105 protein-coding genes, 4 tRNA genes and 4 rRNA genes (2 of these 113 running past the window's edge) are annotated in these 111,497 nt (G+C 62.6%); 60 read left to right on the plus strand and 53 right to left on the minus strand.

Annotation, left to right across the window (positions count from 1 at the left end):
* Both CLU90_RS21545 and CLU90_RS21550 read right to left on the minus strand, forming a co-directional pair.
* Positions 1-300, minus strand: partial view of an enoyl-CoA hydratase gene (locus tag CLU90_RS21545; protein ID WP_100428892.1) — the 5' portion only. The gene continues 510 nt to the left of window position 1, outside the view; only the first 300 of its 810 coding nucleotides appear in the window; the start codon lies at positions 298-300; the stop codon falls past the left edge of the window.
* A gap of 41 nt (positions 301-341) precedes the next feature.
* A complete protein-coding gene (locus CLU90_RS21550) occupies positions 342-971 on the minus strand; it encodes a head GIN domain-containing protein (RefSeq protein WP_092718952.1) in 630 nt (209 codons plus the stop codon).
* 175 nt (positions 972-1,146) lie between these two features.
* On the opposite strand from CLU90_RS21550, the gene CLU90_RS21555 reads away from it, so the two are divergent.
* Entirely contained in the window at positions 1,147-1,704 is a 558-nt protein-coding gene (locus CLU90_RS21555) for a flavin reductase family protein (protein WP_100428893.1), read from the plus strand.
* Positions 1,705-1,827: 123 nt separating this feature from the next.
* Here the strand turns inward: CLU90_RS21555 and gdhA are convergent, their stop codons facing one another.
* The 3 genes from gdhA to trhP form a co-directional block, all read right to left on the minus strand.
* Positions 1,828-3,171, minus strand: coding sequence for an NADP-specific glutamate dehydrogenase (gdhA, locus tag CLU90_RS21560; protein WP_058048901.1), 1,344 nt, complete (start codon positions 3,169-3,171; stop codon positions 1,828-1,830).
* A gap of 213 nt (positions 3,172-3,384) precedes the next feature.
* Positions 3,385-4,632, minus strand: coding sequence for a DUF819 family protein (locus CLU90_RS21565; RefSeq protein WP_100428894.1), 1,248 nt, complete (start codon positions 4,630-4,632; stop codon positions 3,385-3,387).
* 183 nt (positions 4,633-4,815) lie between these two features.
* Positions 4,816-6,177, minus strand: coding sequence for a prephenate-dependent tRNA uridine(34) hydroxylase TrhP (gene trhP / locus CLU90_RS21570; RefSeq protein ID WP_100428895.1), 1,362 nt, complete (start codon positions 6,175-6,177; stop codon positions 4,816-4,818).
* 50 nt (positions 6,178-6,227) lie between these two features.
* Between trhP and CLU90_RS30150 the strand changes: the two genes are divergently transcribed.
* Complete coding sequence (locus tag CLU90_RS30150; protein WP_269800036.1) at positions 6,228-6,353, plus strand: hypothetical protein; 126 nt, start codon at positions 6,228-6,230, stop codon at positions 6,351-6,353.
* Here CLU90_RS30150 and CLU90_RS21575 read toward each other — a convergent pair.
* The 5 genes from CLU90_RS21575 to CLU90_RS21595 all read right to left on the minus strand — a co-directional run bounded on the left by CLU90_RS21575 (position 6,350) and on the right by CLU90_RS21595 (position 11,147).
* A complete protein-coding gene (locus CLU90_RS21575; protein ID WP_092718961.1) occupies positions 6,350-6,595 on the minus strand; it encodes a DUF1059 domain-containing protein in 246 nt (81 codons plus the stop codon). The genes CLU90_RS30150 and CLU90_RS21575 overlap by 4 nt on opposite strands.
* A 66-nt stretch (positions 6,596-6,661) precedes the next feature.
* Positions 6,662-9,016 (minus strand): acyl-CoA dehydrogenase, encoded by a 2,355-nt coding sequence (locus CLU90_RS21580; protein ID WP_100428896.1) that lies wholly within the window; start codon positions 9,014-9,016, stop codon positions 6,662-6,664.
* 279 nt (positions 9,017-9,295) lie between these two features.
* Positions 9,296-9,706 carry a hypothetical protein gene (locus CLU90_RS21585; RefSeq protein ID WP_100428897.1) on the minus strand — a complete coding sequence of 137 codons (411 nt, stop codon included), beginning with the start codon at positions 9,704-9,706 and terminating at the stop codon, positions 9,296-9,298.
* Positions 9,706-10,644, minus strand: coding sequence for a PEP-CTERM sorting domain-containing protein (locus CLU90_RS21590; protein ID WP_092718967.1), 939 nt, complete (start codon positions 10,642-10,644; stop codon positions 9,706-9,708). The genes CLU90_RS21585 and CLU90_RS21590 overlap by 1 nt, the downstream gene beginning before the upstream one ends.
* Before the next feature lie 427 nt (positions 10,645-11,071).
* Positions 11,072-11,147 (minus strand) — tRNA-Phe (locus CLU90_RS21595).
* A gap of 118 nt (positions 11,148-11,265) precedes the next feature.
* Here CLU90_RS21595 and CLU90_RS21600 point away from each other — a divergent pair.
* Positions 11,266-12,036: a hypothetical protein gene (locus CLU90_RS21600; protein ID WP_232731290.1), complete on the plus strand. Its 771-nt coding sequence runs from the start codon at positions 11,266-11,268 to the stop codon at positions 12,034-12,036.
* Between the two features lie 20 nt (positions 12,037-12,056).
* Here the strand turns inward: CLU90_RS21600 and CLU90_RS21605 are convergent, their stop codons facing one another.
* The 4 genes from CLU90_RS21605 to CLU90_RS21620 all read right to left on the minus strand — a co-directional run bounded on the left by CLU90_RS21605 (position 12,057) and on the right by CLU90_RS21620 (position 18,304).
* On the minus strand, positions 12,057-12,497 hold the full coding sequence (locus CLU90_RS21605; RefSeq protein WP_100428898.1) for a hypothetical protein: 441 nt from the start codon (positions 12,495-12,497) through the stop codon (positions 12,057-12,059).
* Between the two features lie 146 nt (positions 12,498-12,643).
* Entirely contained in the window at positions 12,644-15,037 is a 2,394-nt protein-coding gene (locus tag CLU90_RS21610; RefSeq protein WP_100428899.1) for a S9 family peptidase, read from the minus strand.
* Between the two features lie 92 nt (positions 15,038-15,129).
* On the minus strand, positions 15,130-17,388 hold the full coding sequence (locus CLU90_RS30155) for a putative bifunctional diguanylate cyclase/phosphodiesterase (RefSeq protein WP_100428900.1): 2,259 nt from the start codon (positions 17,386-17,388) through the stop codon (positions 15,130-15,132).
* Positions 17,389-17,476: 88 nt separating this feature from the next.
* Positions 17,477-18,304 carry a YggS family pyridoxal phosphate-dependent enzyme gene (locus CLU90_RS21620; protein ID WP_100428901.1) on the minus strand — a complete coding sequence of 276 codons (828 nt, stop codon included), beginning with the start codon at positions 18,302-18,304 and terminating at the stop codon, positions 17,477-17,479.
* A gap of 89 nt (positions 18,305-18,393) precedes the next feature.
* Between CLU90_RS21620 and ptsJ the strand changes: the two genes are divergently transcribed.
* The gene (gene ptsJ, locus CLU90_RS21625) at positions 18,394-19,695 is read left to right on the plus strand and encodes a MocR-like B6 salvage transcription factor PtsJ (protein WP_092719041.1); all 1,302 of its coding nucleotides are present in this window, start codon (positions 18,394-18,396) and stop codon (positions 19,693-19,695) included.
* A 34-nt stretch (positions 19,696-19,729) separates the two neighbouring features.
* Positions 19,730-20,449 (plus strand): glutamine amidotransferase-related protein, encoded by a 720-nt coding sequence (locus tag CLU90_RS21630; protein ID WP_092718978.1) that lies wholly within the window; start codon positions 19,730-19,732, stop codon positions 20,447-20,449.
* A gap of 46 nt (positions 20,450-20,495) precedes the next feature.
* Here CLU90_RS21630 and CLU90_RS21635 read toward each other — a convergent pair whose 3' ends face one another.
* On the minus strand, positions 20,496-20,801 hold the full coding sequence (locus tag CLU90_RS21635) for a PsiF family protein (RefSeq protein WP_092718980.1): 306 nt from the start codon (positions 20,799-20,801) through the stop codon (positions 20,496-20,498).
* A gap of 264 nt (positions 20,802-21,065) precedes the next feature.
* Between CLU90_RS21635 and CLU90_RS21640 the strand changes: the two genes are divergently transcribed.
* Positions 21,066-21,605, plus strand: coding sequence for a DUF2058 domain-containing protein (locus CLU90_RS21640; protein ID WP_092718983.1), 540 nt, complete (start codon positions 21,066-21,068; stop codon positions 21,603-21,605).
* Between the two features lie 41 nt (positions 21,606-21,646).
* Here the strand turns inward: CLU90_RS21640 and CLU90_RS21645 are convergent, their stop codons facing one another.
* The 4 genes from CLU90_RS21645 to CLU90_RS21660 form a co-directional block, all read right to left on the minus strand.
* Positions 21,647-21,886 carry a hypothetical protein gene (locus CLU90_RS21645; RefSeq protein ID WP_092718984.1) on the minus strand — a complete coding sequence of 80 codons (240 nt, stop codon included), beginning with the start codon at positions 21,884-21,886 and terminating at the stop codon, positions 21,647-21,649.
* Entirely contained in the window at positions 21,883-22,314 is a 432-nt protein-coding gene (locus tag CLU90_RS21650; protein WP_092718987.1) for a VOC family protein, read from the minus strand. Before CLU90_RS21650 ends, CLU90_RS21645 begins: the two co-directional genes overlap by 4 nt.
* Before the next feature lie 20 nt (positions 22,315-22,334).
* Positions 22,335-22,787 carry a helix-turn-helix transcriptional regulator gene (locus tag CLU90_RS21655; RefSeq protein ID WP_092718989.1) on the minus strand — a complete coding sequence of 151 codons (453 nt, stop codon included), beginning with the start codon at positions 22,785-22,787 and terminating at the stop codon, positions 22,335-22,337.
* 127 nt (positions 22,788-22,914) lie between these two features.
* Positions 22,915-22,990: transfer RNA gene (locus CLU90_RS21660), tRNA-Phe, on the minus strand.
* A gap of 186 nt (positions 22,991-23,176) precedes the next feature.
* Between CLU90_RS21660 and dkgB the strand changes: the two genes are divergently transcribed.
* The 9 genes from dkgB to CLU90_RS21705 all read left to right on the plus strand — a co-directional run bounded on the left by dkgB (position 23,177) and on the right by CLU90_RS21705 (position 33,916).
* Positions 23,177-24,001, plus strand: a complete 825-nt coding sequence (gene dkgB, locus CLU90_RS21665) for a 2,5-didehydrogluconate reductase DkgB (protein WP_092718992.1) — start codon at positions 23,177-23,179, stop codon at positions 23,999-24,001.
* 1 nt (position 24,002) lies between these two features.
* Entirely contained in the window at positions 24,003-24,932 is a 930-nt protein-coding gene (locus CLU90_RS21670; RefSeq protein WP_092718994.1) for a TIGR03571 family LLM class oxidoreductase, read from the plus strand.
* Positions 24,933-24,998: 66 nt separating this feature from the next.
* Entirely contained in the window at positions 24,999-26,243 is a 1,245-nt protein-coding gene (locus tag CLU90_RS21675; protein WP_175539426.1) for an FAD-dependent monooxygenase, read from the plus strand.
* 171 nt (positions 26,244-26,414) lie between these two features.
* Positions 26,415-27,131 (plus strand): DsbC family protein, encoded by a 717-nt coding sequence (locus tag CLU90_RS21680; RefSeq protein WP_230492381.1) that lies wholly within the window; start codon positions 26,415-26,417, stop codon positions 27,129-27,131.
* A gap of 132 nt (positions 27,132-27,263) precedes the next feature.
* On the plus strand, positions 27,264-27,722 hold the full coding sequence (locus tag CLU90_RS21685; RefSeq protein ID WP_070292451.1) for a (2Fe-2S)-binding protein: 459 nt from the start codon (positions 27,264-27,266) through the stop codon (positions 27,720-27,722).
* A gap of 10 nt (positions 27,723-27,732) precedes the next feature.
* Positions 27,733-30,006 (plus strand): xanthine dehydrogenase family protein molybdopterin-binding subunit, encoded by a 2,274-nt coding sequence (locus CLU90_RS21690; protein ID WP_092719002.1) that lies wholly within the window; start codon positions 27,733-27,735, stop codon positions 30,004-30,006.
* 13 nt (positions 30,007-30,019) lie between these two features.
* Complete coding sequence (locus CLU90_RS21695) at positions 30,020-30,628, plus strand: nucleotidyltransferase family protein (protein ID WP_092719005.1); 609 nt, start codon at positions 30,020-30,022, stop codon at positions 30,626-30,628.
* A 27-nt stretch (positions 30,629-30,655) separates the two neighbouring features.
* Positions 30,656-32,536 (plus strand): M61 family metallopeptidase, encoded by a 1,881-nt coding sequence (locus CLU90_RS21700; RefSeq protein ID WP_269800037.1) that lies wholly within the window; start codon positions 30,656-30,658, stop codon positions 32,534-32,536.
* A gap of 216 nt (positions 32,537-32,752) precedes the next feature.
* Positions 32,753-33,916, plus strand: coding sequence for a GGDEF domain-containing protein (locus CLU90_RS21705; protein ID WP_232731291.1), 1,164 nt, complete (start codon positions 32,753-32,755; stop codon positions 33,914-33,916).
* Here CLU90_RS21705 and CLU90_RS21710 read toward each other — a convergent pair.
* The 7 genes from CLU90_RS21710 to rpe all read right to left on the minus strand — a co-directional run bounded on the left by CLU90_RS21710 (position 33,867) and on the right by rpe (position 39,994).
* Positions 33,867-34,331 (minus strand): hypothetical protein, encoded by a 465-nt coding sequence (locus CLU90_RS21710; protein WP_100428902.1) that lies wholly within the window; start codon positions 34,329-34,331, stop codon positions 33,867-33,869. The two genes, CLU90_RS21705 and CLU90_RS21710, sit on opposite strands and share 50 nt — an antisense overlap.
* A 20-nt stretch (positions 34,332-34,351) precedes the next feature.
* On the minus strand, positions 34,352-35,152 hold the full coding sequence (trpC, locus tag CLU90_RS21715; RefSeq protein WP_100428903.1) for an indole-3-glycerol phosphate synthase TrpC: 801 nt from the start codon (positions 35,150-35,152) through the stop codon (positions 34,352-34,354).
* A gap of 34 nt (positions 35,153-35,186) precedes the next feature.
* Positions 35,187-36,230: an anthranilate phosphoribosyltransferase gene (gene trpD, locus CLU90_RS21720; RefSeq protein WP_100428904.1), complete on the minus strand. Its 1,044-nt coding sequence runs from the start codon at positions 36,228-36,230 to the stop codon at positions 35,187-35,189.
* A gap of 65 nt (positions 36,231-36,295) precedes the next feature.
* Entirely contained in the window at positions 36,296-36,859 is a 564-nt protein-coding gene (locus tag CLU90_RS21725; protein ID WP_092719017.1) for an aminodeoxychorismate/anthranilate synthase component II, read from the minus strand.
* Between the two features lies 1 nt (position 36,860).
* Entirely contained in the window at positions 36,861-38,357 is a 1,497-nt protein-coding gene (gene trpE / locus CLU90_RS21730) for an anthranilate synthase component I (protein WP_092719020.1), read from the minus strand.
* Between the two features lie 246 nt (positions 38,358-38,603).
* Positions 38,604-39,320 (minus strand): phosphoglycolate phosphatase, encoded by a 717-nt coding sequence (locus CLU90_RS21735; protein WP_092719023.1) that lies wholly within the window; start codon positions 39,318-39,320, stop codon positions 38,604-38,606.
* Entirely contained in the window at positions 39,320-39,994 is a 675-nt protein-coding gene (rpe, locus tag CLU90_RS21740) for a ribulose-phosphate 3-epimerase (protein ID WP_034753544.1), read from the minus strand. Before rpe ends, CLU90_RS21735 begins: the two co-directional genes overlap by 1 nt.
* 166 nt (positions 39,995-40,160) lie before the next feature.
* Between rpe and apaG the strand changes: the two genes are divergently transcribed.
* Positions 40,161-40,535: a Co2+/Mg2+ efflux protein ApaG gene (gene apaG / locus CLU90_RS21745; RefSeq protein WP_092719047.1), complete on the plus strand. Its 375-nt coding sequence runs from the start codon at positions 40,161-40,163 to the stop codon at positions 40,533-40,535.
* A 24-nt stretch (positions 40,536-40,559) separates the two neighbouring features.
* On the opposite strand, the gene CLU90_RS29750 is transcribed toward apaG, so the two are convergent.
* Positions 40,560-40,706, minus strand: coding sequence for a hypothetical protein (locus CLU90_RS29750; protein WP_165829277.1), 147 nt, complete (start codon positions 40,704-40,706; stop codon positions 40,560-40,562).
* 97 nt (positions 40,707-40,803) lie between these two features.
* Here CLU90_RS29750 and mltA point away from each other — a divergent pair, with 97 nt between their 5' ends.
* Positions 40,804-41,985, plus strand: coding sequence for a murein transglycosylase A (gene mltA / locus CLU90_RS21750; protein ID WP_302848404.1), 1,182 nt, complete (start codon positions 40,804-40,806; stop codon positions 41,983-41,985).
* A gap of 32 nt (positions 41,986-42,017) precedes the next feature.
* On the opposite strand, the gene CLU90_RS21755 is transcribed toward mltA, so the two are convergent.
* Together CLU90_RS21755 and CLU90_RS21760 are read right to left on the minus strand one after the other, a co-directional pair.
* Positions 42,018-42,455, minus strand: coding sequence for a universal stress protein (locus CLU90_RS21755; RefSeq protein ID WP_070312619.1), 438 nt, complete (start codon positions 42,453-42,455; stop codon positions 42,018-42,020).
* A 137-nt stretch (positions 42,456-42,592) separates the two neighbouring features.
* Complete coding sequence (locus tag CLU90_RS21760) at positions 42,593-43,894, minus strand: MFS transporter (RefSeq protein WP_232731292.1); 1,302 nt, start codon at positions 43,892-43,894, stop codon at positions 42,593-42,595.
* Positions 43,895-43,970: 76 nt separating this feature from the next.
* On the opposite strand from CLU90_RS21760, the gene CLU90_RS21765 reads away from it, so the two are divergent.
* The 7 genes from CLU90_RS21765 to rrf (CLU90_RS21795) all read left to right on the plus strand — a co-directional run bounded on the left by CLU90_RS21765 (position 43,971) and on the right by rrf (CLU90_RS21795) (position 50,716).
* A complete protein-coding gene (locus CLU90_RS21765; protein WP_092719025.1) occupies positions 43,971-44,747 on the plus strand; it encodes an enoyl-CoA hydratase in 777 nt (258 codons plus the stop codon).
* 370 nt (positions 44,748-45,117) lie between these two features.
* A 16S ribosomal RNA gene (locus CLU90_RS21770) occupies positions 45,118-46,648 on the plus strand.
* A 98-nt stretch (positions 46,649-46,746) separates the two neighbouring features.
* Positions 46,747-46,823 (plus strand) — tRNA-Ile (locus tag CLU90_RS21775).
* Positions 46,824-46,842: 19 nt separating this feature from the next.
* Positions 46,843-46,918: transfer RNA gene (locus tag CLU90_RS21780), tRNA-Ala, on the plus strand.
* 252 nt (positions 46,919-47,170) lie between these two features.
* Positions 47,171-50,060, plus strand: a 23S ribosomal RNA gene (locus tag CLU90_RS21785).
* A 138-nt stretch (positions 50,061-50,198) separates the two neighbouring features.
* Positions 50,199-50,311, plus strand: a 5S ribosomal RNA gene (rrf, locus tag CLU90_RS21790).
* Between the two features lie 292 nt (positions 50,312-50,603).
* A 5S ribosomal RNA gene (rrf, locus tag CLU90_RS21795) occupies positions 50,604-50,716 on the plus strand.
* The 16S, 23S and 5S rRNA genes sit together here with 2 tRNA genes alongside, the layout of an rRNA operon.
* Before the next feature lie 61 nt (positions 50,717-50,777).
* Here rrf (CLU90_RS21795) and CLU90_RS21800 read toward each other — a convergent pair.
* From CLU90_RS21800 to CLU90_RS21815, 4 genes are all read right to left on the minus strand, one after another.
* The gene (locus CLU90_RS21800; protein WP_092716690.1) at positions 50,778-51,122 is read right to left on the minus strand and encodes a DUF1840 domain-containing protein; all 345 of its coding nucleotides are present in this window, start codon (positions 51,120-51,122) and stop codon (positions 50,778-50,780) included.
* A gap of 181 nt (positions 51,123-51,303) precedes the next feature.
* Positions 51,304-51,849, minus strand: a complete 546-nt coding sequence (locus CLU90_RS21805) for a hypothetical protein (protein ID WP_092717184.1) — start codon at positions 51,847-51,849, stop codon at positions 51,304-51,306.
* Positions 51,850-51,913: 64 nt separating this feature from the next.
* Positions 51,914-53,434, minus strand: a complete 1,521-nt coding sequence (locus CLU90_RS21810) for a YifB family Mg chelatase-like AAA ATPase (RefSeq protein WP_092716692.1) — start codon at positions 53,432-53,434, stop codon at positions 51,914-51,916.
* A gap of 110 nt (positions 53,435-53,544) precedes the next feature.
* A complete protein-coding gene (locus tag CLU90_RS21815) occupies positions 53,545-53,793 on the minus strand; it encodes an accessory factor UbiK family protein (RefSeq protein ID WP_100428905.1) in 249 nt (82 codons plus the stop codon).
* A gap of 270 nt (positions 53,794-54,063) precedes the next feature.
* On the opposite strand from CLU90_RS21815, the gene CLU90_RS21820 reads away from it, so the two are divergent.
* From CLU90_RS21820 to CLU90_RS21880, 13 genes are all read left to right on the plus strand, one after another.
* On the plus strand, positions 54,064-54,831 hold the full coding sequence (locus CLU90_RS21820) for a TorF family putative porin (protein WP_092716697.1): 768 nt from the start codon (positions 54,064-54,066) through the stop codon (positions 54,829-54,831).
* 11 nt (positions 54,832-54,842) lie between these two features.
* Positions 54,843-55,181, plus strand: coding sequence for a P-II family nitrogen regulator (locus tag CLU90_RS21825; RefSeq protein ID WP_010393464.1), 339 nt, complete (start codon positions 54,843-54,845; stop codon positions 55,179-55,181).
* A gap of 11 nt (positions 55,182-55,192) precedes the next feature.
* Entirely contained in the window at positions 55,193-56,731 is a 1,539-nt protein-coding gene (locus CLU90_RS21830; RefSeq protein WP_092716699.1) for an ammonium transporter, read from the plus strand.
* A gap of 204 nt (positions 56,732-56,935) precedes the next feature.
* Entirely contained in the window at positions 56,936-58,234 is a 1,299-nt protein-coding gene (gene gshA, locus CLU90_RS21835; RefSeq protein ID WP_034749425.1) for a glutamate--cysteine ligase, read from the plus strand.
* A 97-nt stretch (positions 58,235-58,331) separates the two neighbouring features.
* Positions 58,332-59,288 (plus strand): glutathione synthase, encoded by a 957-nt coding sequence (gshB, locus tag CLU90_RS21840; RefSeq protein ID WP_092716701.1) that lies wholly within the window; start codon positions 58,332-58,334, stop codon positions 59,286-59,288.
* A gap of 14 nt (positions 59,289-59,302) precedes the next feature.
* Positions 59,303-59,707 (plus strand): PTS sugar transporter subunit IIA, encoded by a 405-nt coding sequence (locus tag CLU90_RS21845; protein ID WP_035824452.1) that lies wholly within the window; start codon positions 59,303-59,305, stop codon positions 59,705-59,707.
* Positions 59,708-59,797: 90 nt separating this feature from the next.
* The gene (locus CLU90_RS21850) at positions 59,798-60,067 is read left to right on the plus strand and encodes an HPr family phosphocarrier protein (protein WP_010393142.1); all 270 of its coding nucleotides are present in this window, start codon (positions 59,798-59,800) and stop codon (positions 60,065-60,067) included.
* A 44-nt stretch (positions 60,068-60,111) separates the two neighbouring features.
* Positions 60,112-61,854 (plus strand): phosphoenolpyruvate--protein phosphotransferase, encoded by a 1,743-nt coding sequence (ptsP, locus tag CLU90_RS21855; RefSeq protein WP_092717187.1) that lies wholly within the window; start codon positions 60,112-60,114, stop codon positions 61,852-61,854.
* A gap of 135 nt (positions 61,855-61,989) precedes the next feature.
* Entirely contained in the window at positions 61,990-63,189 is a 1,200-nt protein-coding gene (gene metX / locus CLU90_RS21860) for a homoserine O-succinyltransferase MetX (protein WP_092716703.1), read from the plus strand.
* Positions 63,186-63,797 carry a methionine biosynthesis protein MetW gene (metW, locus tag CLU90_RS21865; protein ID WP_034749410.1) on the plus strand — a complete coding sequence of 204 codons (612 nt, stop codon included), beginning with the start codon at positions 63,186-63,188 and terminating at the stop codon, positions 63,795-63,797. Before metX ends, metW begins: the two co-directional genes overlap by 4 nt.
* A complete protein-coding gene (locus CLU90_RS21870; RefSeq protein ID WP_092716705.1) occupies positions 63,797-65,056 on the plus strand; it encodes an AmpG family muropeptide MFS transporter in 1,260 nt (419 codons plus the stop codon). Before metW ends, CLU90_RS21870 begins: the two co-directional genes overlap by 1 nt.
* Positions 65,037-65,939: a M48 family metallopeptidase gene (locus tag CLU90_RS21875; protein WP_092716708.1), complete on the plus strand. Its 903-nt coding sequence runs from the start codon at positions 65,037-65,039 to the stop codon at positions 65,937-65,939. The genes CLU90_RS21870 and CLU90_RS21875 overlap by 20 nt, the downstream gene beginning before the upstream one ends.
* A gap of 1 nt (position 65,940) precedes the next feature.
* Positions 65,941-66,843, plus strand: coding sequence for an RluA family pseudouridine synthase (locus tag CLU90_RS21880; RefSeq protein WP_092716710.1), 903 nt, complete (start codon positions 65,941-65,943; stop codon positions 66,841-66,843).
* Positions 66,844-66,941: 98 nt separating this feature from the next.
* On the opposite strand, the gene CLU90_RS21885 is transcribed toward CLU90_RS21880, so the two are convergent.
* Positions 66,942-67,718: an exodeoxyribonuclease III gene (locus CLU90_RS21885; RefSeq protein ID WP_092716712.1), complete on the minus strand. Its 777-nt coding sequence runs from the start codon at positions 67,716-67,718 to the stop codon at positions 66,942-66,944.
* Between the two features lie 109 nt (positions 67,719-67,827).
* Between CLU90_RS21885 and pyrE the strand changes: the two genes are divergently transcribed.
* A complete protein-coding gene (gene pyrE / locus CLU90_RS21890; RefSeq protein ID WP_010393161.1) occupies positions 67,828-68,490 on the plus strand; it encodes an orotate phosphoribosyltransferase in 663 nt (220 codons plus the stop codon).
* Here pyrE and CLU90_RS21895 read toward each other — a convergent pair.
* Positions 68,487-68,729, minus strand: coding sequence for a GNAT family N-acetyltransferase (locus tag CLU90_RS21895; RefSeq protein WP_157808878.1), 243 nt, complete (start codon positions 68,727-68,729; stop codon positions 68,487-68,489). The two genes, pyrE and CLU90_RS21895, sit on opposite strands and share 4 nt — an antisense overlap.
* Positions 68,729-69,472: a sulfite exporter TauE/SafE family protein gene (locus tag CLU90_RS21900; protein ID WP_092716717.1), complete on the minus strand. Its 744-nt coding sequence runs from the start codon at positions 69,470-69,472 to the stop codon at positions 68,729-68,731. The genes CLU90_RS21895 and CLU90_RS21900 overlap by 1 nt, the downstream gene beginning before the upstream one ends.
* Positions 69,473-69,597: 125 nt before the next feature.
* Between CLU90_RS21900 and CLU90_RS21905 the strand changes: the two genes are divergently transcribed.
* The 5 genes from CLU90_RS21905 (at position 69,598) to CLU90_RS21925 (ending at position 72,523) form a co-directional block, all read left to right on the plus strand.
* Positions 69,598-70,491, plus strand: coding sequence for a LysR substrate-binding domain-containing protein (locus CLU90_RS21905; protein WP_034749390.1), 894 nt, complete (start codon positions 69,598-69,600; stop codon positions 70,489-70,491).
* 21 nt (positions 70,492-70,512) lie between these two features.
* Positions 70,513-71,379 (plus strand): alpha/beta fold hydrolase, encoded by an 867-nt coding sequence (locus tag CLU90_RS21910; protein ID WP_092716719.1) that lies wholly within the window; start codon positions 70,513-70,515, stop codon positions 71,377-71,379.
* A 93-nt stretch (positions 71,380-71,472) separates the two neighbouring features.
* Positions 71,473-71,664, plus strand: coding sequence for a YqaE/Pmp3 family membrane protein (locus CLU90_RS21915; protein WP_092716721.1), 192 nt, complete (start codon positions 71,473-71,475; stop codon positions 71,662-71,664).
* A gap of 65 nt (positions 71,665-71,729) precedes the next feature.
* Complete coding sequence (locus CLU90_RS21920; protein ID WP_198511250.1) at positions 71,730-72,194, plus strand: carboxypeptidase-like regulatory domain-containing protein; 465 nt, start codon at positions 71,730-71,732, stop codon at positions 72,192-72,194.
* Positions 72,195-72,241: 47 nt separating this feature from the next.
* Entirely contained in the window at positions 72,242-72,523 is a 282-nt protein-coding gene (locus tag CLU90_RS21925; protein ID WP_232731293.1) for a hypothetical protein, read from the plus strand.
* Positions 72,524-72,529: 6 nt separating this feature from the next.
* Here the strand turns inward: CLU90_RS21925 and CLU90_RS21930 are convergent, their stop codons facing one another.
* The 3 genes from CLU90_RS21930 to CLU90_RS21940 all read right to left on the minus strand — a co-directional run bounded on the left by CLU90_RS21930 (position 72,530) and on the right by CLU90_RS21940 (position 75,292).
* A complete protein-coding gene (locus CLU90_RS21930; protein ID WP_092716724.1) occupies positions 72,530-73,567 on the minus strand; it encodes an oxidoreductase in 1,038 nt (345 codons plus the stop codon).
* 97 nt (positions 73,568-73,664) lie between these two features.
* Positions 73,665-74,912: a M56 family metallopeptidase gene (locus CLU90_RS21935; protein WP_092716726.1), complete on the minus strand. Its 1,248-nt coding sequence runs from the start codon at positions 74,910-74,912 to the stop codon at positions 73,665-73,667.
* Entirely contained in the window at positions 74,909-75,292 is a 384-nt protein-coding gene (locus CLU90_RS21940) for a BlaI/MecI/CopY family transcriptional regulator (RefSeq protein ID WP_092716728.1), read from the minus strand. The genes CLU90_RS21935 and CLU90_RS21940 overlap by 4 nt, the downstream gene beginning before the upstream one ends.
* 311 nt (positions 75,293-75,603) lie before the next feature.
* On the opposite strand from CLU90_RS21940, the gene CLU90_RS21945 reads away from it, so the two are divergent.
* Positions 75,604-76,158: a hypothetical protein gene (locus tag CLU90_RS21945; RefSeq protein ID WP_139178432.1), complete on the plus strand. Its 555-nt coding sequence runs from the start codon at positions 75,604-75,606 to the stop codon at positions 76,156-76,158.
* A 69-nt stretch (positions 76,159-76,227) separates the two neighbouring features.
* Here CLU90_RS21945 and gatB read toward each other — a convergent pair whose 3' ends face one another.
* Genes gatB through gatC form a run of 3 tightly spaced genes read right to left on the minus strand, consistent with a single transcriptional unit; the run spans position 76,228 to position 79,577 of the window.
* Positions 76,228-77,763, minus strand: coding sequence for an Asp-tRNA(Asn)/Glu-tRNA(Gln) amidotransferase subunit GatB (gene gatB / locus CLU90_RS21950; RefSeq protein ID WP_269800063.1), 1,536 nt, complete (start codon positions 77,761-77,763; stop codon positions 76,228-76,230).
* On the minus strand, positions 77,738-79,222 hold the full coding sequence (gene gatA, locus CLU90_RS21955) for an Asp-tRNA(Asn)/Glu-tRNA(Gln) amidotransferase subunit GatA (protein ID WP_092716735.1): 1,485 nt from the start codon (positions 79,220-79,222) through the stop codon (positions 77,738-77,740). The genes gatB and gatA overlap by 26 nt, the downstream gene beginning before the upstream one ends.
* 52 nt (positions 79,223-79,274) lie before the next feature.
* Positions 79,275-79,577 (minus strand): Asp-tRNA(Asn)/Glu-tRNA(Gln) amidotransferase subunit GatC, encoded by a 303-nt coding sequence (gatC, locus tag CLU90_RS21960; protein WP_092716737.1) that lies wholly within the window; start codon positions 79,575-79,577, stop codon positions 79,275-79,277.
* Positions 79,578-79,928: 351 nt separating this feature from the next.
* Here gatC and CLU90_RS21965 point away from each other — a divergent pair, with 351 nt between their 5' ends.
* The 6 genes from CLU90_RS21965 to CLU90_RS21990 all read left to right on the plus strand — a co-directional run bounded on the left by CLU90_RS21965 (position 79,929) and on the right by CLU90_RS21990 (position 86,813).
* The gene (locus CLU90_RS21965) at positions 79,929-80,972 is read left to right on the plus strand and encodes a rod shape-determining protein (RefSeq protein ID WP_010393186.1); all 1,044 of its coding nucleotides are present in this window, start codon (positions 79,929-79,931) and stop codon (positions 80,970-80,972) included.
* 108 nt (positions 80,973-81,080) lie between these two features.
* The gene (gene mreC, locus CLU90_RS21970) at positions 81,081-82,145 is read left to right on the plus strand and encodes a rod shape-determining protein MreC (RefSeq protein ID WP_100428906.1); all 1,065 of its coding nucleotides are present in this window, start codon (positions 81,081-81,083) and stop codon (positions 82,143-82,145) included.
* Complete coding sequence (gene mreD / locus CLU90_RS21975; protein ID WP_092716741.1) at positions 82,142-82,654, plus strand: rod shape-determining protein MreD; 513 nt, start codon at positions 82,142-82,144, stop codon at positions 82,652-82,654. Before mreC ends, mreD begins: the two co-directional genes overlap by 4 nt.
* 12 nt (positions 82,655-82,666) lie before the next feature.
* Positions 82,667-84,637: a penicillin-binding protein 2 gene (mrdA, locus tag CLU90_RS21980; RefSeq protein ID WP_092716743.1), complete on the plus strand. Its 1,971-nt coding sequence runs from the start codon at positions 82,667-82,669 to the stop codon at positions 84,635-84,637.
* A gap of 8 nt (positions 84,638-84,645) precedes the next feature.
* On the plus strand, positions 84,646-85,761 hold the full coding sequence (gene rodA, locus CLU90_RS21985) for a rod shape-determining protein RodA (protein ID WP_046683484.1): 1,116 nt from the start codon (positions 84,646-84,648) through the stop codon (positions 85,759-85,761).
* A complete protein-coding gene (locus CLU90_RS21990; protein ID WP_092716745.1) occupies positions 85,761-86,813 on the plus strand; it encodes a septal ring lytic transglycosylase RlpA family protein in 1,053 nt (350 codons plus the stop codon). The genes rodA and CLU90_RS21990 overlap by 1 nt, the downstream gene beginning before the upstream one ends.
* A gap of 45 nt (positions 86,814-86,858) precedes the next feature.
* Here CLU90_RS21990 and CLU90_RS21995 read toward each other — a convergent pair whose 3' ends face one another.
* Genes CLU90_RS21995 through argS form a run of 7 tightly spaced genes read right to left on the minus strand, consistent with a single transcriptional unit; the run spans position 86,859 to position 93,060 of the window.
* Positions 86,859-87,557 (minus strand): SPOR domain-containing protein, encoded by a 699-nt coding sequence (locus CLU90_RS21995; RefSeq protein ID WP_092716747.1) that lies wholly within the window; start codon positions 87,555-87,557, stop codon positions 86,859-86,861.
* A complete protein-coding gene (locus CLU90_RS22000; RefSeq protein WP_092716749.1) occupies positions 87,551-88,309 on the minus strand; it encodes a type III pantothenate kinase in 759 nt (252 codons plus the stop codon). The genes CLU90_RS21995 and CLU90_RS22000 overlap by 7 nt, the downstream gene beginning before the upstream one ends.
* A 4-nt stretch (positions 88,310-88,313) precedes the next feature.
* Entirely contained in the window at positions 88,314-89,108 is a 795-nt protein-coding gene (locus CLU90_RS22005; protein WP_092716751.1) for a biotin--[acetyl-CoA-carboxylase] ligase, read from the minus strand.
* 10 nt (positions 89,109-89,118) lie between these two features.
* Entirely contained in the window at positions 89,119-89,892 is a 774-nt protein-coding gene (locus CLU90_RS22010) for an SDR family oxidoreductase (RefSeq protein WP_092716753.1), read from the minus strand.
* 37 nt (positions 89,893-89,929) lie between these two features.
* Positions 89,930-90,601 carry a thiol:disulfide interchange protein DsbA/DsbL gene (locus CLU90_RS22015; RefSeq protein ID WP_034749335.1) on the minus strand — a complete coding sequence of 224 codons (672 nt, stop codon included), beginning with the start codon at positions 90,599-90,601 and terminating at the stop codon, positions 89,930-89,932.
* A gap of 9 nt (positions 90,602-90,610) precedes the next feature.
* Positions 90,611-91,330 carry an SPOR domain-containing protein gene (locus CLU90_RS22020; protein ID WP_092716755.1) on the minus strand — a complete coding sequence of 240 codons (720 nt, stop codon included), beginning with the start codon at positions 91,328-91,330 and terminating at the stop codon, positions 90,611-90,613.
* 20 nt (positions 91,331-91,350) lie between these two features.
* On the minus strand, positions 91,351-93,060 hold the full coding sequence (argS, locus tag CLU90_RS22025) for an arginine--tRNA ligase (RefSeq protein WP_092716757.1): 1,710 nt from the start codon (positions 93,058-93,060) through the stop codon (positions 91,351-91,353).
* A gap of 375 nt (positions 93,061-93,435) precedes the next feature.
* On the opposite strand from argS, the gene rsmB reads away from it, so the two are divergent.
* The 8 genes from rsmB to CLU90_RS22065 all read left to right on the plus strand — a co-directional run bounded on the left by rsmB (position 93,436) and on the right by CLU90_RS22065 (position 101,663).
* The gene (gene rsmB, locus CLU90_RS22030; protein WP_092716760.1) at positions 93,436-94,857 is read left to right on the plus strand and encodes a 16S rRNA (cytosine(967)-C(5))-methyltransferase RsmB; all 1,422 of its coding nucleotides are present in this window, start codon (positions 93,436-93,438) and stop codon (positions 94,855-94,857) included.
* 43 nt (positions 94,858-94,900) lie between these two features.
* Positions 94,901-95,461 (plus strand): DUF4390 domain-containing protein, encoded by a 561-nt coding sequence (locus CLU90_RS22035; protein ID WP_232731294.1) that lies wholly within the window; start codon positions 94,901-94,903, stop codon positions 95,459-95,461.
* On the plus strand, positions 95,461-97,758 hold the full coding sequence (locus CLU90_RS22040) for a sensor histidine kinase (RefSeq protein WP_092716764.1): 2,298 nt from the start codon (positions 95,461-95,463) through the stop codon (positions 97,756-97,758). Before CLU90_RS22035 ends, CLU90_RS22040 begins: the two co-directional genes overlap by 1 nt.
* Before the next feature lie 98 nt (positions 97,759-97,856).
* Positions 97,857-98,576, plus strand: coding sequence for a response regulator (locus tag CLU90_RS22045; protein ID WP_092716767.1), 720 nt, complete (start codon positions 97,857-97,859; stop codon positions 98,574-98,576).
* Positions 98,573-98,980, plus strand: coding sequence for a GTPase (locus CLU90_RS22050; protein ID WP_092716769.1), 408 nt, complete (start codon positions 98,573-98,575; stop codon positions 98,978-98,980). Before CLU90_RS22045 ends, CLU90_RS22050 begins: the two co-directional genes overlap by 4 nt.
* Before the next feature lie 150 nt (positions 98,981-99,130).
* A complete protein-coding gene (locus CLU90_RS22055) occupies positions 99,131-99,388 on the plus strand; it encodes a BTH_I0359 family protein (protein WP_077399469.1) in 258 nt (85 codons plus the stop codon).
* Between the two features lie 77 nt (positions 99,389-99,465).
* Entirely contained in the window at positions 99,466-100,245 is a 780-nt protein-coding gene (locus tag CLU90_RS22060; RefSeq protein ID WP_092717196.1) for a class II glutamine amidotransferase, read from the plus strand.
* A gap of 137 nt (positions 100,246-100,382) precedes the next feature.
* Positions 100,383-101,663: an EAL and HDOD domain-containing protein gene (locus tag CLU90_RS22065; protein WP_092716771.1), complete on the plus strand. Its 1,281-nt coding sequence runs from the start codon at positions 100,383-100,385 to the stop codon at positions 101,661-101,663.
* Between the two features lie 153 nt (positions 101,664-101,816).
* Here the strand turns inward: CLU90_RS22065 and CLU90_RS22070 are convergent, their stop codons facing one another.
* Together CLU90_RS22070 and metH are read right to left on the minus strand one after the other, a co-directional pair.
* Positions 101,817-102,188, minus strand: a complete 372-nt coding sequence (locus CLU90_RS22070; protein WP_092716773.1) for an SPW repeat protein — start codon at positions 102,186-102,188, stop codon at positions 101,817-101,819.
* A gap of 122 nt (positions 102,189-102,310) precedes the next feature.
* The gene (metH, locus tag CLU90_RS22075) at positions 102,311-106,105 is read right to left on the minus strand and encodes a methionine synthase (protein WP_175539387.1); all 3,795 of its coding nucleotides are present in this window, start codon (positions 106,103-106,105) and stop codon (positions 102,311-102,313) included.
* Positions 106,106-106,745: 640 nt separating this feature from the next.
* Here metH and CLU90_RS22080 point away from each other — a divergent pair.
* Together CLU90_RS22080 and CLU90_RS22085 are read left to right on the plus strand one after the other, a co-directional pair.
* Positions 106,746-109,235, plus strand: coding sequence for a hypothetical protein (locus CLU90_RS22080; RefSeq protein ID WP_157808879.1), 2,490 nt, complete (start codon positions 106,746-106,748; stop codon positions 109,233-109,235).
* Positions 109,236-109,381: 146 nt separating this feature from the next.
* On the plus strand, positions 109,382-109,789 hold the full coding sequence (locus tag CLU90_RS22085) for a tautomerase family protein (RefSeq protein WP_100428908.1): 408 nt from the start codon (positions 109,382-109,384) through the stop codon (positions 109,787-109,789).
* On the opposite strand, the gene CLU90_RS22090 is transcribed toward CLU90_RS22085, so the two are convergent.
* The gene (locus CLU90_RS22090) at positions 109,790-110,692 is read right to left on the minus strand and encodes a LysR family transcriptional regulator (protein WP_092716780.1); all 903 of its coding nucleotides are present in this window, start codon (positions 110,690-110,692) and stop codon (positions 109,790-109,792) included.
* Positions 110,693-110,707: 15 nt separating this feature from the next.
* Positions 110,708-111,497, minus strand: partial view of a methionyl-tRNA formyltransferase gene (gene fmt / locus CLU90_RS22095; RefSeq protein ID WP_100428909.1) — the 3' portion only. The gene runs 170 nt beyond the window's last position; 790 of the gene's 960 nt are visible here — the last part of the coding sequence; its start codon lies beyond the right edge, outside the window; its stop codon occupies positions 110,708-110,710.

The following is a 111,497-nucleotide window of genomic DNA, read 5'->3' on the forward strand; positions in this document are numbered from 1 at the left end:
TTGCATCACGCGCGAGCATTGCGCGAACAGGGTTTGATAATACGCAAGCCGGCGCGTGGCTTGCATCTGGCGCAAATCGTGACCCGCGCAAAAAGCCTTGCCTTCGGCGGCCAGCACGACGCAGCGCACGTGCGGCTGTTGCGCGATGGCATCGAACGCTTCCTGCAGCGCGGCCAGCATGGCTTCGGACAGGGCATTGAATTGCAGGGGGCGGTTCAGCCGCAGGGTGACGAGGCCGTCGTGCTCCTCGCGCAGCACCAGCGGCGCTTCGGTATCTTGGGTATCTTGTGTTGCGGTCATGCGGTCTCCTGTGGCCTGATGGCCTTTTTTATGGAAAAATCTTATTTGGCGGCATTGACGCTGCCGATGCCGGCGATCGACTTGTGCACGATCTTCGGCTTGCCGTAATAGGTCAGTTCGCCCATGCCGCGCACGACGGCGTTCAATTCGCCCGAGGAATACACCTTGACGGAGCCGATGCCGTCGAAATTGACGTCGACGTTTTTCGCCAGCAAGGCTTTCGTATCCACTTCGCCCACGCCTTGCGCCTTCAGGCGCAGCCAGTCGACCTGGCCATCGGCGGCCAGGCGGCCCGCGCCCTTGTAGCTGATGTCGACTCTTGGGCCATTGAGTTTGGTCAATATCTTTTCGCCCGCGCCTTCCGCGATCAGCTTGCGCAAGGTGGGCATGGTGATGATGACGCGCGGGTCGCCCTCGGTCTTCTTGATATCCTTGTCCTTCATGGAAATTTTCAGCTCGCCATCGACCACTTCCGTAATGACGCCGCTGAGGAATTTCTGGTCGCCGCGCAGCAGCAGGCTTTGCTCCTTGCCCGATTCCACTTCGATGCTGATGGGGCCGCGGATGTCGATGGCGTTGAAGGCGGCTACCGTGCGGGTTTGCTCGTCGGCATGCGCGAGGGTCGAGAGGCAGGCGAGGGACAGGACTGACAACAGGAACAGAGGACGCATGGCGGTTTCCTTGAGTAGTTGATCAGTGTATTCTATGTTGCAATATCTCCAAGGGGGAGAAATTTGCGATGAACGGCACACGACGCGGTGCCGATGACACGCCGCCGCCGGCCAGCCGCGCGCCCGGCAAGGCGCCGTTGGTCTATGCTATGGCGTACCGCGTCCTGGAGACCAGATGAAAAATTACCACAAAGAAGATTATCCCGTCGCCGATATCCGGCGCTTCCTCGAACCGGGGCCCGTGGTGCTCGTCAGTTCAACGTGGCAGGGCGAAAGCGACGTCATGACCATGGCCTGGCACATGCCGATGGAATTGACGCCATCCTTGCTCGGCTGCTTCATTTCCGATGCGAACCACAGCTATGAAATGATCAAGCGCAGCATGGAGTGCGTGATCAACCTGCCCACGGCCGACATGGTCGACCAGGTCGTTGCCATCGGCAATTGCAGCGGCGAAGACACGGACAAATTCATGGCCTTCGGCCTGACGCCGCAGCCAGCCGAACAGGTAGGCGCGCCCCTGATCGCCGAATGCTACGCCAACTTCGAATGCAAGCTGGCCCAGGTGGCGGGCAATCCGAAGGGCGGCTTCTTCATCTTCGAGTGCGTGAAAGCCCACGTGGCCACCTCGCCCAAGCTGCCGGAAACCCTGCACTACCGTGGCAACGGCGAGTTCATGGTATCGGGCCGCACCATCAGCCGCAAGAGCTTGATGAAACCTGAGATGTTGTAAGTCGGCGTAGGTCGGATCAGGCGCAAGGCGCCGTAATCCGACACCACCACCGGCCGTGCCAACGATGGCGTCGGATTACGGTTCTTCGAACCTAATCCGACCTACGCTTCATCCGAATTGCGGTCAGATCACGCCCTGCGCCAGCATCGCATCGGCCACTTTCACGAAACCGGCGATATTGGCGCCATCGACATAGCTGACGGAACCATCGGCGCGCGTGCCGTATTGCTTGCATGCGGCATGGATGCCTTGCATGATCTGCAGCAAACGCGCATCGACTTCCTCGCGCGGCCAGGAAATTCTGGCCGCGTTCTGGCTCATTTCCAGGCCGGAAGTCGCCACGCCGCCCGCGTTGCTGGCCTTGCCCGGCGCGTACAGCACGCCGGCCGCTTCGAACGCTTTCGCCGCTTCGATGGTGGTGGGCATGTTGGCGCCTTCGGCCACGCATTGCACGCCATTGGCGATCAGGGTGCGCGCATCGTCGATGTGCAATTCATTTTGCGTGGCGCAGGGCAGGGCGATGTCGACCGGCACATGCCATGGCGACACGCCCGCCTCGAAGCGCACGCCCGTGCGCGCGGCGTAATCGCTGACCCGGCCATACAAATGGTTCTTGACCTCCATCAGGATGGCCAGCTTTTCCGGCGTAAAGCCTGCCTCGTCGATGACGGTGCCGCTCGAATCGGAGACGGTGATGACTTTCGCGCCCATGGCCATGGCTTTTTCCACCGCATACTGCGCCACGTTGCCCGAACCGGAGACGGACACGCGCATGCCTTCGAACGAGCGGCCCCGCGTTTTCAGCATTTCCTGCGCAAAATACACGGTGCCGTAGCCCGTCGCTTCCGGACGCATCAGCGAGCCGCCGAAGCTGGCGCCCTTGCCCGTAAACACGCAGTCGGCGCGGTTGCTGAGCTTTTTCATCATGCCGGCCATATAACCGACTTCGCGCCCGCCCACGCCGATGTCGCCGGCCGGCACGTCCGTGTCCGAACCCACGTGGCGGAACAGTTCGCTCACAAACGCCTGGCAGAAGCGCATCACTTCGCCCGGGCTCTTGCCCTTGGGATCAAAGTCGGAACCGCCCTTGCCGCCGCCCATCGGCAAGGTCGTCAGCGCATTCTTGAATGTCTGCTCGAAGGCGAGGAATTTCAGTACGGACAAGGTGACGGAAGGGTGGAAGCGGATACCGCCCTTGTACGGTCCGATGGCCATGCTGTGCTGGATGCGGTAGCCGCGGTTGACTTGTACTTGCCCATGGTCATCGACCCATGACACGCGGAACATCACCACGCGCTCCGGCTCGATCAAGCGTTCCAGCAAGCCTTGTTCCGCGTATTTCGGGTGCTGCTCCAGGAACGGCCACAAGCTCTCCATGACTTCGGTGACGGCTTGCAGAAACTCGGGTTGACCTGGATTGCGTGCGGCGACATGCTGGACATACTCGTGGGCAGATGCGTATTTCATCAGAATTCCATGGAGGTAATCGGTTATTTGGGCAACTATCATCGCAGATTTTGCACAAAAATGGTGCGGAAATTTGGTTTTGAGGGGTTTCTGCTACATTGTGGGGATTTTTTAAGGCGCTGCGGCCGAGGCGAGCCGTAAACGACAACGCCAGCCCGAAGGCTGGCGTTGGCGTCATTCTTGCGTGCCTGGCTGGACAAGCCAGGAAAGGGATCACCCCGCCATGCCGCGCAGGATCAAACCGGTGATGTAGGCGCCATAGGTGCCCAGCGCATAGCCGAGCACGGCCAGCAGGACGCCGACGGGGGCCAGGGCCGGGTGGAAGGCGCTGGCGATGACGGGGGCCGAGGCGGCGCCGCCGATGTTCGCTTGCGATCCCACGGCCATGAAGAACAGGGGCGCGCGGATCAGCTTGGCGACGAGCAGCATCAGGCCGCCATGCACGGCGATCCAGATCAGGCCCAGCAGGAACAGGAAAGGTTTGTCGAACAGGGCTTTCAAGTCCATGTGCATGCCGATCGTGGCCACCAGCACGTACAGCATGGCCGAACCGATGGTCGAGGCGCCCGCGCCTTCCAGGCTGCGCGCCCGGGTAAAACTCAGCAGCAGGCCGAAGGTGGTGGCGAGCACGACGATCCAGAAGAAGTTCGACGTCAGGCTGTAGTCCTGCAAGCGCCATGCGGCGGGCAGGGTGCTGATCCAGCCGATGATGGGGCCGGCGAGGAAGTGCGACAGGCCCGTCACGCCCAGGCCCACGCCGAGGATGATCATGATGTCGGTCAGGTTGGCCACGCGCGCGTGCTGGGCGCGGTAGCTTTCGATGCTGTCCTTGAGTGCATTGATGGCGGACAAATCGGCGCCCGTCCAGCGGTCGAAAACGCCCGCACGGCCGGCCAGGAACAGCAGCACGGCCGTCCAGACGTTGGCCACCAGCACGTCGACGGCGACGAACTGGCCAAACAGGGTGGCGTCCACTTCAAATACTTCCTTCATGGCCGCCTGGTTGGCGCCGCCGCCTATCCACGAGCCCGCGACAGTCGTCATGCCGCGCCAGGTGTCGCCGGCCACCGTTTCCGGGTGGATCAAACGCAGCGCTTCGAACGAGACGAGGGCGCCCAGCATCACGCCCAGGGTGCCCGTCAAAAACATGATGATGGCCTTGGGCCCGAGGCGGATGATGCCGCCGAAATCGATGGCCACGCACAGCAGGACCAGCGCGCTGGGCAGCAGGTAGTCGCGCGCCACGGCGTACAGGCCGGAGGCGTTGCCGTCGATGATGCCGAAGGTGTTCAGCAACGCCGGGATCAGATAGCACATCAGCAGGGACGGGATATACGTGTAGAACTTTTTCCAGAAGCCGTCGGGGCGCGAGGCGCTCCAGAAGACGGCTCCCAGGGTCATGGCGAGCAGGCCGAGGACGACGGCGTCATTGGTGATCAGGGCGGGTGTGGCAGGTGGCATCGGGGATTCCGGTGAACGTGTCAGGGACGCACGGGATGCCGATCAGGCCCCCGGGCGCGGGTGGCCGTATCGTATAGCAATGTTGAAGCCTAAACAAATTATTTAGGTAGTAGCAGCTGGATTTTTTCTTGTCAAATCAAACACTTGGAAACTGCTACGCTACTTGGCGCGGCAGACTGGCGGTTACAAATAACGGGCCAGCAAGGCTTTGTCGAGAGCGCCGTCGAGTTCGATGTGCACGAAGTGGCCGCTGCCGGGCGCCACCTGGATCTCGCCGCCGTCATCGGCCAGCATGCGGGTAATGGTGACGTCGCGGTTGCCGCCCGGATGCACGGCCTCGATGCGGTCGCCCACGGCAAAGCGGTTTTTCACTTCCACCCTGGCCCAGCCGTCCGTCACGCCCAGCACGTCGCCCACATACTGGCTGCGATCCGCCTCGGACGCGCCGCGCATGTAGTTCTGGTGCGCCTGCGTGTGGTGGCGTTGATAGAAACCGTCCGTGTAGCCGCGGTTGGCCAGGCCTTGCAGCTGGCCCAGCAGGCCGATGTCGAAAGGGCGGCCCGCGACGGCGTCATCGATGGCCTGACGGTAGACTTGCGCGGTGCGCGCCGCGTAGTACAGCGACTTGGTGCGGCCCTCGACCTTGAGCGAGTCGACGCCGATTTTCACCAGGCGCTCGATGTGTTCGACGGCGCGCAAGTCCTTCGAATTCATAATGTAAGTGCCGTGCTCGTCTTCGAGTATCGGCATCAGCTGGCCCGGACGCTGCGCTTCTTCAATCAGATAGGGCTGGTCGGCCAGCGGGTGGCGCGGCTGCTGGTGCAGGGCGGAAAACGCGTTGTTGTCGGCCTCGGCCAGCGCCTGGTGGAATTCCAGCGGCACCACCTGCATGCCGCCCAGGTCGCCGCTGGCGTCTTCCGTGGCGTTTTTCACCTTGTAATCCCAGCGGCAGGAATTCGTGCAGGTGCCCTGGTTCGGGTCGCGGTGGTTGAAATAGCCGGACAGCAGGCAGCGGCCCGAATAGGCGATGCACAGGGCGCCGTGGACGAAGACTTCCAGTTCCATTTCCGGGCAGCGCTGGCGGATTTCCTCGATCTCGTCGAGCGACAGTTCGCGCGACAGAATCACGCGCGTCAAACCCATGCGGTGCCAGAATTTGACGTCGGCCCAGTTGACGGCGTTCGCCTGCACGGACAAGTGCACGGGGACGTCCGGCCACTTGTCGCGCACCATCATGATCAAGCCCGGGTCGGCCATGATCAGCGCGTCCGGGCGCATGGCGATCACCGGTTCCATGTCGCGCAAATACGTTTTCAGCTTGGCGTTGTGGGCGAAGATATTGCTGGCGACAAAGAACTGCTTGCCGCGCGCATGGGCGCCATCGATGCCCTCCTGCAAGGCTTGCAAGGTCGAAAAATCGTTATTGCGCACGCGCAAGCTGTAGCGCGGCTGGCCCGCGTAGACGGCGTCGGCGCCATAGTCGAAGGCGGCATGCATCTTGGCCAGGGAGCCGGCAGGCAGGAGAAGTTCGGGAGCGTGGCGCATGGGCGGGGGGGCAAAGCCAGCGATTCTATGCCGCTTGGCGCGGCGATGCCTTGCCTTGGGTCAAAGGATTTGCATCCGGTGCCGTCTGGCTGCCGGTGATCGTCGTGCCTGCGGCGCTGGTGCCGCTCGTGCCGGGCCTGCGCGGGCAGAAACCGGCGCAAGCCCGGGCAGGCTAGTGCGCGTGCGCGGCCCCACTGCTGCCGGCCTGTCCCGTCATGGGCAGGTGTTCGGGTGGCATGCCATCCTTGAACAGTTGACGCAGCTGCTGGCGCAGTTCCGGCGTGTCCTGGTGATGGTGTACCGAGACAGCATGCTCCACGGCAATGCCCAATAGCTCTTCCTCGCTGTCGGCCGAGATGGCCACCGAGCAATGCGTGTCGCTTGGAAATTCCCGGCAATCGATGAATTTGCGCGTCATGATCGACTCCTTTCTGCAAAGAGCGGGCACAGCACCCGCTCAATTCAGTATAGGTCGCAATCTGGCCTAGGCTGCGCGGCTGTTGATATCGGCCCCGTGTACCGGCAAGTGTGTCGGCTGCGCCGCAGCGGCGGGAAAATCGTCGACCTGTATCAAGCCGTCGACCAGGCGCGCATAGTCGAGCAAGGTGTTGTGCTCCTGGCAGCTGACCGAGCCCGCCGCCTTGGCTGCGGCCAGCCACTGCTGCATGGCGGACAGGCTTTGCGGCAAGTGCCGCAGGGCCGCGCCTTCGGGCGTGTCTTTCAGGCGTTTTTCGATGTGCAGGACGTCGGGCAGCAGTACTAGTGCCCGCTCGGCGCAGGCCACGGGATCGCTGCTTTCGCTGGCGACGTGGCCGTCGCCCAGCAGGCGCTCGCGGTCGGCGCCCGGCGTTTGCAGGGCCAGCGCCACCTCGCTGCCCAGTTCGTCGGATGGCGGGCGATGGGGCAGGCCAAACGGGAACAGCAAGGTGCGCAGCAGCACGGCCAGCACGCGCGCGGGGAAATTGTCGAATACGCCCGTCAAGCCCTGCTGCGCCTTGACCAGCGCATCCTGCAGCGACCAGTGCACATAGGGCAGGTCGGCGGCGAAACGGCCATCGTCTTCGTAGCGCTTGAGCACGGACGACGCCAGGTACAGCTGCGCCAGCACGTCGCCCAGCCGGGCGGACAAGCGCTCGCGACGCTTGAGTTCGCCCCCGAGCACGAACATCGACATATCGGTCATGACGGCAAACGCCGTCGACAGCCGCGTCAGGGCGCGGTAGTAGGGCGCCAGTGCGGGCGCGCCGGCGTCGGGTGCCGCCGCCAGGCGCGCGCCGCCCAGTCCGTACCACAAGCCCCTGGCCAGGTTGCCCAGCACAAAGCCGACATGGCCAAAGAAGGCGGCATCGAAATCGCGCAAGGCCTTGCGGCCATCGTTTTCCTGGACGGCGGCCATTTCCCTGAGCACATACGGATGCGCGCGGATGGCGCCCTGACCGAAGATGATCAGGCTGCGCGTGAGGATGTTGGCGCCTTCGACGGTAATGGCGATGGGGATTTGCTGATAGGCGCTGGCGAGGAAATTGTTGGGTCCCACACAGATGCCCTTGCCGCCGAGGATATCCATGCCGTCATTGACGAGCGCGCGTCCCCGTTCCGTAACGTGGTATTTGACGATGGCGGAAATGACGGCCGGCTTTTCGCCCAGGTCGACGGCGTGCGCGGCCAGGGTGCGCGCCGCATCCATCAGGTACAGGTTGGCGCCCATGCGGGCCAGCGCTTCCTGCACCCCCTCGAACTTGCCGATCGGCATGTTGAACTGGCGCCGCACGGCCGCATACGCACCGGTGCCGCGCACGGCCATCTTGCCCATGCCCACGCTGGACGAGGGCAGCGAAATGGCGCGCCCGGCCGCCAGGCACTCCATCAGCATGCGCCAGCCTTTGCCCACCTGCGCCTGGCCGCCGATGACCCAGTCGATGGGAATGAACACATCGTTGCCCGACGTGGGGCCGTTCTGGAAGGCGGCGTTCAAGGGATGGTGGCGCCGGCCGATCACCACGCCGTCGTGGCTGGCGGGGATCAGCGCGCAGGTGATGCCGGGCGCATCGTTGTCGGACAGCAGATGCTCGGGGTCGCTGGTCTGAAATGCCAGGCCCAGCAAGGTCGCCACGGGCGCCAGGGTGATGTAGCGCTTGTTCCACGTGAGGCGGAAACCCAGGGCAGGACGCCCCTCATGCACGCCCATGCAGACCACGCCCAGGTCGGGAATGGCGGCCGCGTCGGAACCCGCGTACGGGCTGGTCAGGGCAAAGCAGGGAATCTCGGTGCCGGCGGCCAGGCGCGGCAGATAATGGTTTTTCTGTTCTTCGGTGCCGTAGTGCAGCAGCAGTTCGGCCGGCCCCAGCGAATTGGGCACCATCACGGTCACGGCCAGCGCCGAGCAGCGGCTCGACAGCTTCATCACCACTTGAGAATGCATATAGGCGGAGAACTGCTTGCCGCCGTATTGCCTGGGGATGATCATGCCGAGAAAGCCTTGCGCCTTCAGGTAGTCCCAGGCCTGGGGCGGCAAATCCTGCGTCTGCTGCGTGTCCCAGTCATCGACCAGTTCGCACAGCCGCTCGACGTCGTGATCGAGAAAATGGCGTTCCTCGGCCGTGAGCGAGGCGCGTCCATAGCCCAGCAGCCTGGACCAGTCGGGCTTGCCGGAAAACAGCTCCGCATCCCACCACGTGGTGCCCGCCTCAAGGGCGTCGCGTTCCGTGTCGGACATGCTGGGCAGGATGCGCTTGAACAGGGCCAGCACGTGCGGCGTAAGCAGGGCGCGGCGCACGGGGCGGACCGCGAACAATAGAACCAGGCCCAGCAGGGCCACCAGCAGAGCAATCTTGAGCATGCGATATCTCCCTGTTATATGACAACAGGATAGGCCGAGATGGCCGATGTTACTGTGCGGTATAGCGCATACGCACAACGCCAACCCGAAGGTTGGCTTTTTACTATGTCCTGCTGAATTCTTGGTGGCCCGGGGCGGAATCGAACCACCGATACAGGGGGGCAATTTATGAGCCAAGCCCTACGCGATGACGCGATAGGCGTGCCCGAGCGCAGTCTGATTGGCATAGATGGCCATGCTAAGTTGCAGTGCACCGCTAGTAGCGATAGCCGTCGCTGCTTATTTCGTCTTGTAAGCCTCTTTTTGGAACGCGATGCCAAAAAAAGCCGGTTCAGCAGGCTTTTCCCGACCACGATAGTAGGAGATAACGGCCCAGTTAGATGACATACTGTTGGGTGCCCACTCCACCTGCGACTTTATGGGAGAGCCGACGACTTCCGCAATAATCGTATGTCGCGTCAACTTATCAAGGGAGAACGTTCCAACCTTAACTGGAACGCTCGGCGAGTCGCCCGCATTGCCTTGTGAAGGCATGCCCTGATAAACCAATTTCCTGTCCAGGTAAATGCGAATCGCGACGTGCGGATCCGCATTCACAAGCTGTAGCGACACGTCGGATTGCAGCGGCGTCGTGGCATGACCCATCAACGAAACACCAAGAAAAACGGAGGCCAGGACGCCGCGTCGCATTAGGCGCTCATCAGTGCATTGTTGGGTGCCGGGCGTGCGCGACGGCGGCCAAAGCCGATAACCGTGGCCAGGCCCAAGATCATCATGGCCCAGGATGTCGGTTCCGGTACTGGAGAAACAGTTGCGCTCGGGTCGAGGTTGATCTGCGAGCTGGTGCAGCCCTGGATCTGGCACACGGCCAGGATGTCTACGCCCGACAGCAAAGCACGTTCGCCGGCATTAAAACCTGGCAAGGCCAACGAGGTGTTGTTGAAGAACCCGTTGTCGGCAATACCGTCAATATGGGTGCCGCTGACGGCCACGCCAAAGCTGGCGGGTAAGCCGGAAAGCGATGAGGAAATTTCCAACATATCTCCCGTTGCATTGATGACGTTGTCAAAACGTTGAGTACCGGATGAAAAGCCCAGCGAGTGCTCTGCCTCGTGCAGTATCAGCGTCAGAAAATCATACCCGCCAGAGGCGGCTGTTGTGTTCGCAGCGCCAAACCGGCTGATGTTAACACTGCCGCCGCCCAGTGTAGCATTGACCGACGCGATGTTGAACTCGGAGTTGTCGGTTGGCGTTGTGTCCAAAAACAAGGAGGTTGCCGTGTTATCGACAATGATGGTCGTCGTTAAAGGACGACCATTGGCATCAGTCGTGTCGATAATGGAGGTTCCAGCTGCCGAACGGCTCGAAAGATCGCCCAGCTTGAAAGTAATGGTGGTCGTCAATGGCAGCAGGACCGCATTGCTCCAATAGTTCAGAGCGGTCTGAGTGTTGTATTGAAACAGGCTGGTGACATCGGTCGCGCCTGTGGAGTGGGTGTTCGACAGCATGCCCGAGAGGTTTTGATACACGGTGCCAAGCTGCGAGTAGTCGGCGTTCACGGTCATTGCCGATGCGTGTGCCGCACCACAAGCCAAAGCTAAAGCAATAACAACCTTTTTCAAATTCATATAATTCCCGATAATTTTAATTTATTGTAAATATTTCCCAAGGATCAAGGAAATATCGCATAATGACCAGTTGCGTTACAATTATGGCACTACAATTATCAATAATACATGTCTTATAAACATCGGTAAATAGATATAATTTTTACATGCTTTTTGTTTTAGCCTTGACATTCATGCGCCATTCAGCGTTTATCGGGTCAATAGCACGGCAAGGTGGGCAACGCACATACCTGATGCCGCCCTACAGCACCTACACGCTGTCGTCGAGGGGTGACAGGCGTCCTTTACGTTAATTGCAGAAGCGTTCGGGGCAGGCGGGGGGAGGGATTTGGTAGAGGCTGGCCGGAAATCGACCTGATCGAGGACTGTGCATCCCCAAAACGACAACGCCCACTTCGATGAGTGGGCGTTGCGTGAATGATGTTCTTGGTGGCCCGGGGCGGAATCGAACCACCGACACAAGGATTTTCAATCCTCTGCTCTACCGACTGAGCTACCAGGCCAAGGCGGCGAATTATAGCAGAAAGACTTTCCACCTGACCAGAGCTAGCTGTGTTCAAATGCAACAGATGGCCAAAACATGGTGTTTTGGCATCCTTGTATGAACTGAAGGGAATGGCGATGCAGCGACGTAATGGCGTGCAATGGCTGGTGCTGGGCGGCTTGTTCAGCGTGGTGTGCGGTGTGGCGCGAGCCGATGGGCTGGCCGATCTGAATGCGGCGCTGGCGCGGCTGCAGGGGCAGACGCCGATCAAGGCGCAGGTGGAATCGAAAAGCTGGCGCCGCGAAGGCGAGGGCAAGGAGGCGGAAGAAGACAGCGGCCAGGCCACGGTCACCGTCGACGGCGGGCCGGCGGGCTTGCAGGTGCTCTATGGCAAGGAGTTGCTGGCGAAAGTGGAGGCCGAGCAGCGCGCCAAGGTGAAAGATCCCAAGGTCAAGACGCCGATCGGCTTTGCGCTGGGGGAAATGAAGGCGACGGAGCTGCGCTCGATGGTGTCGGCGGCGGACGCTCTGTCGCGCGAGATCGAGGAAGCCGTGTTCAGCGGCGAAAAGGTCGACAGCTACAAGGGCAAGCCGGCGCGCCTGCTCAGCTTTACCTTGTCGCTCGACAAGGTGCCTGAGAAAGACCGCAAGTATGTGAAGAAGTTTGAAGGCGGCATCGAGGTGTGGATCGCCGCGGATGGCACGCCGCTGGCCAGCCGTTTCCACTTTGACGTCAGCGGGCGCGCCTTTGTCGTCGTCAGCTTTACGCAAAAGACGGACGAGACGCGCCAGTATGGCGTCAGCGGCGACCATTTATTGTTGCTGCGCAAGGAGAGCAAGAATGCCACCTCGGGCGCGGGCGAGAAGGTGGAAAGCAAGATCGTCAAGACTTTGCAATTGCAGTCCTGACGTGTTGCCGCATCATTCCCTTACATGGCGGCGTTGCCGCCCATGGCGCTCTTTTGCAGCACGCAGCGTCCCGCTTCGCAGGTGGCGCCCGGGTCCGTGACGATGGAGCAGGTCGACATCATGCCGTCCGCCTGCTGCTGCTTGCGGCTGGCCTCGGCTTGCGCCTGGGCCAGGGCCTTGAGTTTCTTGCCGTCATTGTTCTTGCTGGACCAGGCCAGGTAGCGCTCGGGTCCGCCGCAAGCCTTGGCGCCGATGGCGATGGTTTGACATTGCTGCGTGGAATCGCAGGCGGCGGCGCCCACCTCCGCCTGGATTTGCGCCAGCAAGCCGGCATTGCCGGGGGCGGGCGGCGCATCGTCTTGCGTGGGGGCGCTGCCGCAGGCGCTGGCGGCCAGCAGCAGGACGCTGGCGCAGGCGGCGCGCAGCAGTGGCAAAAGGGTGGAGTAGGTAGGTGTGTGCATGCCCTTATCATGTGCCAGGCTTGCGTAAATGGCAAGCGCGATTCGCGCGCTGGCCGCACATCGTGCAACCGATCATTGGACACGCCGCCGCGGCCGCTGAATGGGCTCAAGCATAAAAAATGCCCGCATACAGCGGGCAGGGAGGTTTATTTCAGCGTGCGCTGGAACAACTGATAGATGCGGCGGTATTCGTCATACCACGCTTCCGGCTGCACGAAGCCGTGGCGCTCCATCGGGTAGCTGGCCATTTCCCAGTTATCCTTTTTCAGCTCGATCAGGCGCTGCGACAGGCGCACGGAGTCCTGGTAAAACACGTTGTCGTCGATCATGCCGTGGGCGATCAGCAGGTTGCCCGTCAGCTTGTCCGCGTATTCGATCGGCGACGAGATTTTATACGCTTGCGGATCGATGTCCGGCGTGTTCAGGATGTTGGCCGTGTACTCGTGATTGTAGGTGGTCCAGTCCGTCACGGGGCGCAGGGCGGCGCCCGACTTGAAGACGTCCGGCGCGCGCATCAGGGCCATCAGGCTCATGAAGCCGCCATAGCTGCCGCCATAGATGCCCACGTTCCGGATGTCGCCCTGGTGCTGCTGCGCCAGCCAGTTGGCGCCATCGATGAAATCTTCCAGTTCCGGGTGGCCCATCTGGCGGTAGATGGCCGTGCGCCAGGCGCTGCCGTAGCCGAGCGAGGCGCGGTAGTCGACGTCGAGCACGATGTAGCCTTGCTCGACCAGCAGATTGTGAAACATCTGTTCGCGGAAGTAGACGGGATAGCGCTCGGTCACGTTCTGCAGGTAGCCGGCGCCGTGCGCGAACATGACGATCGGATAGCGCTTGCCCGCTTCCAGCTGCGCGGGCCGGTACAGCTTGGCCCAGATCGGCGCCGCGCCATGCGTGGAGGGCACTTGCACCAGTTCCGGCATGACCCAGTTGCGCGCCTTGAAGGCGTCGCTGCGCGTATCCGTGAGGATAGTCGCCTTGCCGCCGGCAACGGAAATCGTGGCCAGCTGGGCCGGCATATAGCTGGTCGAATAGCGCAGCAGCAGCTTGCCGCCATCGGGTGACAGGCCGAAATTTTCCACGCCTTTCAAATTCGTGACTTCGCGCGCGCCGCCATCCCTGGCCGTGCTGGCGCACACTTCATACGTGCCTGGCGCCTGCCGGTTGCACAGAAAATAGGCGGTCCTGCCGTCGCGGCTCCACTCGACGGCGCTCACTTCCCACTGGCCGCTGGTCAGTGCGCGTGCCGGGGCCGCGCCCGTTTTCGTGTACAGGTGGGCGTAGCCGCTTTCTTCGGACAGATACCACAAGGTGGCGTTGTCGGGCAGCCAGCCGAATTCCTCGGCGCGGCGGTTGACCCAGGCCGTATCGCTGATGCGGTGCACGGGCACGAGGGCGCCATTGGCCAGGTCGACGCTGGCGAGCCAGCCGTCCTTGTTGTCGATGGCGCGGATGCGCACGGCGGCCTTGCTGCCGTCATCGGTCCAGGCGATGCCGTCGCGCTGGGCATCGATGCGCACGGGACGGTTGCCTTTCAGGGGCGGCAGTTTCTGTTCGGCGCGCAAGGCTGCCAGCGGGTCGACGGCGATGCCCGGCAGGCTGTCAAAGGCGATCTCGCGCACCTGGCCCGTGCGCAGGTCGGCCAGTGTCAGGCTTTGCGCAATCGGCATGTTGCGGCCCACGCGCGTGCGTTCGTCGTCCGCTTCCGGGTAGCCCGTTTCCGTCACGTAGCGGGCCAGTTTGCCCAGCTTGCCCTTTTCGGCGGCCTTGTCTTGCGTGACGAACAGCAGCCAGCGGCCGTCCGGCGACAGGGCGCCGCCGGAAATCGTCACTTTCTCGCCCAGGTAGATCGGTTCCGGCGCGCGCGTGGCGTCCAGGCGGCGCTCTTCGTGGCGGCGTTCGCGGTTTGCGTCGCGGTCTTCCTTCTGGCGCGCCAGGTTGACGATCAGGCGCAGTTGCAATTCGCGCAGGGCGTCCGCTTCCGGCTTGGCGTCCGGGTCCTTGGCCGCGCGCAGCAGGGCCACGGGGGCGCTCAGGCGCTCCGCGCGGTTCCAGCTGAACCAGTCCGTGCCGCTGCGGTATTGCACGGCGCCGCCGTCGCTGGAATATTGCGGGTCGCTGATGGCCGTCACACCGCGCGTGATTTGCGTCAGGGCGCCGTTTTTCAGGTCGCGCTCGAACAGGTCGCCGTTGCGCAGCAGGATGGCGCGCGTGCCGGCCCGGTTGACGACCATCTGCTGGCCATCGAGATTGGCCAGCTGCGCATCGTCGACCTGCTTGCCGCTATTGAGTCTGGCGTTCGCGCCGGCGACTTGAAACGTGTCGCGCAGGGGCGAGCCGAGGCGTTTTTGCTTGTAATACAGCTGGCCATTCCAGCCCCACCATGCCGCTTCGACGGGGGTGCCGATCCAGTCGGGATCGGCCATGGCCTGGTCCAGCGTGATCGGCGTGGGCGCGGTGGCGGTGGAGGAAGGGGCCGCATGCGCGGCGGGCAGCAGAGAGAGCAGCAGGGGCGGCAGCAGGGGAAGAACCAGACGCATCGGGGATCGCTTTAATCAAAGGGGATGGTGAAGGTACAGGCTATGAGGCCGGTATTCTAGCGGAGGAGTTGCGTGCAGGAAATGTCGGAAAGCTAAGCTTGACGCCCGGCCAGCCAGGTCAGGAAGTCGGGCAAGGGCATGGGCCGTGCGTACAGGTAGCCTTGCAAACCGTCGCAATCGTGGGCGATCAAAAAATCGGCCTGCTCCTGCGTTTCCACGCCTTCGGCCACGACGCGCAAGCCCAGGTGGCGCGCCATGGCCAGGATCGCTTGCACGATGGCCGTGCCGCGCGCATCGTGCGGCGTGTCGTCGATGAAGCGCTTGTCGATTTTGAGTTCGTACAGCGGCATCGAGGTCAGGTAGGCGAGGCTGGAATAACCGGTGCCGAAATCGTCGATGGAAAAGCGGATGCCCAGCTCCGCCAGTGCGCGCATGCGCGCCAGCGAGGCGTCGCGCTGGTCGATCAGCAAACCCTCCGTCAATTCCAGGATCAGGGCGCCGGCCGGCGTGCCGTGTTCGGCCAGCGCCGCCTGTACGCGGGAAGCGAAATCGGGCTGGCGAAACTGGGCCGGGCTGACGTTCACCGACAGTGCGACGGGCTGTCCCGCCTGCGCCAGCACCCTGGCGGCGCGGCATGCTTCGCGCAGCGCCCAGTGGCCGAGCCTGACGATCAGCCCCGATTCCTCGGCAATCGGAATGAACACGCCGGGCGCGATATGGCTGCCGTCCGCCTGCGGCCAGCGCATCAGCAGTTCGGCGCCCGTCACCCGGCCATGGCGGTCGAGCTGCGGCTGCACGTGCATGCATAAGGCACCGTCATCGAGGGCGCGCGCCAGTGCCCGTTCCAGGGTCAGGCGACGCTCCACGCCCGCCTGCATGGCCGCTTCGAAGAAGGCGATGCCGTTGCGCCCTTCCGCCTTGGCGCGGTACATGGCGATGTCCGCTTCGCGCAGCAGGTCGTGTGCCTGCTGCTCCATTTTCGGCAGCAGGGTCACGCCGATGCTGGCGCTGCAATGATAGGACTGCGCGCCGATCTCGAAGTCGCGCGCGATGGCGGCGCGGATTTTCTCGGCCACCTGGGCCGCCGCGCGGGCGGCGCTGTCCAGGTCATTGGCCAGGTGCGCCAGCAGCACGACGAATTCATCGCCGCCGATGCGCGCCACCGTGTCGGCCTTGCGCATCAGCTGCGCCAGCCGTTCTCCCGCCAGGCGCAGCAGCGCGTCGCCCGTGGCGTGGCCGCGCGCGTCGTTGATGTGCTTGAAGTGATCGAGGTCGATGAACATCAGCGCGCTGATGGACTGGTCGCGCGGCGCGGCGGCCAGCAGGTGGCCGATGCGGTCCATCAGCAGGCGCCGGTTGGGCAGGCCCGTCAGCACGTCGTAGAAGGCCAGGCGGTGGATGTCCGCTTCCGATTTCTTGCGCTCGTCGATTTCGCGCTCGACGGCCACCCAGTGCGTCTGCCTGCCGTCCGCATCCGTGAACGGCACCAGTTCCGCCTCGACCCAGTACGCCTTGCCGGCCTTGTCGTAGTTCAGCAGCTCCGCGCGTGCCGGCTGGGCGCGGGCCATGGCGGCGGCGATGCGCGCCAGCTCGCCCGCATCGGTGGCGGGACCCTGCTGGAACAGCAGGCTGCGGCCCATTACCTCGGCGCGCGCATAGCCGCTGCTGCGCTCGAAGGCGTCGTTGACGAAGATGATGCGCGTGGCCGGCGTTGCGTCGGCGGTGGCATCGGCCACTTCGGCGATCATCACCATGTCGTTCAGGCGGGCCAGCGCCGTGGCCGTCAAGCGCAGGTCGGCATTCAGCTGCGACAGGGCCTGGCTGCTGCGTTCCAGGTGGCGCAGCAGGAAGGCGCAGGACAGGGTCAGCACGGCGGCGATGAACAGGAAGTTCAGGGCCACGATCAGCGCGCGCAGCACGGGCGAATCGGGCACGCCCTGCACGTGCAGAGCCACGTCGGGATGCAGGCCGAGCAGGAAGATGGTCAGCGACGTCAGGGCCAGGGTCGACAAGGCTGGCCGCATGCCCAGCAGCAGGGCCGCCAGCACGGGCATGAGCATCATGTAGATCTGGCTGACGGGGCCGATTTTCAGCAGCAGGCCCACGCCCACGAGATAGGCGACGATGAGAAATTGCCATACGCGCCAGTGGTAGGGCATGGCGCGCCAATGCCAGATGGCGCCGATCCAGCCGATGGCCAGCAAGTCGAGGGCGACTATGGACCAGATAGCTTCGCGCGCGGCCAGCAGGGCGCTGGGGATGGCCGTCGCCACGCCCAGCAGCAGCACCGCCTGCAGCAGGCGCGTAAAAATCTGTCCGCGCCAGTGCGCGAGATCGTTCGACGCGGCCACGCTGCCATCCTTTCCCCAGGGAGCTGTGCTGCCGAGCTGAGCAGTATGGTAAAAATATTACGCGGTATCTTTCAGCATGTCATCTTGATCATTCGGCATGATTGACGGCGCGACCACCTTCCGCTGTCGGCCAGTAGTGGCTATCGGGCGTGTCCCGCGCGCCGAAGATGGCCTGGCCGACGCGCACGACGGTGGCGCCTTCTTCGATGGCGATTTCATAATCGCCGGACATGCCCATCGACAGCTCGTCCAGACTGACGCCATCGGGGGCATCCTGGCGCAGCCGGTCGCGCAATTCGCGCAGCAGCACGAAGCAGCGGCGCACGCGCACGGCTTCCGCCGACAACAGCGCCAATGTCATGAGTCCGCGCACGCGCAGCGACGGGAAGGCGGACAGCTCGCGCAGGAAAGCGGCGACCTCGTCCGGCGGCAAGCCGTACTTGCTGGCTTCTCCCGAGGTGTTTACTTGCACGAACACGTCGAGCCCGCGCCCTTCCGCTTGCAGGCGCCGTTCCAGCGCCTCGGCCACGCGCAGGCTGTCGAGCGCCTGGAATTCGCTGGCAAAGCGCGCCACCAGCTTGGCCTTGTTGGTCTGCAAATGGCCGATCACCGACCATTGCAGGTCGGCCAGGTCCGCCATCGCTTCCCATTTTCGGTCCGCCTCCTGCGGCTTGTTTTCTCCCAGCATGCGGCAACCGGCGGCGTAGGCCAGGCGCAGGCTCGCCTCGGGCTTGGTCTTGCTGACGGGCAGCAGACGCACGCCGGACGGATCGCGCCCGATCCGCTGGCAGGCGGCCGCCATGCGCGCATGCACTGCCGCCAGATTGCGGCGGAAGTCGTCCACCGACACGGCTTGCGGCCAGCGCCCATGCCGCTCGTGCATGGTGGGAGTGAGCAGGGGAGTGTCTTTGTTCATGTGTCGGCCTTGTGTCAGTCTTAGCGGCAGGAGGTGCGGGAGTGGTGTACTATTGTCCTATGCCAAAATATATCATGTCTGAGACTATCGTGAAGATTGCCGGAAAAACCGCCGCTGAACTGTTCGACTGCATCCGCGCGCTGACGCAGGCGGGCGAATTGCTGCCGGGTCAGGAGTTGCCGACCGTGCGCGAGCTGGCCGCGACCTTGGGCGTCAACCGCAATACCGTGTCGCTCGCGTACCAGCGCCTGGTGACGGCCGGCATCGCGGTCACGCAAGGGCGTCTGGGCACGGCCATCCGCGCGCAGCGCGATCCCGGCGAGCAGGAAGGCTTGCTTCCCGGTTCGCCCTTGGCCGACGTGGGCGGCGGCAATCCGAACCTGGCCTGGCTGCCCGACGTCGGCGCGGCCCTGGCGCGCAAGCCATATCGTCCGCGCCTGTATGGCGAGGCCACCGTCGACCCGGAACTGGAAGTGCTGGCGAGGCGCTGGATGGCCGGCGATTGCCCCGAAGGCCACGACATCACCGTGACGAATGGGGCCGTCGATGCGGTCGAGCGCCTCCTGGGGGCGTACCTGGCCGCAGGCGACAAGGTGGCCGTGGAAGACCCGTGCTTCGTCAGCAGCATCAACACCTTGCGCATCGCCGGGCTGCACGCCGTTGGCGTGGCCGTCGATGCCGAGGGCATGCAGGCCGGGGCGCTGGAGCGGGCGCTGGCGCAAGGCGCGCAAGCCGTCATCGTGACGCCGCGCGCGCACAATCCCACCAGCTGCAGCCTGAGCGCGGCGCGCGCGGACCAGCTGCGCGCGGTGCTGGCCGCCTACCCGCACGTGCTGGTCATCGTCGACGACCATTTCTCGCTGCTGTCCACGGCCGGCTACCAGGACGTGATACCCCCTGCGGCCCGGCGCTGGGCGCTGATCCGTTCCGTGTCGAAGATCTTCGGCCCCGACCTGCGCCTGGCCGTCGTCGCCAGCGACGGGCAGACTGCCCACCGCCTGCGCCTGCGCCTGGCGCCCGGCACGAACTGGGTCAGCCATCTCTTGCAGGATGCCGTCAGCGCTTGCCTGTCGTCGCCCGACGTGTCCGCGCAGGTGGTCCTGGCCCGCGCCGACTATGCGCGCCGCCGCGACATGGTGGCGGTGGCGCTGGCGGCGCAAGGCCTGGTCTGCGCAGGTCCCGCCGATGGCCTGAACCTGTGGCTGCCGCTGCCGGACAGCAGCCAGGCGGCCGTGCTGGCGCTGGCCCGGCATGGCTGGCTGGTGCGCGGCGGCGAAGCCTTCGGCGTGCAGGCGCCGGCGCACGGATTGCGGATCACCGTGTCGAGCATCGATGAAGCGGGCGCGCAGGCCTTCGCCCGCGTGCTGGCCCAAGTGCTGGGCCGGCCATAGTTTTTTTAGTTACTCGCCATAGGAAGGGAACATCATGAAAGTCCATTTCATCGTGCATGAAGCGTTCGAGGCGCCGGGCGCCTATGGGACCTGGGTGCGCGAGCGCGGCCACGAGGCCACGTATTCCCGCGTTTATGCCCTCGAGCCGCTGCCCGCTTCCATCGCGGACATCGACCTGCTGGTCGTCCTGGGCGGTCCGCAGTCGCCGTCGACGACGCGCGAGGAGTGTCCGCATTTCGATGCGGCAGCCGAACAGGCCCTGATTGCCGCATGCGCCGCGGCGGGCAAGGCGGTGGTCGGCGTTTGCCTGGGCGCGCAGCTGATCGGCGCGGCCCTGGGAGCGCCCCATGCGCACAGTCCTGAAAAGGAAATCGGCAAGTTTCCCATCATGCTGACGGCGGACGGAAAGGCGAACGGCAAGTTCGCGCATGTCGGCGACGTCCTGGAAACGGGGCATTGGCACAGCGACATGCCGGGCCTGACCGGCAATGCGAAAGTCATCGCCTATAGCGAAGGCTGCCCGCGCCAGATCGTCGAATACGGCAATCTGGTGTACGGCTTCCAGTGCCACATGGAGTTCACGCCGGAAGTGGTCGAGCTGCTGATCGCCGCGTCGGAAGCAGAACTGGCCACGCTGGCGTCGCACCGCTACGTGCAGCAGCCAGCGATCCTGCGCGCCCACGACTGGCAAGCCATGAACGGCCAGCTTTTTATCTTCCTTGACCGCCTGATGCAGGCGTACGCGGCGCAATAAAAACGCCAGCATGATGCTGGCGTTGTGGGGGCAAGCGGCGAGGCGCTTATTTCTTCGGCGCGCTCAGGCATTCCTTCATGAAGGCCTTGCGGGCATCGCCCTTCATGTCCTTGGCGTCGACATTGCACGCTTTCATCTTGTTTTGCTGCGTCATGGCCGGCGCCGGCTTGGCGCTTAGGCATTCTTTCATGAAGGTCTTGCGCTCGTCGCCTTTCTTGCCGGCCGCATCCGCATTGCAGGTCGTCATTTTTGACTGTTGGGCCGTCTTGGCGACGGGCGCCGCTTCCGGTGCGGCGGCAAAGGCGGTGCTGGCAAACGCGGTGGCGATGCAGAGGGCGATTAATTGTTTCATGGTAAATCCTTTAGACGCAGTCGGTGGAAGGGGACGTGCAATCGGCAGGCAATGCCGATATGCAGAACGTAACTAACTATATGACATTTATCAACAAAATTTCCACGCGAGTGTGTCTTTTTGTTACTGGCAGGCACAAGGCGCCTGCCAGCCAGCCCGGGCAGCCATGTTGCGGCGGCAGCGCCCCGGTTTTTTGCTATGCTAGCGTCTTTCCCCCGGCCGATGCCGCTGCCTTGGCCGGCGCACCCTCAATACGGAGTAGTTATGGTCTCGTTGCAAGAGCAGTTTTTAAAGGCCGGCCTGGTCGACAAGAAGAAGGTCAAACTGGCCAACCAGGACAAGAGCAAGCAGAAAAAGGACGAGCGCAAGAGCGGCACGCAAAGCGTCGACGAGGTGCGCCTGGCCGCGCTCGAGACCCAGCGCAAGAACGCGGAACGCGCGCGCGAACTGAACGCCCAGCGCGACGCGGCCGCCAACCAGAAAGCCATCGTGGCGCAGATCGCGCAAATGGTGCAAAAGAACCGCCAGAGCAAGGGCAACAACGGCGACGTGCCATACAACTTTACATTTAATAACAAGATCGAGCGCATCTACGTCACGGCCGCCGTGCAGGCCCACCTGGTGGCGGGCCGCCTGGTCATCGTCTGCCTGGGCGGCGCCGTGGAACTGGTGCCGCGCGTCATCGCCGACAAGATCGCCGAACGCGACCCCGCCATCGTCGTGCGCGTGAAACAGGCCAGCACGGAAGTCGATGAGGACGATCCGTATGCGGCGTTCCAGATTCCCGATGATTTGATGTGGTAAGAGGATGATTACCCGGCGCCTAGTGCGCCGGATGTGAGTCGCTACGGGCCGGAAACGGCCCGTTTTTGCGTGCTGTCGCGTCGCTTGCTCAAATGCGGCAGCGCGAACAGGTACAGGCCGGAAACCAGCATGAGGAAGAGCGGGGGCAGTGGCGCGTAGCTTATCCACGGCGGCGGTTCGGCCCGGTGCACAGCCCTTGCCGCGAAGTTGGCCATTACCGTCAAGGTGAAAACGATGGATAGCCAGCGGTGGCTTTGCCGTATCCCATGGCGCCAGTTCATGGCGATGTCCGCACAGGCGATTTGGCCGCGGCCCCGATCATTTTCCATCCATTGCCGGAAGGGTCGCGAAAGCCGGCATCCACCTGGCCGTAGCGATCCACGGGTTCCTGCGTGAATTCGACGCCGCATTTGCTCAGGCGCTCGTATGCGGCGCGGCAGTCGTCCACCAGCAGCACCAGGGGCGGCATGGCTCCCTTCGCGACGATTTCATGCAGGGCTTGCGCGGTTGCCGCGTCATGTATCGGCGGTCCGGGAAGGAACAAGCCGAGTTGGAAAGATGGCTGGTCCGCAGGCTGCACCGTCAGCCAGCGATAGTCGCCATTTCGGACGTCCGTGTGGACGCGAAATCCCAATTTTTCGACGTAGAACGCAAGCGCTTCTTCCTGGTCGCGCACATACAGGCCGACCACATTCACACTTTGAGTCATATCAGCTCCTTGAAATGAAGCTACAGTTTGCCAGTGGCTTTCCTGCGCCGCTTCTCCAAAACTGCGATATTCAGATTGGGCCGTTCGGCATCGCGCATGACGCACTCGGGAATATGCTCGCCCAGGTGCGGGGTTGAGCGCTCGCGCATTCGCAGCTCGCCCGGGCTTGCGCCCGTGATGTCGCGGAAGATGCGGCCAAAGGTGCCAAGACTGGTCCAGCCGGTTTGCAGCGCGATCTGCGTAATGGGCAGATCGGTGCCGCGCAGCAGTGCCGTGGCACGTTCGATGCGGCGGGTAAGCAAGTAGCGGTGTGGGGGCAGGCCGAAGGCCTTTTTGAATTCGCGCGCGAAGTAGGCCACCGAGACGGCGCTCACTTGCGCAAGCCGGTGGACGGGCCAATCCTCATCGGGGGCGCCGTCCATTCTATCTTTCGCACGCAACAATCGCCGCAATAGCAGGGGACTCTGACCCATCCTATCCTCGCGCCAAACTGCTGGTTATCGGGACCGCCCACAGGAGCGGGGGAGGCCGATACGGACTTCTCGGCCACAAACGAAAACGCCAACCGGCGAGGGTTGGCGTTCTGTAACAACTAATTCTTGGTGGCCCGGGGCGGAATCGAACCACCGACACAAGGATTTTCAATCCTCTGCTCTACCGACTGAGCTACCAGGCCAAGGTGGCGAATTATAGCAGACCAAAACGGGAATGCAAGAGCCGGCTGCGACTTTTCCCGGATTTCCTGCATGGGCATCATCTTACTTGCGCGTGAATCAAATATGATTTGATATAAACGGTATTTTTCTCAACAAAGGATGGGCGCATAGTGTCGTCATCGTTACCGACTCGAGAGGACTGTCGCATGAACACGACTACCCGACACACCGCCATCCCTGAAATCGGCCTGGGCACTTTCCGCCTGCAGGGCCAGGTCGTCATCGATTCCGTCACCATGGGCCTGGACGTTGGCTACCGCCATATCGACACGGCGCAAATCTACGGCAATGAAGCGGAAGTGGGCCAGGCGATCGCCGCCAGTGTCGTCCCGCGCGACGCGCTGTTCGTCACGACCAAGATATGGATCGACAACCTGCAGCGCGACAGGCTGATTCCCAGCCTGAAGGACAGCCTGCACAAGCTGCGGCTGGAGCAGCTGGACCTGACCCTGATTCACTGGCCGTCGCCGCAAGACGCCATTCCCGTCGCCGAGTATATGGAAGCGCTGGCGCAGGCCAAGGCGCAGGGATGGACCAGGGCCATCGGCGTATCGAATTTCACGAATGCGCAACTGCGGCAAGCCATCGATACGGTGGGCGCCGGGGAAATCGCCACGCAGCAGGTCGAGATCCACCCCTTCCTGCAAAACCGCAAGGTCATCGATTTCGCGCGCAGCCAGGGCATCCACATCACGGCCTACATGCCGCTCGCGTATGGCAAGGTGATGGCGGACCCCGTGATCGCGGCCATCGCCGCGAAGCACGGCGTGACGCCGGCGCAAGTGGCCCTGAGCTGGTCGCTGCAACAGGGCTTTGCCGTGATCCCGTCGTCGACCAGGCGCGCCAACCTGGAAGCGAACCTGCATTTCCAGCGCATCACCCTGTCGCCGGACGAGATGGCGCAGATGGCCACCCTGGAACGGGGCGAGCGCCTGGCCAACCCGGACGGCCTGGCGCCGCAGTGGGATTGAGATGGGTGCCATGACGAAGCTGGGGCAGGGCGGTTTCAGTATCGGCCTGGAACTGCCGCTCGATAATGACTGGTCGTCCGCGGGACGCCAGGCGAATGCGGCGTCCGGCCGCGTGCCGGGCGAACCGGACCTGAAACAGCACGCGGCACTGGCAAAGCTGGCCGACCGCCTCGGTTTCAAGGCCCTGTGGCTGCGCGACGTGCCCCTGTACGACCCGTCGTTCGGCGACGCGGCCCAGGTCTTCGAGGTGTTTACTTACCTGGGCTACCTGGCCGGCATCACGGAGAATATTTTGCTGGGCACGGCGGCCGTGGTGCTGCCGCTGCGCGAGCCGGTGCTGACGTTAAAAGCGGCGGCCAGCGTCGACCAGTTGAGCGGCGGGCGTTTGCTGCTGGGCGTGGCCAGCGGCGACCGGCCCGTCGAGTATCCCGTGTTTGGCCGCGACTTCGGCCAGCGTGGCGCCGCTTTCCGCGAACAGGTCGCCATGCTGCGCGACTGGGGCGAGACGCGCCTGCCGCCCGGCATCCGCCTGCTGCCGCCACCGGCCGCGCCTTTGCCGCTGCTGGTGGCGGGACTGGCGCAGCAGTCGCCCGCGTGGATAGGCGCGCAGATGGATGGCTGGCTCGCCTATCCGGGCACGCCGGAAGACCATGCGCGGCGTTCGGCGCAATGGCGTGCCGTGGCCGGAGACGACAAGCCTTATGTCAGCTTCATCCACCTGGACCTGGGCGAAGATCCGAACTTGCCGCTGCAGCGCTTCCGCTTCGGCGGGCGCACGGGGCGCGATGGCCTGATCGCCGAACTGCACGCCATGCGCGAAGCCGGCGTGCGGCATATCGGCCTGCAGCTGCGGCAGAACCGGCGCCCGCTGGCCGAGACGATGCAGGAGATCGCGGACCACGTGTTGCCCGTGTTTCATGGCGCCGCTTGATCTGAGGCGCGCGTCCTGTACTTCCGGACTATCTGAAACAGGTGGGGCAAACGCTATAATGACCGCATGAACAGTCCCACTTCCCCCACCATGCGGCGCTTCATGCACAGCCACAGCGACGTTTGCATCGTCGGCAACGGCGCCATCGCGAAAACCACGGCGCTGGCGTTTGCCCAGGCAGGACAAAGCGTCACCCTGCTATCTCCGGCGAGCCCGCCCGCATCCACGTCCGCTTCCGCCGCCAAGCCGGTCGAGGCCAGCTGGGATGTGCGCGTGTATGCGCTCAATCACACGGCGCACGACTTGCTGTCGTCGCTGAAGGTGTGGGGCGCCCTGGAAGCCGACAGGGTGGCGCCCGTCGACGCCATGCTGGTCAACGGCGACGGCGCGCAGGCGGGCGGACTCGGTTTCGACGCGTATGGCGCCCATGTGGGTGCCCTGGCGTGGATCATCGAAGACCGCAACCTGGGCCAGGCGCTGGACGCCGCCCTGAAATTCGCGCCGAACGTCAGCGTGCTGCAGGGCCGCGCCAGCCGCCTGGAATGGACGAACGATTCGGCCATCGTGCACCTCGATGGCGGCGATACCATTACCTGCGCGCTGGTGGTAGGCGCGGACGGCGCCCAGTCGTGGGTGCGGGGCCAGTGCGACATCGGCCTCGATTACCGCTCGTACGGCCAGCGCGGCGTGGTCAGCAACTTCGCCTGCGAAAAGCCGCACCATGGCGCGGCCCACCAGTGGTTTACGGGCAGCGAAGGCATCGTCGCGCTGCTGCCGCTGCCGGGCGAGCGCGTCTCTCTCGTCTGGTCGGCGCCCGATGCGCTGGCCGATACCTTGATGGCTGAACCGGCCGACGCGCTGGCCGCGCGCCTGGCCGCATACTGCCAGGACAAGTTGGGCAAGCTTACGCCTTTGCAGCCGGAGCTGGTGCGCGCATTCCCGCTGACCCTGATGCGCCCGCACGCCATGGTGGCGCCGCGCGTGGCCCTGGTCGGCGACGCGGCCCACGTGGTGCACCCGATGGCCGGCCACGGCATGAACCTGGGCTTTGCCGACGTGGCGCAGCTGGTCAAGACGATCGCTGAACGCGAAGCGCACCGCGGCATCGGCGACGAACGCGTGCTGGCCCGCTATGCGCGCGCGCGCAAGGAAGACGTGCTGCTGATGCAGCTGGCCACCGATGGCCTGGCGCGGTTATTCGGCGCTGATCTGGAACCGTTGCGCGTGGTTCGCAATTTGGGATTAAACTTGCTGGATAAATTACCTGCCCTGAAGCGAAAAATGATTTCGCACGCCTTGGGACATCCGTAAATATCAGCGTATCTTAAGATATCGCCGGATAATGGTATTAGTGAAAATTCAAGGTCGCCGCAGCTGGTCTGCGGCGATCGTTTTGTTAAAGAGATAACGGCGCCGGGCTCCCTGCCAGTTTCGCCGGGCGTTTCAAGTGGAGAAGTGATAGTGATAACAATGAACAGTAGCATGAGCAAAATCGCCTTGCTGATGGCCTCGGGCCTGATGATGTCGTGCGCCGGCGCGGAAACGCCGACGGAAGCGAGCATCAAAAAGCTGATCGAGCCGCGCCTGGGCGAAGGCGCCAAGGTCGATTCGGTCAAGGAAACGCCGTACGGCGGCCTGTACGAAGTGCGCACGGGCGGCGACATCCTGTACACGGACAAGAGCGCGCAATATCTGTTCGTCGGCCACGTCTTTGACGCCAAGACCTCGCAAGACCTGACCAAGGTGCGCCTGGACGAAGTCAACCGCATCAAGTTCTCCGACCTGCCGCTCGATTCGGCCATGAAAACCGTCAAGGGCAATGGCAAGCGCGTGATTGCCGTGTTCGAAGATCCGAACTGCGGCTATTGCAAGCGCTTCCGCCAGAATGCGCTGAAGGAAATCGACAACGTCACCGTCTACACCTTCATGTACAACATCCTGTCGCCCGATTCGATCGCCAAGTCGCGCAATATCTGGTGCTCGCCGGACCGCAATAAGGCCTGGGATGACTGGATGCTGAACGGCAAAGTGCCTGCCGCATCGCCAGCCAATTGCGCCAACCCGCATGAAAAAATCCTGGCCCTGGGCCAGCAGCTGCGCGTTTCGGGCACGCCAGCCATCTTCTTTGCCGACGGCAGCCGTATTCCTGGCGCGGTCGATGCGAAAACGCTGGAACAGAAATTCTCGACCATTAAGTAATCCGGGCTGTCGCCAGGAAGGCTGGACGGCGCGCCCTCGCAAGGCGCGCTTTTTTTTGCATTTTTTTCCGCTGTCGTATCATCAAGTGTTGTTCGTAGACGCCATAACAATCGAAAAAAGGGGAAGCAGCAGATGATTACCTTGAATATCAACGGACGCGACACGCAAGTCGACGCCGATCCTTCCACGCCCATCCTGTGGGCGCTGCGCGACAACCTGAACATGACGGGCACCAAGTTCGGTTGTGGCGCGGCCCTGTGCGGCGCCTGCACGGTGCACCTCGACGGCCAGCCGATCCGCTCGTGCATCACGCCGATTTCCTCGGTGGGCGCGCAAAAGATCACCACCATCGAAGCGATGGAAAACGACCAGGTGGGAAAGGCCGTGCAGGCGGCATGGGTGCGCCACGACGTGCCGCAATGCGGCTACTGTCAAAGCGGCCAGGTGATGAGCGCCACGGCGCTGCTGCGCACCAACAAGTCGCCCAGCGACGCCGACATCGACGGCGCCATGAGCGGCAATATCTGCCGCTGCGGCACCTATCAACGGATCCGCGCAGCCATCAAGGACGCGGCCAAGACCCTGGCCTGAGGAGAACGGCATGCGTATCGAATGGTTGAATCAGGAAGCATTGCAGCATGGCGGCGTGACCCTCGGTGCGGCGCTGGCATCGGCGCCGGTGGCTGTGGTTGGCGCGGCCGATGGCGTCTCGCGGCGCGGTTTCATGAAGGCCGGCGCGGTGGCTGGCGGCGGCTTGATGCTGGGCTTTTTCCTGCCTGGCGCAGGCAAGCTGGCGCAGGCGGCCGATGCCGCTCCGGCCAAGCCCGTGTATGCGCCGAACGCCTTCTTGCACATCGCTCCCGATAACACGGTGACGGTGCAGGTGAACCGGCTGGAATTTGGACAGGGCGTGCAAACGAGCTTACCCATGCTGATCGCCGAGGAACTCGACGCCGACTGGAGCCTGGTGCACGGCGCGCTGGCGCCCGCCGGCGAGCAGTACAAGGATGCCGCCTACGGCATGCAGATGACGGGCGGCTCGGGCAGCATCGCCCACTCGTTTACGCAGTACCGCGAAATCGGCGCCAAGGCGCGCGCCATGCTGGTGGGCGCAGCCGCCGCGCAGTGGAAAGTCAATCCCGACCAGGTGCGCGCCGCCAAGGGCGTGCTGTATGGCCCCGGCGGACAAAAGGCGACGTATGGCGAGTTTGCCGATGCGGCCATGCGCCAGCCCGTGCCCGCCACCGTGAAGCTGAAAGACCCGCGCGAATTTTCCATCATCGGCAGACCCGTGAAACGCCTGGACGCAGCAGCCAAGTCGACGGGAAAACAGCAGTTTGGCATTGACTTCAAGCCGCCCGGTGCGAAAGTGGCCATGGTGGCGCGTCCGCCCGTGTTTGGCGCCAAGGTGGCGAAATTCGACGCCAGCAAGGCGAAAGCCATCAAGGGCGTGCTCGAGGTGCTGGAAGTGAAGACCGACCGTGGCGGCAGCGGCGTGGCCGTCATCGCCGACGGCTACTGGCCCGCCAAGCAGGGACGCGATGCGCTGGCGATCGAGTGGGATACGAGCGCCGTGGAAAAGGTCAGCAGCGACAAGCAGCTGGCCGCCTTCAAGGCGCTGGCGAAAACGCTAGGTACCGTCGCCAGGCCTGCCGACATGGGCAAGCTGGCGTCGGCGCCGAAAAAGATCGAAGCCGTGTACGAATTCCCTTATCTGGCGCACGCGCCGATGGAACCGCTCAACTGCGTCGTCGACCTGCAAGCGGACAAATGCACGATGTGGGTCGGTTCGCAATTCCAGACGGGCGACCAGGCGGCGATTGCCGCGACTTCCGGCCTGAAGCCGGAGCAGGTGACCTTGCACACGATGATGGCCGGTGGCGGCTTTGGCCGGCGCGCCGTGCCTAGTTCCGATTATGTGGTCGAAGCCGTCAACGTCGCCAAGGCCTACCGGGCGGCGGGCAAGAGCGGCCCGTTAAAGCTGATGTGGAGCCGCGAGGATGACATCAAGGGCGGCTACTACCGGCCATCGCATGTGCACCGCGCGCAGATCGGCCTCGACGCCAAGGGCAAGATCCTCGCCTGGGACCACACCATCGTGGGCCAGTCCATCATGGCCGGCACGCCGTTCGAAGCCTTCATGGTGAAAAATGGCGTCGACGGCACCATGGTCGAAGGCATGGGCGAGCCGTACACCCTGCCGATGAAGCTGTCCGTGCACACGGCCAAGGCGAACGTGCCCGTGCTGTGGTGGCGCTCCGTCGGCTCGACGCATACGGCCTTCGTCATGGAAACCCTGATCGACGAGGCGGCGCATGTGGCGAAGATGGACCCCGTCGCCTACCGCAAGCAGCTGATCGACGCCAAGCACACGCGCCACATCGCCGCGCTGGACCTGGCCGTGGCCAAGTCCGGCTATGGCAAGAAGAAGCTGCCGAAGGGACAAGCCTGGGGCGTGGCCATGCACGAGTCGTTCAATTCCGTCGTCGCCTACGTGGTGACGGCGTCGGTGGTGGAGGGCGCGCCCAAGCTGCACCAGGTATGGGCGGGCGTGCATTGCAACCTGGCCGTCAACCCCTTGACGATCGAGGCGCAAGTGCAGGGCGCCGCGCTGATGGCGCTGGGCATGACCATCCCTGGCGCGGCCATCACCCTCAAGGAGGGCGTGGTGGAGCAGCAGAACTTCGGCGACTACCCCGTGCCGCGCATGCCCGACATGCCTGTGATCGAAGTGCACCTGGTGCCGTCGGGCGATGCGCCGACGGGCATGGGCGAACCGGGCGTGCCGCCATTGGCGCCTGCGTTTGCCAATGCGCTGTTCGCCCTGACGGGCAAGCGCCTGCGCAAGCTGCCGTTCGACCTGGCGGCCGCATGACGGTAGTGGTGTCTTGAGTACGGTCGGCATCTTGCTGGCAGCCGGAAGGGGGCGCAGGTTCGACCCTTCCGGCGTACAGAACAAATTATTGCAGCCACTGGCCGAGGGCCCGCATGCGGGTTTGCCGGTGGTGGCGGCGGCGGCAAAAGCCATGCTGGCGGCCTTGCCGCGCGTGCTGGCCGTGGTGCACGCAGACGACACGCAGGTGGCGCGCGTGCTCGGCGCGCTGGGCTGCGAAGTGCGCGTCTGCCATGACGCCGACACAGGCATGGCCGCCTCGCTCACCTGCGCCATCGATTATGTGCGCGGCGCGCCGGGCTGGCTGATCGCCCTGGGCGACATGCCTTTCGTGGAAGCGGCTACAATCGCCGCCTTGTCGCAAGCCATCGACGATGGGGCGCGCATCGCCGTGCCCGTGTTCCAGGGACGGCGCGGCAATCCTGTCGCGTTCAGCGCCTTCCACTTGCCGCTGCTGCTGGCGCTCGATGGCGACCAGGGCGCGCGCAGCATCGTCAACAGCCATGCCGTATGCGAAGTGACAGTGGACGACGGCGGCATCTTGCGCGATATTGATACACCTGACGATTTGTCGCCGGTGCATGGCGCGCCCGGGCGATTGTAGAACATCCATGCCAGACACGAGGAAAACATGAAGAAAGCACCGATTAAAAAAATCACCGCAAAAGCCTCCGGCAATGCCATAAGCAAAGCCGCAGCGAAAACCAGGGCGAAAGCCGCACCGGCCGCCGGCATCATCTACAGCATCGCCGCAGCGGACCTGGCAGGCCACATGTTCAAGGTGACGTTGACGGTCAAGTCGCCGGCGGCCATCGGTCAGGTATTTTCCCTGCCGGCCTGGATCCCGGGCAGCTACATGATCCGCGAATTTTCGCGCAACATCGTCAGCATCCGCGCCGAATCCGAGGGCAAGGCCGTGGCGCTGACCAAACTGGACAAGCACTCGTGGCAAGCCGCCCCGTGCAAGGGTCCGTTGACGGTCGAATACGACGTGTATGCATGGGATCTGTCCGTGCGCGCCGCCCACCTGGACCAGAATCATGGCTTCTTCAACGGCACCAGCGTATTTCTGCGCGTGCTGGGCCAGGAATCCGACGCCCATGAAGTGCACATCGTGCAGCCCAAGGATGCGGCCTGCAAGGCCTGGAAAGTGGCCACCACCCTGCCGGAACTCAAGGCGAAGCGCTACGGCTTCGGCAGCTACCAGGCGGCCAACTACGATGAGCTGATCGACCACCCGGTGGAGATGGGCGACTTCGCGCTGGCCACCTTTACCGCGCATGGCGTGCCGCACGATATCGTCGTCACGGGCAAGGTGCCGAACCTGGACCTGGACCGTCTGTGCCGCGACCTGAAAGCCATCTGCGAAACGCAGATCGCCTTCTTCGAGCCGAAGACAAAGAAAGCGCCGATGGAGCGCTATGTGTTCATGACCATGGCCGTCGGCGACGGTTACGGCGGCCTCGAACACCGCGCCTCGACGGCGCTGATCTGCGCGCGCGCCGACTTGCCGACGACGGCGTCCACCAGCAACGAGATCGGTGACGGCTACCTGAAATTCCTCGGCCTGTGCAGCCACGAGTACTTCCACACCTGGAACGTCAAGCGCATCAAGCCGGCCGCGTTTGCGCCGTACAACCTGCAGGCGGAAAGCTACTCGCCGCTGTTGTGGCTGTTCGAAGGCTTCACCAGCTATTACGACGACCTGATGCTGGTGCGCGCGGGCCTGATCGACGAGGCGGCCTATTTCAAGCTGCTGGGGAAAACCGTCAACAGCGTCTTGCGCGGTAGCGGCCGCACCAAGCAAAGCGTGGCCGATTCCAGCTTCGACGCCTGGGGCAAGTACTACCGTCAGGATGAAAACGCGCCGAATGCCATCGTCAGCTACTACACCAAGGGTTCGCTGATCGCGCTGGCCTTCGACCTGACGATCCGCACGAAGACGAATGGCGAGAAATCGTTGGACGACGTGATGCAGGCGCTGTGGCAGCGCTATGGCCGCGATTTCTACAAGGGCAAAGCGCGCGGCGTGACGCCGGCCGAAGTCGAAGCCCTGTTCGATGAAGTCTCCGGCACGCGCATGAAGCCGTTCTTCGAACGCTACATTCGCGGCACGGACGACGTGCCGCTGGCGCGCCTGCTGGCGCCGTTCGGCGTGAAATACAGCGACGCGCGCAAGGCGGAAAAAGCCAGCCTGGACGTCAACCTCGGCCGCGACGGCAACGACGCCAAACTGGCGCAGGTGCATCAGGGCGGCGCCGCCCACGCAGCCGGCCTGTCGGCGGGCGACGTGCTGGTGGCCATCGATGGCTTGCGCGTGACGGGCACCAACCTGGATACCTTGCTGGGCCGTTACGCCGTCGGCGCCAAGGTGGCGGTCCACGCCTTCCGCCGCGATGAGCTGATGACGTTTGCGGCCGTGCTGCAGGGCGACCGCGTGCCGGGTGTCAGCTTGAGCCTGCTGCCGGCGCCAAAGAAAGCCACGGGGCCGAAGCGGCCTAGCGCTGTATAAGCTGTTCGTCATGCGGTAAGACAGAAAACCGGCCTTCTGGCCGGTTTTCTATTTCAGGCTGCCATTTCAATGGCAACTGATCCGCCGGCACTGCCGGCTTGCCATCATATTTACTGCAAATGAACTAATTTTTCTTTAACTAAACTAAAATTGCCGAATTGATTCTTTTAGATCGCACCCAACGTGGAAACCCTCGATCCCCGAACGATTATGCTGATGACGACCCTGATGTGCGGAGCCATGAGCATCGTCATGTTCTCCGTGTATCGCAGCTTCCGGCGCGAAGTGCAGGGACTGGGGCATTGGGCGGCCGGCTTGTTGTTGCTGGTGTGCGCGTCCCTGCTGTTCGGTACGCGCGAAGTGCTGCCGCCGGCATGGTCCATGATCGCGGCCAATGCGGCGCTGGTGGCCGGCATCGGCCTGTCGATGCTGGGCACGGAGACATTTTTTGGCCTGGCGCCCAGCCGCCGCGCTTATCTGCTGATACTTGCCCTGGCCGTCGCCGGCAACAGCTGGTGGCTGCTGGTGCGCCCCGATTTCTCGGTGCGCGTGGCGCTCTTTTCCCTGCTGGTCTTCCTGTTTTATGCGCGTCAGGTGCAACTGGTGTGGCGCCATGGCGAGCGCCATTTCTCGAGCTTTTTCTTTGGCGCGCTGATGTTGCTGCAAGCCGTCGTGGTGCTGGCGCGCGGCGTGTCCGCCCTGGTGCATGGCGGCGCCAGCGTGAACCTGATGGTGGCTGGCACGCCGGCCGGCATCTATCTGGCGGTCGCCAATTTCATGGCGCTGCTGCTGACGGTGGGTTTCATGACGGTGGCCACGCGCCGCCTGCAGCAGATACTGGAGCGCCGCTCGACCCACGATCCGCTCACGCAAGTACTGAACCGGCGCGGCTTTGGCGACGCCTATGCGCGCGAGACGGGCAATCTGCGGCGCCGCCGTTTGCCGCTGACGCTGCTCAGCATCGACCTCGATTACTTCAAATTGATCAATGACCGCTACGGTCACGCGGTGGGCGACCAGGTGCTGGCGCACGTGGCCACCGTTATCAAGGGCGCCTTGCGCGAATCGGATTGCGTGGCGCGTTTCGGCGGCGAGGAGTTCGTCGTGCTGATGCCAGACATGCCGGCGCATAACGCGCTGGGCGTGGCCGAACGCATCCGCGCCTTGCTGCACGAGCCCAGTCGGCTGCCACCGTGTACGGTCAGCATCGGCGTCGCTTGCCAGGCATCGGTGGTGGAGGGGCTGGAACAGTTGCTGTCGCGCGCCGATGCAGCCCTGTACCTGGCCAAGGAGCGGGGACGCGACCGCATCGAACTCGATGCTTGCGCGGTTACTGGGGACCGGACAATGTCCGCAGCTGGAAGCGGTACTGGTCGTTGAACGGGAAGGTTTCGGAGAAATCGAAGGTCCGGGCGTGGCGGCGCATCAGGTGCCCGGCCGGCGGAAACGCGGTGTGCACGCGCCGCACGGCGGCCAGCGCCGCAGCCGATGCTTCGCTGTCGCGCGAACGGTGCACGTGCACGTTTTTCAGCTCGCCGTCCGGGCCCACGCTCAGGTCGAGCACGACGATGGCCGGCAGCATGGGCGGCAGGCGCCCACTGAACGTGTATTCCCCATTGGCCGCCATGATCTGCTGTGCCACCAGCGACTTGTAGGCATCGATGCTGGCCGCCAGCTGTATCGCGGCCGGCGTGCGAGGGAGCGTGGACGTGGGCGTATATGCCGCAGGTGGTGGCGTACTTTGGCAGGCTGCCAGCAGGCTGGCGGCGGCAAGGATAGTGATTGCGTATCTCATGGCTGCCAGCCTATCATGGTTTAACCGAACAGGCGTTCCAGTTCCACGCCGGGGTCCGGCGCGCGCATGAACGCTTCGCCCACGAGGAAACTGTGGATATGCGCATCGCGCATGCGTTGCACGTCGGCCGTGGTATGGATGCCCGATTCCGTAATGATCAATTTGTCTTGCGGGATGCGCGGCAAGAGATTGATGGTCGTGTCCAGCGACGTCTCGAACGTGCGCAGGTTGCGGTTGTTGATGCCGATCAGCGCGCTCTTGAGTTTCAAGGCCGCCGTCAGTTCGTCGCCGTCATGGCTTTCGATCAGCACGCCCATGCCCAGTTCGTGGGCGCACGCTTCCATCTCCGCCATCAGGCCATGGTCGAGCGCCGCGACGATCAGCAGGATGCAGTCGGCGCCCATGGCGCGCGCTTCATAGATCTGGTACATGTCGACCATGAAATCCTTGCGCAGCACGGGGATGGCGCAGGCGGCGCGCGCCTGCTGCAGGTATTCCACGCTGCCCTGGAAGAACTGCTCGTCCGTCAGCACGGACAGGCAAGCCGCACCATGCGCCGCGTAGCTGGCGGCGATATCAGACGGGCGGAAGTCGGCGCGGATCACGCCTTTCGACGGCGACGCCTTTTTGACTTCGGCGATGATGCCGGGCTTGCCGGCGGCGATGTGCTGGCGCAGGCTTGCTTCAAAGCCGCGCAGGCCGGCGCGCAATTCGCTGTCGCTTTCCACGTCGCCGCGCAGGCTGGCCAGGCTGCGGCGGGCTTTGGCCTTGGCCACTTCATCGGCTTTGACGGCCAGGATTTTATCGAGTATGTCGGACATGATGGTCGCTATTCTATAAAGGAGGGCGGAGGACTTACGCTTGCGCCGGGGTGCCCAGCTGCTGCGTGACCTGCACGAATTGGTCGAGTTTCGCCAGCGCGGCGCCCGAGCTGACGGCGGTGCGCGCGCGCGCCAGGCCGTCTTCGATCGAGCTGGCCACGCCGGCTGCGTACAGGGCCGTGCCCGCGTTCAGGGCAACGATGTCGGCGGCGGCTCCAGGCTCGCCGCGCAGCGCTTCCATCATCTTGGCTTTCGATTCGGCTGAATCGGCCACCTTCAGGTTGCGGCTGGCGATCATCGACATGCCGAAGTCTTCCGGATGGATTTCATATTCGCGGATTTCGCCGTTGACCAGTTCACCGACGAGGGTAGAGGCGCCGAGCGAGACTTCATCCATATTGTCGCGGCCATACACGACGATCGCATGCTGCGCGCCCAGACGCTGCAGCACGCGCACCTGGATGCCGACCAGGTCGGCGTGGAACACGCCCATCAGGATGTTCGGCGCGCCGGCCGGATTCGTCAGCGGGCCCAGAATGTTGAAAATCGTGCGCACGCCCAGTTCGCGGCGCACGGGCGCCGCATGCTTCATGGCCGCATGGTGGTTCGGCGCGTACATGAAGCCGATGCCCGTTTGCGCGATCGACTGGGCGATCTGCTCGGGCTGCAGGTTGATGTTGACGCCCAAAGAGTCCAGCACGTCGGCGCTGCCGGACGAGGACGACACGCTGCGCCCGCCATGCTTGGCCACGCGCGCGCCGGCGGCGGCCGCCACGAACATCGAGGCGGTGGAAATATTGAACGTGTGCGCGCCGTCGCCGCCCGTGCCGACGATGTCGAGCAGCTTGGTGGTGTCGGCCATGGGCACCTTGGTGGAAAACTCGCGCATCACTTGCGCGGCGGCGGCGATTTCGCCGATGGTTTCCTTTTTCACGCGCAAGCCCATGGTGAGGGCCGCGATCATGGTGGGGGACATTTCGCCGGACATGATCTGGCGGAACAGGTACAGCATTTCGTCGTGAAAGATCTCGCGGTGTTCGATGCAGCGCAGCAGGGCTTCTTGTGGGGTGATCGGCATGATGCTTCCTTCTTCAATGATGGCGCAGGAGGACACTGATGGCACGCCGGGGCGTGCGCATGGGATCAGCGCTCGAGGAAATTCTTCAGCAGGGCGTGGCCGTGTTCCGAGAGGATCGATTCGGGGTGGAACTGCACGCCCTCGATATCGTATTCCCGGTGGCGCACGCCCATGATTTCGCCGTCGTCCGTCCACGCAGTCACTTCCAGGCAGGAAGGCAGCGAGGCGCGTTCGATCGCCAAAGAGTGGTAGCGGATCACTGTGAAGGGGCTGGGCAAGCCTTTGAAAACGCCCACGCCCGTATGCGCGATGAGGGAAGTCTTGCCATGCATGACTTGCTTGGCGCGGATGACTTTACCGCCAAACGCTTCGCCGATGGCCTGGTGGCCCAGGCACACGCCCAGTATCGGCTTCTTGCCGGCGAAGTGCTTGAGCACTTCCACCGAGATGCCCGCCTGCGCTGGCGCTTTCGGGCCGGGCGAGATGCAGATGCGGTCCGGGTTCAGCGCCTCGATCTGTTCGATCGTGATTTCATCGTTGCGGTAGACCCGCACGTCTTCGCCCAGTTCACCGAAATACTGCACGATGTTGTAGGTGAAGGAGTCGTAGTTGTCGATCATTAGCAGCATCTTAAAACTCCCCATCCAGGCCATCTTGCACTTGTTCGGCGGCGCGCAGCACTGCCCGCGCCTTGTTTTCGGTTTCCTGCCATTCCATTTCAAGGACCGAGTCGGCCACGATGCCGGCCGCGGCCTGCACGTACAGCATGCCGTCCTTGATCACGCCCGTGCGGATCGCAATCGCCACATCCATTTCGCCGCCGAACGACAGGTAGCCGCAGGCGCCGCCATAGATGCCGCGCTTGGTGATTTCCAGTTCGTCGATCACTTCCATGGCGCGCACTTTCGGCGCGCCCGTCAGGGTGCCGGCCGGGAAGGTCGCGCGCAGCACGTCCAGGTTCGACAAGCCTTTCTTCAAGGTGCCTTCCACGTTCGAGACGATGTGCTGCACGTGCGAGTATTTTTCGATGACCATGCGGTCGGTGACGTGCACGCTGCCCGTTTCCGCAATGCGGCCGATGTCGTTGCGCGCCAGGTCGATCAGCATCACGTGCTCGGCGATCTCTTTCGGATCGGCCAGCAGCTCGGCGGACAATTCGGCGTCGCGCTCGGGCGTGGCGCCGCGCGGACGCGTGCCGGCGATGGGGCGCAGGGTGACTTTCTTGCCGCCGTCGGCCGTGTTCTCGTTGCGCACCAAAATCTCGGGCGAGGCGCCGATGATCTGCATGTCGCCGAAATTATAGAAGTACATATACGGCGACGGATTGAGCGAACGCAGGGCGCGGTACAGGGTCAGCGGCGAGTCGACATACGGCTTGCGGATGCGCTGGCCGATCTGCACCTGCATCAAGTCGCCGGCCATCACGTATTCGTGCGCCTTGGCGACGGCCTTCAGGTAGTCTTCCTTGGCAAAATCGCGGATGGTTTCCGTGCGCACGGAGGCGCTGGTGACGGGCGCATCGACGCCGCGGCGCAGCATCATGCGCAAGTCCTTCAGGCGCTGGCGCGCTTTGCTGAACGACTCGGGCTGCGACGTGTCGGCGTAGACGATCAGGTAGAGTTTGCCGGACAGGTTGTCGATGACGGCCAGTTCCTCCGTTACCATCAGCTGGATGTCGGGCAGGTTCAGGTCATCCTTCGGCGCGCCGCCGGCCAGCTTTTTCTCGATGTGGCGCACGGTGTCGTAGCCGAAGTAGCCGGCCAGGCCGCCGCAGAAGCGCGGCATGCCGGGGCGCAGGGCGACCTTGAAGCGCGACTGGTACTGTTCGATGAAGTCGAGCGGATTGCCTTCATGCTCTTCGATCACGACGCCGTTCTTGACGATTTCCGTGTGGCTGCCGTAGCTGCGCAACACAGTCGTGGCGGGCAAGCCGATGAAGGAATAGCGGCCGAAGCGTTCGCCGCCGACGACGGATTCGAGCAAGAAGGTATTCTTGCCGCCTTGCTGGGTTTGCGCCAGTTTCAGGTACAGCGTGAGCGGGGTTTCCAGGTCGGCGAAGGCTTCTGCGATCAGGGGGATGCGGTTGTAGCCTTGCTGGCCCAGCGATTTGAATTCGAGTTCGGTCATGTGTCTCTCCATGCCGCCAGGGTACGCGTGTGCACGATGCACTAGCCCTGCGGTGGGTTATCAAAAAACCTGCCGGTGCATGCGGTACGCAAATGCGCGCGTGCAGCCGACAGCAATCTTACACGGCTCGGCCCTCAGGCCTGCCAGGATTGCCAGCGTCGCCAAAGCCAGGCCTCAATCGAGCCGGTTTGGGTGACATTGTGTTTTTTGATGAGAAACGTGTTCACGATATGGTGTTGGGTTTGGTCAGTATGCTGGTCTGTTGTGCATGCTAATAAAATGCGCCGCTTCGAGCAGCGTATTTACTATACCATCGGAATCGGTCTCGTGTATAGAGTGTCCGTGGTTGTAGCCATACGGTACGGTCAATACGGGACAAGCCGCAGCCCTGGCCGCTTGCGCGTCGTTCGATGAGTCGCCGATGGCCACCACTTTGGCGGGCGCCAGATCGAAGTCCGCGCACACTTGCAGCAGCGGCATCGGGTCCGGTTTCTTCCTGGGCAGCGAATCGCCGCCGTAGACGATCTCGAAATACTGGTCCAGGTTTTTCTGTTTCAGCAAGGGCAGGGCGAAGGCGATCGGCTTGTTGGTGACGCAGGCCAGGCGCAAGCCCGCCGCCTTCATCGCCGCCAGCCCCGCTTCCACGTCCGGGTACAGGGTGCTGAACTGGCCATTGATGGCCAGGTAGTGGCGCTGGTAGCCGTCCATCGCCTGCTCGAAGCGCTGTTCCACGCCGGCCGCGTCGAAGTCGAGGGCCAGCACGGTGCGGATCAGGTTTTCCGAGCCCTTGCCGACCATCAGCTTGATGGCGTCGGCGCTGATGGGCGCCAGGCCCAGTTCGGCGCGCATGCCGTTGATGGCGACATGGAAATCGGGCACGGTGTCGAGCATCGTGCCATCGAGGTCGATGATGGCGGCGCGCACGCCGGCCAGTACGTGGTCTTTCACCGTGCCCGCTTGCATCAGGCGCCCTTGACGGCTGCCAGCTCGGCGCGCATGGCGTCGATGACGGCTTTGTAGTCGGGCTTGCCGAAGATGGCCGAACCGGCGACAAAGGTGTCGGCGCCGGCGGCAGCGGCGGCGGCGATGTTGTCGATCTTGATGCCGCCATCGACTTCCAGCATGATGTCACGGCCCGATTCGTCGATCATGCGGCGCGCTTCGGCGATTTTCTTCAGCGCTTGCGGAATGAAGGACTGGCCGCCGAAGCCTGGATTGACGGACATGATCAGGATGATGTCGATCTTGTCCATCACGTGTTCCAGGTAGTGCAGCGGCGTGCCCGGGTTGAATACCAGGCCCGATTTGCAGCCATTGTCGCGGATCAGCTGCAAGGAACGGTCGACGTGATCCGACGCTTCCGGGTGAAAGGTGATGATGTTCGCGCCAGCCTTGGCGAAATCCGGGATAATGCGATCGACAGGCTTGACCATCAGGTGCACGTCGATGGGTACTTGTACGTGCGGGCGGATCGCTTCGCACACCAGCGGGCCGATGGTCAGGTTCGGCACATAGTGATTGTCCATCACGTCGAAGTGGATGATGTCGGCGCCGGCGGTAACGACGTTGCGCACTTCCTCGCCCAGGCGGGCAAAGTCGGCGGACAGGATGCTGGGAGCGATACGGAATGTAGTCATGGTGGAGTAGCCAAAGGATAGAAAATGCGAAGATGCGCTATTTTACGCTTGACGCCGCTGCCATGCCTTATTGAAGCACGATGAAACACGGAATACGCATCGCGCGATGGTCTATGCGTCGCGCGCGACACACAATACGACTGGCAATGTCTGAATAGGAATGACGATGGCGACTTATGAATTTACGGTAACGGTCAAGACGCAATACCTGCCCGAGCAATCGGCACCGGACCAGGGGCGGCACGTGTTCAGCTACACGATCCGCGTCGTCAACACGGGCACGGCTGGCGCGCAGCTGATTTCGCGCCACTGGGTCATCACGGATGCGAACAACAAAGTGGAAGAGGTGCGCGGCCTGGGCGCCGTCGGCCACCAGCCGCTGCTGCAGCCGGGCGAGCAGTTCGAATACACGAGCGGTACCATGCTGGGCACGCCGCAAGGCTCGATGCACGGCGAGTATTTCTGCGTGGCCGAAGATGGCCATCGGTTCGAAGCGCCGATTCCCGAGTTCGTGCTGTCCGTGCCGCGCACCCTGCATTGACGCAACGCCGGGGGCTTGCGCCCCTTACTTCAGTTTTTCGGTGCTGTCCTGTTCTTCGCCGAGCTGCTTGCGTGCAGGCGGTGCGGGTTTTTTACCCGAATACATGGTCCACCAGACTATAAATGCCAGCAAGAAGAACGCCACCAGCGCCTCTATCATCAAGATCCACATACGCACCCCTATGTTATTTACCCGCAGCTTAGTATTTACCCGCCGTCTGTTGACACGCGGTAGTCTACCCGTTTCAATCGGCGCCGTCGCGCTTGCGTTGTCCGCCTGTACCACGCCGCCGGCGGAGCCGGTCGCCGCGACTGGCAAGGCGCCGCCCATCGCCCCGACCGTCGTCAGGCCGGTTCCGGCCAAGCCTGCCGACGCCAAGGATGCCGCGGATGTGGCGGCGCCCACCTTCGTGCCCGCCAAGTTTGCCGCCTTGCCAGGCTGGGCACGCGATGACATGCGCGCCGCCTGGCCCGCCTTCATGGCCTCGTGCGGCGTGCTGGTGAAACGTCCGGACTGGAAGGAATCGTGCACGATCGCGCGCCAGGTGAATGCCGATAGCGACAAGGCCATCCGCCTGTTCTTCGAGACCTTCTTCGTGCCCAATCAAGTCATCACGGCCGATGGCGCCAGCACCGGCCTCGTGACCGGCTATTACGAACCGCTGCTGCACGGTGCGCGCAAGCGGGGCGGTCCATACCAGACACCGCTGTACAAGGTGCCCGACGACCTCGTCTCGGTGGATTTGTCCGGCGTGTATCCGGAACTGAAAAACATGCGCTTGCGTGGCAAGCTGGTCGGCAAGAAGGTGGTGCCGTACGCGACGCGCGCCGACATCGAACGCGCCACGTCCGTCACGGGCAAGGAATTGCTGTGGGTGGATGACGAAGTCGAGGCCTTCTTCCTGCAAGTGCAGGGATCCGGGCGCGTGCAGCTGACCGATACGCAGGAAACCGTGCGCGTGGCGTATGCGGACCAGAACGGCCATCCGTACAAATCGATCGGCCGCTACCTGGTCGACAAGGGCGAACTGACCCTGAGCCAGGCGTCCGCGCAAGGCATCAAGGCGTGGATCGCTGGCCATCCCACGCGCAAGGATGAGTTGTTCAACGCCAATCCCAGCTATGTGTTCTTCAAGGAAGAGCGCCTGCCCGACCCGAAAGTGGGGCCGAAGGGTGCGCTGGGCGTGCCGCTGACGCCGCAGCGCTCGGTGGCCATCGATTCGCGCTTTTTGCCGCTGGGCGCACCCGTGTTTTTGGCCACCACGCAAGCCAATAGCGAGATTCCCATGCAGCGCCTGGTGATGGCGCAGGATACGGGCGGCGCCATTCGCGGGCCTATCCGTGTCGATTATTTCTTTGGCTTTGGCGCGGAAGCGGCCGAGAATGCGGGCCGCATGAAGCAGAGCGGCGCCGTGTGGGTGTTGTTGCCGAAGCAGGCGCCGGCGCGCTAGGGAAAGCGTCGCCGGGCAGTTCGAGGTGTGACTTAGCGCAAGACCATCACGGGTAAATGGGTGTGGGCCAGCACTTTTTGCGTTTCGCTGCCCACGAACAGCTTGTTCAAACCCTTGCGGCCATGCGAGGCCATCAGGATGATGTCGCAATGGTAGGTCTGCGCCGCATTGACGATTTCATCGTGCGGGCTCGGCGACACGGCGACCACGCCTTCGAAAGGCACGCCGGCGGCGCGCGCCGCTGCGCCGATCTTGTCGATGGCGCGTTGCGACGCTTCCTGCATCTGCTGTTCATACAGGCTGGCGTCGAGCACGATGCCGCCGTCCGCCATCGGCGAGAACGGGAACGGTTGCACCACGCTGATGGCGACCAGCTTGGCCTTGTTCAATTGGGCGAAGGCGAGGGCGGTCTCGGCGGCTTTGTCGGACAACGGCGAGCCGTCGGTGGGAAATAAGATGGTGTTAAACATAGCGTGCTCCTCAAGTGATGTAAGACAGCTTATGGATTTACATCAATTAAAACCTTGATATAAATCAAACCTCACAGGCTTTGGCGTGAATAGTGTCGCCAAGGCAATCTTTTGCCAGTGTATTCCCGTTCACCGCTTCAGGTGCGCACTCTACGCAGCGGCGTGCCCCACACCATGGCCACCGTCAACACGATGCTGCCTGCCGCGATGCAAGCGAGGCCATTGCGCACGCCAAAATGTTCTGCTACCCAGCCGGCGGCCAGCGCGCCCAGCGGCGCCGTGGCCACCGTCAGGAAGCGCATGGTCGACGTCATGCGGCCCAGCATGGGGTCGGGCGTAACCTTCTGGCGCAAGCCCAGGTAGGGAATAAAGAACAGCATCACGCCGCAATCGAAAAAGAACATCAGAACGGCATAGGCGACGGCGCTGGCCGCTGCGCTACCGAACAGCGCGGCGGGAATCGTCGGCGTCAGGGCAAAACACACGGACGTGGAGGCCAAGCCGATGAGGATGGTGCGGCCCGTGCCATAGCGCCTGGTCAACGGCTTGACAATGAAAGCGCTGAGCAGGACGCCGGCGCCGCCGAGCATTTGCGTCATGCCCAACACGCCGGGGCTCATGCCCAGGTCGCGCGTGGCGAACAGTACCGTCAAGGCCATGCTGGCGTAAAACAGGAAATGCCAGATGCCGGCGCCCCAGGCCAGCGCGCGCAGCAGCGGTTCGCGCCAGACGAACAGCAAGCCGTCGGCGATGTCGCGCAAAGCGTGCTTGCTTGACGGCGCGGGGCGCGGGTCGCGCACGCTCATGGCGCGCAGATTGAAGACGGAAACCAGATAGCCGCACGCCGTGCACAGGATGGCGACGGGCGCCGACAGCACTTGCACGAGCACGCCGGCCAGGCCGGGACCGATCAGGCGCGAAGCCGATTCGGTGGCGGCAAATTTCGATTGCGCATCGATCAAGCCGTCGCGGCCCACGAGGAAGGTCAGAAACACCTGTTCGGCGCCGCCACCGACGACGAAGCCCGTGCCGATGATGAAGCCCACTATATATAACCATGGCATCGACAGCACGCCGCACCAGTAGGCCACGGCCACGCTGGCCAGGGCCAGGCCCGACATGCTTTCGCTGAACAGCATGATCGGGTGCTTGCTGCGCCGGTCCAGCAGCACGCCGACGGGCAAGCCGAAGAGGGCGAACGGCAGCGCCTGCAGCGCGACCAGCACGCCCATCTGTTCCGGCGTCGCATGCAGCAAGAGCACCGCGCACAGGGGCAGGGCCAGCGAGGTGATCTGGGCGCCGAAGCAATTGAGGCCGTTGCTGAACCACAGGCGGCGAAAATTGACGCTGGCGGCGCTGCCGTCGCCGCGCAGGTAACGGGCGCAATACTGGAAGAAGGAAGAAAAAATATGCTGCTCGATAAAAAAGATCGGGCTCACAATAATAGCAGCGCACCTGCCGCGCCGCTGCCGTTAGCCGCTACAATCGTTGCACCGTTCATCGAGAGGAGACACCATGCAATACGAAGACCTGATCATCGACATCCAGGACAAAGTGGCGGTCATCCGCCTGAACCGCCCCAAGGCGCTCAATGCATTGAATGAGAACATGATGAATGAGCTGGGCGACGCCTTGCTGAAGTTCGATGCGGATGATAATATCGGCTGCATCGTACTCACGGGCAGCGAAAAAGCGTTTGCCGCCGGTGCCGACATCGCCGCCATGGCCGACTATACCTATCCAGACACCTATACCCAGGGCTACATCAGCCGCAACTGGGAGCATATCCTGCGCGTGCGCAAACCCGTGGTGGGCGCGGTGGCCGGCTATGCGCTCGGTGGCGGTTGCGAACTGGCCATGATGTGCGATTTCCTGATCGCCGCCGACAGCGCCAAGTTCGGCCAGCCGGAAATCAAGGTTGGCGTCACGCCGGGCGCGGGCGGTACGCAGCGTTTGCCGCGCGCCATTGGCAAGGCCAAGGCCATGGACCTGCTGCTGACGGCGCGCACCATCGATGCCGCCGAGGCGGAACGCATCGGCCTCGTGTCGCGCGTGGTGCCGGCCGATAAATTGCTGGAAGAAACCCTGGCCGCCGCCAAGACCATCGCCGCCATGCCGACCTCGGTTGCCATGATGATCAAGGATTGCGTCAACCGCGCCTTTGAAACCACCTTGACCGATGGCGTCGCCTACGAGCGCCGCTTGTTCCAGGCTGCTTTCGGTACGCCTGCACAAAAAGAAGGCATGCATGCTTTCCTGGAAAAGCGCTTGCCAAACTTCGACGGTCTTTGATATGATTCGCCTCCTCGCAAAACGACGCACACAAAACATGGTGTTGCAGAGTAAAAACGGGGAGCAAAAGAAGGTTGACGAAATGCTGCAAACGCTTCATACTCTTCCTTCTTCGCAGCTGACAAACACAACGCTTTGTCGATAGCGCGAAAGCAGTAACCGAATACAGTTCTTTAACAATTAACAGTCGATAAGTGTGGGCATTTGATGTAAGTGCAGCGTCAATCTTCGGATTGGCGTCTAACTTAAAATATCAAATGTTCACAAGAAATAATGAAATAGGATACTTCTCCGGAAGTAGCCTGTCAGTTTTTTGAGTGAGCGACCCGTCGCAAGACGGTGCCAATAAAATGGCAAAGTAACAGAGATTAAACTGAAGAGTTTGATCCTGGCTCAGATTGAACGCTGGCGGCATGCCTTACACATGCAAGTCGAACGGCAGCACGGAGCTTGCTCTGGTGGCGAGTGGCGAACGGGTGAGTAATATATCGGAACGTACCCTGGAGTGGGGGATAACGTAGCGAAAGTTACGCTAATACCGCATACGATCTAAGGATGAAAGTGGGGGATCGCAAGACCTCATGCTCGTGGAGCGGCCGATATCTGATTAGCTAGTTGGTAGGGTAAAAGCCTACCAAGGCATCGATCAGTAGCTGGTCTGAGAGGACGACCAGCCACACTGGAACTGAGACACGGTCCAGACTCCTACGGGAGGCAGCAGTGGGGAATTTTGGACAATGGGCGAAAGCCTGATCCAGCAATGCCGCGTGAGTGAAGAAGGCCTTCGGGTTGTAAAGCTCTTTTGTCAGGGAAGAAACGGTGAGAGCTAATATCTCTTGCTAATGACGGTACCTGAAGAATAAGCACCGGCTAACTACGTGCCAGCAGCCGCGGTAATACGTAGGGTGCAAGCGTTAATCGGAATTACTGGGCGTAAAGCGTGCGCAGGCGGTTTTGTAAGTCTGATGTGAAATCCCCGGGCTCAACCTGGGAATTGCATTGGAGACTGCAAGGCTAGAATCTGGCAGAGGGGGGTAGAATTCCACGTGTAGCAGTGAAATGCGTAGATATGTGGAGGAACACCGATGGCGAAGGCAGCCCCCTGGGTCAAGATTGACGCTCATGCACGAAAGCGTGGGGAGCAAACAGGATTAGATACCCTGGTAGTCCACGCCCTAAACGATGTCTACTAGTTGTCGGGTCTTAATTGACTTGGTAACGCAGCTAACGCGTGAAGTAGACCGCCTGGGGAGTACGGTCGCAAGATTAAAACTCAAAGGAATTGACGGGGACCCGCACAAGCGGTGGATGATGTGGATTAATTCGATGCAACGCGAAAAACCTTACCTACCCTTGACATGGCTGGAATCCCCGAGAGATTGGGGAGTGCTCGAAAGAGAACCAGTACACAGGTGCTGCATGGCTGTCGTCAGCTCGTGTCGTGAGATGTTGGGTTAAGTCCCGCAACGAGCGCAACCCTTGTCATTAGTTGCTACGAAAGGGCACTCTAATGAGACTGCCGGTGACAAACCGGAGGAAGGTGGGGATGACGTCAAGTCCTCATGGCCCTTATGGGTAGGGCTTCACACGTCATACAATGGTACATACAGAGCGCCGCCAACCCGCGAGGGGGAGCTAATCGCAGAAAGTGTATCGTAGTCCGGATTGTAGTCTGCAACTCGACTGCATGAAGTTGGAATCGCTAGTAATCGCGGATCAGCATGTCGCGGTGAATACGTTCCCGGGTCTTGTACACACCGCCCGTCACACCATGGGAGCGGGTTTTACCAGAAGTAGGTAGCTTAACCGCAAGGAGGGCGCTTACCACGGTAGGATTCGTGACTGGGGTGAAGTCGTAACAAGGTAGCCGTATCGGAAGGTGCGGCTGGATCACCTCCTTTCTAGAGTTTGCACGAATCAGTAATGATTCACGCATCAAATGTTCACACTTATCGGCTGTTTAATTAAGAAGAAACAGTAGTCGTAGTAGTTCCGCGTTGGGGCTGTAGCTCAGCTGGTTAGAGCACCGTGTTGATAACGCGGGGGTCGTTGGTTCGAGTCCAACCAGCCCTACCAGCTAATTAGTAAAATCTCAGGGGGATTAGCTCAGCTGGGAGAGCACCTGCTTTGCAAGCAGGGGGTCGTCGGTTCGATCCCGTCATCCTCCACCAAAGTTTTACTCGAAAGTACAAATGTAAGCCACGCCACCTTGGTGCTGGGTTTAGATTTGATCTTTTAGCGATCAAAGCTGTTTCGTTCTTTAACAATCTGGAAGAAGTAAAGATTATTTATTGATCGGTTTGCCGTAAAAAGCGAATCGATGGGTAATGATTGTATGTATCAACAAACAAGCAACAACGTTGTACTTTCTTATCCCTGTAGCGCTCTTTGATTATTTAGGTAATCAGAGGCTAACGTTATAGGGACAAGCGAATAAGTGCACATGGTGGATGCCTTGGCGATTACAGGCGATGAAGGACGTAGTAGCTTGCGATAAGCTGCGGGGAGTGAGCAAACACACTTTGATCCGCAGATTTCCGAATGGGGCAACCCACCCTTTTAGGGTATTGCAACCTGAATACATAGGGTTGCAAGGCGAACGCGGCGAACTGAAACATCTAAGTAGCTGCAGGAAAAGAAATCAACCGAGATTCCCAAAGTAGCGGCGAGCGAAATGGGAAGAGCCTGTGCGTGATAGTCGGACCGATAACAGAATCCCCTGGAAATGGGAGCCATAGCGGGTGATAGCCCCGTATGTGAAATCGGACCGGTGGTACTAAGCGTACGACAAGTAGGGCGGGACACGTGACATCCTGTCTGAATATGGGGGGACCATCCTCCAAGGCTAAATACTCGTAATCGACCGATAGTGAACCAGTACCGTGAGGGAAAGGCGAAAAGAACCCCGGAAGGGGAGTGAAATAGATCCTGAAACCGTGTGCATACAAACAGTAGGAGCGGACTTGTTCCGTGACTGCGTACCTTTTGTATAATGGGTCAGCGACTTACATTCAGTGGCAAGGTTAACCAGATAGGGAAGCCGTAGAGAAATCGAGTCCGAATAGGGCGATCAGTCGCTGGGTGTAGACCCGAAACCAAGTGATCTACTCATGGCCAGGATGAAGGTGCGGTAACACGCCCTGGAGGTCCGAACCCACTAATGTTGAAAAATTAGGGGATGAGCTGTGGGTAGGGGTGAAAGGCTAAACAAACTTGGAAATAGCTGGTTCTCTCCGAAAACTATTTAGGTAGTGCCTCAAGTATCACCATCGGGGGTAGAGCACTGTTATGGCTAGGGGGTCATTGCGACTTACCAAACCATTGCAAACTCCGAATACCGATGAGTGCGAGCTTGGGAGACAGACGTCGGGTGCTAACGTCCGGCGTCAAGAGGGAAACAACCCAGACCGCCAGCTAAGGTCCCAAAGATTGGCTAAGTGGAAAACGAAGTGGGAAGGCTAAAACAGTCAGGATGTTGGCTTAGAAGCAGCCATCATTTAAAGAAAGCGTAATAGCTCACTGATCGAGTCGTCCTGCGCGGAAGATGTAACGGGGCTAAGCCAGTCACCGAAGCTGCGGATATTGTTCTGTGATTTATCACAGATATATATGGTAGGAGAGCGTTCTGTAAGCCTGCGAAGGTGTCTTGTAAAGGATGCTGGAGGTATCAGAAGTGCGAATGCTGACATGAGTAGCGATAATGGGGGTGAAAAGCCTCCACGCCGTAAGCCCAAGGTTTCCTGTTCAACGTTCATCGGAGCAGGGTGAGTCGGCCCCTAAGGCGAGGCAGAGATGCGTAGCTGATGGGAAGCAGGTTAATATTCCTGCACCGTCGTATGATGCGATGGGGGGACGGATCGCGGAAGGTTGTCTGACTGTTGGAATAGTCAGTTTCTGTCTCATAGAAGGCACTTAGGCAAATCCGGGTGCGCAATTCAAGGGGATGGGACGAGTGAATTTATTCACGAAGCAATCGGAAGTGGTTCCAAGAAAAGCCTCTAAGCTTCAGTCATACGAGACCGTACCGCAAACCGACACAGGTGGGCGAGATGAGTATTCTAAGGCGCTTGAGAGAACTCGGGAGAAGGAACTCGGCAAATTGGTACCGTAACTTCGGGAAAAGGTACGCCCCGGTAGCTTGATTGGTTTACTCCATGAGGGTGAAAGGGTTGCAATAAACTGGTGGCTGCGACTGTTTAATAAAAACACAGCACTCTGCAAACACGAAAGTGGACGTATAGGGTGTGACGCCTGCCCGGTGCTGGAAGATTAAATGATGGGGTGCAAGCTCTTGATTGAAGTCCCAGTAAACGGCGGCCGTAACTATAACGGTCCTAAGGTAGCGAAATTCCTTGTCGGGTAAGTTCCGACCTGCACGAATGGCGTAACGATGGCCACACTGTCTCCTCCCGAGACTCAGCGAAGTTGAAATGTTTGTGATGATGCAATCTACCCGCGGCTAGACGGAAAGACCCCATGAACCTTTACTGTAGCTTTGCATTGGACTTTGAACCAATCTGTGTAGGATAGGTGGGAGGCTTTGAAGCGGGGACGCTAGTTCTCGTGGAGCCAACCTTGAAATACCACCCTGGTTTGTTTGAGGTTCTAACCTTGGTCCGTTATCCGGATCGGGGACAGTGCATGGTAGGCAGTTTGACTGGGGCGGTCTCCTCCTAAAGTGTAACGGAGGAGTTCGAAGGTACGCTAGATACGGTCGGACATCGTGTTGATAGTGCAATGGCATAAGCGTGCTTAACTGCGAGACTGACAAGTCGAGCAGGTACGAAAGTAGGACATAGTGATCCGGTGGTTCTGTATGGAAGGGCCATCGCTCAACGGATAAAAGGTACTCTGGGGATAACAGGCTGATTCCTCCCAAGAGTTCATATCGACGGGGGAGTTTGGCACCTCGATGTCGGCTCATCACATCCTGGGGCTGTAGCCGGTCCCAAGGGTATGGCTGTTCGCCATTTAAAGTGGTACGTGAGCTGGGTTTAAAACGTCGTGAGACAGTTTGGTCCCTATCTGCCGTGGGCGTTGGAAATTTGAAGGGGGCTGCTCCTAGTACGAGAGGACCGGAGTGGACGAACCTCTGGTGTACCGGTTGTCACGCCAGTGGCATTGCCGGGTAGCTAAGTTCGGAAGAGATAACCGCTGAAAGCATCTAAGCGGGAAACTTGCCTTGAGATGAGATTTCCCAGAGCCTTGAGCTCTTTGAAGGGTCGTTCGAGACCAGGACGTTGATAGGCTGGGTGTGGAAGTGCAGTAATGCATTAAGCTAACCAGTACTAATTGCCCGTACGGCTTGTCCCTATAACCTTAGCAGGTACAGAGGATAAGACGGTACAACGTTGCGTGTGTGTTGATACTACCAGTCATTACCCCGATCTTTGCTTCTTCCAGATTCAGGCTTTGTCGCTCCACCGAGGACAAATGCCGGTACAAGTTATGCCTGATGACCATAGCAAGTTGGTCCCACCCCTTCCCATCCCGAACAGGACCGTGAAACAACTTTGCGCCGATGATAGTGCTGCAACCAGTGTGAAAGTAGGTTATCGTCAGGCTTGTTATTCGCAGTAGAGAAAAACCCGTCAAGCAATTGGCGGGTTTTTTTTCGTCTGGTGGTTTTGTCGGGCGCCGGTGGTGGTGTCGGCTTACGCGCGTTGCGCTAAGCCGACCTACGTTTATTGGATGGCGGGTAGGTCGGATTAGCGTAGCGTAATCCGACAATATTGTTGGCATTCATGGTGATGCCGGTATAGGCGCTTGTGCGTCACGCCGACCTGGGGTATAATTCGCCCCCTCAGATCAGATGGTTTGCTGCCCCGTTGGGAGCAGGCTGTTGAAAAAGTTATGCCTGATGACCATAGCAAGTTGGTCCCACCCCTTCCCATCCCGAACAGGACCGTGAAACAACTTTGCGCCGATGATAGTGCTGCAACCAGTGTGAAAGTAGGTTATCGTCAGGCTTGTTATATAAAAAAACCCCGCTAGGTGCGGGGTTTTTTTTCGCCTGCGGCATTCATCGGATCAGATGCCCCAGGTGATACTTTCATTTTCCGCCTTGGCCGAGCGCAGCATTTCCATCAAGGGATAGGCGCGCTGTGAAAAATGCACTTTTTGCGCGCGCGCGTGGGCGCCCGTTTCGCCATCTTCCAGCGTTTCCGGAGTATGCACATCGTGTTCGATGTCATTTTCCGGATGCAATTTACTTTCCGCGACCTCTTTTTCCAGCAAGGCCAGGGCATCGCCCGCTTCGGCTGGCGTGATGACGCCGCGCGTGGGGTTCTTGTGCAGGATGTCGAGGATACGCTGGGCATGTTCCTGATACATCAGCACTTCAGGGGAGGATTTGGATTTGAATGAGATCAACATAAGCGCTTTCTGAAACTTGTTGTTAGTGTCGAAACAATATCACGACTTGAAATGTCGCACAGGCCGTCCGTTTGTCCCGGATTGCATATTTGCAAGCCGGATAGGCCCATCTGTTGGACAACGCACGTATTTACAAGAGCTCGCTTACCGTGAAAACACCCGTTTAAGCGATCGTTAAGTCTCAATCCAGTTTCACCGAGTCCATGAAGGTGTCGATGGTCTCGCGCGACAGCTTGCTTTCCTCGCCGAGGATGATGACCTGGAAGATGCGTTTATCCTGCGCCACAAAACGCCCGACCAGCAAGACCGGCTTGCCTTGCTGCGTGCCCGTCGCTTCGATGCTCAACGAGCTGCGTTGATGGCTGCCGGCCGCCGTGCTGCTGGCCGCCGAGGCCGATTTTTCGCTGCGCACGGTGCCGTTGATGTTTTTTAACAGGGCAGTTTGCATGGCGGGCAGGGCCGCTTGCGCCTGTTCCGCGCTGTCGAGCACGGCGCTGCCGATGGCGAAGGTATTGCCATCGATTTCGCTGGCCGTCATGGTCAGGCTGACTTTCTTGCCATCGAGATCGATTTCGCGCGTCAGCACGGCGGGCTTGCTGGGAAACAAGGCCGTGAACTGGGCGTCAGGGCTGCGATAGTCGCGCCAGTCGAATTTCGGACTGCAGGCGGTCAGGACGCAGGCGGCCGCGAGCGTAGTCAGAAAGAGGGCAAGTGACGTTTTTTTCATCAGCAGATGGTAGCAGCGCCGCCGATCGCGCGCAATCGCGCACGCGTGGCGGGCGCTGTCGCCTTCATATTTCACGCAGCACGCGCCGGTACTGGATTGCTTCGGCAATGTGCGCCTGCGTGATGCCGGGGCTGCCCGCCAGGTCCGCGATGCTGCGCGCCACGCGCAATACCCTGTGGTAGGTGCGCGCCGACCAGTGCAGGCGCGCCATGGCGCCATGCAGCAACTGTTCGCCGTGTTTGTCCAGGCGGCAATGTTGTTCGATTTCCGTGCTGCTCAGGCGCTGATTGGCTTTTCCCTGGCGTGCCAGTTGCAGGGCAAAGGCTGCCGCGACCCGCGTGGCGATGGCTTGCGTGCTTTCACCGGCGCCAGCGTGCCGGCCCAGCGCCGCCGGCGGCATGGCGGCCACTTCAATCTGCAGGTCGATACGGTCGAGCAGCGGACCGGACAGGCGGCCGTGATAGCGCAGCACGGCGTCCGGCGTGCAGCGGCAGCGTCCCGAGGCGTGACCCAGATAGCCGCACGGGCAGGGATTCATGGCGGCGATCAGCTGAAAGCGGGCCGGAAACTCGGCCTGGCGGGCCGCCCGTGAAATGTTGATCACGCCCGATTCCATGGGCTGGCGCAGCACGTCGAGCACCCGGCGCTGGAATTCGGCGATTTCATCGAGAAACAGCACGCCGCAGTGGGCCAGCGAGATTTCTCCCGGACGCGGAACGTTGCCGCCACCCACCAGGGCCACGCCGGACGCCGTCTGGTGCGGGGCGCGATAGGGGCGCCGTTTCCAGTGTTCCACCTTGAAGTGACCGCCCAGCGAATGCACGGCGGCCGATTCCAGCGCCTCTTCGTCGCTCATGGGCGGCAGCACGCCGGGGAAGCGGCTGGCCAGCATGGTCTTGCCCGCGCCCGGCGGCCCCACCATCAGGACGTTATGGCCGCCCGCCGCCGCCACCTCGAGCGCCCGCCGCGCCTGCTGCTGTCCCTGCACGTCGGCGAAGTCCGGATACGCGAAAGCGGGTATGGCCAGCACGGGTTGGTGGCGTTGCAGGGCCGTGTGGCTGGCGTGCGCGGCAAAATGCGCGCAGACCTCGAGCAGGCTGTGGGCGGGATAGATGCAGGCATCGCTGACGAGCGCCGCCTCGTCCGCGTTCGCCTGCGGCAGGATGAAGGCGCGTGGCGCGCCGGCCTGCTTGCGCTGCATGGCAAAGGTCATGGCCAGAGCGCCGCGGATAGGGCGCAACTGGCCCGACAGCGACAGTTCGCCCGCGAATTCGTAGTGATGTAATTGGTCGCCCGGCAACTGGCCGGAGGCAGCCAGGATGCCCAGCGCGATGGGCAGATCGAAGCGCCCCGATTCCTTGGGCAGGTCGGCCGGCGCCAGATTGGCCGTGATGCGCCGCGCCGGCATGTCAAAGCCGCAGTTTTGCAGCGCGGCACGCACGCGGTCGCGCGATTCCTTCACTTCCGTATCCGGCAGGCCGACAATCGTAAAGGAAGGCAAGCCATTGGCAAGGTGGACTTCGACACTTACCTCGGGCGCTTCCATGCCGGCCAGGGCGCGGCTTTTCAGGACGGCCAGACTCATCAGACTCCCCTGTGGCGCGGGCGCGCGCAGGATCAGTCTAGCGCGTGAAGCGCCGTCAGGCTTGAGCCATGCCAGCAAGGCCGTCAATAACGGGCCTGGCTGGCGTCACCTTAGGCCTTCGGCTCGTTCAGGCGTGTTTCCAGTTCGATCAGGCGCAATTCCAGTGCGTCCAGTTTGGCGCGGGTCTTGGCCAGTACTTGCGTCTGGATATCGAATTCCTCGCGCGTGACCAGATCGAGGCGGGCGAAGCCCTGGGTCATCATCGATTTCACGTTTTTCTCGATATCCTTGGCAGGCGAGTTTTCGATGGCTTGATGGATCTTGCCTTGCAAGTCGTTAAAGAAGGTATTCATGTCCATGGTCAGTCCTTTTATGGTGCGGCCTGTGCATCGCACCATTGCGGTGCACAGCGGCGTTAATCTGGTGCGAAACTGGGCAAATTCATAATGCTTTAGCAGCCCCTACCCGCATGCCCACAGGCTTGGAGGGTATGTATGGCCGGAAACGCAGCTGTCAAGGTGGCAAGAGAGCTGGCACGTATTCTGCTAAAGAAGGTATGAACGCTTTGTGATCTCCAGCCAAGATTTTAAACCTCAACCGCTTTAAAAGTTCAATAAAAGGGAATCGCCATGAAGAATCTGTCCAAGAACATGACTTTAGCTGCAGCGTTGACGCTGGCCATGACCGCCTTGTGCGGCAGCGCCATGGCCCAGGATGCAGTGGCGGCGCCCGCTGCGGCCGAAGCCGTACCTGATAACGTGGTGAGCTACAACGTGGCGCTGACCAGCGACTACCGTTACCGCGGCATTTCGCAAAGCCGCTTGAACCCGGCCATCAGCGGCGGCGCCGACTATACCCATAACCCGACGGGCCTGTACGTGGGCACCTGGCTGTCGAGCATCAAATGGATCAAGGATGGCGGCGGCGATACCAGTCTGGAATGGGATATCTATGCTGGCAAGCGTGGCGAGATCAGCAAGGATTTTACCTATGACGTGGGTGGCCTGTACTACTTCTATCCTTCGAATGGGCTGAGCACCAATGCCAACACCTTCGAGCTGTATGGCCAGCTCGGCTATGGCCCGCTGTACATCAAGTACTCGCACTCGACGACCAATCTGTTCGGCGTGGCCGATAGCAAGAACAGCGGCTATCTTGACGTGGGCGGCAACTTCGACCTGATCGATGGCTACATCATGAACGTCCATGTGGGCCGCCAGAAAGTCGAGCACAACGATTCCCTCAGCTATAACGATGTCAAGATCGGCGTGACCAAGGACTTCGGCATGGCGACTGTTTCTCTCGCTGCCGTGAAGGCCAACATCACGTCGCTGGCACCCAATGGCAAGAATCTGGCGAAATCCGGTCTCGTGCTGACCGTATCCAAAACCTTTTAAGCGAGACTGCCATGAAAATGATTACTGCAATCATTAAACCGTTCAAACTGGACGAAGTACGCGAAGCTTTGTCGGCTATCAATGTGCAAGGCATTACTGTCACGGAAGTCAAAGGTTTCGGCCGCCAGAAAGGTCACACGGAACTCTACCGTGGCGCCGAGTATGTCGTCGATTTCCTGCCAAAAACCAAGATTGAAGCGGCCGTCGATGACGCCATTGTCGACCAGGCCATCGAAGCGATCGAAGGCGCCGCGCGTACCGGTAAAATCGGCGATGGCAAGATTTTCGTCTACAACCTGGAACAGGTCATCCGCATCCGTACCGGTGAAACCGGCAACGAAGCGCTCTAAGGGGAATATTGATGCGTAAAAATATAACAAAATTGCTAGCTGGGTTTGCCTGTCTGTGTGCGTTTGGCGTTGCCACGCCGAGCTTTGCCGATGCCCCTGCCAAGACGGAGGCGGCCACCACCACGGCCGTCGCCACCCCCGCCGTCACGCCGGTGCCTGACGCAGTAGCGCCGGCTGCCGCCGCTCCGGCCCCGGCCGCTGCCGCGCCAGCCGCCGCGCCCGTCGCCAACAAGGGCGATACCAGCTTCATGATGATCAGCACCTTGCTGGTGATCTTGATGACGATTCCCGGCCTGGCCCTGTTCTACGGCGGCCTGGTGCGCTCGAAGAACATGCTGTCGGTGCTGATGCAAGTGTTCATGGTGTTCGCGCTGGTCGTCGTGCTGTGGTGCATCTACGGCTATTCGATCGCCTTCACGGAAAAAACCGCCTTCTTCGGTGGCTTCGACCGCCTGTTCCTGAACGGTATCTGGGACCCGGCCAAGGGCACGTTTGCCGCCGCCGCCACCTTCAGCAAGGGCGTCGTCATTCCCGAGTTCGTGTTTGTCGCCTTCCAGGGCACGTTTGCCGCCATCACCTGCGCACTGATCGTCGGCGCCTTTGCCGAGCGCGCCAAGTTTTCCGCCGTGCTGGCCTTCGTCGTGCTGTGGTTCACGTTCGCCTACCTGCCAGCGGCCCACATGGTGTGGTTCTGGACCGGTCCTGACCTGATCACCAACGCCGCCACCTCGGCCAGCGAAGCCCTGAAGGCTGGCTGGATCTGGCAAAAAGGCGCGCTGGACTTCGCCGGCGGCACCGTCGTGCACATCAACGCCGCCGTCGCCGGCCTGGTGGGCGCGATCATGATCGGCAAGCGCGTCGGCTACGGCCGCGAATCGATGGCGCCGCACTCGCTGACGATGACCATGATAGGCGCATCCCTGCTGTGGGTGGGCTGGTTCGGTTTCAATGCCGGTTCCTCGCTGGAAGCGGGCGACGTGGCTGCGCTGGCCTTCGTCAATACCTTGCTGGCCACTGCCGCCGCCACCCTGTCGTGGGTATTCGGCGAGTGGATCAGCAAAGGCAAGCCATCGATGCTCGGTGGCGCTTCGGGTGCCGTCGCCGGGCTGGTGGCGATCACCCCGGCGGCCGGCTTTGTCGGCCCGATGGGCGGCCTGGTCATGGGCTTGCTGGCAGGTATTGTCTGCCTGTGGGGCGTGAATGGCCTGAAACGCCTGATCGGCGCCGACGATTCGCTCGACGTGTTCGGCGTGCATGGCGTGGGCGGCATCCTCGGTGCCTTGCTGACGGGTGTGTTTGCTGCACCACAATTGGGCGGCCAGGGCATCTTCGACTATGTCACCAACAAGATGTCGGCGGATCCGTACTCGATCGGCCATCAAGTGTGGGTGCAGGCGCAAGCGGTCGGCACCACCATCCTCTGGTCTGCCATCATTTCCGTCATCGCCTATAAACTGGTCGACATCGTCATTGGCCTGCGCGTACCGGAAGAAGAAGAGCGCGAAGGCCTCGATATCACGAGCCATGGCGAGCAGGCGTATCATGGCTAAATAGTAATTATCTGGCATGCCAGCGCTCCGGCGCGGCATGTCCGGCTGGAAAAGGCGCCTCATTGAGGTGCCTTTTTTTCGTTGTGGGAATGTAAAAGGTCTTTAAAACAAGGCTTTTGCCCCGATTTGGGGTACTTACACGGTAATATAGTCGGCAGTTCTGTGTGCTTTTTTGAATACTGCACATAATTTAAGGATGTAACTATGGTTCCCCATCTCGTCACGGCCCTGACCGGACCGCTGCTCGACCTCGAAAAAAAGATTCTGGCCGCGACGCCGGCCATTGAGCGCTGGTTTCGCATGGAGTGGCAAGAGCACACGCCGCCCTTCTATTGCTCGGTAGACTTGCGCAACGCCGGCTACAAGCTGGCGCCCGTCGACACCAATCTGTTCCCTGGCGGTTTTCACAACCTGGCCACGGAAATGCTGCCCCTGTCCGTGCAAGCGGCCATGGCCGCCATCGACAAGTATTGCCCGGATGCCCGTAATCTGCTGATCGTGCCGGAATTGCACAACACTACGCCGCAGTACCTGCAAAACGTGGCGCGATTGATGCAAATCTTCCGCCAGACGGGGCTGCACGTGCGCTTCGGCTCGTGGTCGCCCGAGATTACCCAACCCACGCCGCTGGCACTGCCGGACGGCAACATGCTCGTCATCGAGCCGCTCGTGCGCCTGAACAATGGCCGCCGTCTGGGCTTGAAGGATTTCGACCCGTGCACGATTCTGCTGAATAACGACTTGTCGGACGGTATACCCGATATCTTGCAAAATATTCATGAGCAAAGCCTGCTGCCGCCCTTGCACGCTGGCTGGGCCTTGCGTCGCAAGAGCAACCACTACACGGCCTACGATGAAGTGGTGAAAAAATTCGGCAAGATGATCGATGTCGACCCGTGGATGCTCAACCCTTTCCACGCCAAGTGCAGCGACGTCAATTTCCAGGAAGGCGAGGGCGAAGATGCGCTGGCCGCCAGCGTCGACGTGTTGCTGGCCAAGATCCGCAAGAAATACAAGGAATACGGCATCAAGGAAAAGCCGTTCGTCATCGTCAAGCCCGATGCGGGCACGTATGGCACGGGCATCATGACGGTGCGCGACGCGAGCGAAGTGCGCGACCTGTCGCGCAAGCAGCGCGAAAAAATGTCCATCGTCAAGGATGGCCAGCTGGTGACCGACGTCATCATCCAGGAAGGCGTACCCACGTTTGAAAGCATCAAGGATGCCGTGGCCGAGCCCGTCGTCTACATGATCGACCGCTATGTGGTGGGCGGCTTCTACCGCGTGCATGCTGAAAAAGGCGTGGACCAGAACCTGAACGCGCCCGGCTCGCAGTACGTGCCGCTGGCGTTTGCCCAGCAGCATGCCGTGCCGGACTTGAAGGCCAAGCCGGGCACGGCCGCGCCGAACCGCTTCTATGTGTATGGCGTGGTGGCGCGCCTGGCCTTGCTGGCCGCGTCGCTGGAAATGGAGCGCACGGACCCGAATCCCGAGGTGTATTGAGCCACCGACGAGACTTGCCGGGCGCGGCGACTACCGCGCCTGGCGATCTCGGCTAGAATCAAGCATTCCTTATCCAGGCTCCCCGATTGGACGCACCATGAAAATTGCATTCCTTGCCGACCCGCTGGCAGGCTTCAAGACTTACAAAGATTCCACTTTCGCCATGATGCGCGAGGCGGCCAAACGCGGCCACGCCGTCTACGCCTTCGAACAGAAGGACATGGCGCTGGAAGAGGGCATCGTCACGGCAAGGGTCAAACACATCGAGCTGACGGGTGACGAGCACGACTGGTACAAGGTAGTCTCCACCGAAGAAGTGCGCTTGTCGGCGCTGGACGCCATCATCGAGCGCAAGGACCCGCCGTTCGACATGGAATACGTGTATGGCACGTATTTGCTGGAACTGGCGGAAAAGCAGGGCGCCTGCGTCTTCAACAGGCCGTCCGCCATCCGCGACAACAACGAAAAGCTGGCCATCGCCCAGTTTTCCGAATTCACGTCGCCGACCCTGGTGACGTCGGACGAAGCGCGCCTGCGCGCCTTCCACGCCAAGCACCAGGACGTCATCTTCAAGCCGCTCGACGGCATGGGCGGCACGGGCATCTTCCGCGTCAAGGCCGACGGCCTGAACCTGGGCGCCATCATCGAGACGCTGACGGACAACGGCGCGCAAACCATCATGGCGCAGCGTTTCATCGCCGACATCGTCAAGGGCGACAAGCGCATCCTCGTCATCGGCGGCAAGCCGGTGCCGTTTTCGCTGGCGCGCATCCCGCAAGCGGGCGAAGTGCGGGGCAACCTGGCCGCCGGTGGCACGGGCGTGGCGCAGCCATTGACGGCGCGCGACCTGGAAATCGCTGAAAAGCTGGGCCCGATCCTGGCCGCGCGCGGCCTGATGCTGGTAGGATTGGACGTGATCGGCGACTACCTGACGGAAGTCAACGTCACCAGCCCGACCTGTTTCCAGGAAATCATGCAGCAGACGGGTTTTGACGTGGCCGCCATGTTTGTCGACGCCGTCGAGCATGGCGTTGCGCAAGCGCAGCAGCGCTAAAAGGTGGAATGACTATGGTAGGGATTTTGCTCATGACACATGCACCGCTGGGACAGGCATTCATCGCCGCCTGCGCGCACGTGTTCCGGGGGCCAACGGAACGGTTTGAAGCCATCGACGTCGTCGCCGACCAGGACCTGGCGGAAGTGCAGAAGCTGGCGTCGGACGCCATCTGCCGCCTCGACGACGGTTCCGGCGTGCTGGTGATTACCGACGTGAAGGGCGGCACGCCGTCGAACTGCTGCAACAAGCTGGCCGACGCGGGCAGGGTGGAAGTCATCGCCGGCATCAGCCTGCCGATGCTGCTGCGCGCCATCACGTACCGCCGCGACACGCTCGACGTGGTGGTGGAGATGGCGCTGGCCGGTGCGCAAAGCGGCGCCGTGCGCGTCGATAACCGCATTCGCGTGGGCGAGTAAAGAGTGACATGGCCGCCGCCCTGACGGCGGCGGGTTTTATAGCAGGGCTGGCAACAATGCAGTGCATTCAGGGATAGAGACCATACAAAAATGATTCAAAAAGAACTCGAAATCATCAACAAGCTGGGACTGCACGCACGCGCCTCCGCCAAATTTACCCAGCTCGCCGCCAAGTTCAAGAGCGACGTCTGGCTGACCCGCAATGCGCGCCGCATCAATGCCAAGTCCATCATGGGCGTGATGATGCTGGCCGCCGGCAAGGGCGCGAAAGTGACCCTGGAAGCCGAGGGCGATGACGAGCAGGCATGTGTCGATGCGCTCACCGCCCTGATTAATGACAGGTTTGGCGAAGGCGAGTAATGCCCGCCGAACGCAGCCGCAGCCGCATTCCGACAGGTCACCCCATGGCATCTTTCACGCTCCACGGCATCCCGGTTTCCCGCGGCATCGCCATCGGCCGCGCGCACCTGCTGGCGCCGGCCGCCCTTGACGTCAAACATTACCTGGTGGCGCAGGAGCAGATCGAAGCCGAAGTCCAGCGCCTGCAAAACGCCATCGCCACCGTCCACAAGGAACTGCAAATCCTGTGGAACGAGCTGCCGAAGGACGCCCCCACGGAACTGGGCGCGTTCATCGACGTGCATGCGCTGATCCTGTCGGACCCGATGATCGCCGAAGCGCCGCTCGACATCATCCGTTCGCGCCACTACAACGCCGAATGGGCGCTGCTGACGCAAATCGATGAATTGTCGGCCCAGTTCGACGAAATCGAAGACCCGTACCTGCGCGAGCGCAAGGCCGACATCCAGCAAGTGGCCGAGCGCGTGCTGAAGGTCTTGCTGGGCACGGAACAGCTGCTGCCCAAGGCAGCCACCGCGGACGAGCTGGTGGCGCAGATGATCGTCGTCGCCCACGATATTTCGCCGGCCGACATGCTGCAGTTCCGCGACCGCTCCTTCATCGGTTTCATCACCGACGTGGGCGGGCAGAACTCGCACACGGCCATCGTCGCGCGCAGCCTCGATATCCCGGCCGCCGTCGGCATGTCGCAGGCGTCGATGCTGATCGAGCAGGACGACTGGCTGATCATCGACGGCGACGCCGGTGTCGTCATCGCCAACCCCAGCCCGCTGGTGCTGGAACAGTACCGCGAGCGCCAGGTGGCCATGCAGCGCGCGCGCAAGAAGCTGGGCAAGCTGAAAAAGACGCCGGCCGTCACCAAATGCGGCACGCCCGTCACCCTGCTGGCGAATATCGAATTGCCCGAGGATTGCGCGTTTGCGTTGGAGTCCGGCGCCAGCGGCGTGGGCCTGTTCCGCTCCGAATTCCTGTTCATGGGCCGCGCCCACAAGATCCCCACCGAGGACGAGCAATTCGAGGCCTACCGCAACACGGTGCAGTCGATGAAGGGCCGCGTGGTGACCATCCGCACGCTCGACATCGGCGCCGACAAGCCGCTCGACCAGGCAGACCATACGGCCCTGAATCCCGCCCTCGGCTTGCGCGCCATCCGCTATTGCCTGGCCGAGCCGCAGCTGTTCCTGACGCAGCTGCGCGCCATCCTGCGCGCCTCGGCCTTCGGCAAGGTGCGCATCCTGATCCCCATGCTCGCGCATGCATTCGAGATCGACCAGTCGCTGGCCATGATCGCGCAAGCGAAGGCCAGCCTGCGCGAGGAGGGCGTCAAGTTCGACGATGACGTCGAAGTGGGGGCCATGATCGAGATTCCGGCCGCCGCGCTGGCCTTGCCCATGTTCGTCAAGCGCATGGACTTCTTGTCGATCGGCACGAATGATCTGATCCAGTACACCCTGGCCATCGATCGGGTCGACTACGAAGTGGCGCATTTGTACAATCCGCTGCACCCGGCCGTTCTGCAATTGATCTCCATGACGATCGCGGCCGGCCACAAGGCAGGCATCGACGTGGCCGTCTGCGGCGAGATGGCGGGCGACGTGAAGCTCACGCGCCTGTTGCTGGGCATGGGACTGCGCGAGTTTTCCATGCATCCGGCCCAGCTGTTGGCGGTCAAGCAAGAGATCCTCAACAGCGACCTGGGCCTGATTGCGCCACAAATGCGCAAAATTATGCGTTCCATGGAACCAAATGTGATCGCCGAAGCCGTCCAGCAGCTGCAGCTCATGTAAACTGTCACCTTATCGGCATCAGGACACCTCGCGCGTGGCAAGAGGTGTGCTGATGCTAAAGTTGCAGCACCTATCATCGCGGTGCTGCATCGACCATGGCCCGTGGGGCCGCCCCCCTTTTATAAACCGACACACATGTCATCCATTGGAATCGTTTCGCCGCAAACCATGTATTTTGCGCAACCCCTGCAGCTGCAAAGCGGAGCATCGCTGCGGGACTATATGTTGATGTATGAAACCTACGGCACCCTGAACGCCGACAAATCGAACGCGGTGCTGGTCTGCCACGCCCTGAACGCTTCGCACCACGTGGCCGGCGTCTACGCCGACGAGCCGAAAAGCACGGGCTGGTGGGACAATATGGTCGGCCCCGGCAAGCCGCTCGACACGGACAAATTCTTCGTCATCGGCGTCAACAACCTCGGTTCCTGCTTCGGCTCGACGGGCCCCATGCACACCAATCCCGCCACCGGCAAGCCGTATGGCGCCGCCTTCCCCGTCGTCACGGTGGAAGACTGGGTCAGTGCGCAGGCGCGCCTGGCCGATGAACTGGGCATCACCCGGTTCGCCGCCGTGATGGGCGGGTCTTTGGGCGGCATGCAGGCGCTGGCGTGGAGCATCATGTTCCCCGAGCGGCTGCGCCACTGCGTGGTGATCGCCTCGACGGCCAAGCTGTCCGCGCAAAACATCGCCTTCAACGACGTGGCGCGCCAGGCCATCCTGTCCGACCCCGATTACCATGGCGGCGACTTCTATGCGCACGGCGTGGTGCCGAAGAACGGCTTGCGCGTGGCGCGCATGGTGGGCCACATCACCTACCTGTCGAATGACGATATGGCCGAAAAATTCGGCCGCAAGCTGCGCGACGCGACGCAGACGGGCGACTACAAATTCGGCTTCGGCATCGATTTCGAGATCGAATCGTATCTGCGCTACCAGGGCGACAAGTTTTCCGAATACTTCGACGCCAACACGTATTTATTGATCACCAAGGCGCTCGATTATTTCGATCCGGCGCGCGCGCATGGCGGCGACCTGGCCAAGGCCCTGTCGGGCACGAAGGCCAAGTTCTTCCTCGCCTCGTTTTCCACCGACTGGCGTTTTTCGCCCGAGCGCAGCCGCGAAATCGTCGAGGCGCTCGTGTGCAACCGCCGCCAGGTCACGTATGCCGAGATCGACGCGCCGCACGGCCACGACGCCTTTTTGCTGGAAGATGCGCGCTACATGAACATGGTGCGCGCCTATTACGGCCAGGTATGGAACGACATCGGGGCGGGTGCGCCCGCCGCAGTACAGAACACCGCCGTCCGCCAGGGCGCGAAGGAGACCGCATGACTTTTGACGAATTGAGCGCGCTGCGCCCCGACCTGGCCTTCATCGCCCACTGGGTGCCGAACAATGCGCACGTGCTGGACGTGGGCTGCGGCGAAGGCGTGATGCTGCAGTATCTGCAAAGCGACAAGGAATGCAGCGGTTATGGCATCGAGATTGCCGACGACAAGGTGCTGGCCAGCACCCGCCGTGGCGTGAACGTGATCCAGCAGGACATGGAAAAGGGCCTGTCGATTTTTGGCGACAACAGTTTTGATACGGTGCTGTGCCTGTCGTCCCTGCAGATGATGAAGCAGGTCGAGCCGCTGCTGCGCGACATCGTGCGCGTGGGCGCCGAGGCCATCGTCTCGTTCCCCAACTTCGCCTACTGGCCGCACCGCGTGGCGCTGCTCAAAGGCCGCATGCCCGTGTCGAAATCGCTGCCCTACCAGTGGTACGACACGCCGAACGTGCGCTGCGCCACCATCAACGACTTCCGCGAACTGGCCGAGGAATGCGGCCTGGAAGTGATCGAATGCGTGGCCCTGGCCGAAGGCAAGATGGTTTCCGTGCTGCCGAATCTGCGTGGCGACCTGGCCGTCTTCCGCCTGCGTAAAAAAGCGGTGCATTGATGAGCAAAAGCCCGGCGCCTGGCTGGCGTTCCCATGCCAATGGCCGCATGCTGGCCGTGCTGGTGCTGGGCTTCAGTTCCGGCCTGCCCCTGTTCATCCTGCTGTACCTGCTGCAGGCGTGGCTGGCCAAGTCGGGCCTGAACGTCAAGGCGCTGGGGCTGTTCGCCCTGGTGCAGTTCCCCTACATCTGGAAATTCCTGTGGGCGCCCCTGATGGACCGCTACCGCATCCTGGGACTGGGAAGGCGGCGCGGCTGGATGGCGCTCACGCAAGTGGCGCTGTTCTTTTCCATCGGCGGCATGGGCATGCTGGACCCGCTCACGCAGATCGGCCTGATCGCGGCGGCCGCTGGCGGCGTGGCCTTTCTGTCTGCCAGCCAGGACATCGTCATCGACGCCTACCGGCGCGAAATCCTCAGCGATAACGAGCAGGGCCTGGGCGCGGCCGTCATCGTCAATGCGTATAAAGTGGCGGGCATGGTGCCGGGCGCGCTGTCGCTGATCCTGGCCGACCGCATGCCGTGGCAGCCCGTCTTCTGGATCACGGCCGCCTTCATGCTGCCGGGGTTTGTCTGCACCCTGCTGATCAAGGAGCCGACCGTGTACGGCTCGCCGCCGAAGACCATGCGCGAAGCGATCATTCTGCCGTTCCAGGAATTCATCGCGCGCGATGGTTGGCGTAACGCAATGTGGATACTTGCCTTCGTATTACTCTACAAAATCGGCGACAGCATGGCCACGGCGCTGGCGACGAAGTTCTATCTGGACCTGGGTTTTTCCATGACGCAGATCGGCCTGGCCGCCAACACCACGGGTTTCTGGGCCAGCCTGGCCGGCGGCGTGGTGGGCGGCGTATGGATGCTCAAGCTGGGCATCAACCGGGGCCTGTGGGTCTTCGGCGCGCTGCAGGCGATCGCCATTCTGGGATTCGCCTGGCTGGCGCAGGTGGGACCGAATACCATGCTACTGAGCGCCGTGATCGGTTTTGAAGCTTTCGCCAGCCTGGGGCTGGGCGCGGCCGCCTTTGTCGCCTTCCTGTCGCGCAGCACGGACCCGCGCTATACGGCCACGCAATATGCCTTGTTTTCCAGCCTGAGCGCCGTGCCTCGTACCCTGATCAATGCCTCGGTGGGCTTTTTGGTCGCCGAGCTGGGCTGGTTCTCGTTTTTCATCGTGTGCTTCTTCCTGGCCTTCCCGGCCATGATGATGCTGCCTAAAATTGCTCCATGGAGGTCTGCCAATGGCACCAATATCCCTTAAACGTTACACCGTCCTGGCCAGCCTGTGCGCGGCCACCGCGCTGGCGCCCCTTTCCACCCACGCCCAGCAGGCGACGGTACAGGATGGCATCAAGGTGCGTCCCTTGTCGACCACGCGCATCTTCGCCGGCGGCGCCGATTTCAATGCGGAATCGAAGCAGCAATATACGCAGCTGGTCAATGAGGCGAAGGAAAAGAATGCGCTGGTGCCCGACAGCGATCCGCAAGTCAAACGCCTGCGCGCCATCGCCCAGCGCATCATCCCGTTCGCCACGCGCTGGAACGAGGCGGCGGCCAGCTGGAACTGGCAGGTCAACCTGCTCAACTCGGACGAGGTCAACGCTTTTTGCATGCCGGGCGGGCAGATCGCTTTTTACAGCGGCATCATCACCAAATTGAATTTGACCGACGATGAAGTGGCCATCGTCATGGGCCATGAAATTTCGCACGCCTTGCGCGAGCATTCGCAGGCGCAGGCCGGCAAGGGCAACCTGGCCGCCGTCGGCGCCAAGCTGGCCGGCGCGGGACTGTCGGCCTGGCTCGGCGTCGACCCGAATCTGACCAGCACGGCGACGAACATGGCGGCCAAGGGCGTGATGCTGAAGTTCTCGCGCGACGATGAACGCGAAGCGGACCTGATCGGCATGGACCTGGCCGCGCGCGCCGGCTTCGATCCGCGCGCCGGCGTCGTGCTGTGGCAGAAGATGGCGGCCGTGAGCGCGGGCGCGCCGCCGGAATTCCTCTCGACCCACCCGTCGGGCAAGGACCGCATCTCGCAGATGAACAGCCACATGGCGCAAGTGCTGCCGCTGTACGCGCGCAGCAAGGGCGTCAGCGTGGACGCCTTGCCGCCCTACCGCAGCAACGCCATCGCGCAGCGCTAGAATGCCGGCCCGTCACGCCGCCGCACCCTTGCCCATGCGCGACGGCGTGGCGCCCAGCTATCTGTGGCTGCCGGAAGGGCAGTGGCCCGACATGCTGTCGTTTCTGCTCGAACGCTACCCGCAGATCAGCGCGGCGCAATGGCTGGATCGCATGGCGCGCGGCGAAGTGGTCAATGGCGACGGCGCCGTGCTCGGGCCCGACAGCGCGTACAAGCGCGGCATGCGCATTTTTTACTACCGCGAACTGGAACGGGAAACGCCGATTCCCTTCCAGGAAGCCATCCTGTTCCAGGACGAGCATCTGATCGTCGTCGACAAGCCGCACTTCCTGCCCATGACGCCGGGCGGGCGCTTCGTGCAGGAGACCCTGCTGACGCGCCTGAAGAAAAAACTGGACTGCGCCGCGCTGACGCCGATTCACCGCCTCGACCGCGAGACGGCCGGCGTGGTGATCTTTTCGCGCCAGCCGTCGAGCCGGGGCGCCTACCAGTCGCTGTTCCAGCGCCGCGAAGTGCGCAAGACGTATGAAGCGCTGGCGCCCGTGCTGGCGGGCCGGGAATTCCCGTTCACCTACCGCAGCCGCATGGTCGAGGGCGCGCAGTTTTTCCTGATGCGCGAGGAAGCGGGCGAGCCGAATTCGGAAACCGTCGTCGACGTCATCGAGGAGCGCGGCATTGTCGCCCTGTACCGGCTGCAGCCGCACACGGGGCGCAAGCACCAGCTGCGCGTGCACCTGGCGTCGCTCGGCATCCCCATCGTCAACGATGCGTTTTATCCCGTGGCCCTGCCGTGCAAGGAAGACGACATGTCGCAGCCCTTGCAGCTGCTGGCGCGCGCCATCGAGTTTACGGACCCGTTGACGGGCGAGCCGCGCCATTTTGAAAGCCGGCGCGTGCTCGGGTAATCCGACACCGCCACTGGCGCGGCCAACAATGTCGTCGGATGACGGCCCTGCGGCCTCGGCGGCCCCACCTAATCCGACGCCACCACGGACGTATAAAATCAACCTTTGACCGTGTAATCGATGATCAACGGTGCATGGTCGGAAAAACGCTCGTCCTTGTAGACGCTGACCGTGTGCGCCTGGGCCGCGATGCCGGGGGTGGCGACGTGATAATCGATGCGCCAGCCCACGTTCTTCGCGTAGGCCTGGCCGCGGTTGCTCCACCACGTGTACTGGTCTTCGCGCTTGTCCAGGCCGCGGTGCACGTCGACGAAGCCCACTTCGTCGAAGACGCGCGTCAGCCATGCCCGTTCCTCGGGCAGGAAGCCGGAATTCTTCTTGTTGCCCTTCCAGTTCTTCAAGTCGATTTCATGGTGGGCGATGTTCCAGTCGCCGCAGATGACCACTTCGCGGCCCAGCGACTTCAATTCCAGCAGGTGCGGCAGGAACAGCTCCATGAAGCGGAACTTGGCTTCCTGGCGTTCCGGGCCGGACGAGCCGGACGGGCAGTACACGGAAATGACGGAGAGGTTGCCAAAATCGCAGCGCACGTAGCGGCCTTCGGCATCGAATTCAGGGCTGCCGAAACCGATATGCACGGCGTCTGGCTCGACCTTGCTGTACACGCCCGTGCCCGAATAGCCTTTTTTCTCGGCATAGTGGAAATGGCCATGGTAGCCGTGCGGGTTGAGGAATTCCGGCGTCATGTCGGGCAGCTGCGCCTTCAATTCCTGCACGCAGATGAAATCGGCCGTCTGCGTGCCCATCCAGTTGAAAAAGCCTTTTTTGGCGGCGGAACGGATACCGTTCAGATTGGCGGAAATAATTTTTGGCATAGGTCGAGAGTGAAAAGGGCGTTGTACGGGGCCGGCGGGCGCGGCATGGCGATTGTCTCGCCGGTGCGCGCGGATTAAAATACAGGCACTTTTAAAAAATGAGGCTAATGTGAATAATTTACGCCAGCAGTTTATCGCGTTTTCAGTATCCAAGGGAGTCTTGCGGTTCGGCGAGTTCACCACCAAGGCCGGACGCCAGTCGCCGTACTTCTTCAATGCGGGCCTGTTCCATGACGGCGCCACCCTGGCCGAACTGGCGCAGTTCTACGCGCAAACCCTGCTCGACTCGGGCGTGGAATTCGACATGCTGTTCGGCCCCGCCTACAAGGGCATCACTTTGGCGTCGGCCACCGCCGTGGCGCTGGCCGGCAAGGGCCGCAACACCTCGTTCGCCTTCAACCGCAAGGAAGCCAAGGACCATGGCGAAGGCGGCACCATCGTTGGCGCCAAGCTGCATGGCAAAGTCGTCATCATTGACGATGTGATCTCGGCCGGCACTTCGGTGCGCGAATCGGTGGACATGATACGCGCCGCTGGCGCCGAACCATGCGCCGTGCTGATCGCCCTGGACCGCATGGAGCGTTCCGGCCCGGATGGCCAGCTGTCACCAAGTTCGGCGGTGCAGGAAGTGTCGAAACAGTATGGCATCCCCGTCATCTCGATCGGCAACCTGGACGATCTGTTCGGCTACCTGAATGGCGCGGGCGCTGATCCGGAATTGCTGAAATATAAAGAAGCCGTCTCCGCATACCGCAATCGGTATGGTATTTAAGTAGTTCTCTCCAGCAGCGCCCGCAGCCGCGGGTCGCTGCAGGCGGTGGCAGCTTGCGGGTGGCATTGCAACAGCCGCCGCAACAGTGCGCCGCCGATGCCGCGCCGGCGGAATGGCGGTTTCACGAACAGCATGTTCACCGTCACTTCATCGGCGTGTCGGCTGATGTCGAGCATGGCCACCTGCTGGCCGTCGATCCACGCGCACAGCGCGCTGTCTCCTTGCCAGTCGATCTGCATCACGCCATCCATGGTTTGACCGCCGCATGCAAGCCCAGGGCAAACAGCCCGGCAAAAAAGCAGCGCTTGAATACCTGCTGCGCGATGCGTCCGCGCAGCCATTGACCGGCCAGCATGCCGGCCAGCGCCGGCAGCAGCGCATACGCGGAAGCGCCGGCCGCGCCGAGGCTGAAGTTGCCGTGCAGGGCAAGGCTGGCCGCCAGCGCCACGGTCGATGCCGTAAACGCCAGGCCCAGCGCCTGCACCAGCGCATCGCGCGCCAGCCCCAGGCCCTGCAGATACGGCACGGCGGGGATGACGAAGACGCCCGTGGCGGCCGTCACCAGTCCCGTCACGGCTCCCGCCACGGGCCCCAGCCACGCTTCGTGCCGCGCCGGCACGCGCAGCTGCAGCGATAACAATCCCGCCAGCGCATACAGCATCAGCGCCACGCCCAGCGCGACGACGGCCCAGGCGCCGCTGTCGGCCGGCAGCAGGGCGCCGCCCGCCACAGTGCCGGCCATGACGGCGGCCAGCATGGGCCACAAACGGCGCAGCAGGGCGCGCAGGCCGGGGCCGGCCGCCAGTTGCCACACGTTCGTCACCATCGATGGCACGATCAGCAGGGCGGCCGCCTGCACGGGCGGCATGACGAGGCTGAGCGTGCCCATGGCCACCGTCGGCAAGCCTAGTCCGACTACGCCCTTGACGAAGCCAGCGGCCAGAAAGCTGGCGCCGACCGCCAGCAAAAATACGATGTCCATGTTTTGATTGCAGAATGAGTGTGCGTGGATTTTGCGCGTCGCACGTACTTTCGCCAAGGCGGATTATTTTGAGTCAGCCTAAGTTAAAAGCGAAGGCTGGTAAGATGGCGCAAAGGAGAGCCGCCATGCGCTTTGATCTGGTCGATTTGCAGCTGTTTGTGAACGTTGTGGAGGCGGGGAGTCTGACGGCGGGCGCCGCGCGCAGCCATCTCGCATTGGCGTCGAGCAGCGCACGCGTGCGCGGCATGGAAGAGATGCTGGGCATGCCCTTGCTGCTGCGCGGGCGGCGTGGCGTGGAGCCGACGCCCGTGGGCCAGACCTTGCTCCATCACGCGCGCCTGGTGCTGCTGCAAATGGAGAAAATGCGCGGCGAACTTGGCGAATTTGCGCGCGGCTTGAAAGGGCAGTTGCGGCTGCTGTGCAATACGGCCGCGCTCAGCGAATTTTTGCCCGAGGCGCTAGGCGCTTTTCTCGACCGCCATCCGAACCTGACCATCGACCTGGAAGAGCGTCTCAGTTACGATATCGTCAAGGCCGTCTCGGAAGGACTGGCCGACATGGGCATCGTGTCCGACTCGGTCGACATGCGCGGCTTGCAGACGTTTTTGTTTCGCCCCGACCGGCTGGTGGTCATCGCGGCGGCCGATGGCGTGCACCACCGTGCCTTGGGCCAGGATGGCGTCGTCGATTTTGCCAGCGTGCTGGATCACGATTTCATCGGTCTGGCCGACGACAGCGCGATGCAGCAATACCTGGGCATGCATGCGGCGCGTCTGGGACGCCCATTGAAGGTGCGCGTGCGGCTGCGCAGCTTCGATGCCGTCTGCCGCATGGTGGCCAGCGGCGTGGGCATCAGCGTCGTGCCGCTGGCGGCGGCCAGCCGCTGCCAGCAGACGATGGCGCTGCGCTGCCTGGAATTATCCGATCCCTGGTCGGTACGCAATCTCACCATTTGCGTGCGCCAGTTCAGTGAATTACCCCTGTATGCGCGCCAGTTGATCGATCATCTGAAGGCGTGACAGGGCATGACAGGAGCAGCGATGCGTTTTTCAGAAGACAAGATGGCCAGCCTGCTGTGCAGCGATCAGGTCGAGCGGCCCATCCACATCTGGCAGCCCGAGCATCCCCGCGCCGTGATCCTGGCGATCCACGGCGGCATGGCGCATGCGGGCGACTACGTCACGCCGGCGCTCTACTTCCGCCAGCACGGCATCGCCACCGTCAGCTTCGACATGGTGGGCCACGATGGCCAGCGCAAGGTGGACATTCCCTCGTTCGACGCCTTCCTCGACGACGCGGAGCTGTTCCTGGCCTGGATCAAGCAAACGTATCCGGGCTTGCCCGTATTCGTCATGGGCCACTCGATGGGCGGCCTGATCGCCACCCATCTGGGGCTGGGGCGTTTTGCGGACGATGCGGCCATCAAGGGTTTTATTATCTCGTCGCCGTATTACGTGAATGCGATACCCGTGCCGAAGGTGCTGCAGATGCTGTCGGGCTGGCTGGCGCGGCGCTTCCCCACGATGAAAGTGCCGCTGGGGAACCTGACCATGCTGCTGACGCACGATCAAACCATTACGGCGCGCCATTTCCAGGACGAGCGCGATGGCATCCGCGCCAGTGCGGCCTCGGTGCGCTTCGCCCATGCCTTGACGTCGGCGCAAAAGGAACTGGCGGGCGGCTTGTCGGACTGGCGCTTCCCCCTGTTCGCCGTGGTGGCGGGCGACGACAAGCTGGCCGACAGCCGCGCCACGGAAAGCATGCTGCGCAGCGTGCCCGATGGCCTGCTCGACTATCACTACTATCCGGCCAATTATCACGAGAATTTCAATGAAGTGAACCGCGACGTCATCTTTGCCGCCATCCTGGCGTGGATGGAAAAACTGCTGGCACCCGTGCCGGCGTGAGGCGCCGGTATCGTTATAATCGGCTAGACTGAATTAACCGCCGGTATGCCGGCCCGGTCCCCGCGGCACAGGGGAATACTCAAGGAACGAACGATGCGCTTGCTGATTGCCCTGATACTCCCGTGGCTGACCTTTTTCACGATCGGCCGCCCGATCGCCGGCATCATTTGCCTGATCCTGCAAATCACCCTGATCGGCTGGCTGCCAGCGACGATCTGGGCCGTGTATGCGCTGAGCCAGTACAAGACGGACCAGAAAATCGCGGAGGCCATGCGCCGGCGCTGATGTGGGTCTAAGTCCTGTTTAAGCTGCGCTTCCTATCTTGATTCGACCGACATGAGGAGAGTGAGATGGCACCAGACAGACGCGGTACCCTGGGCCTGGCGGCGGCAATGCTGGCCGCCGGGCTGTTGCTGGGAAGTGCGGCACAGGCCCAAGCCGACAGCGCACTGCCGCCCGTGCAGAAGAGCGGAGCGGTGGAATACCTGAGCGGCGGCATTGGCCTCGACGAGTCGACGGCCATCAAGAGCGCCAGCCGGCAGTGGCCCTTGAGCCTCGAGTTTTCCGTGCAGGCGGCGGACAAGGCGGAATTTGCCTCGGACGTGAAGCTGGAAATACGCGACGCCAAGGGGGCTTCGGTGCTGGAAACGACGGCCAGCGGACCGTTCCTGTTGGCGAAGCTGGCGCCGGGCAGCTACAGCCTGCGCGCCACCTTGGCCGGCAAGACACTGGAACGCAAGGTGCAAATCAAGGCGGGATCGTCCGCGCGCGTGGAGCTGGTCTGGCCGGCGGGAACGAACCAGGGCCGGCCTTGATAGCGGGCGACGGCAAGGCGCCTGAACAGGGCTTGTCGGCGAGGGGCTTGTCGGCACATATCCTGCCCACGTCGGCGACGATGGTCGGCGTGTGCATGACGGTGCTGTCGATCGGGCACCTGGCGCCGCGCGGCGAGGTGCGCGTGGCCATCGACAAGCTGCTCGCTGTCGACGCCATCGTCTTTCTCGTCAGCGCCGTGCTCTCGTTCATGTCGCTGCGCCCCGGCCAGTCGCGCCAGCGCTACGAATGGTGGGGCGAGCTGCTGTTCATTTGCGGCCTCGCCCTGCTGGCGCTGGGCGCCGTGGTGCTGGCCTTCGTCATCAACTGAATTAGATTAGCTGACCGCGAGCACGCGCCCTTCGGCGGCGCTTTGCAGCGCCAGTTCGATCAGGCGTATCGTCGCCGCCGCATCTTCGGCCGCCACGGGCGCCGCTGCGCCGTGACGGATGGCGTCGGCCATGCCCTGGTAAAAGTCCTGGTAGCGGCCCGCCTGCATCTCAAGGTGCTCGAAATGTCCGTCCGGCTGCGTGCCCAGATGCAGCGCGCCGCGCACGGGGTCCACGCCCCAGCCGGGCTGTCCAGGCGTGCCGCCCGCCTTCAGGGCGTCTTCCTGCGGATCGAGGCCGAACTTCACGAAGCTGCCCTTGTCGCCATGCACGGCGAAGCGCGCCGTCGGCGCCTTCACCAGACAGCCCGCTTGCAGCACCACGCGCAACCGGTCGTAGTACAGCACGATGTGCATGTAGTCGACGGCTTGCGCGCCATCGCGCTGCAGGGCGATATCGGCGTACAGTTTTTCCGGCTGGCCGAACAGCTGCATGGCCTGGTCCAGCATGTGCGGACCCAGGTCGTACAGCAAGCCGCCGCCGGGCGCGCCGGACTCGCGCCAGCGCTGGCGGATCTCGGGGCGGAAGCGGTCGAAATGCGATTCGACGCTGGCGATGCGGCCCAGGGTGCCCTGCGCCAGCAGCGTTTTCAGGGTGAGGAAGTCGCCATCCCAGCGGCGGTTGTGGTACACGCTGAGCACCAGCTTGCGTTCTTTCGCCAGCGCGATCAGGCTCTGCGCCTCGGCACTGGAAATGGTGAATGGCTTGTCGACCACCACGTGCTTGCCTGCCTGCAGGGCCGCTTGCGCCAGGCTGAAATGCGCTTCGTTGGGCGCGGCGATGACGACCAGTTCGATCGATGGATCGGCAAACAGCTGCGCGGGCTGCGCATGCACGGTGGCGTTCGGCCAATCCTTGTGCACGAGCTCCGGCTTGCTGGAGGCGACGGCCGCCAGTTCCAGGGCATCGATGGCGGACAGGACGGGAGCGTGGAAGGTGGAGCCGGCAAAGCCGTAGCCGACGAGGCCGGTTTTGATCTTGTTCATGGCGTGTTCACAGGTGCGTGGAAGAATCCATGATCATACCCGCAAGCGGGCGGCGGCAGCGCTGCTGCGATGTTGCTGCGCTGCCGCCGCCCAGACATTACTTCAGGCGCCAGACGTATTGCACCTTCACGCTGGCGCCGACAGGCTTGCCGCCAGCGAGGGCCGGCTTGAACGTGCACTTGGCAATGCCGCTGCGCGCCGCCTCATCGAGGGCCGGATGGCCGCTGCTCTTGACCACGCTCGAATCCGTTACCTTGCCGGCGGCATCGACGTCGAAGGACATGGTGACCGTGCCCTCTTCCTTCGCCTTCAGGGATGCGGCTGGCCAGACCGGTTTGCCGCAGACGCCAAAGTCGATGATGGGGCGGCGTTCCAGCACGGGCGCGCTGTCGGCGGCGACGGCCTGGCCGTAAATGCCGAGGCAGGCGCCGGCCAGGGCCAGCAGCGGCACGGCCGCCTTCCAGTTCAGGGTTTGTGGTGCGGGGCGCAGCAATCGTGTGATACGTGACATGAGATCTCCTCCGTTGGCCGCCTGGGCCAGGTGGTGGGTTGAGAACTGGAGACGTTCCAGTTCCGAGAGTGCAAGAGCCAGACGCCGCGGTTCGCCCAGTTGTCTTGCTGCGAAATCATCTGCAATATGTTCGCGTTCGAGGCGCACGCCGCGTGAAATCCACCAGACGGCAGGGTGGAAGAACAGCAGCGCCTCGATGGCGTTTTGCAGCAGGTTGATCAGATAATCGTGGCGCCGGATGTGCGCCAGTTCGTGCGCCAGCAGCGCGTCGAGCAGGTGCGGCGGCATGCCGGTCAACAGCGCGGCGGGCACCAGCACCATGGGACGCCAGATGCCGGCCGTGAGCGGACTGGCGATGCCATCGAGTACGCGCAGCCGCACGGGCCGCGTCACGCCGGCATCGTGCGCCATGCGCGACAGCCTGGTCTGCAGTTGTCCATGCGTGGTGCCCGTGTTCCTGGCGCTGCGTTCTATCCACAGCATGCCCAGCGCCATGCGCACGGCCAGCATGGCGGCGCACAGGGCCCACACGCCGACGACGGCGCGCAGCAGCAGGTCCAGGTCGGGCAGGCTGTCGGGCGCCAGCAGGGCGGCGGGCAGCAAAGCGCTGGAGTACAAGGCGCCCGTGATATCACCGCCGGCCAGGCGCAGATACAAGCCCGCCGCCGGCCATGCCAGGCAGGCCAGCAGGGCGCCGCAACCGACGGCGTAGCGCGCTTCAGGACGCGCATTGCGCAGGGCTGTCCACGCCAGCGCCGTGGCGCAGCCGATCAGCAAGCCTTGCCACAGGAAGTGCAGCAGGGTCCAGCCCAGCGCTGGCACGAAGCCGCTCATGACTGATCGTCCTTGAGCATTTTTTCGATCTCTTCGCGTTCGGCGCGCGACACGCCCGTGCGCAGCGCCGCCAGCACCAGCGCCTTGGCGGAACCGGCAAAGGCCTTCTGCATCAATTCCTTGAGCAGGTTCGTCTGCAGGCTGTCCTGCGCCTGCGCCGGCGCATACACGTGCGAGCGCTGGCTTTCGTCGCGGATCAGCAAGCCCTTGCCGTGCATGATCTGCATCAGGCGCAGCACGGTGCCATACGTGATGGCCGGTTTGGCCAGCGCCATCGCCTCGTGCACCTGCTTGGCCGTGGCGGCGCCCAGCGGCCACAGTGCCTGCAGCAGATCGAGTTCGGCTGCCGTCGGTTTCGGAATGTCGGGTGTCTTGGCCATGCGGTTTTCCTCTTGCCTGAAATTCAATAGGGCTAGATTAAACCTTGTAGACAAAAATGTATACTTTAATTTTCAGATTGGAAAAAAGTGCTGTTTTTAAGCGTGAGATGAACTAGACATACTGGTATAGTTCCTGTCCGGCAGCGGCGTGGGACGCAAGTCATTGGACAGAATGACAGAAATTGGTTGCATTTGAGAAATTACTATATAATCATTGCCAATTTCACCAAGAGTACAGTTTGCCCTATCTGGCCGTTGCCTGTTAATCCATCTATTTATGAAGCCTCGCTGACCCAGGCCCAACTCTTCCCATGACAATCAAAGCAGCAATCCTGTCGACAAGCTGTGCCTTGCTTCTGGCAGGATGCATTAATACGGCGCCGCACCCCCAATATAAATTGCCGAATCCGGTACAACCTTCGACGACGCTGGCCATCAAGCCCATTTTCACGGGATCGAGGAAAGTGGCTGTCGTGTGGCGTAACGAGGTCGATTTTGCCGCGGACGGGAAATGGGCTGCCCAGCGCAGTTTTACGTTGGCCAGTTTCAATAAGGATTACCAATCCAAGCCAGTGGTAACCAGGCTGCCGGCTGGCGTGTCGCATTTTTTCGTGAATTATCCTTTGGGGTCATCCCACGAGTGTTCGATTTCCTTTGCTGCCCAGCTGCAGGAAGGGCACAAATACACCTTGCGGACGGATGACAAAGCAGGCGGGTTCTTCTCTCTGGGAGGCTGCGGTGTCAGTGTGCATGACGACGATACGCAGCAAGCCTTGCCACTCATGGTGTGCCGGGACGTCGCCACGGTGTTCAGTTCCTTCTTCTGCCGCAAGCCGGCTGATGCAGTTGCAGCTGGTGTGTCGTAAAGACGGAAAACATGCCTGTTGCGCATAAAAAAAGGACGCCGTGGCGTCCTTTTTTTTTCAAGCGGACGGTCAGCCCGCCAGCTTGGCCTTCAGCAGTTCCGTCAGCTGGGCCGGGTTGGCCTTGCCTTTGGATGCCTTCATCGCCTGGCCGATCAGCGCGTTGATCGCTGCTTCCTTGCCGGCTCGGTACTGCTCCACCGACTTGGCGTTGGCCGCCAGCACTTCGTCGACGATGGCTTCCAGGGCGCCAGTATCCGAGATCTGTTTCAGGCCCTTGGCATCGATGATGGTGTCAACGAGATTGTCGTCGTCGGACTTCGCTTCCCACATGCCTGCGAAGACTTCTTTCGCCGCCTTGTTCGAGATGGTGCCGTCGGCGATGCGCTTGAGCATGGCGGCCAATTGCGCGGCGGAGACGGGCGCGTCGTCCAGGTCCACGCCTTCGCGGTTCAGGGTCGACGACACGTCGCCCATCAGCCAGTTGGCGGCGGCCTTGGCGTTTTCCTTGCCGGCTTTGTCGACCACGGCGACGAAGTAAGTCGCCATGGCTTTCGACTGCGTCAGCACCAGCGCATCGTAGTCCGGCAGCGCGTATTCGCTGATGAAACGGGCGCGCATGGCGGCCGGCAGTTCCGGCATCGAGGCCTTGACGGTGTCGATCCACGCTTGCGAGATGACCAGCGGCGGCAGGTCAGGGTCCGGGAAGTAGCGGTAATCCTGCGCGTCTTCCTTGCTGCGCATTTCGCGCGTTTCCTTGCGATCCGGATCGTACAGGCGTGTCGCTTGCACGACCTTGCCGCCGTCTTCGATCAGTTCGATCTGGCGGCGCACTTCCACGTGCACGGCTTCTTCGATGAAGCGGAAGGAGTTCAGGTTCTTGATTTCGCAGCGGGTGCCGAATTCCTTCTGGCCGACAGGGCGCACGGAGACGTTGACGTCGCAGCGGAACGAGCCTTCCTGCATGTTGCCGTCGCAAACGCCCAGCCACATGACCAGCGAGTGCAGGGCCTTGGCGTAGGCCACGGCTTCGGCGGCGCTGCGGATTTCCGGTTCCGAGACGATTTCCAGCAGCGGCGTGCCGGCGCGGTTCAAGTCGATGCCGCTCATGCCCGCATAGTCTTCGTGCAGGGATTTACCGGCGTCTTCTTCCAGGTGTGCGCGCGTCAGGTTGACGGTCTTGGTGACGAATTCGCCATCCTTTTCGTAGCCGAAGGTCAGGGCGCCGCCGATGACGACGGGGTCCTCGAACTGGCTGATCTGGTAGCCCTTCGGCGAATCCGGATAAAAATAGTTTTTGCGCGCGAAGACCGAGTGCGGCGCCACGGTGGCGCCCACGGCCAGGCCAAAACGGATCGCGCGGTCGACGGCTTGCTTGTTCATCACGGGCAGTACGCCTGGCAGCGCCAGGTCGACGGGGCTCGCCTGCGTGTTGGCTTCGGCGCCGTACTTGATCGGCGAACCGCTGAAAATTTTGGATTCGGTCGTGAGCTGCACGTGGTTCTCAAGACCGATGACGACTTCCCATTGCATAGTGTTCTCGCTTAATTTGGTGGCGCCGCCAGTGGCGGCGCGTTTGTTCTTAGATACCGGCCGGGCTGCGCGTATGCCAGTCCGTCACTTGCTGGAACTGGTGGGCGACGTTCAGCAGCTTGGCTTCGCCAAAATAATTGCCGATGATTTGCAGGCCGACAGGGCGCTTGCCGTTTTTCTCGCCTTCGCCGAAGCCGCAAGGGATCGACATGCCGGGCAGGCCGGCCAGGCTGGTCGACAGGGTGTAGATGTCGGCCAGGTAGTTCGCCACCGGGTCGTCCGTCTTGTCGCCCAGGTCCCAGGCCACGGTCGGCGCGACCGGTCCCATGATGACGTCGCAGACGGCGTTCGGGCCATTCAGGACGGCCTCGAAATCCTGCGCGATCAGGCGGCGGATCTTTTGCGCTTTCAGATAATAGGCGTCGTAATAGCCGTGGCACAGCACATAGGTGCCGACCATGATGCGGCGCTGCACTTCGGGACCGAAGCCCTGGGCGCGCGACTTCTTGTACATGTCCTGCAAGTCCTTGTACTCGGCGGCGCGGTGGCCGTAGCGCACGCCGTCGTAGCGCGACAGGTTCGACGACGCTTCGGCCGGGGCGATCATGTAATAGGCTGGAATCGACAGGGCCGTGTTCGGCAGCGAGATGTCGACCAGGGTGGCGCCCAGCTTTTCATACTGCGCCAGCGCGCCGCGCACGGCCGCTTCCACGTCCTTGGCCAGGCCCTCGCCGAAGTACTCGCGCGGCACGCCGATGCGCAGGCCCGTCAGGGGCTGGCCCAGCTCGCGCGAAAAATCTTCCGCCACGCCGCCCTGTTCCGGCGACAGGCTGGTCGAGTCGCGTTCGTCGAAGCCGGCCATGGCACTCAAGAGCAGGGCGCAGTCTTCGGCCGAGCGGGCCATCGGGCCGCCCTGGTCCAGCGACGAGGCAAAGGCGATCATGCCGAAGCGCGAGACGCGGCCATACGTGGGCTTGATGCCGGTGATGCCGCAAAAAGCGGCTGGCTGGCGGATCGAGCCGCCCGTGTCGGTGCCGGTGGCCGCCGGCGTCAGGCCGGCCGCCACGGCGGCGGCCGAGCCACCGGACGAGCCGCCCGGCACGGCGTTCTTGTCCCACGGGTTCCGCACGGCGCCGAAGGCCGAGTTCTCATTGCCCGAGCCCATGGCAAATTCGTCGCAATTGACCTTGCCCAGGGTGACCATGCCGGCCGCCTGGAATTTTTCCACGACGGTGGCGTCAAACGGGCTGGCGTAGTTGGCCAGCATTTTCGAGCCGGCCGTCGTGCGCCAGCCTTTGGTGACGAACAAGTCCTTGTGTGCGATGGGCACGCCCGTCAATGGCGTGGCCGTGCCGGCGGCGATGCGGGCGTCCGCTTCGGCCGCTTGCGCCAGGGTCAGGGCACGGTCGACGTGCAAGAAGGCGTTCGACTTGTCCGCTTCGATGCGGTCGAGGAAATGCGTCGCCAGCGCAACGGCGGAAATTTCCTTGTTCTGCAAAAGCGTGGACAGCTGTTTGATGGATTTTGTATGCATGGCGTTTCTATTTTGATATTCGACGGGAAGGCAACAGCATGGAGCGGCGCAGTTACTCGATCACTTTTGGCACGAGATACAGGCCATCCTGTACCTTCGGCGCCACGGCCTGGTAGGCGTCGCGGCGGTTCTGTTCCGTGGCCTGGTCTTCGCGCAGGCGCAGGGCGATATTGTCCATGTGGGCGGCCAGCGGGTGGCTCAGGGGCGCCACGCCATCGGTATTGACGGCTTGCATTTGTTCGGCCAGTGCAAAAATCTTGTTCAATTGGGCCAAAGAGGTGACGGCCTGGTCGTCGGCCATGTCAAGTTGTGCCAGGTGGGCAATGCGTTTTACATCGGAGAGTGTCAGGGACATGGCGAATGGCGCGGAGTGCCGCGCATTAGTATTAAGTTGGCGTTTTGATAAAACGCGGGTATTTACTGCTATTTTGCTCACAAAAATCGAGGAATGCCGCGTAACTTGCGGCTGCAAGAGTCGCACTTTTCCATGGTTTTTGGGCAAATCGCATTCAAATTATAAGGTAGAATGGCGGGTTAATGCGTTGCCGGCGCTGATGGACCGCTGCCGCAGCATAGAAAAGATTGCGCAAGCGCCAAGCGAAACCCGAAAAAATCGCCTCCACGGATTTTCAGGGTGCCTGAAAGCGCCCGCTTTGAAACTCCCCATAAACAGCTTTTGCGCAGCTCGATGCGCTACAGGACACTCATGTTTGGTTTTTTACGCAGGTATATCTCCACCGATCTGGCCATTGACTTGGGCACGGCCAACACCCTTATTTATGTACGCGGCCTCGGTATCGTCCTGGACGAGCCATCCGTCGTCGCCATCCGCCAGGAAGGCGGTCCGAATGGCAAGAAGACCATTCAGGCAGTCGGCAAGGAAGCCAAGCAGATGCTGGGCAAGGTGCCGGGCAATATCGAAGCGATTCGTCCGATGAAAGATGGCGTGATCGCCGACTTCACCGTGACCGAGCAAATGCTCAAGCAATTCATCCGCATGGTGCACGACTCGAAATTCTTCCGTCCATCGCCGCGCATCATCATTTGCGTGCCGTGCGGTTCGACGCAGGTCGAACGCCGCGCGATCCGCGAATCGGCCCTGGGCGCCGGCGCATCGCAGGTGTACCTGATCGAAGAACCGATGGCCGCGGCCATCGGCGCGGGCTTGCCCGTGTCCGAAGCGACCGGCTCGATGGTGGTCGACATCGGCGGCGGTACCACGGAAGTGGGCATCATCTCGCTGGGCGGCATGGTCTACAAGGGTTCCGTGCGCGTCGGCGGCGACAAGTTCGATGAAGCCATCGTCAACTACATCCGCCGCAACTACGGCATGCTGATCGGCGAACAGACGGCCGAAGCCATCAAGAAGGCCATCGGTTCGGCTTTCCCTGGTTCGGAAGTGAAGGAAATGGAAGTCAAGGGCCGCAATCTGTCCGAAGGCATCCCGCGTTCGTTCACCATCTCCAGCAACGAGATCCTCGAAGCGCTGACCGACCCGCTGAACAACATCGTCTCGGCCGTGAAAAACGCGCTGGAACAGACGCCACCGGAACTGGGCGCCGACATCGCCGAGAAAGGCATGATGCTGACGGGCGGCGGCGCACTGCTGCGCGACCTGGACCGCCTGCTGATGGAGGAAACCGGCCTGCCGGTGCTGGTGGCCGAGGACCCGCTCACCTGCGTGGTGCGCGGTTCCGGGATGGCACTGGAACGTATGGACAAGCTCGGCTCGATCTTCTCCTACGAATAATCTGACAGAAGGGCCGGAAACCATTCCGGCCTTTTTTTGGTTTTGGCGCCGGCGTTTGACCGGGGCCTGCACGTTGGCGCACTGCGCCTGGCCTGATCATTGGAAGTCATGGAATACAGTCCTCCGCCACTTTTCAAACAAGGCGCCTCCGCCCGCGTCAAGATGATGGTGTTCGCCGGCATTTCTATCGCCCTGCTGCTGGTCGATTCGCGCATGCACGCGCTGACCGCCGTGCGCCAGGCAGTCGGCACAGTGCTGTATCCGGTGCAGATGGCGGCCCTGGTGCCGCGCGACGTGGCGCTTGGCGTCGGCAACTACTTTTCTTCGCTGTCCGCCCTGGAAAAACAGGTGCGCGACCTGAAGCACGAACAGATCGCCTCGGCGCAGATCCTGCAGCAGGCGCAGCTCAACATCGTTGAAAACAATCACTTGCGCAAGCTGATGGAAGCGCGCGAGCGCGTGCCCGTCAAGACCTTGATGGCCGAAGTGCTGTACGACACGCGCGATTCGGCCACGCGCAAGATCGTGCTCGATCGCGGCATCCAGAATGGCGTGGAACTGGGCCGCCCCGTGATCGACAACCTGGGCGTGGTGGGGCAGGTCACGCGCGTGTTCCCGTTCACTTCCGAAGTGACGCTCTTGACCGATGAAGAGCAGGCCATTCCCGTGCAGCTGCTGCGCAATGGCGTGCGCAGCGTGGCCATCGGGCGCGGCAAGTCCGGCACCATGGAACTGCGCTTCACGGCCCCCAGCGCCGACATCCAGATTGGCGACATCGTCATCACCTCGGGTCTCGACGGCCTGTATCCGGCCGGCCTGGCCGTGGCGCGCGTAACCCTGGTCGAGCGCAATGCGCACGGCCCGTTCGGCCGCGTCGTGTGCCAGCCGCTGGCCGGCATCGAACGCAATACCCAGTTGCTCATCCTGATGACGTCGCCCGAGATTCCGCCGCGCCCGCCCGCCGAAGACGTCAAGACGGGCCGCAAGATCGCCGGCAAGATGGCGCCGATCAAGGACCCTGCCAAGGAAGCCGCTGCCGCTGCCGCGCCCGCCAACGCGCCCGCCGCACCGGCAGCGAAACCGCCTGCCAGCCCCGCGCCGAAACCGGCTGCACCGACAGCAACGCCCGTACCAACACCTGCCGCCGTGCCACCGAAGGAAGCGACACGATGAACCGCCCGCATTACATCCTGCTGCCGGTCAGCCCCCTGTTCATCGGCTTTTCCCTGCTGTGCGCATTCCTGCTGAATTTGCTGCCATGGGGGCAGTTCGTCGGCGTGCCCGATTTCGTCGCCCTGGTGCTGGTCTTCTGGGGCATCCACCAGCCGCGCAAGGTCGGCATCGGCGTGGCCTTCTTCATGGGCCTGATGATGGACGTGCACGACTCGACCCTGCTGGGCGAGAACGCGCTGGCCTACACCCTGCTGTCGTATTTCGCCATCATGATGCACCGGCGCGTGCTGTGGTTCCCCATCATGACCCAGGCGCTGCACGTGCTGCCGCTGCTGCTGCTGACGCAGGCGCTGCAATTGCTGACGCGATTGATCGTCTCGGGCCGCTTCCCCGGCTGGCTCAATTTCATCGAGAGCTTCGTCGCCGTCGCCCTGTGGCCTTTCGTGACGTGGATTCTGCTGGCGCCACAGCGCCGCGCCGTGGACCGCGACCATAACCGGCCGATCTGACGAGCGCCTGCCATGACTGAACTGAAGAATAACGAGCGCGAACTGCATTTCTTCCGGATGCGCCTGACCGTCCTGGGCGCGCTCGTGTTTGTCTGCTTTTCGCTGCTGCTGGCGCGCTTCATCTGGCTGCAGGTGATCAAGCACGAAGACTATGCGACCAAGGCCGAGGACAACCGCATCGCCGTGGTGCCCATCGTGCCCACGCGCGGCCTGATCCTCGACCGCAATGGCGTCGTATTGGCGCGCAATTACTCGGCCTACACGCTGGAAGTGACGCCATCGAAGCTCAGTGCCAGCCTCGACTCCGTGATCGACGAGTTGTCGACCCTGGTGCAGATCGACATCAAGGACCGCCGCCGCTTCAAGAAGCTGCTGGAAGAATCGAAGAATTTCGTCAGCGTGCCCCTGCGCACGCGCCTGACGGACGAGGAAGTGGCGCGCTTCACGGCGCACCGTTTCCGCTTCCCCGGCGTGGAAGTGCAGGCGCGCTTGTTCCGCCAGTATCCGATGGGCGAGGTGGCTTCGCACGTGGTGGGCTTCATCGGCCGCATCAACCGCAACGAAGCCAAGGCGCTGGAAGAGGGCGAGGACGCGGCCAACTATAACGGCACCGACCATATCGGCAAGGAAGGCCTGGAAAAAAGCTACGAGAAGCAGCTGCACGGCACCACCGGCTACGAAGAGGTGGAAGTGTCTGCCGGCGGGCGCGCCATGCGCACCCTGTCGCGCACGGCGGCCACGCCCGGCAATAACCTGATCCTGTCGATCGACATCGAACTGCAAAAAGTGGTCGAGGAAGCGTTCGGCGAATGGCGCGGCGCGGCCGTCGCCATCGACCCGGCCACGGGCGACATCCTCGCCTACGTGTCCAAGCCCGGCTACGACCCGAATCTGTTCGTCGACGGCATCGACCAGCAAAGCTGGAACGAACTCAATACCTCGCTGGACCGGCCGATGGTCAACCGTCCCCTGTCCGGCACCTATGCGCCCGGCTCGACCTTCAAGCCCTTCATGGCGCTGGCCGCGCTGGAATTGGGCAAGCGCACGCCGAGCCAGTCGATTTCCGATCCCGGTTTCTTCATCTTGGGTGGCCACACCTTCCGCGATGACAAGGTGGGCGGTCATGGCACGGTGGACATGCACAAATCCATCGTCGTCTCGTGCAACACCTATTACTATCAGCTGGGCCGCGACATGGGCATCGACGCCATTCACGACTTCATGAAGCCGTTCGGTTTCGGCCAGCTGACGGGCATCGACCTGAATAACGAAAAGACGGGCGTGCTGCCGTCGATGGAATGGAAGCGCAACCGCTTCAAGACGCCGCAGCAGAAAAAATGGGTGGGCGGCGACACGATTTCGGTGAGTAACGGCTCGGGCTACAATTCCTACACGCCGCTGCAGATCGCCCACGCGACGGCCAACCTGGCGAACAATGGCGTGGTGATGAAGCCGCATCTGGTAAAAATCATCGAGGACGCCGCCACGCGCGCGCGCACCCTGACGGTGCCCAAGGAAAGCTACCGCATCGCGCTCAAGCAGGAAAACATCGACATCATCAAGCGCGCCATGGTGGGCGTGACCAGCGAGGCGGGCGGCACGGCCGCGCGCATCTTCACCGGCGTGCAGTACACGGTGGGCGGCAAGACGGGTACGGCGCAGGTGGTGGGCATCAAGAAAAACGAGAAGTACAATGCCAAGCTGCTGGCCGAGCGCCTGCGCGACAACGCCTTGTTTACGGCCTTCGCGCCGGCCGACAAGCCGCGCATCGCGATCGCGATCGTGGTGGAAAACGCGGGCTTCGGCGCCGGCGTGGCCGCGCCGATCGCGCGCAAGGCGCTCGATTACTACCTGCTGGGCAAGCGCCCGAGCGACAAGGAAAAGGACACGACCAAGGTGCCCAAGGAAGATGTCGACGAAGTGCGCACCCTGGAAGAAATCACGGACGAGCAGGCCGCCCCGGCGGCTCCTGCCAGGCAATAAGGAAGCACATGCCCATTAACGAGAGGCGCTCGCTGTGGCGGCGCGCCAAACCCTATCTGGCGGTGTTCGATCCGCCGCTGATGATCATCATCCTGATGCTGCTGTGTACCAGCCTGCTGACCCTGTATTCGGCCAGCATCGGCATCCCCGGCAAGATCGAGGACCATCTGCGCAACATCCTGCTGTGCTTTTTCGTCATGTGGGTGGCGGCCAATATCACGCCGCAGATGATGATGCGCATCGCCGTGCCCGCGTACACGGTATCGGTGATCCTGCTGGTGGCCGTGGCGCTGTTCGGCACCATCAAGCTCGGCGCCCGGCGCTGGCTGCATATCGGCGTGATCGATATCCAGCCCTCCGAATTCCTGAAGATCGCCACGCCGCTGATGCTGGCCTGGTTCTTCCAGCACAATGCGGGCGCCCTGCGCTGGAAATCGTTCCTGATGGCGGCCGTGCTGCTGCTGGTGCCCGTGTACCTGATCGCGCGCCAGCCCGACCTGGGCACGGCGCTGCTGGTGGTGGCGGCCGGCTTTACCGTCATCTTCCTGGCCGGCCTGTCGTGGAAGGTGCTGGCCGGCTTGCTGATCACCTTTGTGTCCTGCCTGCCGATCGCCTGGTCGCACCTGCATGATTACCAGCGCGACCGCGTGATGATGCTGATCGACCCGACCAAAGACCCGCTGGGCAAGGGCTTCCATATCATCCAGTCCATCATCGCCATCGGTTCCGGCGGCATGACGGGCAAGGGCTGGACGCATGGCACGCAGGCGCACCTGGAATTCGTTCCGGAGCGCACGACCGATTTTATTTTTGCCGTATATTCCGAGGAATTCGGCCTGGTCGGTAATTTGATCCTGATGCTGATGTATTTGCTGCTGGTGGGACGGGGGATGATGATCGCCGCCAACGCCCCCAGTTTTTTCACTCGCCTGCTGGCAGGAGCGATAACTATGATTTTCTTTACTTACGCCTTTGTAAACATGGGCATGGTCAGCGGCATCGTGCCGGTGGTCGGCGTGCCCCTTCCATTCCTCAGTTATGGCGGCACCGCGCTGCTGACCCTGGGCGTGGCCACCGGCATCCTGATGAGCATTCAGCGCCACCGCAAGCTGGTGCAAACCTGATGCGGGCGCCTTTCGACACCTTCGCCATGCGCGGGCTGAGCTTGGCCGCTTTGCTGACCCTGGCCGCCTGCGGCACCACGCCGCAAAAGCCCGCATCGCATAACGTGCCGCTGCCGTCCGGCGGCAAGGTCAAGGTGCCCGTGCGCCAGGATCCCACCTTGCCGGCATTGCCGGCGGCCGGCTCCGGGCGCGGCGGCTACTACAAGGATGACGGTCCGGGCGACAATCCGCCGGCCAACCTGCGCGACGTGCCCGACGCGGAAGTGCGCAACGAGCCGTATTCGACACGCTCGAACCGCCCCTACGTCGTCTTCGGCAAGACCTACACCCCGATCACCGACAACGAGCCGTTCAAGCAGACGGGCACGGGCACCTGGTATGGCAAGAAATTCCACGGCCAGCGCACCTCGTCGGGCGAAATCTACGATATGTACAAGATGACGGCGGCCCATCCGACCTTGCCGATTCCGTCGTATGCGCGCGTGACGAGCATCGACAGCGGCCAGCAGGTGATCGTGCGCATCAACGACCGCGGCCCGTTCCACGCCACGCGCGTCATCGACGTGTCCTACACGGCGGCGCTGAAACTGGGCTTCCTCGGCAAGGGCAGCCACCAGGTGGTCGTCGAACGGCTGCTGCCGGCCGATATCGACGCCATCCTGGCGGCGCGCGCGGCGCCGAAGCCGGTGCCGTCGGTGGTGGCCAGGTCGATCGATACGCCGGCCGACAGCGAACCGGAAATGCGCGCCGTGGTGCAGCCTGAAATCACTGCGCTGTCAGCGGTCGATGCCACCGTGGCCGCGCCCGCGCCAGCGGCGCTGGCCACCGGCTTCTACCTGCAGCTGGGCGCCTATTCGCGTGCGGACAATGCGGAAGCGGGCCGCGCGCAACTGGCGCCGTATGCGCAAACGCTGGGCCATCTCGATGTGGTGCCGGCCGGTCCCTTGTTCCGCCTGTACGGCGGACCGTTCACGAGCCGCGCCGATGCGGCGCGCGCGGCGGCCAGCCTGCCGGCGTCGGCGGGTGTCAAACCGATCGTCATCGAAAGATAAGCGTAGGTCGGATGAGGCGCAAGGCGCCGTAATCCGACGCGATTGTCATTTACAGGAGCGCAGTTCCTGCTCCGGAAACTGCGCCTTGATTTTTTCTAGCCGCGCGCGCGTGGCGGCGTCGAGGTCGCGGAACTGGTAAGCGAACTGCTTGCTGGCGCTGTAGCGCGGCGCGACCCGGGCGCTGTGCACGCCTTGCTTGTTGAGCGATGCCAGCTGGTTCTGCGCGCTCGTTTCCGACTTGAATACACCCAGTGAAATGCCCCAGCGCAGCGGGCTGCTTTCGTTCATGATGAAATAGTTCGTCACGCCCAGCTGCTTCAATTCGCCGGCCTTGCGGTCGGCGCCTTCCTTGCTGCCCTGCGGCGGGATGTACACCATGTAGCTGGAGATATCCTGGCCGGCCACGTTGCGGCGCGATTGGCGGTCGCCCAGGTCCAGCGCGGCCACTTGCGCTTCGAAGCGGCGGCCATCGGCCAGCAGGAAATTGCCCACTTCCGTGCACGCGTACGATGTCGGCGCCGCAGGTGCTGCCGCTGCCGGCTTCGCCGCCTGGTCGGCCGCTGGCGGCGCGGCGGGCGCCGTGGCCTGCTCCTGCGTCAGCAAGGTGAGCTTGCCGGCCTGCAGCTGGTTTTTCAGGCGTGCCGGCTCGCGCGTCTCGGTGCGAAAACTGCCCAGATAACCCTGGCCGATGGCCAGCACCAGCAGGTTGACGCCGGCCAGCAGCCAGAAGACGAATTTCAGCATACGTGGTTTCCTTGTGTTCCTGCGGCCCCGGCGCGCGCGGCCGCCTGCAGGCCGAGCATGACGATATTGTCGACCAGGTGCAGCGGTACCGCCAGCGCCAGGGCCGGCGCGATGCGCGGCGCGGCGCCGCCCGACAGCAGGCAGGCGCTGGCGCCGTGCATGCGCACGGCCCGTTCGATGGCGCCCGCCTGGGCCGCCAGGCAGCCCGAAAGGATGGCGTCGTCCGTGTTGTCGGCAAAGCCGGCCGGCAGGGCGGCGTCGCTGGCGATTTGCGGCAGCTGCGCCGTGTTGCGCGCCAGCGAACTGGCCATCAGTCCCAGTCCCGGCAAGATCATCCCGCCGAGGAAAACGCCATCTGCCGTGACGGCGTCGATGGTGGTGGCGGTGCCGCAATTGGCGACGATGACGGCCTGGCCCGGCGCCAGCGCCTGCGCGCCGATGGCGGCGGCAAAGCGGTCGCAGCCCAGCTGCGACGGCGCGCGGTAGCCATTTGTCAGGCCCGCCAGCTGCGGCAGCGAGACAAAGTCGCGGGCGGCGACGGGCAGCATGGCGCGCAGGCGCGTGCCGATATTGGCGCCGGCCACGTTCGACAGCAGCGCTTCATGGATGGCCAGTGGCGCCCACTGCGCGGCCAGGGTGTCGATCTGCGCATGTGCGACGGCGCCGCTGGCCAGCCAGCCGCCGGCGGCACTATCGGGGGCCACGAGTGCCCATTTGATGCGCGTATTGCCGGCGTCGATCAGCAGCAGCATGCGCTTACTCCCCCAGCAGGCGCAAGGATACGTCGCCGGACACGACTTCCTGCAGGCCGCCATCGGTACGCAGCAGCAGGCGGCCCAGGTGATCCACGCCGGCCGCCACGCCTTGCTGCAGCAACTGGCCGTTGTCGAGGATTTTCACGTGCTGGCCCTGCCACGCGTGCAGCAGATTCCAGCGCTCCGTGAACGGCGCAAAGCCCGTGTCGTCGAATTCGGCCAGCACGCCGGCCAGGCGGCTCAAGAGGGCCGCCACCAGGGTATTGCGCTCCATCTGCGCCAGCCAGGGCACGGCCGAGACGCTGCGCCCGATCTGCCGTTCCAGCGCATCGGGCATCAGCAGATTGATGCCGCAGCCGATCACGGCCCACACGGCACCATCGGCCGCCTGCTGCGTCTCGACGAGGATGCCGGCCAGTTTATGGCCATCCTTGAGCAGGTCGTTCGGCCACTTCAGCTGCACCGGCACGCCCAGCGAGGACATGGTTTCGGCCAGCGCCACGCCGACGGCCAGCGGCAATCCCACCAGCTGGTGCAGCGGTCCCTTGAAACGCCAGGCCAGCGAGAACATCAGGCTGGCGTCCGGCTGCGACACCCACGGCCGTCCGGCGCGCCCCCGTCCGGCCGTCTGCTGGCCGGCGATACGCAGGGTGGGGCCGGCCAGGGTGGCGCAGCGCGCCAGCAGGTCGGCGTTGGTCGATCCCGTTTCGTCGACCACTTCGATGGCCACATGGGAGGCGCCCGTGGCGCAATGGGCGGCGATGGCCGCGCTGTTCAAGTCTGAGTGCTTCGTCATGATGGTCAGTTCAGTTGCGTGCCTTGTGCGGCGCATTCGCGAAGGCCCGGTCGTACACGGCATTGGGCAGCGCGCGCAGCAGCTTGGCGACGACGCCCATCTGCCACGGGATCACGCGGTAGCTGTCGCCGTCGGCGATGGCGCGCGCGGCGCGTGCGGCGAATTTTTCGGCCGGCATCAAAAAGGGCATGCGGTAGGCATTGTGGCGCGTCATCGGCGTGTCGATGTAGCCGGGCGTGATGGTGACGACCTTGATGCCGGCCGGTTTCAATTCCAGGCGCAGCGATTCGCAGTAGCTGATGACGGCCGCCTTCGAGGCGCTGTAGGCTTCGGCGCCGGGCAGGCCGCGGATGCCGGCCACGCTGCCGATGCCCACCAGGCGCCCGCTGCCCTGGTTTTTCATGGCGGCGATGAAGGGCGCGAAGGTGGCGACGGTGGCCGTGACGTTGATGGCGATCAGGCGCGCGAAGGCGTCCAGGTCTTCCGCGTGTTCGCTCAGGGTGCCGTAGGATACGCCGGCGCTGGCGATGACGACGTCGATGCCGCCGGCATGGGCGATGAAGTCATCGGCCGCGCTTTTCAGGGCGGCGTGGTCGCACACGTCGACGGCGTAGGCGCGGTGGCGTTCAGGGTGGGGCAGGGAAGCGATCAGTTGCTGCAGGGTGTCGCCGCGGCGGGCCAGCAAGCCCAGCTGGGCGCCCTGGTGCGCGTACCGCAGCGCCAGGGCGGCGCCCAGTCCGCTCGACGCGCCCGTGATGAATACGCTGTAAAGCACGCGTTGCATCAGGCGATGCCCGGGCGCGCCAGGGAAGTGGCCATGCTTATTTCTTTTCCGCTTTGGCTTTCGCGACCAGCACGTCCATCACGGTGAGCGCCTGGGCGTTCAGCTGCTCTTCGTTCTTGGCCGACTTGCTGCCCTGGTCGGCTTGCGAAGGCGACGTGATGTAGCGGCCATCGATGGCGATCATGGGCCAGAACGTCACGTTATAGCCTTGCATCATGGCGTCCGCGCGGCGCACGCGGGCCGAGATGCCCATGGAACGGTAGGTGTCGATGAACTTCTGGCGATCCACGCCCTGCTTGGCGACGAAGTCGAAGACGGCGTCGTCGGTGTTCAGACGGTTGCGTTCCACGTGCATGGCGTGGAAGACGCTGGTGTGCAGCTTGTCGACCAGGCCCATGGCTTGCAGGGTGAAGAACAGCCGCTGCTGCGGCGCCACGCTCTCGTCGCGCGACACGTGCACGCGCTTGAAGACGATGTTGTCGCCCTGTTTCTTGACCCAGGCCGCCAGTTGCGGTTCGAGCACGTTGCAATGCGGGCAGTAATAGGCGAAGAACTCCGTCACTTCGATCTTCTTGCCCGATTCCGTCGCCTGCGGCGTAGGCAGGGTTTCGTACTCGACGCCGTTCTTCGGGTCGGCCGGCGAGGCCGATGCGCCCATGGCGGCCGTGCACAGTGCGGCGGCGATCAGGATGTTCTTCAGAAAACGCATGCTGGTTCCTTATTTTTGGTTACGGACGACGGCGACATCGATGCCGTTTTCAGACAGTTTGGTGCGCGCGCGGTTCATCGCTTCGAGCTGGTTGAACGGCCCGATGCGCACGCGGTGCAGCACGCCGGCATCGGTGCTGCGGTCGCTGATGGCCGCTTCGAAGCCGAGCAGCGCCAGTTTGCCGCGCGTGCTTTCGGCATCCGACATGTCGTGGAAGGCGCCGGCCTGCAGATAATAAATCCATTTGTCGCTGGCTGCATCGGCCTTGGCCTCTTTCACGTCGGCCTTCGCTTGCGGCGCGGGTGCCGCGGCCGGCGTTTTCGGCGCCGGCTTGTCTTTCAACGTACCGATCAATTCCTGCAGCGCGTCCGGTGGCGGCGCCTTCGGCTGCTGCGCTGGAGCGGGCGCTGGCGCCGGTGCGGCCGGCTGCGTCGGCGTGACGATCTCGCGAGGCTCCTTGGAGAAGTCGCGCGCCGCTTCCTTGGCCGCTTCCTTGTTGCCGTACATCGGCTTGTTCGGGTCGGCGATCTGGCCGGCCGTCGGTTCGGCCGATTTGCCGGCCTTGCCCGACTTGTCGGTGAACGGCGAGGCGCCCTTGGTGATCACCAGGGCGACCACGACGGCGATGCCCAGGCCGATGACCAGGCCGATGATGATGCCGACCAGGGTATTGCCCTGCTGGCGCCGGGTCGAAGAGAAGCGGGAAACATTAGGGGAAGCGTGACTCATTGACGGTTTGACCTTCGCGATTACATTTTGTTTGGCGCGGACACGCCGATCAGTGCCAGGCCGTTGCGCAGTACCTGGCGCGCGGCGATGACGAGAGCCAGACGGGCCATCTTGACGGCTTCGTCCTCGACCAGTACTTTTTCGGCGAAGTAGAAGCTGTGCAGGTTGGCGGCCAGGTCGCGCAGGTAGAAGGCGACTTGGTGCGGTCCCAGTTCCGCTTGCGCGCGCGCCAGCATTTCCGGGTAGGCGGCCAGGGTCGCCAGCAGGGTCGCTTCGGTCGGCGCCGTCAGTGGAGAAAGGTCGACGTTGGCGACAGTGCTTGCATCGCCGCCCCAGTTTTCCAGGATGCGGCAGATGCGCGCATGCGCATACTGCACGTAATAGACGGGATTTTCATCGGTGGTTTTCAGCGCCACGTCGACGTCGAAGACGAATTCCGTGTCGGCCTTGCGCGAGATCAGGAAGAAGCGCACGGCGTCGCGGCCCTTGGCGATGTCGCCGCCGCCCGACCATTCGATCAGGTCGCGCACGGTCACGTAGGAGCCGGCGCGCTTCGAGATCTTGACCTCTTCGCCGTCCTTCATGACGGTGACCATCTTGTGCAGCACGTAGTCGGGGTAGCCTTGCGGGATGCCCATGTCGACCGCCTGCAGGCCGGCGCGCACGCGCGCGATGGTGCCGTGGTGGTCGCTGCCCTGGATATTGATGGCCTGCACGAAGCCGCGCTGCCATTTCACCAAGTGATAGGCCACGTCCGGCACGAAATACGTGTAGGTGCCATCCGTCTTGCGCATCACGCGGTCCTTGTCGTCGCCGAAGTCGGTGGTGCGCAGCCACAGCGCGCCATCCTGCTCGTAGGTGTGGCCCGCCTTGATCAGGGTGTCGACGGCGCTGTTGACCTTGCCGTCCGCGTACAGCGACGATTCCAGGTAGTAATTGTCGAACTTCACGCCGAAGGCCTGCAAGTCGATGTCCTGCTCGTTGCGCAGATAGGTGACGGCAAACGGGCGGATCGAATCGATGTCTTCCACGTTGCCATTGGCCGTGGCAGGCTGGCCATCGCTGGCCGAGACGGTCTTGCCGGCCTTGAAGTCGTTGGCGATGTCGGCGATGTAGTCGCCGTTGTAGGCGGACTCGGGCCATTCGGCGTCGCCGGGCTTGAAGCCGCGCGCGCGCGCCTGCACGGAGTTGGCCAGGGTCTGGATCTGCACGCCCGCGTCGTTGTAATAGAACTCGCGCGTCACTTGGTAGCCTTGCGCGTCGAACAGCGAGGACAGGGCGTCGCCCAGGGCTGCCTGGCGGCCGTGGCCCACGTGCAGCGGACCGGTCGGGTTGGCCGACACGAATTCCAGGATCACTTGCTTGCCGGCGCCTGCAGCGCTGCGGCCATAGCCGTCGGCTTCGCTCAGGATGGTTTTCACCACGGCCTGCTTGGCGGCGGCGGACACGCGTACGTTGATGAAGCCGGGACCGGCGATTTCCACTGCCTCGACGAGGCCCTTGCCGGCCGGATTGGCCAGTACGGCCGTCACGATGGTTTGCGCCAGTTCGCGGGGATTCTGTTTCAGCTGCTTGGCCAGTTGCATGGCGATATTGCAGGCGACGTCGCCATGCGATGCATCGCGTGGTCGCTCGAGCACCACGGTAGGCTCGAGCGTAGTGCCGGCCAGGACTGGAGCGAGGGCGGCCTGGAACAGGGCGATGATTTCTTGTTTCTGTTGGGCGAGCATGAGCAGGATGGCGGTGGAACCGCGTTAAGAATGAATAGAATGTATCGAAAAGCAAAACGGACGGCCATGACATTGCCGCCCAGACTGCGTTAATTATACTGGTTTGCCGCCGGGAACAATACGCCAGCCGGCAGTGTTCCCGTGCCGGCGTGTTTCACGATATTATCAGGACAGCATGCCCATGTTGGTGCACGAAAACATCAGCATGGCGCATTCTGCTTGTATATATGCAGTTTTTTGCTGCAATTTACAGGTATCGCTGCAATCGCCTGGGTCAGAGGGCGCCACAAACGCTACAATCGACCCTTTATTGATGACGCGCGGCCGCGACTTTGCCTTCATGCAGCCCGCCGCGCGCAGCCACACCGGATAACTATGAACAAGCGCCCCACGCTGAAATTGAAAACCAAGCCGGCGCCAGGCCAGGCTCCTGCCGCGCCGAAGTTGCGTCCCAGCTACCATCCCGACCTGAAACCGGTCTTGCAGCCAGGCTTCCAACCCGATTTGCGTGCCGACTCGCTGGCGTTTTGCCTGCTGGGCGCGGCCAATGCCGTGGCGCAAGTGCGCACGGGCACGGCCCTGCCGCAGGCCCTGGCCAAGGTATTTACGCAATCGAACGCCAGCCCGCAGGCGCGCGGCGCCATCCAGGATATTTCCTACCGCACCATGCGCCAGCTGGGCCGCAGCGAAACCCTGGTCGGCCTGATGACGTCGAAGGCGCCCGAGCCGCCCATGCTGGCGGCCCTGCTGTGCTGCGCGCTGTCCCTGATGTCGGCCGAACCGGGCGAACAGCCGTACGAAGAATTCACGGTGGTCGACCAGGCCGTCACGGTCGCCACCTCGCACCCTGACCTGGCGCACGCCAAGGGCATGGTCAACGCCGTGCTGCGCCGTTTCTTGCGCGAGCGCAAATCCTTGCTGGAAGCGGCCCTGCAGCAACCGTTGGCGCAATGGAATTATCCGCAGTGGTGGATCGATTCGCTGCGCCTGGCCTATCCGCGCGACTGGCAAGCCATTCTGACGGCGGGCAACGCCGTGCCGCCATTGACCCTGCGCGTGAACCGCCGCAAGAGCACGGTGGAAGCGTACCTGGCCGTGCTGGCCGAGGCGGGCATTGCCGCGCGCCAGGTGGGACCGTTCGCCGTGCGCCTGGACAAGCCGATCGGCGTGGCTCTGATTCCCGGCTTCGAGCAGGGCGTCGTCTCCGTGCAGGATGCGGGCGCACAACTGGCCGCGCCGCTGCTGGACTTGCAGGACGGCATGCGCGTGCTCGATGCCTGCGCCGCGCCGGGCGGCAAGACCTGCCACATCCTCGAACTGGCCGATGTACACGTGACCGCCATCGACGCGGACGCCAAGCGCTTGCCGCGCATCGCGGAAAACCTCGAGCGCCTGGGCCTGGACGCGACACTGAAGGCGCAGGATGCGCAATCGAGCGCGTGGTGGGACGGCCAGCAGTTCGACCGCATCCTGGCCGACGTGCCGTGCACTGCCTCGGGCATCGTGCGCCGCCACCCCGATATTCGCTGGTTGCGCCGCAAGGGCGACGCGTTCCAACTTGCAACACTTTCATCTAAAATTCTGGACAACCTGTGGCAGATGCTGCGCCCCGATGGTAAATTGCTGTTCGTGACATGTTCATTGTGGCCGCAGGAGTCAGAGGCACAGGCGGCGGCATTTGCGGTGCGCAATAATGCGATCCGATTGACAGCGCCTGGCCAGCTGTTGCCGACTGGCAGCGCGGAGCAGGACCATGACGGTTTGTTCTATGCGCTATTCCAAAAAAATGCGGCTTGAGCGATTCGTCGATACTTATCCTACGGACACTACCGGCACACTTGTGACAACACGACTCTTCCGACTCCTGGCCCTGCTGCTGATGCTGGCATGTACCATGCCGCGCGCGCATGCGGCCGATATGGTCGAGATCACCCGTGCCTACATCGAAGCTGGCGAAGAGGGTTACAAGCTGGCCGCCACGTACTCGTTCGAGCTCAATCACGACCTCGATGATGCCGTGCAGCACGGCGTGCCGCTGTATTTCACGACGGAAATCGAACTGACCCGGCCCCGCTGGTACTGGTTCGATGAAAAAGCCATCGTGGCGCGCCAGACCAGCAAGCTGTCGTACAACGTGCTCACGCGCCAATATCACGTCTCGGGCGGGGGCTTGCAGCAAAGCTTTCCCACGCTCGACGATGCGCTGTTCCTGATCCGCCGTCCCAGCCGCTGGCTGGTGGCGCGGCGCGGCGAGCTGAAAGTGGGGCAGACGTATAACGTCACCTTGCGCATGGGCATGGACCGCGACTACCTGCCCAAGCCGATACAGGTCAATGCCTTCAATAACAGCGACTGGCGCCTGGCTTCGAATAAAAAAACCTTCTTGTATACGGCGGAGTAGTGAGTCAAGCATTGCGCTATCTGCTGGTGGTGGGCGGCGGCATTGTCAGTATCCTGCTGTTCCTGCTCGCGTCGGCTTCCGACAATTCCGGCTTTTTCGACCGTTACTACACCTGGCTGCTGGGGCTGAACGCGGCCGTTGCCGTGTCGCTGCTGGCGCTGGTGGGCATTTCCCTGGGCCGCCTGTATGCGCGCTACAAGAGCGGCAAGTTCGGCTCCAAGCTGATGACGCGCCTGGTGATGCTGTTCGCCGCCGTCGGCATCCTGCCCGGCCTCGTGATTTTCCTCGTCTCCGTACAATTCGTTTCCCACTCCATCGAGTCCTGGTTCAACGTCAAGATCGAAGCGGCGCTGGAATCGGGGATTGAGCTGGGCCGTGCCGGCCTCGATGCGGCCCTGGTCGAGCTCGACCACCGGGGCCACAAGGCCGTCGAAGAAATGGGCGCCGACCCGGTGGCCGGCCCTGCCGTGCTGACGAGTTTGCTGCGCGAAGAGGGCATGCAAAACGCCATGCTCGTCAGCGGCGACGGCGTGCTGCTGGCCAGCGCGGGGCCGCACAGCGCGGCCGACTTGCCGACGCCGGCCATGCTGGTGCAGGCGGCCTCGCCGGCCGGCTATGCCTCGGCCGAAGGAGGGCTGGAATTGCACGACGACGGCACGGAATCGGGCGGCGGCGGTTTCCGCTCGGGCCTGCCAGCGTCGCTGGAAACGGCGGCCAGCCTGCGCCTGCGCGTGCTGGTGGCCGTGCCGGGCCCGTCCGTTTCGCCCCGCTACCTGCAACTGCTGCAGGCCGTGCCGCCCAAGCTGGCGACGAACGGCGAGGTGCTGCGCGCCGCCTACAGCGAATACAAGGAACGTTTCGTCGCGCGCGTGGGGCTGCGCAAGATGTACATGGAAATCCTCACCTTGACCTTGCTGCTGGCCATCTTTGGCGCCATCGGCAGCGCCTTCCTGATCGCAGGCAACCTGGCCCAGCCCCTGCTGCTGCTGGCCGAAGGCACGCGCGCCGTGGCCGAGGGCGACCTGTCGCCGCGCCCCATCGTCGCCACCAAGGATGAACTGGGCACCCTGACGCAGTCGTTCAACATCATGACGCGCCAATTGCTCGATGCGCGCACGGCCGTGGAAAGCAACCGCGCCGCCCTGCAAAATGCGAAGGCCCATCTGGAATCGGTGCTGGCGAACATGTCGGCCGGCGTGATGGTGCTCGATGGCGATTTCAAACTGGTCACCTGCAATGAATCGGTCGAGCGCATCCTCCAGCATTCGGGCATGAGCATGGTGGGCCAGCCGCTGGCGCATATTGCTGGAATGGAAGAGTTTGGCGGCGCCATCATCAGCGCCTTCACGGCGCAAAGCGCGCAATCGGCATCGGGCCGCAACCAGCAGCGCCTGCACTGGCAGCGGCAGATCGAGATTCCGCGCCGCGTGGGCAGCAGCGCCGACGAGCATGACATCACCTTGCTGGCGCGCGGCTCGCGCCTGCCGCTGGAGTCGGGCAGCGGCTACATCGTCGTCTTCGATGATATATCCGACGTGATTTCCGCGCAGCGCTCGATCGCCTGGGGCGAGGTGGCGCGCCGCCTGGCGCATGAAATCAAGAATCCGCTCACGCCGATCCAGCTGTCGGCCGAGCGTCTGCAGATGAAGCTCGAAGGCAAGCTGGAGCAGCCCGACGCCGACTTGCTCAGCCGCGCCACCACCACCATCGTCAAGCAGGTCGATGCGATGAAGCGCATGGTCGACGACTTCCGCGACTATGCGCGCACGCCGCCGGCCGTGCTCGTACCGCTGCGCCTGAACGAGCTGATCGAAGAGATATTGAACCTGTACCTGCGCGGCGACGATGGCGACATCATCCACCCGCTGCTGGCGCCGAATCTGCCGATGGTGATGGGCGATCCGACCCAGTTGCGCCAGGTGATCCATAACCTGCTGCAGAACGCGCAGGACGCCATGGCCGACCTGCCGCCGGACTCGGCGCATCCGCGGATTGACGTAAGGACGGAAGCAATTCATTATCGCAGTGCGGACGGCGGCGTGAATATCGCCGTGCGGCTGGCCATCACGGACAATGGGCCTGGTTTCGCGCCAAAAATCCTGGCGCGCGCCTTCGAGCCCTATGTGACGTCGAAGGCCCGCGGCACGGGCTTGGGCCTGGCGATGGTAAAGAAAATTATCGATGAACACGGCGGACGCATCGATATCGAGAACCGGGTCGACGGCAATGGCGCTTCGGTGGTCATTTTGCTGTTAAAGTTAGCTCCCGACACTCCTGCCCAGGAATTCCTGGCGTGAGGGTCTGGTTTAGTATTTAAAACACTAATAAAATCATAGCTGTCCGCCGTGTACATCTTGTGCGCGTCGGCCGGCGAAATGAGGAAGGCAAGACACGAATGGCAAACATACTCGTAGTGGATGATGAAATGGGTATCCGTGAGTTGCTCTCGGAAATTCTGGGCGACGAAGGACATGCTATCCAGCTGGCCGAAAATGCGCAGCAGGCGCGCGAAGCGCGTGCCGCCGGTGCGCCGGATCTGGTATTGCTGGATATCTGGATGCCCGACACCGATGGCGTCACCTTGCTCAAGGAGTGGCAGCGCGATGGCTTGCTGACCATGCCGGTGATCATGATGTCGGGCCACGCCACCATCGATACGGCGGTCGAGGCGACGCGTATCGGCGCCATGAACTTCCTGGAAAAACCGATTGCCTTGCAAAAACTGCTGAAAGCAGTCCAGCAAGGCTTGACGCGGGCACAGGAAACCGTGCGTGCGCCGAGCGTGGCGCCCCGTCCCGCGGCGCCCGTGGTGGCCGAGGAAAGCAGCCATCCCGTGCCCAGCTTTGGCGGCAGCGCGCCGCAACAGCTGATGGTGCGCCCAGGCATCGCCGTACCGGCGGTGGCCGAAGGCCATGGCTACAACCTGTCATTCGACTTGCCGCTGCGCGAGGCGCGCGATGCGTTCGAACGCATGTATTTTGAACACCACCTGGGCCGCGAAGGCGGCAGCATGACCCGCGTGGCGGAAAAAACGGGCCTTGAGCGTACCCATTTGTACCGCAAGCTGAAACAGCTGGGCGTCGAACCGGGCAAGCTGGCCAAGAAAGGCCTGTGACGGCAGCCGCAAGGCATCCGACGCCGCTGACCCTGGTCAGCGGTGGCCGCGCCGCCGAGCGCGAAGCGGCCATCGCGCAAGCCTTGCAGCCTGACCAAGCGACCGCCGTGATCCTCGAGGGGCTCGCCGACGGCAACGCCATCCTGGCCGACCTGGCCGGACAAAATTCCCCTTCTCCATCGTTTCCACTGCAACTGTTGCGCATCGCGCCCGGTTGCCTGTGCTGCAGCGGCAATCTCGTATTGCGTGTAACATTAAATCGTCTGCTGCGCCATCCGCCCGCGCGCCTGTTCATCAGCCTGGCCGACGCCTCGCACATCGAACAGCTGCGCACCTGGCTGACCGCCAGTCCCTACGATGTCCTGCTGGCGCTGGAAGCAGACTTGCTTGTTTCCTCAACGTAGCTTCCTGATCGTCTTACCGCAGTCGCAGTTTGCATCTCGTTACAACTCTGTAGCCCGCAGGGTGGCCCGGTCGCTTGAAATGGCGGCGTAGGGACCCCACCTCTGTCCTGAAACCGCAAGAGTTTCTCTTGCTTGAGCGAAGGATGCAAAATGAACCTGATCTATAACAGCGAACAATATAGCGTCGTGGAATTCGGCGTCGATGGCGACCTGGAAGCCCTGCGCTTCGGCGGCTATGAAATCGTCGACAAGGGGGGCAAGCGGGAAACGTTTATCGCCGGCATCCTTGCGCAACACTTTCGCCGCGACGTCACGGAATTGATCGCCAGCGAACCCAGCATGGAAGAGATCGATGAATTTTTGGGCAGCTACGATTCCCTCATGAGCCAGCCGGTCCTGTTGCACTAATGTGATGGGCATCGCCGCCATACCAATCCGCCAGATGGCGTGGTATGGTGGCCGTGTTATCCAGCTGCAAACAGACCATGTGCCAACTTCTCGGAATGAATTGCAATGTCCCCACGGACATTGTCTTTAGTTTTACCGGCTTCGCCATGCGCGGCGGCCATACCGATACCCACCATGACGGCTGGGGCATCGCCTTTTTCGAGGGCGCCGGCGTGCGCCATTTCGTCGACCACCAGGCGGCCATCGCCTCGCCCGTGGCCGAACTGATCAAACGCTATCCGATCAAGTCGCGCAATGTCATCGCGCATATCCGCAAGGCCACGCAAGGCCAGGTGGCGCTGGAAAACTGCCACCCTTTCGTGCGCGAACTGTGGGGCCGCTACTGGGTCTTTGCCCACAATGGCGATTTGAAGGAATTTCATCCCGTGCTGACGGGCAGTTACCGCCCCGTCGGCTGCACGGACAGCGAACTGGCCTTCTGCTACCTGCTGCAGGAGCTGCATGCGCGCTTTGGCGATGCCCCGCCGGCCTTGCCGCAATTGCATGCGGCGCTGGCGCAATTGTTGCCCAGCATCGCGGCCCACGGCACGTTCAACATGATGCTGTCGAGCGGCGAGGCCCTGTTTGCCCATTGCTCGACCAGCTTGCACTATCTGGTGCGACAACATCCGTTCCCAACTGCTAAACTCTCCGATGAAGACCTGAGCGTGGACTTTTCCCAGGTAACGACGCCCCAGGACAGAGTGGCCGTGATCGTTACCCAGCCGCTGACGACGAATGAACAATGGACGGCGTTTGCGCCCGGCGAATTGAAATTATTTGTCGACGGGGTGGTGCAAGACACGCCGGCGGCCTAATTTGTTGACGACAATAAACTGGATTGCTGCCAAAATACCCACAGCGCGGGCGGAATTCAGCTAAAGTATTGTCAATAGTGAACCTTGATGCGGGCGCGGCGCGGCCGGTGTCACTCGACGTGATTGATGAAGAGTTAATGATCGATATTTCCAGCAACGACATCACCCCGAAACCCTTGCGCGTGCGCGAGTTCTATCTGGGTCGACAACCTATCCTCGACCGCAACCAGGCCCTGTTCGGCTATGAGTTGCTATTCCGCAACGCTCCGGTCGGCCCCGCCAACATTACCAGCGACCTGTCCGCCACGGCGTCCGTGATCGCCCACGCTTCCCAGCTGGGCATGGAAAAGGTCATCGGCGACGCGCTCGGTTTCGTCAACGTCGATGCCGACGTGATCATGAGCGACATCTTCGTCTTCCTGCCGCGTGAAAAAGTCGTGCTGGAAATCGTCGAATCGATGCCCGTCACGCCGGAAGTGCGCGCGCGCATCAGCGAACTGGTGGGCCATGGCTTCACCTTCGCGCTGGAAAACGTCGTGTCCGATACGTCGCAAGTGCAGGAACTGCTACCGCTGGTGCAATACGTCAAGATGGACATGAGCACGGTCGACCCGAAGGTGCTGGCAGCGCTGGCACCCCGTTTCAAGCAGGAAAACAAGAAACTGGTGGCGGAAAAGGTCGAAACGCGCGAAGAATTCAAGTCGGGCCTGGACCTGGGCTTCGATTACTTCCAGGGTTATTACTTTGCCAAGCCCGCCATCATGACGGGCAAGAAGCTGTCGCCATCGCAACTGGCCGTCATGGAACTGATGACCCTGGTGACGTCGGACGCCGACAACATGGAAATCGAGCGCGCCATCAAGCGCGACGTGTCGCTGGCCCTGAACCTGCTGCGCCTGGTCAATACGCCAGCCGTGGGCGCGCGCCAGCGCATCGATTCGCTGAGCCAGGCCGTCACCGTGCTGGGCCGCCGCCAGCTGCAGCGCTGGCTGCAAATCATGCTGTACGCGGAACCAAGCAAGCGCGGCCATAGCATGACGCCGCTGCTGATGCTGGCCACCACGCGCGGCCGTTTGCTCGAATTGCTCGCGCATAAACTGCGCCCGAACCACGCCCACTCGGCCGATATCGCCTTTACGGTCGGCATCATGTCCCTGATGGATACCTTGTTCGGCGTGCCGATGTCGGAAATCCTGAACCAGATCGAAGTGATCGACGAAGTGGCCGAAGCGCTGCTGTCGCGCGAAGGCTTCTACGGCGACCTGCTGCGCCTGGCCGAATGCATCGAGCGCATCGAAGACATGGAAGGCGAGATCGTCCCGACCTTGCGCGACCTGGCCATGTCGCCGGATGACCTGGTGGAGCTGGAAATGGCGGCCTACGAATGGAGCGATAACGTCGTCCGTTACGCACTGTAGGTCGGATTAGCGCGGCCGCCAGGCCACGCGTAATCCGACAACATTGTTGGCGATGACTGTGGTGTCGGATTACGCGCAAGCGCTAATCCGACCTACGCGACCCGTCAAAAACAGCCCTGCACGGCGACGCCGTAGCAGGGCTTTTTTACGCCGCTACGCTGCCGCACCAGGCCAGTGCTTGTGCAGCTCGGGGTCGGTGCGCAGTTCCCACAGGGCCAGCACGACGACGGCGATGCCGACGAGCAGCTCGTTCCACATGACGACGCGCTGATCGGCCAGCCGCAATACCCACGGCGAGGCGGCCACCCAGACGCCGACGAGCAGGTTGACGACGACGGCCCAGAAATAGGTCTTGTACAAGTCGAAGGCGGCCAGCACGGCGATCACCAGGCCCGAGACAATGGCGTTCATCATCTGCGGCGAGCCTTCGGGATAGGAAAAGGCCCAGGGCGAGACGATCAGCCATAGGCCCAGCAACAGGATCACCTGATCCTGCCAGCGTTTCAATTTGAAGTTGGTTGCCATATATCCTCCTTAGCCAGTCAGGGAACGGGCCGGAGCGGGCATGCAGCATGCCGGCCGGCATACTGCGTTAGTGCGCCGCGGCGCGCGAAAAGTTCCGCGCGCCGCAGGCCAAGGCGATGGCGTTACGACAGGTTCGGCGACAGCCAGCGTTCCACGTCTTCGATGCTGGCGCCACGGCGCTTGGCCATGTTTTCCACCTGGTCCATGCCGATCTTGCCGACGACGAAGTATTTCGACTCCGGGTGGGCAAAATAGAAGCCGGACACGGCCGCGCCGGGGAACATGGCATACGATTCCGTCAGCTGCATGCCGATTTCCTCGGCCTGCATGACCTCGAACATTTCTTTCTTGACGGTATGTTCCGGGCAGGCCGGGTAGCCGGGCGCCGGGCGGATGCCAACGTATTTTTCAGCGATCATGTCGTCGTTGCCCAGCTGCTCGTCCGGCACATAGCCCCACAAATCCTTGCGCACGCGCTCGTGCAGGTATTCGGCGAAGGCCTCGGCCAGGCGGTCGGCCAGCGATTTCAGCATGATGGACGAGTAATCGTCGTGCGCATCCTCGAAGCGCTTTTCGTATTTCTCGATACCGAGGCCGGACGTCACGGCAAACATGCCGATGTAATCCTTGACGCCCGATGCCTTCGGCGCGATGAAGTCGGCCAGGCACTGGTTCGGACGCTGCACGCCGTCGACCACGGGTTTGACGCCCTGCTGGCGCATGCCGTAATACGTGAACGCCACGGTACTGCGCGTATCGTCCGTGTACACCTCGATATCGTCGTCATTGATGCTGTTGGCCGGCAGCAAGGAGACGACGCCATTGGCCGTCAGCCAGCGCCCGTCGATGAGTTTTTTCAGCAAGGCCTGGGCTTCCGCGTACACCTTGGTGGCCGCGTCGCCCACCACTTCGTCCGTCAGGATGGCGGGGAAGGGGCCGGCCAGGTCCCAGGTCTGGAAGAACGGACCCCAGTCGATATAGTTGGCCAGGGTGGCCAGGTCGACGTTTTTAAACACGCGCCGGCCGATGAACTTCGGTTTCACGGGCGTGCAGGCGCCGTCGAAGGGTACTACCATGCGGTTGGCGCGCGCTTGCGCCAGCGGCAGGATGGGCAGGGCCTTCTTGTTGGCGTGCTGCTCGCGGATGCGCGCGTAGTCGAGTTCGATGTCTTCCACGTATTTGTCGCGCTGCTCCGGTGTCAGCAGTGACTGCGCGACGGACACGGAACGCGAGGCGTCCGGCACGTAGATCACGGGGCCTTCGTAGTTGTGCGCGATCTTCACGGCCGTGTGGGCGCGGCTGGTGGTGGCACCGCCGATCAGCAGGGGAATCTTGAGCATGCGGAAATGCTCGTCGCGCTGCATTTCCTTGGCGACATACGCCATTTCTTCCAGCGATGGCGTGATCAGGCCCGACAGGCCGATGATGTCGGCGTTTTCCACCTTGGCGCGCGCGAGGATTTCCGAGCACGGCACCATCACGCCCATGTTCACCACCTCGAAGTTATTGCACTGCAGAACGACGGTAACGATGTTCTTGCCGATGTCATGCACGTCGCCTTTGACGGTCGCCATGATGATCTTGCCTTTCGGCTTGGCGACGATGCCCGTGCGCTGTTCTTCCAGCAGCTTTTCTTCCTCGATGAACGGAATCAGATGGGCCACGGCCTGCTTCATGACGCGCGCCGATTTCACCACTTGCGGCAGGAACATCTTGCCCTGGCCAAACAGGTCGCCGACCACGTCCATGCCGGCCATCAAGGGGCCCTCGATCACGTGGATGGGGCGACCGCCATTGTGCAGCAGTTCCTGGCGCGCTTCTTCCGTGTCTTCCACGATGAATTGCGTGATGCCGTGCACCAGCGCGTGCGACAGGCGCTCCTGCACCGTGCCTTCGCGCCAGGCCAGGGTTTGCGCCTCGGCCTTGCCGCCCGCCTTCAGGGTGCCGGCAAATTCGATCATGCGTTCCGTCGAGTCTTCGCGGCGGTTCAGCACCACGTCTTCCACGCGCTCGCGCAGTTCCGGGTCCAGGTTGTCGTACACGCCGACCATGCCGGCGTTGACGATGCCCATGGTCATGCCCGCCTTGATCGCGTGGTACAGGAAGACGGTATGGATGGCTTCGCGGGCCGGATCGTTGCCACGGAAACTGAAGGAGACGTTCGATACGCCGCCCGAGATCTTCGCGTACGGCAGGTTTTCCTTGATCCAGCGCGTCGCGTTGATGAAGTCGACGGCGTAGTTGTTGTGCTCTTCGATACCGGTGGCGACGGCAAAGATGTTCGGGTCGAAAATGATGTCTTCGGGCGGGAAGTCCAGCGCGTCGATCAGCAGGTGGTAGGCGCGCGCGCAAATTTCGATCTTGCGCTCGAAGGTGTCGGCCTGGCCCTTCTCATCGAAGGCCATGACGATCACGGCCGCGCCGTAGCGGCGGCACAGCTTCGCCTGGCGCAGGAATTCCTCTTCGCCTTCCTTCATCGAGATGGAATTGACGATGGCCTTGCCCTGCACGCATTTCAGGCCCGCTTCGATCACCGACCATTTCGACGAGTCGACCATGATGGGCACGCGCGAAATATCGGGTTCCGAAGCGATCAGGTTCAAGAAGCGCGTCATGGCGGCCAGCGAGTCGAGCATCGCTTCGTCCATGTTGATGTCGATCACTTGCGCGCCGTTCTCCACTTGCTGGCGCGCCACGGACAAGGCTTCGTCGTATTGCTCGTTGAGAATCATGCGCGCGAACGCTTTCGAACCCGTGACGTTGGTGCGCTCGCCCACGTTGACGAACAGCGACTCGTCGTTGACGACGAACGGTTCCAGGCCGGCCAGGCGCAAGTCGTGCGATGGGGCCGGCACGGTGCGCGGCGTGTTTTTCGACAGCAATTGACCGATGGCGGCGATGTGCTCGGGCGTGGTGCCACAGCAGCCGCCGGCCATGTTCAAAAAGCCCGCGTCGGCAAATTCGCGCAGCAGGGCGGACGTGTCGGCAGGCAACTCGTCAAAACCCGTGTCGCTCATGGGGTTGGGCAAGCCCGCGTTCGGGTAGATGCAGACGAAGGTGTCGGCGATCTTGGCCAGCTCTTCCGCGTACGGGCGCATCAGGGCGGCGCCCAGCGCGCAGTTCAGGCCGATCGTCAGCGGTTTCGCGTGGCGCACGGAATTCCAGAAGGCGGGCACGGTCTGGCCCGACAAAATGCGGCCCGACGCATCCGTGACGGTGCCGGAAATCATCAGGGGCAGGCGCACGACGCTGGGGTTTTGCTCGTAGAACAGGTCGATGGCGAACAGGGCCGCCTTGCAGTTGAGGGTGTCGAAAATGGTTTCCACCAGCAGCACGTCGGCGCCGCCTTCCACCAGGCCCTGCGTCTGCTGCAGGTAAGCGGCCACCAATTGATCGAAGGTAACGTTGCGCGCGGCCGGGTCATTCACGTCGGGCGAGATCGACGCCGTCTTCGGCGTCGGTCCCAGGGCACCGGCGACGAAGCGCGGCTTGTCCGGCGTGGAATATTTATCGCAGGCGGCGCGCGCCAGCTTGGCCGCCTGCACGTTCATTTCGTAGGCCAGGTGGGCCATGTGGTAATCATCTTGCGCGATCGTCGTGGCGCCGAAGGTATTCGTTTCGATCAGGTCGGCGCCGGCCGCCAGGTAGCGCTCATGGATTTCCTGGATGATGTGCGGCTGCGTCAGGGTCAGCAGCTCATTGTTGCCCTTGACGAACAGTTCGCGCGCGCCGCTGTCGGCCGGCGCGGCGAAATCGATGAAGCGGCCGGCGGGACCGCCACGATACGCTTCTTCGTCGAGCTTGTATTGCTGGATGATCGTGCCCATGGCGCCGTCGAGGATCATGATCCGCTGCGCCAGGATGGCGCGCAAGGAGGCTTCGGTCGGGGACATGGCGGGGATCACGGTATCGTTCATTTCATGCTTTCAATAGGCAAACGGGCGGCGGCGCGGCGACAAGACTGTACGAGGCGGTTGCAGGCCAGCGGGATCAGCTGACGGAGTGTGCCGGCCGGGTAGGCCGGGCAGAAGGTGGCAATCGCCTGATTTCACCGGGTCTAAAATTATACGGCATCAGGCTGCTTTGGTTTTAAGCAAAAGCGGCCGTCCGCCCCACGGCTGGCCTTCTTGCAACACATTGCCTTCCGCCACGACAGCTTCTGAAAATTTCATTCCTGAAAATCTTACTCAAAACGTTAATTCTTCCGCCAAAATTGGCAGGAAGACATGGCCTCTAGGCTGTGGAAAAATTTCCACATTATTTGCGCCATCCCAGCATATTTTTAATGATTTGAATGGCAATAGCTGCAATGGAAAATAATTTTGATTTAAGACAATACAGAGTGACGTGAATAATTCCAAAAATAAAGATTACCAAACAGATACTTTAACTATTATCAAAACCAATTGAATCAAAAGCATTAATAGTTGTCTTTAGGAATCGAATTAACCCATAATATTGGTTCTTCGAAATTACATTCTCACCAAAAGTCACCAATATGTCACATTTCTCCCATGTCCTCCCCGGCCTCGCGCTGTACCAACATGGTTGCCAGCCATGAAAAACCATCTGCTCGTAGCATCGTTTGTCATGCTGGGCCTGTCCGCTTGCGGCGGAGGAGGCGGTGGTGGTGGTGACACCGTGGTGGCAACCACGTCGGGCAATCCCGTCGTGATTCCTGCTGTGATTCCTGCCGTGACGGCCGTCTCGGCGGCGAACGTCGCCGTGGGCGGCAGCCTGGTGGTGACGGGTAGCAATCTGAGCCGCGTGACGGCTTTCCAGGTGGGCGGCGTGAACGTGACCGCCAGCGCCAGCAGCGACAGCAGCGTGACCCTGGCCATGCCGGGCGTGCCGGTCACGGGCGCCTTGAGCCTCGTCAGCGCCAGCGGCACGGCGGCCACCAGCTATAACGTGAACGTGTACCTGCCATTGAGCGTGAGCGGCGTCGCGCCGGCGACGGGTGGCGTCGGTTCCAGCGTGACAATCGCGGGCGGCGGCATGGGCGCTGTGACGGCGGTGCAGTTCGGCAATGGCGCCGCGGCAACACCGCAAAGCCAGACAGCCGGCAGCGTGACGGTGGTGGTGCCTGCGGGCGCGGCAACGGGAGCGCTGACGGTGCGCGGTCCCTACAACGACGTCATCAGCAGCGAACCGTACACGGTCTTGCCCAGCGTGGCAGTGACGTCGGTCACGTCGGCCGTCAACGGCGCGACCTTGTCGGTGACGGTGCAGGGCAGCAATCTCGACCAGGTCAGCGCGGCGACCGTGGGCAGTACGCCGGCCGTCATCGTCAGCGCCACTGCCAGCCAGCTGGTGTTGTCCGCGCCAGCGTCGGCAACGGGGACCGTGATGCTGTCGGCCGCTTCGCGCATCGCCGTGAATGCGGGCACGGTATCGGCCTTTACCCTGGGCAGCATTGATTTCGCGCAGGTACTGAATTTGAACGCCAGCGATGCCGCCTTGCGCCTGACGCGCGGCAAGCCGGCCGCCGTGCGCGTGTCCGTGCTGGCCACGCAGGCGGGCCAGGCCAGCCCGGCCGTGACCTTGAATGCGACGGCCGCCAATGGCAGCAACCTGGGCAGCATCACCATGAGCGGCCCGTCGGTCTTGCCGACAATGAAAAGCGATTACAGTTTCAACGGCAATTTCAGCGCCGTCCTGCCTTCCGGCTGGATTCTGCCCGGCGTGCGCGTGCGCGTGACGGCCGTGGGCAACGACGGTACGCAAGTGAGCCAGGAAGCGGCGCCCGTCGTGGCCAGCGCGGCGAAAATCCACCTGGTGCTGGTACCGCTGAGCACCGACGATGGCGTGGGGCAACTGCCGGACGCCGAGGTGATCCGTACTGCGCTGACCCGCGTGTATCCGTATGCGGCGGAAAATATCAGCATTAGCACGCGCGCCCCACTGAGCGTAACGGGCAGCAGCACGGCCGACAGCTGGTGGAGCCCGACCCTGGAAGCCCTGAACGGCAAGCGTGCCCAGGAAGATAGCGGCGCCTTTTATTATGGCTTCGTGCCGAAAATGTCTTCCACGCGCGCCGCTGGCCTGGCGTACGTCAATTCTCGCACCGATAATGGCGATTTCACGGCGGCGATCGGCCTGGACGCCAGGTTCAACAGCATTGCCTCCGTCGATCCGTTCGGCAATAGCTGGCCTGAATGGCTGACTACGCTGGTGCATGAACTGGGCCACAATCATTCGCTGCAGCACGTTGCCTGCGGCGGCCCGGCTGGCGCGGCCACCGACTACCCGTATGCAAATGGCGACCTGGGCCCGCAACCGCTGTACAACAGCAGCTATGCGGGCAGCATCGGCCAGTTGAGCAAGGCGGTGTATGGCAGCACGCCGATGAAGGATGTGATGAGCTATTGCAGCGGCGCCTGGTTCTCGGACTACAGCTATGTGCGGGTACAGCAATTCCTGGAAAAACGCAGCACGCAGATTGCCGGCAGCAATGTGCTGGCCGCCAGCATGTCCGTGGCCGAGCATGGCTATCTGACCATTTCCGGCCGCATCACGCCATCTGGCGTGGGCCTGCGTCCCGCCGTTGCCTCGTCGGTGCGCATCGGTGCCGCTGTCAGCGGCAGCGGCCATGCTTATACCTTGCGCGTGTTGACGGTGTCGGGACAGACTATCGACTTGCCCTTCGATGGCGTCTCCGTGGCCGACCACGGCGGCAGCGCCATGAGCCATTTCCGCGTCAGCTTCGCCAACCCGGGCGACATCAGCGACGTGCAAGTGCTGCAAAATGGCAAGGCTTTGGCCAAGCTCGAGCGCCCGGCGCGGCGCAGCAAGGCGGCCGCCAACGATGCCACGTTCGATGCGACGCAAAGCGGCGGCAAGCTGGCGCTGGTCTGGAATGCCGAGGCGGAACCGTACGCCGCCGTGCTGCACGTGGCCGCCGATGGCCGCAAGACGGTGGTCGCCAGTGACTTGACGGGTGGCAAAGCCAGCGTCGACGTGAGCGCCTTGCCGGCCGGCGGCCGCTTCGAGGTCAGCCTGTCGTCGTCCGTGGGTGGGCGCCTGATGAAGGTGCAGCGCCGCTAAGCAAGGGCGCTCGATGCAACAAGGGCTTGCCGCGGCAAGCCCTTTTTTATTGGTGCATAAACCGCACAGATCCTGTGCCAGGCGAAGGCTGCCGTTTTACCTTCCGCCTGCCTAGAATGGAGCTTCATCCACTTGCGGAGCATCCCATGCCCATCCTGAACCTGCGTTTGTCCACGCCACCCGATGCGCGCCAGTCGGCCGCCATCGCCGCCACCCTGAGCCAATTGACGGCGCAACTGTTGCACAAGGCGCCCGAACTGACGTCGGTGGCGATCAGCCATCTTGACGCGGCGCACTGGTTCGTCGGCGGGCCATCCTTGCAGGCGCATGGCAAGGCCAGTTTTTTCCTCGATATCCTGATCAGCGATGAAACGAATACGGCGGCGGAAAAGGCCGCGTATATCGCCGCCGTGTTCGCCGCCATGCAGCAGTATCTCGGCGCCGTGCATGACGTCAGCTACATCCACGTGCACGATGCGCGCCAGGCGGCCTGGGGCTACGGCGGCTTGACGCAGCAGTTCCGCGCCGTGCGCAAGGCGCTGCAGCAGCCGTGATCAATCCCAGTGGCGATCTTGATAGTGCCGCACGGAAAAATCGATGAAGGCCCTGACCTTGGGCGACAGCTGGCGGCTGTGCGGATACAGCGCGTACAGGGTGCGCGGCCGCAAGGTGTAGCCGGGCAAGACTTCCACGAGCTGGCCGCTGCGCAGCGCGTCGCGCACGATGAAGGCGGCCGCGCCGGCAATCCCCATGCCGCCCACGGCCGCTTCGCGCAAGGCCACGCTGGTGTTGGCTTGCAGGCTGCCGCGCACGGCCACCTTGTGGGCGGCGCCGTCACCATCGGTGAATGACCATTCCGCCGGCTTGTCGCCGGAGGTGTACATCAGGCAATTGTGCCGGACCAGGTCTTGCGGCGTGGCCGGATGGCCATGGCGGGCCAGGTAGGCGGGCGAGGCGACGGCCACCGTGCGGCTGCTGGCCAGCTGGCGCGCCACCAGGGTGGAATCGGGCAAGCCGCGCGCCAGGCGCAGCGCCACGTCGAAGCCATCGTCGATCAGATCGACGATGCGGTCATTGCAGACGAGATCAATGTGGATGTGCGGATATTGGCGGCTGAAATCGGGCAGCCAGGCGGCCAGTTCCAGGGTGCCGAAGGCCATCGGCGCATTGATGCGCAGGCTGCCGGACGGCTGCGCCTGGTGCATGGCGACGGCGCGGTCGGCCGCGTCGAGGGCGTCGAGGATGTCGCGGCTGGCCAGGTAGTATTCCTGGCCGGCGGCCGTCAGCGCGAAACGGCGCGTCGTGCGGTTGAGCAGTTGGGCGCCCAGCTGGCTTTCCAGCTGGCGCACCTGGCGCGAGACGATGGAGTGGGATATGCCCAGCGCGGCGCCGGCGGCCGTGAAGCTGCCCAGTTCCACGACGCGGCGCAGGGCGCGCAGGGCGGTCAGCTGGTCCATGGGCGCGTCTTGCCGCTATTCAGCGAAACGCTTGCCTTCGAGGGGGAAACCCTTGATGAACTCGGCTGCGGGCAGGCGCTTGCCGCCCGGTTTTTGCAGTTCCGTCAGGCGCAAGGAGCCATTGCCGCAGGCCACGACGATGCCGTGCTGGGCGTCGGCCGCCAGCACCTGGCCAGGCGCTTCCTTGCTGTCCGCTTCGATTACCTCGGCGGCCCAGATCTTGATCGTGGTGCCGTCGACCTGGCCGCAGGCGCCGGGAAACGGATTGAAGGCGCGGATTTTCAGGCCCAGTTCCAGCGCCGACATGCTGAAATCGAGCGCCGCTTCTTCCTTGGCGATTTTCGCCGCGTAGGTGACGCCCGCTTCCGGCTGCGGCACGGCTTCGAGCGGCTGCTGCTGCATCTTGCGCAGGGTCTCGACGATCATCTTGCCGCCCAGGGCGGCCAGCTTGTCGTGCAGAGTGCCGGTGGAGTCGCCCGCTTCGATGGGCATGCGCTCGATGGCCAGCATGGGACCCGTATCGAGGCCTTCTTCCATCTGCATGATGGTCACGCCCGTTTCATCGTCGCCCGCTTCGATGGCGCGATGAATCGGCGCGGCGCCGCGCCAGCGCGGCAGCAAGGAACCGTGGATATTGATGCAGGGTTTGATGTCGAGCGTGCTGCGCGGCAAGATCAAGCCGTAGGCCGCCACCACCATCACGTCGTAGTCCGTGGCCAGCAGGCGTTCGTGGGCCGCTTTCGCTTCGGCGGCGCGCTGCGGGTCCTTGCTGTCCATGCGCAAGGACAGCGGCTGCAGCACCTCG

Origin of the sequence: Janthinobacterium sp. 67 (assembly GCF_002797895.1) — a bacterium.
In the GTDB taxonomy this organism is placed as follows: domain Bacteria; phylum Pseudomonadota; class Gammaproteobacteria; order Burkholderiales; family Burkholderiaceae_D; genus Janthinobacterium.

What these genes read in the sequence shown, in the direction of transcription:
- CLU90_RS21550 (WP_092718952.1), bottom strand. Translation starts at nt 971, where the DNA reads ATGCGTCCTCTGTTCCTGTTGTCAGTCCTGTCCCTCGCCTGCCTCTCG.
- CLU90_RS21555 (WP_100428893.1), top strand. Translation starts at nt 1,147, where the DNA reads ATGAAAAATTACCACAAAGAAGATTATCCCGTCGCCGATATCCGGCGC.
- gdhA (WP_058048901.1), bottom strand. Translation starts at nt 3,171, where the DNA reads ATGAAATACGCATCTGCCCACGAGTATGTCCAGCATGTCGCCGCACGC.
- CLU90_RS21565 (WP_100428894.1), bottom strand. Translation starts at nt 4,632, where the DNA reads ATGCCACCTGCCACACCCGCCCTGATCACCAATGACGCCGTCGTCCTC.
- trhP (WP_100428895.1), bottom strand. Translation starts at nt 6,177, where the DNA reads ATGCGCCACGCTCCCGAACTTCTCCTGCCTGCCGGCTCCCTGGCCAAG.
- CLU90_RS21575 (WP_092718961.1), bottom strand. Translation starts at nt 6,595, where the DNA reads ATGACGCGCAAATTCATCGATTGCCGGGAATTTCCAAGCGACACGCAT.
- CLU90_RS21580 (WP_100428896.1), bottom strand. Translation starts at nt 9,016, where the DNA reads ATGCTCAAGATTGCTCTGCTGGTGGCCCTGCTGGGCCTGGTTCTATTG.
- CLU90_RS21585 (WP_100428897.1), bottom strand. Translation starts at nt 9,706, where the DNA reads ATGCGACGCGGCGTCCTGGCCTCCGTTTTTCTTGGTGTTTCGTTGATG.
- CLU90_RS21590 (WP_092718967.1), bottom strand. Translation starts at nt 10,644, where the DNA reads ATGAATTTGAAAAAGGTTGTTATTGCTTTAGCTTTGGCTTGTGGTGCG.
- CLU90_RS21600 (WP_232731290.1), top strand. Translation starts at nt 11,266, where the DNA reads ATGCAGCGACGTAATGGCGTGCAATGGCTGGTGCTGGGCGGCTTGTTC.
- CLU90_RS21605 (WP_100428898.1), bottom strand. Translation starts at nt 12,497, where the DNA reads ATGCACACACCTACCTACTCCACCCTTTTGCCACTGCTGCGCGCCGCC.
- CLU90_RS21610 (WP_100428899.1), bottom strand. Translation starts at nt 15,037, where the DNA reads ATGCGTCTGGTTCTTCCCCTGCTGCCGCCCCTGCTGCTCTCTCTGCTG.
- CLU90_RS21620 (WP_100428901.1), bottom strand. Translation starts at nt 18,304, where the DNA reads ATGAACAAAGACACTCCCCTGCTCACTCCCACCATGCACGAGCGGCAT.
- CLU90_RS21630 (WP_092718978.1), top strand. Translation starts at nt 19,730, where the DNA reads ATGAAAGTCCATTTCATCGTGCATGAAGCGTTCGAGGCGCCGGGCGCC.
- CLU90_RS21635 (WP_092718980.1), bottom strand. Translation starts at nt 20,801, where the DNA reads ATGAAACAATTAATCGCCCTCTGCATCGCCACCGCGTTTGCCAGCACC.
- CLU90_RS21640 (WP_092718983.1), top strand. Translation starts at nt 21,066, where the DNA reads ATGGTCTCGTTGCAAGAGCAGTTTTTAAAGGCCGGCCTGGTCGACAAG.
- CLU90_RS21645 (WP_092718984.1), bottom strand. Translation starts at nt 21,886, where the DNA reads ATGAACTGGCGCCATGGGATACGGCAAAGCCACCGCTGGCTATCCATC.
- CLU90_RS21650 (WP_092718987.1), bottom strand. Translation starts at nt 22,314, where the DNA reads ATGACTCAAAGTGTGAATGTGGTCGGCCTGTATGTGCGCGACCAGGAA.
- CLU90_RS21655 (WP_092718989.1), bottom strand. Translation starts at nt 22,787, where the DNA reads ATGGGTCAGAGTCCCCTGCTATTGCGGCGATTGTTGCGTGCGAAAGAT.
- dkgB (WP_092718992.1), top strand. Translation starts at nt 23,177, where the DNA reads ATGAACACGACTACCCGACACACCGCCATCCCTGAAATCGGCCTGGGC.
- CLU90_RS21670 (WP_092718994.1), top strand. Translation starts at nt 24,003, where the DNA reads ATGGGTGCCATGACGAAGCTGGGGCAGGGCGGTTTCAGTATCGGCCTG.
- CLU90_RS21675 (WP_175539426.1), top strand. Translation starts at nt 24,999, where the DNA reads ATGAACAGTCCCACTTCCCCCACCATGCGGCGCTTCATGCACAGCCAC.
- CLU90_RS21680 (WP_230492381.1), top strand. Translation starts at nt 26,415, where the DNA reads ATGAGCAAAATCGCCTTGCTGATGGCCTCGGGCCTGATGATGTCGTGC.
- CLU90_RS21685 (WP_070292451.1), top strand. Translation starts at nt 27,264, where the DNA reads ATGATTACCTTGAATATCAACGGACGCGACACGCAAGTCGACGCCGAT.
- CLU90_RS21690 (WP_092719002.1), top strand. Translation starts at nt 27,733, where the DNA reads ATGCGTATCGAATGGTTGAATCAGGAAGCATTGCAGCATGGCGGCGTG.
- CLU90_RS21700 (WP_269800037.1), top strand. Translation starts at nt 30,656, where the DNA reads ATGAAGAAAGCACCGATTAAAAAAATCACCGCAAAAGCCTCCGGCAAT.
- CLU90_RS21705 (WP_232731291.1), top strand. Translation starts at nt 32,753, where the DNA reads ATGACGACCCTGATGTGCGGAGCCATGAGCATCGTCATGTTCTCCGTG.
- CLU90_RS21710 (WP_100428902.1), bottom strand. Translation starts at nt 34,331, where the DNA reads ATGAGATACGCAATCACTATCCTTGCCGCCGCCAGCCTGCTGGCAGCC.
- trpC (WP_100428903.1), bottom strand. Translation starts at nt 35,152, where the DNA reads ATGTCCGACATACTCGATAAAATCCTGGCCGTCAAAGCCGATGAAGTG.
- trpD (WP_100428904.1), bottom strand. Translation starts at nt 36,230, where the DNA reads ATGCCGATCACCCCACAAGAAGCCCTGCTGCGCTGCATCGAACACCGC.
- CLU90_RS21725 (WP_092719017.1), bottom strand. Translation starts at nt 36,859, where the DNA reads ATGCTGCTAATGATCGACAACTACGACTCCTTCACCTACAACATCGTG.
- trpE (WP_092719020.1), bottom strand. Translation starts at nt 38,357, where the DNA reads ATGACCGAACTCGAATTCAAATCGCTGGGCCAGCAAGGCTACAACCGC.
- CLU90_RS21735 (WP_092719023.1), bottom strand. Translation starts at nt 39,320, where the DNA reads ATGCAAGCGGGCACGGTGAAAGACCACGTACTGGCCGGCGTGCGCGCC.
- rpe (WP_034753544.1), bottom strand. Translation starts at nt 39,994, where the DNA reads ATGACTACATTCCGTATCGCTCCCAGCATCCTGTCCGCCGACTTTGCC.
- apaG (WP_092719047.1), top strand. Translation starts at nt 40,161, where the DNA reads ATGGCGACTTATGAATTTACGGTAACGGTCAAGACGCAATACCTGCCC.
- CLU90_RS29750 (WP_165829277.1), bottom strand. Translation starts at nt 40,706, where the DNA reads ATGTGGATCTTGATGATAGAGGCGCTGGTGGCGTTCTTCTTGCTGGCA.
- CLU90_RS21755 (WP_070312619.1), bottom strand. Translation starts at nt 42,455, where the DNA reads ATGTTTAACACCATCTTATTTCCCACCGACGGCTCGCCGTTGTCCGAC.
- CLU90_RS21765 (WP_092719025.1), top strand. Translation starts at nt 43,971, where the DNA reads ATGCAATACGAAGACCTGATCATCGACATCCAGGACAAAGTGGCGGTC.
- CLU90_RS21800 (WP_092716690.1), bottom strand. Translation starts at nt 51,122, where the DNA reads ATGTTGATCTCATTCAAATCCAAATCCTCCCCTGAAGTGCTGATGTAT.
- CLU90_RS21805 (WP_092717184.1), bottom strand. Translation starts at nt 51,849, where the DNA reads ATGAAAAAAACGTCACTTGCCCTCTTTCTGACTACGCTCGCGGCCGCC.
- CLU90_RS21810 (WP_092716692.1), bottom strand. Translation starts at nt 53,434, where the DNA reads ATGAGTCTGGCCGTCCTGAAAAGCCGCGCCCTGGCCGGCATGGAAGCG.
- CLU90_RS21815 (WP_100428905.1), bottom strand. Translation starts at nt 53,793, where the DNA reads ATGGACATGAATACCTTCTTTAACGACTTGCAAGGCAAGATCCATCAA.
- CLU90_RS21820 (WP_092716697.1), top strand. Translation starts at nt 54,064, where the DNA reads ATGAAGAATCTGTCCAAGAACATGACTTTAGCTGCAGCGTTGACGCTG.
- CLU90_RS21825 (WP_010393464.1), top strand. Translation starts at nt 54,843, where the DNA reads ATGAAAATGATTACTGCAATCATTAAACCGTTCAAACTGGACGAAGTA.
- CLU90_RS21830 (WP_092716699.1), top strand. Translation starts at nt 55,193, where the DNA reads ATGCGTAAAAATATAACAAAATTGCTAGCTGGGTTTGCCTGTCTGTGT.
- gshA (WP_034749425.1), top strand. Translation starts at nt 56,936, where the DNA reads ATGGTTCCCCATCTCGTCACGGCCCTGACCGGACCGCTGCTCGACCTC.
- gshB (WP_092716701.1), top strand. Translation starts at nt 58,332, where the DNA reads ATGAAAATTGCATTCCTTGCCGACCCGCTGGCAGGCTTCAAGACTTAC.
- CLU90_RS21845 (WP_035824452.1), top strand. Translation starts at nt 59,303, where the DNA reads ATGGTAGGGATTTTGCTCATGACACATGCACCGCTGGGACAGGCATTC.
- CLU90_RS21850 (WP_010393142.1), top strand. Translation starts at nt 59,798, where the DNA reads ATGATTCAAAAAGAACTCGAAATCATCAACAAGCTGGGACTGCACGCA.
- ptsP (WP_092717187.1), top strand. Translation starts at nt 60,112, where the DNA reads ATGGCATCTTTCACGCTCCACGGCATCCCGGTTTCCCGCGGCATCGCC.
- metX (WP_092716703.1), top strand. Translation starts at nt 61,990, where the DNA reads ATGTCATCCATTGGAATCGTTTCGCCGCAAACCATGTATTTTGCGCAA.
- metW (WP_034749410.1), top strand. Translation starts at nt 63,186, where the DNA reads ATGACTTTTGACGAATTGAGCGCGCTGCGCCCCGACCTGGCCTTCATC.
- CLU90_RS21870 (WP_092716705.1), top strand. Translation starts at nt 63,797, where the DNA reads ATGAGCAAAAGCCCGGCGCCTGGCTGGCGTTCCCATGCCAATGGCCGC.
- CLU90_RS21875 (WP_092716708.1), top strand. Translation starts at nt 65,037, where the DNA reads ATGGCACCAATATCCCTTAAACGTTACACCGTCCTGGCCAGCCTGTGC.
- CLU90_RS21880 (WP_092716710.1), top strand. Translation starts at nt 65,941, where the DNA reads ATGCCGGCCCGTCACGCCGCCGCACCCTTGCCCATGCGCGACGGCGTG.
- CLU90_RS21885 (WP_092716712.1), bottom strand. Translation starts at nt 67,718, where the DNA reads ATGCCAAAAATTATTTCCGCCAATCTGAACGGTATCCGTTCCGCCGCC.
- CLU90_RS21895 (WP_157808878.1), bottom strand. Translation starts at nt 68,729, where the DNA reads ATGCAGATCGACTGGCAAGGAGACAGCGCGCTGTGCGCGTGGATCGAC.
- CLU90_RS21900 (WP_092716717.1), bottom strand. Translation starts at nt 69,472, where the DNA reads ATGGACATCGTATTTTTGCTGGCGGTCGGCGCCAGCTTTCTGGCCGCT.
- CLU90_RS21905 (WP_034749390.1), top strand. Translation starts at nt 69,598, where the DNA reads ATGCGCTTTGATCTGGTCGATTTGCAGCTGTTTGTGAACGTTGTGGAG.
- CLU90_RS21910 (WP_092716719.1), top strand. Translation starts at nt 70,513, where the DNA reads ATGCGTTTTTCAGAAGACAAGATGGCCAGCCTGCTGTGCAGCGATCAG.
- CLU90_RS21915 (WP_092716721.1), top strand. Translation starts at nt 71,473, where the DNA reads ATGCGCTTGCTGATTGCCCTGATACTCCCGTGGCTGACCTTTTTCACG.
- CLU90_RS21920 (WP_198511250.1), top strand. Translation starts at nt 71,730, where the DNA reads ATGGCACCAGACAGACGCGGTACCCTGGGCCTGGCGGCGGCAATGCTG.
- CLU90_RS21930 (WP_092716724.1), bottom strand. Translation starts at nt 73,567, where the DNA reads ATGAACAAGATCAAAACCGGCCTCGTCGGCTACGGCTTTGCCGGCTCC.
- CLU90_RS21935 (WP_092716726.1), bottom strand. Translation starts at nt 74,912, where the DNA reads ATGAGCGGCTTCGTGCCAGCGCTGGGCTGGACCCTGCTGCACTTCCTG.
- CLU90_RS21940 (WP_092716728.1), bottom strand. Translation starts at nt 75,292, where the DNA reads ATGGCCAAGACACCCGACATTCCGAAACCGACGGCAGCCGAACTCGAT.
- CLU90_RS21945 (WP_139178432.1), top strand. Translation starts at nt 75,604, where the DNA reads ATGACAATCAAAGCAGCAATCCTGTCGACAAGCTGTGCCTTGCTTCTG.
- gatA (WP_092716735.1), bottom strand. Translation starts at nt 79,222, where the DNA reads ATGCATACAAAATCCATCAAACAGCTGTCCACGCTTTTGCAGAACAAG.
- gatC (WP_092716737.1), bottom strand. Translation starts at nt 79,577, where the DNA reads ATGTCCCTGACACTCTCCGATGTAAAACGCATTGCCCACCTGGCACAA.
- CLU90_RS21965 (WP_010393186.1), top strand. Translation starts at nt 79,929, where the DNA reads ATGTTTGGTTTTTTACGCAGGTATATCTCCACCGATCTGGCCATTGAC.
- mreC (WP_100428906.1), top strand. Translation starts at nt 81,081, where the DNA reads ATGGAATACAGTCCTCCGCCACTTTTCAAACAAGGCGCCTCCGCCCGC.
- mreD (WP_092716741.1), top strand. Translation starts at nt 82,142, where the DNA reads ATGAACCGCCCGCATTACATCCTGCTGCCGGTCAGCCCCCTGTTCATC.
- mrdA (WP_092716743.1), top strand. Translation starts at nt 82,667, where the DNA reads ATGACTGAACTGAAGAATAACGAGCGCGAACTGCATTTCTTCCGGATG.
- rodA (WP_046683484.1), top strand. Translation starts at nt 84,646, where the DNA reads ATGCCCATTAACGAGAGGCGCTCGCTGTGGCGGCGCGCCAAACCCTAT.
- CLU90_RS21990 (WP_092716745.1), top strand. Translation starts at nt 85,761, where the DNA reads ATGCGGGCGCCTTTCGACACCTTCGCCATGCGCGGGCTGAGCTTGGCC.
- CLU90_RS21995 (WP_092716747.1), bottom strand. Translation starts at nt 87,557, where the DNA reads ATGCTGAAATTCGTCTTCTGGCTGCTGGCCGGCGTCAACCTGCTGGTG.
- CLU90_RS22000 (WP_092716749.1), bottom strand. Translation starts at nt 88,309, where the DNA reads ATGCTGCTGCTGATCGACGCCGGCAATACGCGCATCAAATGGGCACTC.
- CLU90_RS22005 (WP_092716751.1), bottom strand. Translation starts at nt 89,108, where the DNA reads ATGACGAAGCACTCAGACTTGAACAGCGCGGCCATCGCCGCCCATTGC.
- CLU90_RS22010 (WP_092716753.1), bottom strand. Translation starts at nt 89,892, where the DNA reads ATGCAACGCGTGCTTTACAGCGTATTCATCACGGGCGCGTCGAGCGGA.
- CLU90_RS22015 (WP_034749335.1), bottom strand. Translation starts at nt 90,601, where the DNA reads ATGCGTTTTCTGAAGAACATCCTGATCGCCGCCGCACTGTGCACGGCC.
- CLU90_RS22020 (WP_092716755.1), bottom strand. Translation starts at nt 91,330, where the DNA reads ATGAGTCACGCTTCCCCTAATGTTTCCCGCTTCTCTTCGACCCGGCGC.
- argS (WP_092716757.1), bottom strand. Translation starts at nt 93,060, where the DNA reads ATGCTCGCCCAACAGAAACAAGAAATCATCGCCCTGTTCCAGGCCGCC.
- rsmB (WP_092716760.1), top strand. Translation starts at nt 93,436, where the DNA reads ATGAACAAGCGCCCCACGCTGAAATTGAAAACCAAGCCGGCGCCAGGC.
- CLU90_RS22045 (WP_092716767.1), top strand. Translation starts at nt 97,857, where the DNA reads ATGGCAAACATACTCGTAGTGGATGATGAAATGGGTATCCGTGAGTTG.
- CLU90_RS22055 (WP_077399469.1), top strand. Translation starts at nt 99,131, where the DNA reads ATGAACCTGATCTATAACAGCGAACAATATAGCGTCGTGGAATTCGGC.
- CLU90_RS22060 (WP_092717196.1), top strand. Translation starts at nt 99,466, where the DNA reads ATGTGCCAACTTCTCGGAATGAATTGCAATGTCCCCACGGACATTGTC.
- CLU90_RS22065 (WP_092716771.1), top strand. Translation starts at nt 100,383, where the DNA reads ATGATCGATATTTCCAGCAACGACATCACCCCGAAACCCTTGCGCGTG.
- CLU90_RS22070 (WP_092716773.1), bottom strand. Translation starts at nt 102,188, where the DNA reads ATGGCAACCAACTTCAAATTGAAACGCTGGCAGGATCAGGTGATCCTG.
- metH (WP_175539387.1), bottom strand. Translation starts at nt 106,105, where the DNA reads ATGAACGATACCGTGATCCCCGCCATGTCCCCGACCGAAGCCTCCTTG.
- CLU90_RS22080 (WP_157808879.1), top strand. Translation starts at nt 106,746, where the DNA reads ATGAAAAACCATCTGCTCGTAGCATCGTTTGTCATGCTGGGCCTGTCC.
- CLU90_RS22085 (WP_100428908.1), top strand. Translation starts at nt 109,382, where the DNA reads ATGCCCATCCTGAACCTGCGTTTGTCCACGCCACCCGATGCGCGCCAG.
- CLU90_RS22090 (WP_092716780.1), bottom strand. Translation starts at nt 110,692, where the DNA reads ATGGACCAGCTGACCGCCCTGCGCGCCCTGCGCCGCGTCGTGGAACTG.